Genomic DNA, 115,343 nt, shown 5'->3' on the forward strand with positions numbered 1-115,343 from the left:
GCTTGGTGATGGACGCGATCGGCACGACGGCGCGCGAGTTCTTGTCGAAGAGCGTTTCGGAGGTGTTCTGGTCGACCACATAGGCGACGCTCGAGCGCAGCGCGAGGCTGTCGGGCGTGTCATGCAGACCGAACGCCTGGCCGACCGAAGGCGAGCGCGGCTGGAACGCGACCGCATGTACCGACGCGCGGCGCGCGTGCGGCTCCATGCGATACGCGACGCGGCGCTTGCGCGACGCGCGGGGTGCATCTTCGTCGTCATCGGCAGCGGCGACCTTTGCTGCTTTCGCGGGCTTCGGCGCCTTCAATGACGTCTTCGCGACGCGCGCGGGTTTTTCGGTCTTGGCGCTGGACTTTGCGACTTTCTTTTCGGACTTGGTGGCGGTGGCGGTCTTTGCGAGGGCTTCAGCCGGAGCCGCTGCGAAGGACGTCGCTACTGCGATGGAGACGGCAATGGACAATGCGGAGCGCACCGCCACGCCATGCACCACCTTCAACGACGAAAACATTTCGGTTTTCATTAGTGTTCTGTTGGGCGGCTGGAGGGTACCGCCAAGTGTAGTGAAGCTACGAAATTTAAGCAATATTAAGCACTTATCGGAACTCGTTAATCCGAGTTGTAAGCCGCGATTGCTCAACGCTGATCAAGAACGCGCCCCGATCGGAAAAAACGATCGCATCGGCGAAACAGTTCTGCCAATAGCGCGCTTTTCTACACGACGTCAAACGCTCTATCGGCAAAAATTTCCACGACTTTAGTCGGGCTGGTGGGCCAGAACAGACAAACTGCGGGAGTTTCGGATCGGGAATGGTATCGCTCGGACCTCGTGAGGACACGCGGCGAATCGGGCAGACGAAATGTTAACGTTTCTTCAACAATTTGGTGTACGGCCACATCCTAAAAATAAGACGGACTTGAGACCCTTCTTGTTTTTGCACCGCCGCAGGACCGGGGCCAGCACCGGCGGCGAAACATCAAATGGTCATCTGAGCGTGCTTTCATCGGCATCGGAAGGCTGCGCGGCCACGTCCCGAAGCCTTGTCGAGCCTCGCGACCGAGGGTTTTCACGGACCGCTTTGCAGCCTTACCAAAGAGCAAATAAGTCTTTGTTTAAAAAGCATTTTGCTCGATTTGTGCGGCGCACAAAAAGTGCTTGACATCCATCGGAATATCGCTAAAATTGGTTCTCATGTTGCGACGCACCAATCGCGGTTGCACTAACCGGCCAGGTTGATCGCGCCGGAATCTACCCAAACCACGACCCGCATCTGATGGGTCGGCCTTAGGAGCCTGAGATGACGCTGTTGACCCCCGAGCAAATCGCCGCTGCACAGAAAGCCAACTTCGACACGCTGTTCGGTCTGACGAACAAGGCGTTCGAAGGCGTCGAAAAGCTGGTCGAACTGAACCTGCAAGTCGTCAAGTCGACGCTGGCAGAAAGCCAGGAAAACGCACAGCGCGCGCTGTCGGTGAAGGACGCGCAAGAACTGCTCGCGCTGCAAGCCAGCCTGACGCAGCCGGTCGCTGAAAAGGTGCTGTCGTACGGCCGTCACCTGTATGAAATCGCATCGGCCACGCAAGCCGAATTCGCCCGCGTCGCGGAAGCGCAGTACGAAGAGCAGAACCGCAAGGTGCAAACGCTCGTCGACAACGTCGCCAAGAACGCACCGGCTGGTTCGGAAACCGCCGTCGCCGTGATGAAGTCGGCTATCACCGCCGCCAACACGACCTACGAAACGGTTCACAAGGCAACGAAGCAAGCTGTCGAAATCGCTGAAAGCAACTTCAACGCCGCCGCCACGGCTGCGACGAAGGCCGCTACGCAAGCGACCGAGCAAGCTTCGCGCGTCGCCAAGAAGTCGGTTGCCTAAGTTTGCTTCCGGACTCCGGTCCGGTTGAAGCAGCACGATTCACGAAGAACCCGGCCATCGCGCCGGGTTTTTTGTCGTCCGGCGTTTGCGGTTTGCCCTTCGCCGCTCGCGCCGCGCCAGTAAAATGTATGGTCAGCCGTCCCTTTGCACCCTCAAACTGTGACCTTAGATAAAGGGTTTGCGCGAATGTATCCGGGCTCAAATGGGCGCGGATCGAGCGCCCGGCCCTCGATAAGGAGCCGCACCCGACTGTCCTTAAAAGAGGCTCAGTCTCGTGAAGACTGGATCTATTGTCAGGTTTTCAGTCGGGCTGTGAGCCGTTTATCTTCATCACAGGTCAGTGATCGCAAAAGCAGGCAGGAAGATAGGTAGTTCAAGCGATAGCCGGTTGCGCCCGGTACTCGCCACCTTTGGCCAGAATCGCCCAAACGATTCTGGCCATTTTGTTGGCAAGCGCGCAAGCGACGACATTGCTGTGGCGGCGCTGCAGTAGCGCCTGCAACCAGCGGCCTAAGGCATCCGTTCGCCGTTCGGCGTAACGCATCACGGCGCGCGCACCCTGCGCGTGCAAGAAAAAACAATGCTTGCCGAGATCGATGCCGATGAGCGTGGCGTTTGCCATGGCGGCCTCCCGAAAAAGGAAATGGCCCGATTAGCGTAAGCCGATCGGGCCATTTCGGACAGGCTGACCATCTCTTCAAAGGCGCGCTCCCGTGAAGGAGCGCGCCTTTTGCGCTTCAGTCAGTGCGCGAGCTTACTTCTTGCGTTGCGGCGGCAGATCCGTGCACACGCCTTCGTAAAGCTCCGCCGCCATGCCGACCGATTCACCGAGCGTCGGATGCGGATGGATCGTCTTGCCGATGTCGGTGGCATCCGCGCCCATCTCGATCGCGAGACACACTTCGCTGATCAGATCGCCCGCATTCAGACCGACGATGCCGCCGCCGATCACGCGATGCGTCTCTTCGTCGAAGATGAGCTTGGTGAAGCCTTCGTCGCGACCGTTGGCGATCGCGCGGCCCGACGCCGCCCACGGGAACACAGCCTTGCCGAACTTGATGCCTTCGGCCTTGCACTGCTCTTCCGTCTTGCCGGCCCAGGCCACTTCCGGATCCGTGTAAGCGACGGACGGAATCTGCAGCGCGTCGAAGTACGCCTTTTCGCCGTGAGCCGCTTCCGCCGCCACATGACCTTCGTGCACGGCCTTGTGCGCGAGCATCGGCTGGCCGACGAGATCGCCGATCGCGAAGATGTGCGGCACGTTGGTGCGCATCTGCTTGTCGACGTTGATGAAGCCGCGCTCCGTCACCGCGACGCCCGCCTTGTCCGCACCGATCTTGCCGCCATTCGGGCTGCGGCCGACGGCGAGCAGCACGAGGTCGTAGCGCTGCGGCTCGGCCGGCGCCTTCTCGCCCTCGAACGTGACGTAGATGCCGTCTTCCTTCGCTTCGGCCTTGGTCGTCTTGGTCTTGAGCATGACGTTCGTGAAGCGCTTGGAGTTGAACTTCTCCCAAACCTTCACGAGATCGCGATCCGCGCCTTGCATCAGACCGTCGAGCATTTCGACGACATCGATATCCGCGCCGAGCGTCGAATAGACCGTCGCCATTTCCAGGCCGATGATGCCGCCGCCCACCACGAGCATGCGCTTGGGCAACTGACGCAGTTCCAGCGCGCCGGTCGAATCGACGACACGCGGATCATCCGGGAAGAACGGCAGCTTCACCGACTGCGAACCCGCCGCGATGATCGCCTGCTTGAACTTCACGACCTTTTTGCCGTCCGGACCGTTCACTTCCATATGGTTCGGATCAACAAACGTGCCGACGCCCGTCACGACCTGAACCTTGCGCGCCTTCGCCATGCCCGCGAGACCGCCGGTCAGCTTCTTGACGACGCCTTCCTTGAAGCCGCGCAGCTTGTCCAGATCGACCTTCGGCTCGCCGAAGCTGATGCCGTGCGACGCAAGCGCTGCCGCTTCATCGATGACGAGCGCAGTGTGCAGCAATGCCTTCGACGGAATGCAGCCGACGTTAAGACACACGCCGCCCAGCGTCGAATAGCGTTCGACGAGCACGGTCTTCATGCCGAGGTCCGCCGCGCGGAACGCCGCCGAATAACCGCCGGGGCCGGCGCCCAGCACGAGCATGTCGCATTCGACGTCCGCCGAACCGGAATAGCTGCCGGCTTGCGGCGCGGGCGTCGGCGCGGCCGCCGCCGGAGCGGCTTTCTGAGGCGCGGGCGCAGCGGCAGTAGCAGCCGCACCGCCTTCCAGCGTCAGAACGAGCGTGCCCTCCGAAACCGTGTCGCCCACCTTCAGCTTCACTTCCTTCACCGTGCCGGCGGCGGGCGAAGGCACGTCCATCGTGGCCTTGTCCGATTCGAGCGTGATGAGCGACTGCTCCTTCTCGACCTTGTCGCCCGGCTTCACGTGCACTTCGATGACCGGAATGTCCTTGAAGTCGCCGATGTCCGGCACCTTCACGTCCTGCACGGCGCCGCCGGCAGCGGGAGCCGCAGCCGGTGCGGGCGCGGCGGCGGGAACAGCAGCCGGCGACGGCGCGGCAGCCGCGCCGCCGCTTTCGATCATCGCGATGACGGTCCCTTGCGAGACCTTGTCGCCGACCTTGACCTTCAGTTCCTTGATGGTGCCTGCCACATCGGCCGGCACTTCCATCGTCGCCTTGTCGGTTTCGAGCGTGATGACGCCCTGTTCCTTTTCGATGCTGTCGCCGGCCTTGATATGGACTTCGATGACATCGACATCGGAGAAGTCGCCGATGTCGGGTACTTTTAGTTCGACGAGACTCATGTTGTCCCCTAAGAGATATGCGGATGGAACCGGCCTCTTGCGATCGACCGGTTCCGCCGTCGGGCGGGATCGCGCGTCCGGACCCGAAGGTCCGCACGCGCGTCACGATCAAAGAATGACGCGACGGAAATCCGCCAGAATCGCCGACAGATAAGCGTTGAAGCGCGCGGCAGCCGCACCGTCGATGACGCGATGGTCATACGACAGCGACATCGGCAGCGTGAGGCGCGGCACGAACTGCTTGCCGTCCCACACCGGCTTCTGATAGCCGCGCGACAGGCCGAGAATCGCGACTTCGGGCGCGTTGATGATCGGCGTGAAGTGCGTGCCGCCGATACCGCCCAGCGACGAGATCGAGAAGCAGCCGCCCTGCATCTGATCGGGCTTCAGCTTGCCGTCACGCGCGAGCTTCGACAGCTCCGCCATTTCCTTGGCGATATCGACGAGGCCCTTCTTGTCCGCGTCGCGGATCACCGGAACGACGAGGCCGTTCGGCGTGTCGGCTGCGAAACCGATGTGGTAGTACTGCTTGAAGACCAGCGTGTCGCCGTCCAGGCTCGCGTTGAAGTCCGGGAACTTCTTGAGCGCCGAGACCACGGCCTTGATGACGAACGCGAGCATCGTGAACTTCACGCCTGCCTTCTCGTTCTCCTTGTTCAGCTTGACGCGCAGTTCTTCCAGCTCGGTGATGTCCGCTTCGTCGTTGTTCGTGACGTGCGGGATCATCACCCAGTTGCGATGCAGGTTCGCGCCCGAGATCTTCTTGATGCGCGACAGCGGCTTCGGCTCGACGGGGCCGAACTTCGTGAAGTCGATCTTCGGCCACGGCAGCAGACCCAGTTCGCCGCCACCGCCGCCGGCCGGAGCCGCCGCCGCGGGCGCCGCGCCCTGACCCGACATGACGCCCTTCACGAACGCGGTAATGTCGCCTTGCGTGATGCGGCCCTTCGGACCCGAGCCGCGCACGCGCGAAACATCGACGCCCAGATCGCGCGCGAACTTGCGCACCGAAGGCGACGCGTGGCTCGAGGTGCGCGTGCCGTCGCCTGCCGGCATGGCGGGCGCCTGCGCGAGCGCGGAAGCCGGTTCCTTCGTCGGCGCGGGTTTGCTCGGCGCGTCGGACGGCACTTCGACCTGCTTCGGCGCTTCCTGCTTCGCGGCGGGCGCCGCGGCTGCGCCGCCGTCGCCGCCTTCCAGCACGAGGATCAGCGTGCCTTCGGAGACCGTGTCGCCGACCTTGACCTTCAGTTCCTTGACCGTGCCCGATGCGGGCGAAGGCACGTCCATCGTCGCCTTGTCGGATTCGAGCGTGACGAGCGACTGTTCCTTCTCGACGCGGTCGCCCACCTTCACGGCGATCTCGATGACCGGAATGTCCTTGAAGTCGCCGATGTCCGGCACCTTCACTTCGACCGCGCCGCCGCCCGAGGCCGCCGCGGGAGCGGGCGCGGCGGCCGGTGCGGGAGCCGCCGCCGGAGCGGCTGCGGGCGCGGCAGCGGCGCCGCCGCCTTCCAGCACCACGATCAACGTGCCTTCCGACACGTTATCGCCGACCTTGACCTTGACTTCCTTCACGACGCCCGCTGCCGAACTCGGCACGTCCATCGTGGCTTTATCGGATTCGAGCGTGACCAGCGACTGCTCGGGTTCCACGGTGTCACCCACCTTGACCAGCACCTCGATCACGGGGATGTCCTTGAAATCGCCGATGTCCGGCACTTTGACTTCGATCGCTTGACTCATTATTAGTGTCTCCTGGGTTGCACGCGGGCCTCCTTCCGCTTCGGAAAGAGGCCGCGTCACAACACACGGGGGCGATGCCTTTAGACGGTCATCGGGTTGGGTTTGGACGGGTCGAGGTTGTACTTCTTGATCGCCTCGGCGACCACCTTGCGCTCGATCGTGCCTTCGTCGGCCAGCGCGTTGAGCGCGGCCAGCGTGACCCAGTAGCGGTCGACTTCGAAGAAGTGGCGCAGCGCTTCACGCGTATCCGAACGGCCGTAGCCGTCGGTGCCGAGCACCACGAACTTCTGCGGCACGAACGCGCGGATCTGATCGGTCAGCGCCCGGATGTAGTCGGTCGATGCGATCACCGGACCCTTCGCGCCCGTGAGCAGCTTCGTGACGTGCGCCACACGCTTCTCTTCCGTCGGGTGCAGCAGGTTGTAACGCTCGACCGCCTGACCTTCGCGGGCCAGCTCGGTGAAGCTCGGCACGCTCCAGAGATCGGCGGTGACGCCCCAGTCGTTCTTCAGCAGCTCGGCGGCGGCGATCACTTCGTTGAAGATCGTGCCCGCGCCCATCAGCTGGACGTGCGCCTTGCCTGCCGCGTCGGCCTTCTTGAACGAGTACATGCCCTTGATGATGTCCGAAGCAACGGCATCGCCTTGCGGGATCGCCGGATGCTCGTAGTTCTCGTTCATCACCGTGATGTAGTAGTACACGTCCTCCTGATCCGCGACCATGCGGCGCAGGCCGTCCTGCATGATGACCGCGAGTTCGTAGCCGAAGGTCGGGTCGTAGCTCACGCAGTTCGGAACCGATGCGGCCCACAGGAGCGAGTGGCCGTCTTCGTGCTGCAGACCTTCGCCGTTGAGGGTCGTACGGCCCGCGGTACCGCCCAGCAGGAAGCCGCGCGAACGCATGTCGCCCGCCGCCCACGCCAGATCGCCGATGCGCTGGAAGCCGAACATCGAGTAGAAGATGTAGAACGGGATCATGATCTCGCCGTGCGTCGAATACGACGTCGCGGCCGCGATCCAGTCACACATGCCACCGGCTTCGTTGATGCCTTCCTGCAGAATCTGGCCGCTCTCCGATTCCTTGTAGAACATGAGCTGGTCGGAGTCTTCCGGAATGTACTTCTGACCGTCCTGATTCCAGATACCGATCTGGCGGAACAGGCCTTCCATGCCGAAAGTGCGCGACTCGTCCGGGACGATCGGCACGATACGCTTGCCGAGCGCCTTGTCCTTCAGCAGGATGTTGAGAATCCGCACGAAGGACATCGTCGTGGAGATTTCGCGGCCTTCGCCCGTGCCCTTCAGCAGCGGCTCGAACGCGGAGAGCGCTGGCACCGGCAGCGATTCCGCCTTCTCGCGGCGCGCCGGCAGATAGCCGCCCAGGTCCATGCGCTTCTGACGCATGTACTCGAGTTCCTTCGAGCCTTCCTCGAACGTGAGATACGGCACGTCGCCGATCTGCTCGTCGGTGATCGGCAGGCGGAACTGGTCGCGGAACTTCTTCAGCGTGTCGATCGGCAGCTTCTTCTGCTGGTGCGTGATGTTCATCGCCTGGCCGTGCTCGCCCATGCCATAGCCCTTGATGGTCTTGGCGAGGATGACGGTCGGCGCGCCCTTCGTCTTGGTCGCGGCGGAGAACGCGGCGTAGATCTTGTGCGGATCGTGGCCGCCGCGATTCAGGTTCCAGATGTCGTCATCGGACCAGTCGGAGACCAGCGCCTTGAGTTCCGGCGTGTTGAAGAAGTGCTCGCGCACGAACGCGCCCGACTCCGACTTGTACGTCTGGTATTCGCCGTCGACCACGTCCATCATGCGGCGCATCAGCGCGCCGCTCTTGTCGCGTGCGAACAGCGCATCCCAGCGGCTGCCCCAGATCACCTTGATGACGTTCCATCCTGCGCCACGGAATTCGCTTTCGAGTTCCTGGATGATCTTGCCGTTGCCGCGCACCGGGCCGTCCAGACGCTGCAGGTTGCAGTTGATGACGAACACGAGGTTGTCCAGACGCTCGCGGCCGGCCATGCCGATCGCGCCGAGCGATTCCGGCTCGTCCGTCTCGCCGTCGCCGAGGAACGCCCAGACCTTGCGGCCTTCCGTCTTGGCGATGCCGCGCGCTTCCATGTACTTCATGAAACGCGCCTGATAGATCGCCATGATCGGGCCGAGACCCATCGACACGGTCGGGAACTGCCAGAAATCCGGCATCAGCCACGGATGCGGATACGACGAGATGCCCTCGCCGCCCACTTCCTGGCGGAAGTTGTTCAGTTGCTTCTCGGTCAGGCGGCCGAGCAGGAACGCGCGCGAGTACACGCCCGGCGACGAGTGGCCCTGCACGAACACGAGATCGCCGCCGTGTTCTTTCGACGGCGCGTGCCAGAAATGGTTGAAGCCGACGTCATAGAGGGTCGCGGCCGATGCGAACGAAGCGATGTGGCCGCCGACGTTCGTGTCCTTGCCCGCGCGCAGCACCATCGCAATGGCGTTCCAGCGCGTGTACGAGCGGATGCGGTGTTCGACGTCCTGATCGCCCGGAATCTTCGCCTGCGCGGCGACGGGGATCGTGTTGATGTACGGCGTGTTCGCCGAGAACGGCAGGTGCTCGCCATGTACACGAGCGAATTCAATCTGTTTCTCGATCAGGTAGTGCGCGCGATTCGGACCGACCGCGGAAATCACGCCGTCGAGCGCGTCGAGCCACTCGGCGGTTTCCTGAGGATCGTCGTCCTTGGCGTTGGCGACATATTTGAGAACTTCGTCGGGTACAGCGGACATGCTCGTCTCCTGATGTGAGGAACACTCTCTGAGGACCGCCGGCGCACGCCCGTGCGAGACGCACGGAAAGGCGGGCACTGGCCGCGTGCCGGCAATTCTAAAGAGGGTCCAGACCATGACGCAAGGAATTTTTCAAATCATGAGAGTTGATCTCATAATGCGAAAAATTGCTGCAACGCACCGTCCGATAACAATTTTTTGTTCAGATGTTTCTCCTCCCTTTCCCGCAATAGAGCGTTCTTTACCGTCTTTTTACGCCAATTAACAATCAGGTGCTGCGTTACAATCGCATCCATGTTGACCGAACGGCTGATCAAACGCTCGGCGAGGTCCGCGCGCAAGCCGACCGACGCCTCGCCCTCTCGCTGGCACCACGGACCGTGGTGGTCGAACTCCTATTTACTCACGCCGCTCATTTCGATCCTGGTATTCCTGGTCGTCATGAGCCTGATCCTCTGGAGCCTGAACCGGCGCGAGCAGCAGCAGCAGGAAGACACGCTTTACCGGAATGTCGCGTGGGCGCAGCAGCAAATCCGCTTGTCCATGACAGGCGCGCAGGAGCAGATCCAGGCGCTCGCGCGCGACATAGCGAGCGGCCACGGCGACCCGCAAACCTTCCAGACCTCGTCCACCGACATCATGCAGGGGCATCCCGAGATCCTCTACATGAACTGGTACACAAGCGAGCATAAACCTCGCTGGCCGAATACCCCGCTGCCCGTGCTCGGCTCGCGTCTGGCCAAGCCCAACGACACCCAGATGGACGAGGCCGTGCAGGCCGCTTTCGACGAGGCGCGCACCACCCGTCGCCAAGTCTACTCGCCGCTGCTCTACGACGACCTCGGCAATGGCTACATCACGCTTCAGACGCCGGTGTTCCGCGACCGCGAGTTTCTCGGCTCGATCGCGGCGGTGTTCTCGATCGAAGGCATCCTGAAGCACGACATTCCCAGCGAGTTGTCGGCGAAATACAAGATTTCCATCACCGATCTGAACAACCGGGAACTCGCGACCACGTCGAGCCGTCCGCGTCTGCCGCGCGACATGTTCTACGACCTGCCGCTTGATCCGCCGGGACAAGGCCTGTCGGTGCGCGTGTATTCGTATCCGCAACTCACGAACTTCACCAATAACACGCTCGTGTGGCTCGTGGCCGGTTTGTCGTGCTTCGTGCTGTGGAGTTTGTGGAGCCTCTGGAAACACACGCGCCAGCGCTTCGAAGCGCAACAGGCGCTGTACGCCGAAGCATTTTTCCGCCGCGCGATGGAAAACTCCGTGCTGATCGGCATGCGCGTGCTCGACATGCATGGCCGCATCACGCACGTGAATCCGGCGTTCTGCCGCATGACGGGCTGGGACGAAAGCGATCTGGTCGGCAAGAACGCGCCGTTCCCGTACTGGCCGCGCGATGCGTATCCCGAGATGCAGCGTCAGCTCGACATGACCTTGCGCGGCAAGGCGCCCTCTTCCGGCTTCGAATTGCGCGTGCGCCGCAAGGACGGTTCGTTCTTCCACGCGCGCCTGTACGTGTCGCCGCTGATCGACAGCTCGGGCCGCCAGACCGGCTGGATGTCGTCGATGACCGACATCACGGAACCCAAGCGCGCGCGCGAAGAACTCGCCGCCGCGCACGAACGCTTCACCACTGTTCTCGAAAGCCTCGACGCCGCCGTTTCCGTGCTCGCCGCAGACGAAGCCGAACTGCTGTTCGCGAACCGCTATTACCGGCATCTGTTCGGCATTCGTCCGGACGGCCATCTGGAACTCGCGGGCGCCGCGTTCGACGGCAGCTCGCAAAGCTCGTCCGACACCATCGACATGGTCGATACCTACGCGGGCCTGCCCGCCACTGCGCTCACCGAAAGCTCGGCGGACGCGCAGGAGGTGTACGTCGAAGGCATCCAGAAGTGGTTCGAGGTGCGGCGCCAGTACATCCAATGGGTCGACGGCCATCTCGCGCAGATGCAGATCGCGACCGACATCACGCAGCGCAAGCAGGCCCAGGAACTCGCGCATCAGCAGGAAGAAAAGCTGCAGTTCACCAGCCGCCTGATGACGATGGGCGAAATGGCCTCGTCCCTCGCGCACGAGCTGAATCAGCCGCTCGCCGCGATCAACAATTACTGCTCGGGCTGCGTCGCGCTGGTGAAATCCGGGCGCATGACGCAGGAAACGCTGCTTCCCGTGCTGGAAAAAACCGCCCAGCAGGCGGTGCGCGCCGGCATGATCATCAAGCGCATCCGCGAGTTCGTGAAGCGCAGCGAGCCCAAGCGCCAGGCGACGCGCGTCGCGGATATCGTCGCGGACGCGGTCGGTCTCGCCGAGATCGAGGCGCGCAAACGCAAGATCCGTATCGTCACCGAGATCCGCTCGCGCATGCCGGTGATCTACGTCGATCCGGTTTTGATCGAACAAGTGTTGGTCAACCTGTTGAAAAATGCCGCCGAGGCAATGCATGATGCGAAACCACATGCTGTCGATCCGGTGATACGCGTAGTCGTGCAGCGCACGGATAGCAGCTTCGTTTGCATCAGCGTGGTCGATCAGGGCCCGGGCGTCGACGAAGCCACCGCCGAGCGCCTCTTCGAACCGTTTTACAGCACCAAGTCCGACGGCATGGGCATGGGGCTGAACATCTGCCGCTCGATCATCGAATCGCATCGCGGAAGACTTTGGGTGGTCAACAACGTCGAGCCGGACGGCCACGTGACCGGCGCGACCTTCCACTGCAGCCTGCCGATCGGCGCGGTGGACGGTTCGGGCACGAGCGGCGACACGCACGACGAACATACGAGACAACAAACAGTTACGGGAGAACTATGAGCACAGTCACCACTCAGGAAACCGTCTTCGTCGTCGATGATGACGAAGCCGTGCGTGATTCTTTGCGCTGGCTGCTCGAGGCGAACGGCTATCGCGTGCAGTGTTTTTCGAGCGCCGAGTCCTTCCTCGACGTGTATCTGCCGATCGCGCACTCGGGCGCCATCGCCTGCCTGATCCTCGACGTGCGCATGGCCGGCATGACCGGTCTCGAACTGCAGGAAAAGCTGATCGCCGAAAACTCGCTGCTGCCGATCATCTTCGTGACGGGTCACGGCGATGTGCCGATGGCCGTCTCGACCATGAAGAAAGGCGCGATGGACTTCATCGAAAAGCCCTTCGACGAAGCCGAACTGCGCAAGCTCGTCGAGCGCATGCTCGAGAAGGCGCGCAGCGAGAGCACCAGCGTGCAGCAGCAGCGCGCCGCGGCCGAGCGCCTGGGCAAGCTGACGGCTCGCGAGCATCAGGTGCTGGAGCGCATCATCGCGGGGCGTCTGAACAAGCAGATCGCCGACGATCTCGGCATCAGCATCAAGACGGTGGAAGCGCATCGCGCGAACATCATGGAGAAGCTCTCCGTGAACACCGTCGCGGATCTGCTGCGTCTCGCGCTCTCGAACAAGCCCCAGCAGTAAGCGTTTCACCCTTCTTCGCGGCCGGCATCGTCATGTCGGCCGCGTCTGTTCCGGCGCGCTCCCGTGCGAGCGCGTCCGCGTCTTCTCCCCGCCGAAAGTCCCGTTGTCTGCCGAATGGAAAAGTGATATTGGCTGAATCACGCCCGCTAGCGGCCTGATCCTTCGCTTCAATCCTGCAACGCGCAACGGTCTTGAGCAACGTCTTGCACGGGGGACTCGATGTCGAAACGAATTCGTATCACTGGTTCGCGCATCGGCACACTGAGGGCGATTGCGGTCGCCGTCACGCTCGCCGCGATGCCGCTTCTGTCATTCCAGCCGGCTCGCGCGCAGACGCAGTCCGCCGCGCCCGCGGGTCAAAAGCTCACGAATGAGCAACTCGATTCGCTGACCGCGCCCATCGCGCTCTATCCCGACGCGCTGCTCGCGCAGGTGCTGATGGCGGCAACCTATCCGCACGACGTCGAGCAGGCCGCGCAGTGGTCGCAGCAGAACCCGAACATCAAGGGCGACGATGCCGTGAAGGCAGTGCAGTCGCAGCCGTGGGACCCGAGCGTGCAGTCGCTCGTCGCCTTCCCGCAGGCGCTCGCCACGATGGCGTCCAAGATCGACTGGACGACGCAACTCGGCAACGCGTTCATCGCGCAACCGAGCGACGTGATGGATTCCGTGCAGCGACTGCGCCGCGCCGCGCAGAGCGCCGGCAATCTCAAGAGCACCGAGCAGCAGAAGGTGGTGGTTCAGCAGGCGCCCAGCACCAGTACCACGACGATCCAGATCGAGCCGGCCAACCCGCAGGTGGTCTACGTGCCGACCTATAACCCGACCGTGGTGTACGGCGCGTGGCCGTATCCGGCTTATCCGCCGGTCTATGTGCCGCCGCCGCCCGGTTATGCGATCGCCAGCGGTTTCGCGACCGGCCTCGCCTTCGGCGCGGGTATTGCGGTGGCCAATTCACTGTGGGGCAACTGCGACTGGAATCACGGCAATGTGAACGTCAACGTGAACCGTTACAACAACATCAACGTGAACAATCGTCTGAATGCGAACAGCAACAACGTCAACTGGAATCGCAACGACCCGCAGTTCAATCGCAACAACGTGAATCGCAACAACGTGGCCAACCGGCAGAACACGTTGAACAATCAGAACCTCGCCGCCAATCGCGATCAGTTCCGCGGCCGCGATCAGGAGCGCGCGCAGGCCGCTCAGACCTTGCAGCAGCGTACCGGCCAGAACATGAATCAGCCGGCGAACCAGCGCGTGCAGAACATGCGTCAGGGCGGCGCTCAAAACAGCCTGAACAACGCGAACCTGAATCAGCGCGCGCAAAACGTGAATCGCGATAACGCTCTGCGCGGGGCCGGCGACGGCAACGCCTCGCGCCAGGACCTCCAGCGTGGACAGCAGAGCCGGGAGTCGTTCCAGAATCAGCAGCCGAACCGGATGGGCGCGAACGGCGGCGGCGTGCAGCACGGCGGCAATGCGGGCGGCGGCCTCGGCGCGGGCGGCGGCGGCGTGCAGCGCGGAGGTGGCGGCTTCGGCGGCGGTGGTGGCGGCGGTGGGGGCTTCCATGGCGGCGGTGGCGGCGGCGGATTCCATCGCCGTTGAGGAATCCATCCATCGTTCAGCGCCTTTCATGCGGCGCACGCCCGATTCAGGAGCCAGAGATGACCCAGCATCAACCGAACAAGAAAATCTCGCGCCGCGCGATCGTCGCGGCGCTCGCGGCGGCCGCGCTGTCGCTGACGGCGTCGCTCGCGCAGGCGCAAGCCGTTTATCAGACGCCCGAAGCCGCGGCGCAGGCGCTCACCGACGCCATCGCCAGCAACGACGAAACGGCGCTCGCAAAAGTGCTCGGCCGCGACCATGAGCGCTACGTCCCGACCGGCAGCATCGGCGAGGAGGATATTTATCAGTATCTCGGCGCGTGGGCGCAGGGCCATCGCATTGTCGAGGACGAAAAGCCGCTCAACGGGCATCAGAGCGCGCACATCGAAGCGGGCACGAGCGGCTGGACGCTGCCCATTCCGCTCGTGAAGGGGCCCCAGGGCTGGCGCTTCGACATGGCCGCCGCGCGCGACGAGTTGCAGACGCGGCGCATCGGCCGCAACGAGCGCTCGGTGATGCAGGTCGCCCTCGCCTACGTCGACGCGCAGAACGACTACTACAAGCTCACGAACCACTACGGGCAGCGCTTCGTCAGCACGCCCGGCACGCACGACGGTCTCTACTGGGCCACGGCGCCGGGCGAACCGGACAGCCCGCTCGGCCCGCTCGCGGCGGCGATGCCGAACAAGGCGACGGCGACCGGCGGCTTCTACGGCTATCACTACCGGATTCTGACGGCTCAGGGACCGCAGGCGAACGGCGGCGCGAAGAACTACATGCGGAACGGAAAGCTGACCGGCGGCTTCGGCCTCGTCGCGTGGCCGGCAAAGTACGGCGAGACCGGCGTGATGTCCTTCATGACCGACCAGAACGGTCAGATCTACGAGAAGAACCTCGGGCCGCAATCGGCCTCCGTGGCTTCCGCGATCAAGTCGTTCAATCCCGACTCGTCATGGAAACCCGTTTCGCCCTGAGGCGAACCCGGGTGCGGTGATCGACGCATTCCGCTCGGACGCGGCGCGGGTCCTGGCGAGGCCTGCGCCGCGTTTCGTTGCCGGTTCGTCGAGCGGCCGGAAAACGCACAACCCCTTCGGGCGGTATAATTTCGCCCTTTCCGATGGCGTAAAAACGCCAAAACACGACGCGCAGCGCCAGCCCGCGGCATTCGAACGCCGGGCCAATCGAAGCGACTGCCGCACCCAGCCGTACCCCTCGCCCATCCTCGACCGATTCGCCATGACTGCCCAACTCATCGACGGCAACGCCCTCTCCAAGACCCTTCGCGCCGATGTCGCCACGCGCGCCGCCGCCCTCACCGCCCGTGGCCACAAGGCGGGACTCGCCGTCGTGCTGGTCGGCGACAACCCCGCGAGCGAAGTCTACGTGCGCAACAAGGTGAAGGCCTGCCAGGACAACGGCCTGCACTCGGTGATGGACCGCTTCCCCGCGACGCTCTCGGAAGGCGAATTGCTCGCGCACATCGCGAAGCTCAATGCCGATGCGTCGATCCACGGCATTCTGGTGCAACTGCCGCTGCCGGCGCATATCGACAGCCACAAGGTGATCGAGGCGATCGCGCCTGAGAAGGACGTCGATGGCTTTCACGTCGCCAACGCCGGCGCGCTGCTGACCGGCAAGCCGCTGTTCCGCCCGTGCACGCCCTATGGCGTCATGAAAATGTTCGAGGCGCACGATATCGGCCTGAAGGGTGCGAACGCGGTGGTGATCGGCCGCTCGAACATCGTCGGCAAGCCGATGGCGCTCTTGCTGCTCGAAGCCGGCGCGACCGTCACGATCTGCCACAGCAAGACGCGCGATCTCGCGAAGCACACGCGCGACGCCGATGTGATCGTCGCCGCCGTCGGCCGCCGCAATATTCTCACCGCCGACATGGTGAAGCCGGGCGCGACCGTGATCGACGTCGGCATGAACCGCAACGACGAAGGCAAACTGTGCGGCGACGTCGATTTCGCGGGCGTGCAGGAAGTCGCCGGCTACATCACGCCGGTGCCGGGCGGCGTTGGCCCGATGACCATCACGATGCTGCTAGTCAACACCATCGAGGCGGCCGAGCGCGCGGCGCAGGGCTGAACCCTCGCGTTTCGTGATTCATGGCCGTCCCGGAGCGCGCGCGCATCACGCGTAGAATGAGGCGAACCCGGATTCCAGTCGGCGTTCCAATCGGCGTGGTTGAAACAATCCATTGGATTCAGCCATTGCATCCCCATTTAAATGGGCATTGGGTCAGCAAGCCAGTATCAGCAATCCAGAGTCGCGCGCGCCGTGAGCGCCGCGCTTCATCGCACACGAGAACGGGAGAGCCATGAGCGAAACCACCGCAGCCCCGACGGCCACGTCGACCAATAACCCACTTCTCGATTTTTCCGATCTGCCGCGCTTCGGCGAGATCAGGCCCGAGCACGTCACGCCCGCGCTCGATGTGCTGCTCGCCGATGCGAAAGCCGCCGTCGACCGCGCCAGCGCGCCGGACACGCCCGCGACGTGGCAGGACGTCGTCGAGGGGCTCGAGCAGGAATCTGAGAAGCTTTCGCGCGCCTGGGGCGTGATCGGCCATCTGAACGCCGTCGCCGATACCCCGGAACTGCGCGCCGCTCACGCCGAAAACCTGCCGCGCGTCACGGAGTTCTCCGCGAGCGTCGGCCAGAATCTCGCGCTCTACGAGAAGTACAAGGCGATTGCCGCCGGACCGGAATTCGCCGGCTTGTCCGCCGAGCGCAAGAAAATCCTCGAAAATTCGCTGCGCGATTTCCGTCTGTCGGGCGCTGAACTGCCCGAGGATCGCAAGCCGCGTTTCGCGCAGTTGCAGGAAGAACAGGCGGCGCTCGCCAAGGCGTTCTCCGATCACGTGCTCGATTCGACCAACGCCTACGCGTACATCGTCACGCAGCAAGGCGAGCTGGCCGGACTGCCGGACGACGTCGTCGAAGCGGCGCATGAAGCCGCGCAGCGTGACGGCAAGGAAGGCTGGAAGTTCACGCTGCATTTCCCGTCGTATTTCCCGGTGCTGCAGTATTCGGAGCATCGTCCGATGCGCGAGGCGATGTATCGCGCGTATGTCACGCGCGCGTCCGAACTCGGCGAAACCTACGGCGACGGCAAGACCGAATGGGACAACACGGCGAACGTCGTCGAAAACCTGAAGCTGCGCGATGAAGAAGCGAAGACGCTCGGCTATCAGAACTTCGCGGAAGTGTCGCTCGCGCCGAAGATGGCGGAGTCTCCCGCGCAGGTCATCGCGTTTCTCGAAGATCTCGCCAGGCGCGCCCGCCCCTACGCGGAAAACGACTGGATGGAGCTGCGCGCGTTCGCCGCGACCGAGCTCGGCATGCCCGAGTTGCAGCCGTGGGACATCGCTTATGCGGCCGAGAAGCTGCGTCAGAAGCGTTATTCGTTCTCCGAGAACGAAGTGAAGCAGTATTTCCCGCAGGAAGCCGTGCTGAAAGGCCTGTTCAAGGTCACCGAAACGCTCTTCAACGTCTCGATCCGCCGCGACGAAGCCGCCGTGTGGAATCCGGACGTGCGCTTCTTCCGCGTCGAAAACAAGGACGGCACGCTGGTCGCGCAGTTCTATCTCGATCTCTACGCGCGCGAAGGCAAACGCGGTGGCGCGTGGATGGACGACGCGCGCTCGCGCCACAAGCGCGGCGAAGGCGGCGTGCAGACGCCGGTCGCGTATCTCACCTGCAACTTCTCCGCGCCGGTCGGCGGCAAGCCCGCGTGCTTCACGCACGATGAAGTCATCACGTTGTTCCACGAGTTCGGGCACGGCCTGCATCACATGCTCACGCGCGTGGACGAGCTCGGCGTCTCGGGCATCAACGGCGTGGAATGGGATGCGGTCGAACTGCCGTCGCAGTTCATGGAGAACTTCTGCTGGGAGTGGGACGTGTTGACCGACATGTCCGCGCACGTCGAGACCGGCGCGCCGCTGCCGCGCGAACTGTTCGACAAGATGCTGGCCGCGAAGAACTTCCAGAGCGGTCTCGGCACGCTGCGCCAGATCGTCTTTTCGATGTTCGATATGGTGCTGCATACGTCCTACGATCCGTCGAACGCGACGCAGAACGTGAACGACCTCGCACGCGCGATCAACGAGAAGTTCCACGTGATCCCGCAAGCGCCGTTCTCGCGCTGGCCGAACACGTTCAGCCATATCTTCGCGGGCGGATATGCGGCGGGTTACTACAGCTACAAGTGGGCCGAAGTGTTGTCAGCCGACGCCTACGCCGCATTCGAGGAAGCCGCGAAAGCCGGCAACGGCTCGGTGCTGGATGCGAGCACGGGCACGCGCTATCGCCGCGAGATTCTCGAGGTGGGCGGCAGCCGCCCGGCGATGGAATCGTTCAAGGCGTTCCGCGGCCGCGAGCCGGACATCGACGCGCTGCTGCGTCATAACGGCATGTCGGGCCAGGCGTTGCACTGAGCCATCTCTCGCATCGTTTGAAAAAACCCCGGTCCGCAAGGACCGGGGTTTTTTATCGCCGGTCGATGCGGAAATCCACTTGCGATGGCCGCCCTTCCAGCGCGAGCGTCGCGCGCACGGCGGGGCTTCGGCTGATGACCTTGCCGCGCCGCACGACCGCCGTGCGCGCCGCGCGCAGACGGATCGCTTCGATCGGATCGCGCGCATCGAGCACGACGCAGTCCGCGTGGCAGCCCACCTCGATGCCATAACCTTCCAGCCCGAGAATGCGCGCGGGGTTCTTCGTCACCGCGTCGAAGCACGCGCGCATTGCATCGACGCCCGTCATCTGCGCGACGTGCAAGCCCATGTGCGCGACTTCGAGCATGTCGCCGGAGCCGAGGCTGTACCACGGGTCCATCACGCAATCGTGGCCGAACGCGACGGTCACGCCCGCCGCCATCAGTTCCGGCACGCGCGTCATGCCGCGCCGCTTCGGATAAGTGTCCGAGCGCCCCTGCAGCGTGATGTTGATGAGCGGATTGGCGATCGCGGATACGCCCGCCTCGCGCATCAGCGGAATGAGCTTGCTGACGTAGTAGTTGTCCATCGAATGCATGGACGTGAGATGCGAGCCGGTGACGCGCCCTTGCAGCCCGAGCCGATGCGTTTCCGCCGCGAGCGTTTCGATGTGGCGCGAGAGCGGATCGTCGGACTCGTCGCAGTGCATGTCCACGCGCAAACCCTGCTCCGCCGCGTATTCGCACAGCAGCTTCACCGATAAGGCGCCGTCCGCCATGGTGCGCTCGAAGTGCGGAATGCCGCCGACGACATCGACGCCCATCGCGATCGCGCGCTTCAGGTTCTCGAACGCGCTCGCGTGACGCAGCACGCCGTCCTGCGGAAACGCGACGAGTTGCAGATCCAGATACGGCTTCACGCGGCGTTTCACTTCGAGCAGGGCTTCGACTGCGAGCAGACGCGGATCGCAGACATCGACATGCGAGCGGATCGCGAGCAGCCCGCGCGCTACGGCCCAGTCGCAGTACTGCAACGCGCGCTGGACGAGCGCCTCCTGCGTAAGTTCGGGCTTCAGTTCGCCCCAGAGCGCGATGCCTTCGAGCAGCGTGCCCGACGCATTCACGCGCGGCAGGCCGTAGGAGAGCGTCGCGTCCATGTGGAAGTGGGCATCGACGAAAGGCGCGGTGACGAGCGCGCCGTTCGCATCGATTTCCTCGCGCGCGGTGGCCGCGAGATGCGGCTCGATCGCGGCGATGCGCCCCGCCTCCATGCCGATATCGACAAGCTCGCGCGCGTCCACGAGCGCCGCGCGGCGAATGATCAAATCCATGTGCGAAACCTCCGTCCCGGGCAGTTCGTTCGATTGTATCGGGACAGTAATCGAGTGCGTGGCTTTCGGATTTTCAGCGTTTGAGCCGTTCGAGCAGCGTCGCTTTCACGCCGGGCCACTCGTCGTCGATGATCGAAAAGCGCACTGAATTGCGCTTGCGGCCGTCAGGCATGATCCGTTCGTGCCGCACGATGCCTTCCTGCGTCGCGCCGATGCGCAGTATCGCCGCGCGAGATTTTTCGTTGAGCTCGTCGGTGGTGAATTGCACGCGCACGCATTGCATCGACTCGAACGCGTGCGCGAGCAGCAGATACTTCGCTTCGGTGTTGATGCCCGTGCGCTGCGTCGATGCCGCGAGCCACGTATGGCCGATCTCGAGCTTGCGGTTCACGCGGTCTATTTTCCAGAAGCGCGTGCTGCCAACGACCCGCCCGTCACCCGCCCGCGCGATCACGAACGGCATGACCGTGCCCGCGTCGCGTCCGGCGAGCGCGGTGTCGATATAACGATCGACCGTGTCTTCGTTTGGCACGACGGTTACGCGCAGATTCCAGAGTTCGCCGTCGGCGGCGGCGTCGAGCAAGGCGGCGCGGTCTTCGCGTTGCAGCGGGCGAAGCAGCACGCGCTCGCCGGTGAGAGTCGGTTGGCTCATCGTCGGTTTGCGGGTTTTGCTTGAGCCGACATCATAAAGCGCGGCGCTTACACACGCCTGCACAAGGCGTCACCTTTCACGTCGCGCCCGTTCCATGCTCGGCCGCCTTCGATTCGAGTTCGTCGTCAGGCGGCACGTCTTGCGGCGGCGAATCGTTCGCGGGCAGCGTGAACCAGAAGCGCGCGCCGAGCACGCGAGCGTTCGCGTCCTCGCGATTCTCGACGCCGATCTGCCCGCCGTGCGCCTCGACGATCGCCCGGCAGATCGCGAGACCCAGCCCGATGCCCGGTTGCGCCGATTCCTTCTCGCCGCGCGTGAACTTGTCGAAGAGGCGGCTTTGCATGCCGGGCGGCACGCCGGGGCCTTCATCGTCGATGCACACGCGCACGAAGCGCGCATTGCCGTCGTGTTCCAGCGCGGCGCCGATCCGGATCGGCGTGTCGGGCGGCGTGTACTTCGCCGCGTTCTCGAGCAGGTTGGCGAAGAGACGCTCCATCAGCACGGCGTCGAGTTGCAGCAGCGGAAGATCGGGCGGCACGCGCACCTGCACGGCGCGGCCCGCGAGCACGCGGCGCGAGGCGGCAAGCGCCGCGCCCACGGTTTCCTCGAGCATCGACCATTGACGATTCAGGCGAATCGCGCCCGCCTGCAGGCGCGCCATGTCGAGCAGATTCGTGACGAGCCCGCTCATGCGTAGCGCTTCCTCGTGGATCGCGTGAACCAGCTCGTGCGACGATTCCAAGTCGCCGCCAGCAATCCGCGCCTGCTCCTCCAGCACCGACGCAAAGCCGACGATCGACGTCAGCGGCGTGCGCAGATCGTGCGAGATGGCGGACAGAAGCGAATTGCGCAGCCGCTCCGACTCCATGTTGACGAGCGCGTCCTGCGCGATCTCGACGTAATGCACGCGCTCGAGCGCGAGCGCGATCTGCGACGCGAAGGTTTCGATCATGCGGCGCTGCTCGGGCACCGCGAGTTCGGCTTCGCGTTCCGTTGCGAGCGCGAGCACGCCGCGCGTGCGCATGGGCGCCTTGAGCGGCAGATAGAGCGCCTGGCTCGCGGGCAGCGTTTCGGTGCCGCGGCCGGCGGGCTTCTGCTGGTCGTAGACCCATTGCGCGATATCGAGATCGAGGCGCGCGGCGTCGAGCGTCGTGTCGGGGTTCGGCTCGCCCACTTTCTGGCGCACTTTTTCGGCGGCGTCGGGCAGCAGCATCGCGACCTTCGCCTGAAATATTTCGGCGACGTGCCGCGTGCCGATCTCGATGATCTGCTCGGTCATCAGCGCGGCGGCGAGTTCCTTGGTCATCGCGTACATGGCGCCGGTGCGGCGTTCGCGTTGCGATGCGATACGCGCCTCGCGCCTGAGACTCGACGTCAGATGGCTGATCGTGAGCGAAGTCAGCAGCATCACGACGAAGGTCAGCAGATATTGCGTGTCCGTCACGGAGAACGACAGCTCGGGCGGCACGAAGAAGAAATCGAACGCGGCGACGGAGAGAAACGACAGCATCACGCCCGGCCCGCGACCGAGCCGCACGGCGGCGAAGATCACGCCGAGCAGATAGAGCATGACGAGGTTCGTGATCGCGAACCGGTGCGCGGCGAGCATATCCGCGACGAGCGTGATGCCCGCGCCGATCGCGAGCGCCTGGAGATACGCGCGTGGCGATGAATGCACGCCGTCGCGCCAGGTGCCGAAGGCGTCCGCGAGCGTGCGGCGTGCGGCGTCGCGCGTGCCGGTTGCGACCAGCGTGACATCGATATCCGAGCCCTGGCGGATGATGCGTTCGCTCACGGGACGCTCGATCAGCCGGCGCCATCCGATGCCTGGCGTCGCGCCCGCCACGAGCTTCGACACGTTGCGCACGTGCGCGTAGTCGATGAGCGTCGCGGCGGCATCGGCGCCGTCGAGCGTGACGGTTTCCGCGCCGAGTTCGGAGGCGAGCTTGAGCGCATCGAGCGTGCGTTTTCGGATGTCGTCGGAGAGGCATTGCAGCTTCGGCGTTTCGACATAGACCGCGAGCCAGTCGGCCTTGAGCGCGGCGGCCAGGCGCGCAGCGGCGCGCACGAGCGTCGCGCTTTCCGGCCCTGGCCCGATGCAGGCGATCAGCCGCTCGCGCGCGCGCCAGATGCGTTCGATCGACTGATCGGCGCGGTATTCGCGCATTTGCGCATCGACTCGGTCGGCGGTGCGGCGCAGCGCGAGTTCGCGTAGCGCGATCAGATTGCCTTTGCGGAAGAAGTTGCGCACTGCGTGTTCTGCTTGCTGCGGCAGATAGACCTTGCCTTCGCGCAGGCGGTCGAGCAGCTCCTCGGGCGGCAGATCGACGAGCGTGACTTCATCGGCGAGGTCGAAGATGCGGTCGGGCACTGTCTCCCACACGCGGATGCCCGTGATGCGGCCGACGATGTCGTTCAGGCTTTCGAGATGCTGGACGTTGACGGTCGTGTAGACGTCGATGCCGGCGTCGAGCAGTTCCTGCACGTCCTGCCAGCGTTTCATATGACGCGAGCCTTGCACGTTCGAATGCGCGAGCTCGTCGATGACGATGAGTTGAGGCTTTCTTTGCAGCGCGGCGTCGAGGTCGAACTCGGCGAGCAGCCGGTTGCGGTATTCGATGCGCGCGGGCGGAAGGATTTCGAGGCCTTCGAGCAGGGCCAGGGTTTCTTTCCGGCCATGCGTTTCGACTACGCCGATGGCCGTTTCCACGTCCTCGTCGCTGCGGCGGCGTGCGGCTTGCAGCATCGCGTAGGTCTTGCCTACGCCGGCGGAGGCGCCGAAGAATATCTTCAGCTTGCCGCGCTGGCGTTTTTCTTCCTCGCGGTGGAGTTTGTCGAGGAGTTCTTCGGGGGTTGGGCGGGGCATGGTTTGGTTTCTGCTGGCGCTTGGTGGGTCCTATTGGGTGGGCTTTACGTGAAATCCTGTGTTCAGGATTTCACGAGAACCGAATCGATCGAACATCGAAGCCTAGCGCCCAACGATCTGATCCAAAGCCAAATTCAATTTAAGCACATTAACCCGAGGCTCTCCGAGCAAGCCGAACTGCCGTCCGGAGGTCGCCTGCGCGACGAGCGATTCAACATCGGGAATAGCCATCCCCCGAGCCTTGGCGACACGCTCCACCTGATAAGCCGCCGCCGCCGGACTAATCTCCGGATCGAGCCCGCTTCCGGAGGAAGTCACAAGGTCCACCGGCACCGCCGCCACATTCCCCGCGTCGGCATCATGCAGCGCCGTCAAACGCACTTTGACCTCATCCACGAGTGCGGGATTCGTCGGCCCGAGATTCGAGCCGCCCGAATTGGCCGCGTTATACGGATTCGGCGTCGTCGCCGACAAGCGCCCCCAGAAATACCTCGGCGCATCGAACTGCTGACCGATGATCTCCGACCCGACCACATGCCCATCTCGCTCGATCAAGCTCCCATTCGCCTGATGCGAAAACGCCGCCTGCCCGATGGCAGTGACAACCGCCGGATAAACCACACCAGTGACAACGGTCAACGCGACGAACAACACCAGCAACGGACGCAAAAAACTCTTCATGATGATTAACTCCAGCCAAGCGCGGTAATAGCCATATCGATCAGCTTGATGAACGGAAACGGCAAAAGAATGCCGCCCAGCCCGTAAATCAGCAGGTTCCTGCGCAACAGCGACGCAGCGCCCAGCGCGCGATACTTCACGCCTTTCAGCGCCAGCGGAATCAGAAACACGATGATCAGCGCGTTGAAAATCACCGCCGACAGAATCGCCGACGAAGGCGACGCCAGATGCATCACGTCCAGCACGCGCAATTGCGGATAAGTCGTCGCGAACGCCGCCGGAATGATCGCGAAATACTTGGCGACATCGTTGGCGATGGAGAAGGTCGTCAGCGAGCCCCGCGTCATCAGCATCTGCTTGCCGATCTCGACGATCTCGATGAGCTTCGTCGGGTTCGAATCCAGATCGACCATGTTGCCCGCTTCCTTCGCGGCCTGCGTGCCCGTGTTCATCGCCACCGCAACGTCCGCCTGCGCGAGCGCGGGCGCGTCGTTGGTGCCGTCGCCGGTCATCGCCACCAGCCGCCCCTGCGCCTGATGCTCGCGGATCGTCGTGAGCTTCGCCTCGGGCGTCGCTTCGGCGAGGAAATCATCGACGCCAGCCTCCGCCGCGATCGCCGCCGCCGTGAGCCGGTTGTCGCCCGTCACCATCACCGTCTTGATGCCCATCTTGCGCAGCTCCGCGAAACGCTCGCGAATGCCGCCCTTCACGATGTCCTTCAGCTCGATCACCCCCAGCGCGCGCGTCGCTTCATTCACGCGTTCCGCGACCACCAGCGGTGTGCTGCCGCGACGCGCGATGTCATCGACCGCGTTTTGCACGTCCTGCGGAAAGCGCCCGCCGTGTTCCTCGACATACTTCTTCACCGCTTGCGCCGCGCCCTTGCGAATCTCGCGATTGGGCAGATCCACGCCGCTCATGCGCGATTGCGCGGAGAACGCGAGGAAGTTCGCGCCCATCGTCGCCATGTCGCGCTCGCGAATGTTGAAGCGCTGCTTCGCCAGCACGACGATGCTGCGGCCTTCCGGCGTCTCGTCCGCAAGCGAAGCGAGTTGCGCCGCATCGGCCAGATCGCGTTCGGCGATGCCCGGCGCCGCCACGAACGACGACGCCTGACGATTGCCCAGCGTGATCGTGCCGGTCTTGTCGAGCAGCAAAACGTCGACGTCGCCCGCCGCTTCGACCGCGCGGCCCGAGGTCGCGATCACGTTCGCCTGCATCATGCGGCTCATGCCCGCAACGCCGATCGCGGACAGCAAGCCGCCGATGGTCGTCGGAATCAGACACACCAGAAGCGCGACGAGCGCGGTGATCGTGACGACATGGCCCTGCTTCGCCGCATCGACCGCGAACATCGAGAACGGCAGCAGCGTGGCGGTGGCGAACAGCAGCACGAGCGTAAGCGCGACCAGGAGGATCGTCAGCGCGATCTCGTTGGGCGTCTTCTGACGCTTCGCGCCTTCGACCATCGCGATCATGCGGTCGAGAAACGCCTCGCCCGGATTCACCGACACGCGCATCACGATCCAGTCCGACAGCACCCGCGTGCCACCCGTCACCGACGAGAAATCGCCGCCCGACTCGCGAATCACCGGCGCGGATTCGCCCGTGATCGCGGATTCGTCGACGGATGCGACGCCGTCGATCACTTCGCCATCGGCCGGAATCACGTCGCCCGCTTCGACGAGCACGACATCGTCGCGACGCAGATCGGTGGATGTCGTGATGCGGATCGGCGACTTCGGATGCGGCTCATTGAGTTTCTTCGCCATCACGTTGTGCTTCGCCTGACGCAGCGACGCCGCCTGCGCCTTCGAACGCCCTTCCGCGAGCGCCTCCGCGAAGTTGGCGAAGAGCACCGTGAACCACAGCCACAGCGCAATCGCGAGGATGAAGCCCGCGGGGGCTTCGGCCTGGCCGGCGAGCGCGGCGATCCACAGCACCGTCGTCAGAATGCTGCCGACGTAGACGCAGAACATCACTGGATTACGCAACTGCGTGCGCGGCGCGAGCTTCTTGAACGAGTCGATGATCGCGGGTCTGACGAGCGAGGGATCGAACATCGAACGCGCCGCCGTGCGCGCCTGCCCGAGATTCTCCGGACGATGCAGCGGCGTTTGAGTTTGTTGAGTCATGCTGTCCTCGAATTCAATGAGCCGCGATCATGCCGAGATGCTCGACGATCGGACCGAGCGCGAGCGCCGGCACATAAGTGAGCGCGCCGACGAGCAAAAGCGTGCCGAGCAGCAGCACCACGAAAAGCGGTCCATGCGTGGGCAGCGTGCCGGCCGTGACGGCGAGGCGCTTCTTGGCGGCGAGCGAACCCGCGATGGCAAGCACCGGTATGAGCGAGCCGAAACGGCCGAACCACATCGCGATGCCGAGCATCGAGTTATAGAACGGCGTGTTCACCGAAAGGCCCGCGAACGCGCTGCCGTTGTTGTTGGCGGCGGAACTGAACGCATAGAGGATCTCGGAGAAGCCGTGCGCGCCGGGATTCGCGATGCCCGCGGTGCCCGCCGTCGTCAGCACGGCGATCGACGTCCCCGCGAGAACAAGCAAAGGCGTGAGCAGAATGACGATCGACACCATCTTCATCTCGAACGACTCGATCTTCTTGCCGACGTATTCGGGCGTGCGGCCGATCATCAGGCCCGCGACGAACACCGCGAGCAGCGCGAACGCGAGCATGCCGTAGAGACCCGAGCCGACGCCGCCGAAGATCACTTCGCCGAGCTGGATCAGCAGCAGCGGCACGAGGCCGCCGAGCGGCGTCAGCGAATCGTGCATGTTGTTGACCGCGCCGCACGAAGCCGATGTTGTCGCGACCGTGAAGATGCCCGACTGCGCGATGCCGAAGCGGGTTTCCTTGCCCTCCATGTTGCCGCCCGCCTGCAATGCGGAGGCGTGGGTATCGACATGCTGCGACCTGAACACGGGATTGCCCGCCTGCTCCGCCGATATCTCGCCGACACACGCGACCGCGAACGCAATGGTCATCGCGGCGAGCACGGCGTAGCCCTGCCGCCCGTCGCCGACGGTGCGGCCGAACACCACGCACAGCGCCGCGGGAATGATCAGCATCGCGAGCATCTGCATGAAGTTCGACAGGGGCGTCGGGTTCTCATACGGATGCGCGGAGTTCGCGTTGAAGAAGCCGCCGCCGTTGGTGCCCAGCATCTTGATCGCTTCCTGCGAGGCGACCGGGCCCATCGGCAGCGTTTGCTTGTCGGCTTTCACGTCCTGCATCACGGGATTGCCCTTCGCATCCTTGATGGCGTTGCCTTGCGCGTCGGTCTTCGGCGTCTGATACGTCGTGGCTTGCAGCGTCGGCACGTCCTGATAGGCCTTGAAGTTCTGGATCGCGCCCTGGCTCACGAAGACCAGCGCGAACACGACGGCGAGCGGCGCGAGGACATACAGCGTCGTGCGCGTCAGATCAACCCAGAAGTTGCCGATGGTCTGCGCGCTATGCCGCTTGAAGCCGCGAATCAGCGCGATGACCACGGCGATGCCGGTCGCCGCCGAGAGGAAGTTCTGCACGGTGAGGCCGAGCATCTGCGCGAGATAGCCGAGCGCGCTTTCGCCGCCGTAGTCCTGCCAGTTCGTGTTGGTCACGAAGCTGACGGCGGTGTTGAACGCGGCATCGGGCGTCATGCCGGCGAAGCCTTGCGGATTGGCGGGCAGCATGCCTTGCAGGCGCAGCAGCGCGTAAAGAAACAACGCGCCGAGCAGGTTGAAGAGCAGCACCGCGAGTGCGTAGTGCTTCCATGACATTTCGGCATCGGGATCGACACCGGCGATGCGATACAGCATCGCTTCGACCGGCCGCCCGACCTTGCGCACAACCACCGAAGTGCCGTCGAGCACGTTGCTCATGTAGCGCCCGAGCGGAATCGCGAGCGCGATGAGCACGACGATGAACATCGCCGTCTGCAGAAAAGTGTTGGCGTTCATTCGAGATCCTCCGCACGAAGAAGCGCGTACACGAGGTAGACGAGAAGCAGCAGCGTAGCCGCCGCCGCGAGCAGCATCATCCAGTCGTTCATGGGCGGCCTCCCGGCGCGCGGCGGCTCAGTCGCTCGCAGCCACGCGTGAGCGCCACGCAAAGCCCCCAGAAAAGGACGATGCCGGCGAGGTAAAGCAGGTCCATTGTCTTGTTCTCCCCTTGTGCGATTCAGGACAAGGTGGAGTGTGGAGATTTGCGCGTAAAGGGCGGGAAAAGAGTGGCGGGCCGGATATAAAAATCGCGTAAATGCGAGCAGCCGCCCGCGCGCGACGATGGTCGCGGCTCCGATAGAATCGAGCCTTCAGCGCACGGCTGCGCTCCACGAAGAACACAGGCTCGTATGAAAATCGCCACCTGGAACGTCAATTCCCTCAAAGTCCGCCAGCAGCACGTCATCGACTGGCTCGCGACCTCGCAGGTCGATGTCCTGTGTCTGCAAGAGCTGAAAATGCCGGACGAGAAATTCCCGCGCGCCGAGCTCGAAGCCGCCGGCTACAAAAGCTGGTTCGCGGGACAGAAGACGTACAACGGCGTCGGCATTCTGGTGCGGGCGGACGCCGGCCATGAAGTCGATGAAATCAACGTAGTGCGCAACATCCCCGGTTTCGAGGACTTGCAGCAGCGCGTGATCGCCGCGACGGTGAGCGGCGTGCGCATCATCTCGGCGTATTTCCCGAACGGACAGGCGCCCGGCTCCGAGAAATTCGCCTACAAGATGCGCTGGCTGGACGCGCTGCGCGAATGGCTGCGCGAGGACATGGCGCGGCATCCGAAGCTCGCGCTGTGCGGCGATTACAACATCGCGCCGGATGACCGCGACGTGCACGACCCGAAAGCGTGGGAAGGACAGAATCTCGTGTCGCCGGAAGAGCGCGCGCACTTCGTGAAGCTCATCGAACTCGGTCTCACCGATGCCTTCCGCAAGTTCGAGCAGCCCGAAAAGCTCTTCACGTGGTGGGATTACCGGATGATGGCGTTTCGCCGCAACGCGGGGCTGCGCATCGATCACATCCTGTTGTCGGCGGAACTCGCGGCGGCCTGCACCGCATGCGAAGTCGACAAGGTGCCGCGCAAATGGGATCAGCCGTCCGATCACACGCCGGTGACGGTGACCATCGGCTGAGCCCGGTGCTTCAGAACATCACGCGTCGAGATGCAGTTCCTGAATCTTGCGCGTGATCGTGTTGCGGCCGATACCCAGCCGCTCCGCCGCCTCCACCTTGCGACCGCGCGTGAAATCGAGCGCTTCACGAATGACCGCGGCTTCGAAACGGCGCGCAAGTTCGTCCATCACATCGGCTGAATTCTCACGCAGCAGGCGCGCGACTTCGGTGCGCAAGCCGTTCTCCCAGATGCTCGCGACCACCGGCGTGGCTGCCACCGGCGATGACCCAGCGCCGTTCAGGACGACAGGCGTCGCAGCGACCGCGCCATCGGTCGACACCGCGATGCTCTCCGGCGTGTACTCCTGACGCGGCGTGAGATCCGGAGGCAAGTCCTTCTGCTCGATCACCTGCGCGGGCGCCATCACCGTGAGCCAGTTGCAGAGGTTTTCGAGCTGACGCACGTTGCCGGGAAACGGCAGCGACGCGAGATACGCGATCGCATCGTCCGACACGCGCTTGGGCTCGACACCCAGATCGCGGGCGCTCTTCTGCAGGAAATGCCGCGTGAGCAGCGGAATATCTTCACTGCGCTCGCGCAACGCGGGCAAACGCAGGCGAATCACGTTCAGGCGGTGATACAAGTCCTCTCGAAACAAGCCTTGGCGCACGCGCGATTCGAGGTTCTGATGCGTCGCCGCTATCACGCGCACATTCGCCTTCAACGGATTGTGACCGCCCACGCGATAGAACTGTCCATCCGACAACACGCGCAGCAAACGCGTCTGCAGATCGAACGGCATATCGCCGATTTCATCGAGGAACAGCGTGCCGTTTTCCGCCTGCTCGAAACGACCCTGGCGCATCGCCTGCGCGCCGGTGAACGCGCCGCGCTCGTGGCCGAACAGTTCGGACTCCAGCAGATCCTTCGGGATCGCCGCAGTGTTCAGCGCGATGAAGGGACCGTTCGCGCGTGGGCTATGTCGGTGCAAGGCGCGCGCGACAAGCTCCTTTCCGGTGCCTGATTCGCCCGTGATGAGCACGGTCGCCGCGGAATGCGACAGACGGCCGATCGCGCGGAACATGTCCTGCATCGCGGGCGCCTGCCCGAGCATCTCCGGCGTTTCGGTCACGCGTTCGTCATACGCCGCTTCGCCGCGCATGCTTTCGTCGACGGCGCGGCGGATCAGTTCGACGGCCTTGTCGACATCGAACGGCTTGGCGAGATATTCGAACGCGCCGCCCTGGAACGCCGCCACGGCGCTGTCCAGATCCGAGAACGCGGTCATGATGATGACGGGCAAGCCCGGCAGGCGCTCGCGCACGGTCTGCAGGAGTTCGAGTCCGGAGCCACCCGGCATGCGGATGTCGGAGACGAGCACCTGCGGGCTTTCGCCTTCGAGCGCGGCTAACGCATCGCGCACGCCGGAAAAGCTGCGCGTGGTGAAGTTCTCTCGTGCGAGCGCCTTTTCCAGCACCCAGCGGATGGATTGGTCGTCGTCTACTATCCAGATCGGCTTCATATCGTTCGGCGAGAAGTCTTCGTGTGGTTCGGTGTGAGCCCGTCGAAACGGTCAGGCGTCAAAGCGTGTGTGCAACGTTCTTGGCGTGAAGTCGCTGGTCGATCCCGATTCGATTCTCGATCAGTTCTCAAAAGGCAGGAGGATGGCGAATTCGGTGCAGCCCGGCCTGCTCTCCACTTCGATCAGGCCATCGTGCTGATGGACGAACGATTGTGCGAGCGTGAGACCGAGACCGCTGCCGTCTTCCCGCCCCGACACGAGCGGAAAGAAGATCCGGTCACGAATCTCTTCCGGGATACCGGGACCGTTGTCAGTGATATGCAAGTCCAATGCCAGTTTGTGAAGCTTCTTGCCGATCGTCACCTTGCGCGCGATGCGCGTGCGCAGTTCGATCTTGGCATCGCCTTGTGAAATGCGTTCCTTCAGCGCTTCAGCCGCGTTGCGCACGATATTCAACAACGTCTGGATCAACTGTTCCTTGTCGCCGCGCAAGTCGGGCACGCTCACGTCGTAATCGCGCTCGATGGTGAGGCCGCGCGGAAACTCCGCGAGAATCACCGCGCGCACGCGCTCGCACACTTCGTGGATGTTCACGTCGCCAACGATATGCGGATGCCGGTGCGGCTCCAGCAGGCGATCGACCAGCGTCTGCAAGCGATCCGATTCCTTGATGATCACCTGCGTGTATTCGCGCAATTCGTCGCGTTCGCGAGCGCCGAGCTCGAATTCGAGCAATTGCGCCGCACCGCGAATGCCGCCGAGCGGATTCTTGATTTCGTGCGCGAGATTGCGGATCAACTGCTTGTTGACCGCGGTGAGATCGTGGATGCGCTCTTCGCGATCCGTGCGCAGATGGCGCTCGTTCTCGAACAGTTCGAGCAGCACGTAATCGGCGGCCGCTTCCAGATAACCGACGATCGCATGCACGTGAACCGACTCGCGCCCGGGACGTTCGAGCACCGCGTCGAGCCGCGTCGCGTTGAAGCGGTTCTCCGCGATCGATGCGACCGTGCTCGCGAGTTCCTCCGCATTGGCGAAGAGCTCGGGCCAGTTCATCTGCATCAGTTGCTTGCGCGACATCTCGAGCATCGCCTCCGCCGATGGATTCGCATACGCGATCCGCAGCGTGCGCATGTCCAGAACGAGCACGTTCGTGGGCAGCGCTTCGAATCCCGGCAGGAGTCCGCTCGCGGCGAGTTGCGCGTCGTCGGAGAGCGCGTCGGCGTGGCCTTTGCGCGCCTTGATCAGATTCTTGAGCACCATCGTGCAATGATTGAGGTCGTTCGTGACACCGATCTTCTTCTCGATTCGTGATGGCGCGGCGATTAAAAAAGGGACGGCGCGCCGTCCCTTTTTCGTCACCGCATGGCATGCGCCGCGCGCTTCATCGAACTGCTCACGACGAAACGCGCTTCGGTCATGCTGCTTACAGCGAGTAGTACATTTCGAACTCGATCGGATGCACCGACTGACGATAACGCTGCAACTCCTGCGTCTTCAGTTCGATGTAAGCGTCGAGCATCGAATCCGTGAACACGCCGCCGCGCGTCAGGAACTCGCGATCCGCGTCGAGCGCGTCGAGTGCCTGGTCGAGGCCCGCGCACACGGTCGGGATCTTCTTGTCTTCTTCCGGCGGCAGGTCGTACAGATTCTTGTCCGCGGCTTCGCCCGGATGAATCTTGTTCTGCACGCCGTCGAGACCCGCCATCATCAGCGCGGAGAAGCACAGGTACGGATTCGCCAGCGGATCCGGGAAGCGCGTTTCGATACGGCGGCCCTTCGGGTTGCTCACGTGCGGAATACGGATCGATGCCGAACGGTTGCGAGCCGAATAAGCCAGCTTGACCGGCGCTTCGAAGTGCGGCACGAGACGCTTGTACGAGTTCGTACCCGGGTTCGTGATCGCATTCAGCGCGCGTGCGTGCTTGATGATGCCGCCGATGTAGAACAGCGCGAATTCCGACAGGCCGGCGTAGCCGTTGCCCGCGAACAGGTTCTGGCCGTCTTTCCAGATCGACTGGTGAACGTGCATGCCCGAACCGTTGTCGCCGACGATCGGCTTCGGCATGAAGGTCGCCGTCTTGCCATACGTGTGCGCCACGTTATGGATGATGTACTTCATCTGCTGCAGCCAGTCCGCGCGCTGCACCAGCGTCGAGAACTTGGTGCCGATTTCGTTCTGGCCCTGGCCCGCCACTTCGTGGTGGTGCACTTCGACCGGAATGCCGATCTGCTCGAGCAGCAGACACATTTCCGAGCGGATGTCCTGGAACGTATCGACCGGTGCGACCGGGAAGTAGCCGCCCTTCGTGCCCGGACGGTGACCGGTGTTGCCGCCTTCGAATTCCTTCGCCGACGACCACGGCGCTTCTTCCGAGCCGATCTTCACGAACGTGCCCGACTGATCCGTGTTCCACTGGACCGAGTCGAAAATAAAGAATTCCGGCTCCGGACCGAAGAACGCGGTGTCGCCCAGGCCCGAGCTCTTGAGATAGGCTTCGGCGCGCTTGGCGAGCGAACGCGGGTCGCGCTCGTAGCCCTTGCCGTCGGCCGGCTCGACCACGTCGCAGGAGAGAACCAGCGTCGACTCTTCGAAGAACGGGTCGATGAAGGCGGTGTTCGCGTCCGGCACGAGCAGCATGTCCGACGCTTCGATGCCCTTCCAGCCAGCGATGGACGAACCGTCGAAAGCGTGGCCGCTTTCAAACTTGTCCTCGTCGAAGTGCGAAACCGGCACGGAAACGTGTTGTTCTTTGCCGCGCGTGTCGGTGAAGCGGAAGTCGACGAACTTGACGTCCTCGTCCTTGACGAGTTGCATGACGTCGGCCACGGATTTACTCATTACCTATCTCCTGATTAACAAAAGTCGGCGAATCGCTTCGCCGCCCCGACCAATCCTGTACATCGATTCAATCGAGGATGGAAAAGCAGCTTCCGTGCCAAGCGCACCAACTTTGCGCTAAGCGCTTGAAGCAGCGCGCGTTTTGGTGAACGGACCGCGCCACGCGAGCCCGTGTTCCGCTCATCATTCAAATTCATTCGCACCATATCGGTGCACGCCTGAAGTCAGGCTATTCTTCAAGCACCTCTTGTGTGCATCGACACGAATATGCACCAATTCAGAGCATATGCCTGTTGTCCAAATGCAGAAGATGCCCGCTCCGCGCACCACGCTAAAATGATTCTTTGCGCCTGAACGGAGACCAATGCGCCATGAGCACGCTTGAACAACTGTACAGCCAGGCCGCCGGCCGCGCCGCCCAGAACAATCTGACCTACGCGGGCGCGTTCTCGCCGGCAGAAGCATTTGAACTTCTCCAGCTCGATCCGCGTGCCCGCCTGATCGACGTTCGCACGCGCGCGGAGCTCGACTGGGTGGGCCGCCCCGCGATCGACGGCGCGCAGTACGCGCACATCGAATGGATCCGCTATCCCGGCTCGGTGCCGAACGCCGAGTTTATCGAACAATTGCGACAGGTCGCCACCCCGGATACGCCGGTCGTGTTTCTGTGCCGCAGCGCCGCGCGCTCGAAGCTCGCGGCGGTCGCGGCTCAGAAGGAAGGTTACGCCCAGGCGTATGACCTGCTCGAAGGTTTCGAAGGCGACAAGGATGGACATGGGCATCGGAAAACGGTCGCGGGATGGTGTTTTCGCGGGTTGCCGTGGGTCGGGGCTTGAGCGGCGTTAGTTTCGATCCGGCGCGTCGAGCAACGCCCGCACGCGCCTGACCCTTTCCTCATCCACCGCCGCCAGTCCTTTTCCATCGACTCGCAAGCCCGAGCCGAAATGCACCGCCTGCACACCCGTCGATGCGACGAACGGCGCGACGGCGTCTACGGTCAGTCCCGCGCCCGCCAGGACCGTGCAGCGCGAGCCCTGCGCCATTTCGACTAGCTTCGCGATCGTTCCTTCGGCCTCCAGCACCGAAGGTTTGCCGCCCGACGTCAGCACGTTCGTAACCGAATCGAATTGCAGCAGCGTTTCGAACGATGTGAACAGATCGCGCGCTTCATCGAACGCGCGATGGAAAGTGATCTGCAAGCCGTCCGCCGCGTCGATCACGCGGGCGAGGCCTTCGGTATCGAGCGATCCATCCGCGCGCAGCATGCCGATGACGATCGCGTTCGCGCCCGTCTTCGCGATCGCCCGGACGTCGCGCAGCATGACCGCGTAGTCGTCGGCATCGTAGACGAACGAGCGGCTGTGCGGCCGCACGATCACGTTCACGGGAATCCGCACCGCGCCCACCACCGATTCGATCAACCCGATGCTCGGCGTCAACCCGCCCTCGCCCATCGCGGTGATCAGTTCCAGCCGGTTCGCGCCGCCGCGTTCCGCTGCGCGCGCGTCGGAAACCGTTGTAGCGATGACTTCGAGCAGCGTCATTTCGCTTCCTCCGGCGGCACTTCCACGACCTCGCCGCCCAGCGCGATCACACCTTCTCGAAGCACCTCGAACGCGGCGTTCGCGCTCGCCGGATCGCCCTTCACGCCCAGATCGATGTGCGAGCGCGCGTAGAGCGCCCCGCGCGCCGCGTCGCCGACGCTCGGCAGGCTGAACGCGCGCACGCCTTCGAAATCGCGCTCGATCGCCACCATCAGCGGCGTGATGCGCGATTCGGGAAGGCCGAACACCAGCAGCGAGCGCTCGACATGCGGCGTTGCATGATGCAGATGGGCGTACTTTGTGTCGAGCACCCATTCGATCATCGGCCATGCCATGACCGGAAAACCCGGCACGAAGTGATGATCGCCGACCGAAAAGCCCGGAATCTTGTTGTAGCTGTTCGGAATGATCCCCGCGCCCTGCGGAAACGTGCCCATGTTCAGCCGATGCAGATTCTCCGGCGATTCCAGCTCGACCGGTTTCCCCGCGTCCGCCGCCGTATCGCGAATGCGCGCGCGGATCAGCTCGGCGGCTTCCGGATGCAGCTCCAGCGGCACGCCCAGCGCTTTCGCCGCGCATTGACGCGTGTGGTCGTCGGGCGTCGCGCCGATGCCGCCGGTCGAAAACACGATATCGCCCGATGCGAACGTGCGCGCGAGCGTCGCGGTGATGCGCGCGGGATCGTCGCCCACGTACTCGGCCCAGTCGAGCGAGAGCCCGCGCGCGCCCAGCAATTCGATGATTTTCGGCAAATGCTTGTCGGTCCGGCGGCCGGACAGGATCTCGTCGCCGATGATGATGACGCCAATGCCCATGAATGCCCCTTTTTATTCGATCGACCGGCGGATCAGGATTCGACCGTGATCGCCGGATAATGCGGCTCGTTCGCGCGCAAGCGCTCGAGCGCGTGGAGACAGTAATGCGCGAACCAGAGCGCGGAAAACACAAGGATGAACGCATACGCCCAGATCGTCACCGCCGCGACGACGGGGAACAGCGGCAGCAGCCACACGGACCATGCCCAGAGCATCGTCGGAACGGAGCTGAGCAGGCCGCTCACGATGCCGATCGCGAGCAGCGGCCAGCGCGCATCGCGCACGATCGCACGGCGTTCTTCCGCGCTGGCGTGCAAGGCGAGCGCGTCGTAGGTCATCACGCGATACGTGAGCCAGCCCCACAGCAACGGCGGAATGAGCGCGAAGAACGGCGGAATCAGCCACAAAGGCAGCGTCACGACGAGCAGCACGAGACACACGACGGTCGTCACGACCGAATGCCCGAGACTGCCGTACCACGAGCCGCCGCGCCGCTCTTCCAGCGACGAATAGTGTCCCTTCGGCTGGCGCGTGAGCAGCTTGATGACGCCCGGCATGGACAGCGTCGCGATCAGCAGCAGCACCGTCACCACGATCAGCGGCACCGTCATGATGACGACGAGAAACGGCGCGATTACCGCATGCAGCGACGCGAAGCCGACAGCGTCGAAAAGACGGTACATCGCGGAGGTGAGCGCCCAGCCGTCGAGCCAGCTATTGGCGGCGCCCGTGAGCGTCTGCCAGAAGAACCAGAGGATCGCACCCCAGACGACGGTCGCGACGCCGAACGGCATCAGCGTCAGCCAGAGCATGCGCGGGTGGAACACGTTCGCGAGCGCGCGCACGAACGAACGCAGCAAGTCACTCATGCGTGATTCGTCGAAGAAAAGAGGAACCGACAGGATAAACCAGCGCCGGCTGCGGGCGCTGGTCAGCGGGAACAACCGCGGGAACGATCAGACCGCCGCGGAGTTGTCCGACGGCGACGCGCCCGCGCGCCGCGACGCGAGCCGCGCGCCGATGCGCCTGAATGCGAGCCAGTGCTGCTCGAAGAAACCGTCGCCGTAATGCACGGGCTTGACTCCCGGCGCGCCGAGCTGGTCGCGAATGCCCGTGGGCTCGACTGTGCGGTCGAACGAGGCCGAGCGGAACAGGATGTCCCAGAACGAGAACAGCACGCCGAAATTGCAGCCATACGCGGTGCCTTCGTGACCGAAGCCGATCGCGTGATGACGTCGATGAAACGCGGGACTCACGACGATGCGCTCGCCGAGCCAGCCGTAATGAAGGCGGATGTTCGCGTGCTGCAGGCTCTGCATGAAATTCGTGATCGCGACGAGCACGACGAACTGCGACGGCTCCACGCCGATTACGAGCGCGACACACGCGAAAAAGCTCGCCTGCAGGATGTCGTCGAGCAGATGGTTACGGTCGTCGGACCATAGCGACATCTTCTGCTGGCTGTGATGCACCGCGTGCAATTCCCACCAGATGCCGACGCGATGCTCGAGCCGGTGATACCAGTAACCGGCGAAATCCAGAATCAGCAGATAGATGACGAACGTGACGAGCGGCTGCGTCGTCACGCCCGGCCACAGGTTGTCGATCTCCAGATTCGGCACGCTGTGGACACGCAGCCAGCTTTGCAGCGAATCGAAAATCGGCTGAAACGTGAAGAAGAAAAACAGATTGAGGATGCCGAGCTTGACGAGCCACGTGTAGAGCACGTCTACGCGCACGCCCTTGCGATCCTTCCATTCTTCCGCGGGGCGAAACGCTTCGAGCGGACGCAGGATCGCGTACATCGCGAGGACTTCCAGCACGCCCACGATCACCCAGTAGAGCGCGTCATAGGTGTCCTCGTCGTAATCCATCATGCCGATCTTGAACAGCAGCGGCTGGACCACGTCCACATACAACATGGTCTGCAACCAGGAAACGAGACCGTCGAGCGACGAAAGAATGGAATGAAACATGGTGCTCCGTGATGCGTGCGGCCGCCACAGCGCGCGGCCCTGCCTCAATCGTAGTACAGGGCGCGAAGTCGCGCCCTCTTACCCTGCTTATGCGCCATTCGGCGAGGTCACCGGCGCACGGTTGAAGAAGTAGATCCCGTGCGGCGAACGGCCCACCTTGATGGTTTCGATCAGCTTACGATTTGCAAGGTCGATCACGCCGACATGCTTCGCGAAGCGGAACGTAACCCACAGATACTTCTTGTCGGCGGAAAGTTCCATATCGTCCGGGCCCGGCAGCAGGCCGGTGATGTCACCGACGTTCGTGAGCGTGTCCTCGTCGATGATGCTGATCGTGTTCGCCACGCGATTCGAGACCAGCACGTGCTTGCCGTCGACCATCGAGCGGAAGTTGTGCGCGCCCTTGCCCGTCGTGATGGTCTTGATGACCTTCTGGTTGCGCCAGTCGACGACCGCGACATAATCCGCGCCCGTCATGCCGACGAGCAGATATTTGTCGCCCGGCGTGAGCCACACGCCCGCCGGCACCTTGCCGACCTTCATCTTCCATTTCACGGTCTGCGTCGGCAGGTCGATCGCGGCGATTTCGCCGGAGACTTGCAGCGAGATAAAGGCCGTCGAGCTGTCGTTCGTGAACGCGATATGGCTCGGCATGGTCGCGAGCGGCAGGCGCTTGGCGACGGAGAGGTTCTTGCCGTCGAAGTGATAGATATCGAGGCGGTCCAGGCGCAGGCCCGTGGACACGAACCACTTCTTGTCCGGCGAGAAGCCGATTTGATACGGATCCTCGATGTCCTGCACCCAGCGCTGGAATGCGCCGGTTTTCGGATCGACGAACATCAGATTGTTCGACACCGAATTCGCGACGATCAGCGACGACGCATCCGGCGTCGGCATCAGGTGATGCGGTTCCTTGCCGGTCGGCACGGTGCCGACGACCTGGCGGGTGTTTTCGTCGATCAGGCTCAGCGTGGCTTCCGCGGAGTTCAGGACGATGACGTTATTGGCAAACGCCGCGGTAGCGACGAGCGCGGCGCCGGTGGCGAGCGCGGCGCGTGCGGCGGCCGCGCGGAAGCGGCCGGAACTGAGAATATTGCGCATGAAAAATTGGCTTCGGAAGGCAGGCGTCATTGTAGAACGTTTGCCCGGCGCGCCGCGTTGACCGGCTGCGGCTTTTTGCGCAACTCGCTGCGTCGGCGCAAGAAACCGCGATTTTCGGGCGATTCCGATTCTTACGGTCACTTTCAGCGCTGCATCGATTCCCAGACTTTGTACAGACGCTTGACGGAAACCGGCATCGGCGTGCGAAGTTCCTGCGCGAACAGCGACACGCGCAATTCCTCCAGCAGCCAGCGATATTCGCCGAGCCGCGCATCCGCGACGCCGCCGCGCTGCGACATCGCCCGCTGATAGTGCAGCGCGAGCGGTTGCAGTTCCGCGAGCAGGCGCGCGTCGCGGGCGGGATCGGCTTTGAGCTTGTCGATGCGCAGGCCGATTCCCTTCAGATAACGCGGAAAATGCGCGAGCTGGCCGTAAGGCGTGTCGATCACGAAGCGCTTTCCGATCAGTGCGTTCAACTGCGCCAGCAGATCGGCATAGGCCGATGCGAACGATTTCGCCTGTGCAAGCTTTTTCGCGAGCGAAGCGTATTCCGCGAGGATCGCGCCAACCAGACGCGCGATTTCATTCGCGAGCAGCGTGAGGCGCCCTTTCGCGGCGTCGCGGCGGGCGTGGAAACTGGCGTCGTCGTCGGGCAGCGGGTCTTGCAGGCACGCGCGATCCAGCGCCGTTTCCACGATCTGGTCGCGCAACTCGTCGGCGGTGCCGAGCGCCATGAACTGCATCGACATTTCGCGCAGGCCCGGCAGGTTCTTTTCCAGATAGCGGATCGGTTCGCGCAACTGCAGCGCGAACAGCCGCCGCAAGCCCGCGCGATGGATGCGCGCCGCTTCCTCGGGCGAATCGAACACTTCGACGTCGCAGTGCGTGCCGCGATCGACCAGCGCCGGATACCCGAACAGCGTCTGCCCGCGCCGACGGATTTCGAGCAACTCGGGCAGCTTGCCGAAATTCCAGGTCGTGAGGTTCTCGTAGAGCGCGGTGCCTTCGCCGGATGACTGCTGCTGCGCGGTCGGCGCGTCGGTGTCGCCGGAGAGCGCATCGAACGCGGCGGCGGACGTCAGCTTCTGAAACTGCTGCTGCGCCTGTCCGCCGAGCTCCGCGCGCAGTTGCGCGAGATTGCGGCCCATCGCGAGCTGACGGCCGTGCTCGTCGATCACCTTGAAGTTCATGAACAGATGCGCCGGCAGCGTTTCCAGCTTGAAATCCGCGCTTTTCACGGCGATCTGCGTCTGCTCGCGAATGTCGACGATAAGCGTTTCGACCAAAGCGCCTGCGCCGAACTTGGGTCCTGAGTGACGCCCCGCGAAACCCGCCGCATATTCCGGCAGCGGCACGACGTGTCGGCGCAGCTTCTGCGGCAACGACTTCAGCAGCAGTTGCGTCTTCTCCTTGATCATGCCCGGCACGAGCCATTCGATACGGCGCGCGTCGATCTGATTCAGGCCGTAGAGCGGCACTTGCAACGTCACGCCATCGCGCGGAGCGCCCGGTTCGAAGTGATACGTCAGCGACATCTCGATGCCCGACATCGTCATGCGCTTCGGGAACAGGTCGGTCGTGACGCCGGCGGCTTCATGGCGCATCAGGTCGTCGCGCGACAGGAACAGCAGCTTCTCGTTGCCCGCTTTCTTCTGCTCGTCCCGATACCAGCGCTCGAACGCCGCGCCCGTCCACATGCCTTCGGGAATCAGAGAATCGTAGAAAGCGTGGATGAGTTCGTCGTCGACCAGCACGTCCTGACGGCGCGACTTGTGCTCCAGTTGCTCGATGTCGGCGACCAGCTTGCGGTTGTGCGCGAAGAACGGCAGGCGCGTGTCGAATTCGCCTTCCACCAGCGCGCCGCGAATGAACAATTCGCGCGCGTATTTCGGGTCCTGCTTGCCGAAGGACACGCGCCGGCGCGCATAAACCGTCAGACCGTACAGCGTCGCGCGCTCGTAGGCAACGACCTGCGCGGCCTTCTTCTCCCAATGCGCATCCGAAAGCGAGCTCTTCAGCAAATGCGCGCCCACCGTTTCGAGCCATTCCGGCTCGATTTTCGCGATCGTGCGCGCGTACAGCCGGCTCGTTTCGACGAGTTCGCCCGCCATCACCCAGCGCCCCGCTTTCTTCAGCAGCGCGGAACCGGGCCACAGATGGAACTTGATGCCGCGCGCGCCGAGATAATGCGGCTCGTCATCGGCTTTCAGGCCGACGTTGCCGAGCAGACCGGTCAACAGCGACAGATGCACCTGCTCGAAAGTCGCATCGGATTCGTTCAGACGCCAGCCGTGTTCGCGCACGACCGTCAGCAATTGCGAATGCACGTCGCGCCATTCGCGCAGACGCAGTTGCGACAGGAAGTTCGCGCGGCATGCATCGGCGAGCTGCTTGTTCGACTTCTTGTGCGCGACGGCTTCCTCGAACCACTTCCAGATGCGCGTCCATTGCAGGAATTCGGAGCGCTCGTCGACGAACTGCCGATGCGCCTGATCCGCCTGCTCCTGCGCCTCAATCGGCCGGTCGCGCGGATCCTGCACCGACACCGCCGACGCGATGATCAGCACTTCCTTCAACGCGTGATGATCGCGCGCGGCGAGAATCATCCGGCCGACGCGCGGATCGAGCGGCAGGCGCGCCAGCTCGCGGCCGAGCGGCGTGAGCGCGTTGTCGTCGTCGACGGCGCCGAGTTCGTTGAGCAGCTGATAGCCGTCCGCAATCGCGCGGCCTGGCGGCGGCTCGATGAACGGAAACGTTTCGATCGCCGTCAGATGCAGCGACTTCATCCGCAAAATCACCGCCGCGAGAGACGAGCGCAGGATTTCCGGATCGGTGAAGCGCGGCCGCGACTGGAAATCGGGCTCGTCGTAGAGACGGATGCACACGCCGTCCGCGACGCGTCCGCAACGGCCCGCCCGCTGATTCGCCGCCGCCTGCGACACCGGCTCGATCTGCAACTGCTCGACCTTGTTGCGATACGAATAGCGCTTCACGCGCGCGCTGCCGGTATCGACGACGTAACGAATGCCCGGCACCGTCAGGGACGTTTCCGCGACGTTGGTCGCGAGCACGATGCGCCGCGCGTTCGACGGCCGGAACACGCGCTCCTGCTCCTGTGCGCTCAGGCGTGCGAACAGCGGCAGAATTTCCGTATGCGGCGGATGATGCTTGCGCAGCGCTTCGGCGGCGTCGCGGATTTCGCGCTCGCCGGGCAGGAACACGAGCACGTCGCCGGAGCCGACGCGGCACAGTTCATCGACGGCATCGACGATGCCTTCCATCAGATCCCGATCCGATTTGCGGTCGTTTCGTTTCGGCAGCGTGCCTTGCGCGGACTTCACCGCGACGCTTTCCTCTTCGATCGGCCGATAGCGCAGTTCCACCGGATACAGCCGCCCGCTCACCTCGATCACCGGGGCGGGCTTGTCCTCGCTTCCGAAATGACGCGCGAATCGCTCGGCGTCGATGGTCGCGGAGGTGACGATCAGCTTCAGGTCCGGGCGCTTCGGCAGGATTTCCTTCAGGTAGCCAAGCAGAAAGTCGATGTTGAGGCTGCGCTCGTGCGCCTCGTCGATGATGATCGTGTCGTACGCTTTCAGCAGCGGATCGGTCTGCGTTTCGGCAAGCAGGATGCCGTCGGTCATCAGCTTGACGGACGCGCCCGGCGCGAGATTGTCCGTGAAGCGCACCTTGTAGCCGACGACTTCGCCGAACGGCGTGCCGAGCTCTTCCGCGATGCGCCGGCCCGTTGCCGACGCGGCGATGCGGCGCGGCTGCGTATGACCGATCAGGCCGCTGCCGCCCGCCCCGAGGCCGCGCCCGAGCGCGAGACAGATTTTCGGAAGCTGCGTGGTCTTGCCCGAACCGGTTTCGCCGCTGACGATCACGACCTGATGCGCCGCGATCGCGCGTGCGATTTCCTCGCGCCGGCCGGAAACGGGCAGCGCTTCGGGGAAGGTGATCGGCGGGATCGGGTTCGGCGTGACGATGCGCGGTTCGCGCGGCGGGCGCGGGGGGCGTTGGTCGCGGGGTTCGCGTGCTGCACGAACGTCGGGCGCGCGCTCGGCGGCGGGCGCGGGCCGCTCGTCGTGGCGTTCGGTGCGTCGAGGTTCGGGTTTGCGTGTTTCGCGTGGCTCACGTGATTCGAGTGATTCGCGCGCTTCGGGCCGTGGCCGCTCTTTCCGTCGCTCGTCGCGCTGCGGCCCGGTCTTGCGTGTTTCGGCCGGCTTCGCCCGCGTCGCGTTCGACGGACGATTTGCGGACTCGCTTCGCCCTTCCTCGGGTTTCTCGTCGCGCTGTTCCTCGCGTCTCGGCTGGAGCTTTGCTCGCACCGGCGCTGGCGTCCCGGCTTCGGACCGCGGCGCGCGCGTGGGCGCGAAATCCGACTTCGGCGCCGCCTCACGCGGCTTCTGCGGAACTTGCTGGGCCTTCTGCGGAACTTGCTGCGGCTTCTGCGCAACTTGCTGCACCTTCACCGCCGATGCCACGGCCGGTTTCGCCCCACCAGAATTCGAACGCTCCCCGCCCTTCTGCTGCGCCGCGCCCGCAAACCGCCGCGCGGCGAGTTCCTTCTTGCTCAGACCGGCATCGGAATCGGCGGACGCGCCCGTTCCCTCCCGCGCATCGCGCCGAAGATTTTCACGCAGTTGTCGCAACTGCTCCTGAGTATCGAGGGATGGATCGGCGGACTGAGCCTTGCCCGACTGACCGGGACGCGAGGGACGAGAAACATTCGGCATAGCGTCGCATTATAATCCCGGGATGAATTCCCAAACCGACCTCACGATGAGCACACAGGCGGCATCGCAACCGGCTCCGGCGGAGCCCGAAGCGCCGAATCTCCACGCCCAGTTCGTCGACTGGATGCGTTCCGTCGCGCCTTATATTCACGCGTTCCGAAACAAGACCTTCGTGGTCGCGTTCGGCGGCGAGCTGGTGCAGGAAGGACGCCTGAACGCGCTCGTGCAGGATGTCGGCCTGCTGCACGCCATGGGCATCCACGTCGTGCTGGTGCACGGCTCGCGGCCGCAGCTCGACGAGCAACTGAGCCTGCACGGCGTCGAATCGTCGTTCTCGCACGGATTGCGCATCACCGACGCCCGCGCGCTCGAATCCGCGAAGGAAGCCGCCGGCGAAGTGCGCCTAGACATCGAGGCCGCGATCAGCCAGGGCTTGCCGAACACGCCGATGGCGCACGCGCACATCAGCGTGGTGTCGGGCAACTTCGTGACCGCGCGGCCGGTCGGCATTCTCGATGGCGTCGATTTCCAGCATACGGGCGTCGTGCGCAAGATCGACGGCGACTCCATCCGCCAGTCGCTCGCGTCGAACAAGCTGGTGCTGCTCTCGTCGCTCGGCTTCTCGCCGACGGGCGAGGCCTTCAATTTGTCGATGGAAGATGTCGCGTCCGCCGCCGCGATCGCGTTGCGCGCCGACAAGATCATTTTCGTCACCGAAATCGACGGCTTCGCCGACACGGAAGGCGAACTGATCCGCGAAATGTCGCTGGACGACGCGTATCGCCTGCAGGAAAGCGGCGAGCTGCAAGGCGACACCGCGTTCTATCTGAAGCACACGGTGCGCGCGTGCCGGGGCGGCGTCGCGCGTGGCCACATCATTCCTTACGCGCTCGACGGCAGCGTGCTGCTCGAGCTGTTCCTGCACGACGGCGTCGGCACGATGATCTCGTACGAGAATCTCGAAAGCCTGCGCGAGGCGACACCGGACGACGTCGGCGGCATTCTCACCCTGATCGAGCCGCTCGAAACCGACGGCACGCTCGTGCGACGCGGGCGTCACCAGATCGAGCGCGATATCGACCATTTCTCGGTCATCGAGCACGATGGCGTCTTGTTCGGCTGCGCGGCGCTGTATCCGTATACGCAGGAGCGCATCGGCGAGATGGCGTGTCTGACGGTCGCGCCCGAAGCACAAGGTTCCGGCGACGGCGAGCGGCTCCTGAAACGCATCGAGCAGCGCGCCCGTGCGCGCGGCCTCACACGCATTTTCGTGCTGACGACGCGCACCGAGCACTGGTTCCTGAAACGCGGCTTCGTGAAGGTGACCGTCGACGACCTGCCCGAGGATCGCCGCCGCCTCTACAACTGGCAGCGCAAGTCGCTCGTGCTGATGAAGCAGCTCTGAACATGAATCACCGGCGCGAGGACAATCGCGCCAGCGTCCCCCGACACAGGAGAAACACATAATGGCCCGAATGATTCAATGCGCGAAGCTCGGCAAGGAAGCCGAAGGACTGGACTTTCCGCCGCTGCCGGGCGAACTCGGCAAGCGCATCTACGAAACGATCTCGAAGGAAGCATGGCAAGGCTGGCTCAAGCAGCAGACCATGCTCATCAACGAGAATCGCCTGAACATGGCCGACCCGCGCGCGCGCCAGTACCTCATCAAGCAGACGGAAAAGTACTTCTTCGGCGAAGGCGCCGATACGGCTTCGGGTTACGTGCCGCCGCAAAGCTGAACTCGGCGTTATCCAGACTGCAAAAACCGGCCCAGGTGGCCGGTTTTTTTGTGCCCGCACGGTCGCAAAATGTTCCGATTGGACCATCAGACGATTCCGCCTTGATTCGCCGCAATCCCAGGCCAGATAAGGGATACAGGCTGACCGGCAAGCCCGCCCGGATCGGCCGGTTTGCACATCGTCTGTCATCGTGTTATTATCTTGCTCGTTATCAACAGCAACTCACCATCATTCGCGCGCACAAGTCCGGCGCAATGTGTTTCGGACCAAGCGTGGTAGTGACAGTTTTCATACAAAGAGGCGCGTCGGTTTTTCAGCTGGTTTTGCCAGACTCACGCCGGCCTTTTTCGTCTCAGGTTGTTTTTTCGCCGACGTCGCGGCCCACCCGCGGCAGTTCAGTTCCCCGCTGAATTCGCCGTCCGCACGTCAAATTCGTTTGTTTCACCCCGAGTGCAATTTCGCGACCCACCGCGAGGCACCGGCACCGCGCTTGCTGCATTTTCTTCAGCATCTGCTTCATTCGATGCTGCGCGGAGCCATTGGCGGCCGTTTCGACTCGTTCGATGCAAGCGGCGCCGTCGCGAAACTGCACTGTCCCGGCAATACGCGTCGTCTTTCGATGGCGCGCCCGAAGCTCCTCGCGGGCTCTCGGGATCGAATACGGAGTCTTTCGAAATATGTCTTCTCATCACGAGGGCCTTTGGCGCACACGCGATTCATCGAGTCAGAAGTCCGATCTAACCATCGACGACATCACCATCGTCGATCAGTCCCTGCTCAAGCGCGCCGTCGGCGCGATGGCCATCGGTAATGCAATGGAGTGGTTCGATTTCGGCGTGTACAGCTACATCGCCGTGACGCTCGGGAAAGTGTTTTTCCCTTCGAGCAGCCCGGCCGCGCAGTTGCTGGCGACCTTCGGCACGTTCGCCGCCGCTTTCCTGGTGCGCCCGCTCGGTGGCATGGTGTTCGGCCCGCTCGGCGACCGCATCGGCCGCAAGCGCGTGCTCGCCATGACCATGATCATGATGGCGCTCGGCACCTTCGCGATCGGCCTGATTCCGAGCTACGCGACCATCGGCGTGATGGCGCCGGTGCTGCTGCTCGTCGCGCGTCTCGTGCAGGGCTTCTCCACGGGCGGCGAGTACGGCGGTGCGGCGACCTTCATCGCCGAATTCTCGCCGGACAAGAAGCGCGGCTTCATGTCGAGCTTCCTCGAGTTCGGCACGCTGGTGGGCTACGTGCTCGGCGCGGGCGTCGTCGCGGTGTTGACCGCAGTGATGTCGGAGAGCTCGCTGCTGTCCTGGGGCTGGCGCATTCCGTTCATGATCGCGGGTCCGCTCGGCCTGATCGGTCTGTATATCCGGATGAAGCTCGAAGAAACGCCGGCGTTCCAGCGCGAAGCCGAGAAGGCCGAAGCCGTGTCGCACGAGACGACCAAGGAGCAGTTCCGCGAGACGCTGCTTCAGCAATGGAAGCCGCTGCTGCAATGCGTGGGTCTCGTGCTGATCTTCAACGTGACCGACTACATGGCGCTGTCGTATCTGCCGAGCTATCTGTCGGCGACGCTCAAGTTCAACGAGACGCACGGCCTCTTCATCGTGCTGGTCGTGATGGTGCTGATGATGCCGCTGACGCTGCTCGCCGGGCGTCTCTCGGATGCGATCGGCCGCAAGCCGGTGATGCTCGCGGGTTGTATCGGCTTGCTGGTGCTGTCGATTCCGGCGCTCACGCTGATCCGGGTGGGCACGATCCCGTCGATTTTCGCGGGCATGATGATTCTCGGCGCGCTGCTCTCGACCTTCACGGGCGTGATGCCGTCGTCGCTGCCGGCCCTCTTCCCGACGAAGATCCGTTACGGCGCGCTCGCGATCGGCTTCAACGTGTCGGTTTCGCTGTTCGGCGGCACGACGCCGCTCGTCACGGCATGGCTCGTCGATTCGACTGGCAACCTGATGATGCCCGCGTACTATCTGATGGGCGCGTCGCTGATCGGCATCGTGTCGGTGCTGGCGCTGCACGAGACGGCGAAGAAGCCGCTGAAGGGCTCGCCGCCGTCGGTGGCGTCGAAGTCGGAGGCGCACGCGATCCTGCGTGGTCATCGCGAAGCCGCCGAGATGGACGACACGTTCCCCGAAGGCACGGTGCGCGCGTAAGCGTTCTGCTGTAGAGGAGTGAATGGAAGGGCCGGTGCTCGAAACGCCGGCCCTTTTTCTATTGCACGAGCGGAACGATGCGCGCGTCGATCTTGCCTTCGCCGATATCGAGCAGCGCCAGCGTGATCGGCAATCTGAAGCGACGCGGACCCGCGCTGCCAGGATTCACGAACAGCACGCTGCCGCGCCGTTCGATCAGCGGCTTGTGCGAGTGTCCGGTCACGACGACATCGACGCCGTCGAGTTGCTTCGGTGCATCGGCGATATCGTGGACGACATGAAACGTCACGCCGCCGAGCTCGATGCGCGCGTGCTCGGGCAAACGAACGACGTCTTCGCCGATATCGTTGTTGCCGCGCACGACCGTGAGCGGCGCCAGCGGCGCGAGCGCATCGAGCACGTCGCGTTTGCAGATATCGCCCGCATGGATGATGTGCGCGCAACCGTGCAATGCGGCGAGCGCTTCGGGGCGCACGAGATTGTGGGTATCGGAGATTAGGCCGATGCGCATCACGCTTCTTCGTTCATGAGGATGCGCTCGATGCGGCGATCCGGCACGAGCCACACGGCCGCGACGAGCGCGTAGATGGTCGCGGCGATCCACGGCTGCCAGAACGACACGGCGATCGCGGTGAGATAGAGCACGACGGACAGCTTGCCCTTGCGATCGGCGCCGACCGCGCGTTCGAGCGTGGAGTTTTCTCCGTGCATCGAAATGAGCGTGCGCGTGAGGATGTACCAGGCGACCGCGGTCATGAAGAGCACGAAGCCGTAACAGGCGGTCGGCACGGGGCTCAGATGGTTTTCGCCCATCCAGTTCGTGGTGAACGGAAACAGCGAGAGCCAGAACAGCAGATGCAGATTGGCCCACAGCACGGGGCCGTTCACGCGCCGCACGGCGTGACACAGATGATGGTGATTGTTCCAGTAGATGCCGACATAGATGAAGCTCAGCACATACGCGCAGAACACCGGCAAAAGCGGCCCGAGCGCGGTGAAATCCGCGCCGTGCGGCACTTTCAGTTCCAGCACCATGATCGTGATGATGATGGCGATGACGCCATCGCTGAATGCTTCGAGCCGTGTTTTGCCCATCGGGGGTCCTTGTGCCTGAATCGGTGCCGCCGATTATGAGCGAGCGTCGAAATCTTGTCGAACAGCTTGCATTGGCGCGCACGGCGCGCTTCTGATGCCTGCCGGCGCAATGGTAGAATCGCGTCCGCCCTTGCCGGGGTGATGAAATTGGTAAACATAGCGGACTTAAAATCCGCCGCCTCACGGCTTGCCGGTTCGAGTCCGGTCCCCGGCACCATAGTGGCGCTTGATGATCTTCAGCCGCCACCGCCGCGCGGCGCCCTACGGCCGGATGCCCCAGCGGCCCCGATACCCGCCGCGCTCGCCGACCACGCGCATCGTCGCGCACCTTTCCGTCCACCACACATGCAAACTGACTACGTGGCGAAAGACACGTCCGGCATCGCCAGCAAGGTTTATTTCGGTTTCGCGGCGGTCGTCATCCTGTATGCGCTCGGCCTTTCGTTCTCCACGCTGCGCCAGAGCTATTCCTTCTGGCTCGACGAGCTGTTCTCCGTCACGGCCAGCGATCAGAGTCTGCATTCGATGTTCACGCTGATTCTGTCCGACGTTCATCCGCCGCTCTATCAACTGGTCCTGAAACTCTGGATCGCGCTGTTCGGCGACAGCGACATCGCCACGCGCTCACTCAGTTGGTGCGCGGCGCTGATCGCGATTCTGCCGGTGTATCGAACATGTCTTCCGATGGGAAAATCCTGTGCGATCACCGCGGTTCTGCTGCTGACCACGAGCACGCTATTCGGCTTCTATGGGAACGAAACGCGCGCCTATGCGTTCCTGATGATGTGGTCCGCATTCGCGTATCAGCGCTTTTCGGACGTGGATGAAACACGTCGCCCGAGCGCGTTCTTGCTGAATTGCTTGATTCTTTCGCTGGTCCATTATTTCGGGCTTCTTTTCGCCTGGGTTCTGCTTCTGATCTCGGCATGGACCTTCAGACGCAACAAGGCATCGCTCGCGGCGCTCGCGCTGACGTTCGCGCTCACCTGCGTCTGGCCGGTCTTTCACGTGATGCTCGGCACGGTTTCGTCGAAGGCCAACGGCAACTTCTGGATTCACATCAACGGCGCGCTGGAAACGCTTTCGACCGCCGCTTTCAGCCTCTTTCCGATTTACGGAACGCTGGCCGGCATCGTTCTCGTCGCGTGGCTGCTGGTGATCCTGGCCTCGACCTTCGCGTCTGCCACGCTACGCGCGAGCCGCGACCCGCTCGTGCTCAACGCCCGAAAAACCGTCCTCGCGATCCTGGGATTTCTGGCGCTGTTGTGCATCGTCGATCATTTCACGCCGATGTCCACGCGCCGCAATTACATCGTCCTGCTGCCGCCGGCGTGCGTGCTGGCGGCGCACACCATTCACCTCGTGCGCACGTGGAGCCCGAGACTCGCCGCGCCGATGTTTGCACTGGCGCTCGCTTGCGGCATCGCGAGCACCGGCTACGTCGCGAGCGCGCTGAACGAGAAGACTCACCCGGTCGAGGACTGGCAAGGCGCGGCTCAGTACATCGTCGATCACGACGCCAACATGAACGTGTACTTCGTGACGAACAGCTACGCGAACACCTGGCGCATGCTGACGTCCACGTTCTATCTGAACAAGCTGAGCGGCGGCAGGATCAACGCGAAGCCGCTCGTTCCGGGCGAGACCCGGATTACCGCGCCCGCGCTGATCTTCGTCGCGCATTTTCCGTTCGGCGAACAGTTCTTGAACGCGATGAAGGCAGCCGGCGCCACGCAGCGCTTCCCGGCCGGGCCGTTCAATGATGTCGTGGCATCGGTATTTCGTGTCGATGCGCCCGCTTCCGATGGCAAGTAGGCGGCATCGGGCGCCCGGATTTCCATGCTGTAACATGCTGGCCGAGAAAGCGGTCTCGTCGTGGCGGCAAACCGCTCGCGCCACGGAAACACATCATCCTGAAGGTCATGAACACAAATCGTCCTGGCTATGAACGCCAAATCGGCGTGACGATTGCGGGCGCCGTCATCCTGCTGGCCGCGCTCGCGTACTTCTTCCATCTCTACACGTCGATCTGGCGTTACACGATGGACGATTCGTTCATATCGTTCCGGTACGCGCGCAACATGGTCGAGGGGCATGGATTGCGCTTCAACCCGACCGATCCGCAGCCAAACGAAGGATTCACGAGCGTGCTTTGGCTGCTCGCCATGGCGCCTGCGTTCTTTACGTCGCTGCCAGCCGAGATCTATGCCAAGGGCGTGAACCTCTGCTTCGTCCTGTTGACGGCCGCGCTCATTGGCCTGTCCATTGCGAGATCGATCGAAACGACGCGCTCCACGTCCCTCGCGCGTCTGTTGCCGTGGATCGGCGCAAGCGCCTGGCTGTGCTTCTATCCGGTCACGGTGCTGTCGGTGTCGGGCATGGAAACGGCGATGTCGGCGCTGCTCGTCGCACTCGGCGCTTACCAGGTTCTCAAATTCGAGCGCGGCGTGACGCCGCGCTCGGGCGCTCTCTTCGCCCTCACGTTGCTGGCCATGGGTCTGGCGCGGCCGGACCTGAACCTGCTCGCGGTCATCATGTGCGCAAGCGTAGTTCTCACCGCCGCGAGCAAGGAAGAAAAATCGATTCTGCTTCGCGCCGGGCTTTCGTATGTCCTGGCCGGCGCGTTGTATTTCATTTGGCGCTGGTGGTATTTCGCGAGCTTTCTGCCTCTGCCTTTCTACATCAAGGGAACAGGGGCCGGATTCCAGGGCCTGCCGAACGTCGTCGCGTTCCTGAAGGAACCGCTGATCGCGCTGAGCGTGCTGGTCTCGCTGGCGTCGACCGGTAGACGTCGGGGCTTGTTCATCGGTGCAATCGCGCACATGCTGTTTTTCACGAAGCCGGAACACCTGATGGGCGAAGGTCACCGCTTCCTGATGCCGATCGTGCCCATCCTGCTTGTCGTCATGATGAGCACGGCCGCGCGGGTCTTGCAGCCGCGCGCGCTCAGCATCGGCGCGCCGATGCTGGCGTGTCTGGCGATCGTGCTGAGCCTCGCCTCCGTCAAGCCAAGCGAGATGGCATTCATGAATACCTACGCCCACGCGCTCGAATCGACCTATGGCGCGATCGGCGAGGGCCTGAAAAAGGAAAAGGCTCAGGGCGTAGTGGCTGTGAGTTCGGTGGGGCTGATCTCGTACACGTCCAACTGGTCCGTGATCGACATGTTTGGATTGTGCAACTCGACAATCGCGAAGCATCCGGAAGAGCGGCTCGCCGTCACTTTCGGAGCGAGTCCGGAATACATCATTCTCGTCTCCTCCAGCAAGGACAAGTACACGCCCTACATCTCGCAACACCGCAGTGACTTCAACCAGCAGATCTTCGATACGGCCATCGCGCGACAGTATCGGATCGACCGGGTCGAGGAGTTTTTTCCGGGGTTTTATCTGTTCGTGCTGAAGCGGTAAGGCGCAGCCTGCACGTGTGACAAGGAGGACGGCATCGCAGCCTGACCGCGAGCCGGCACCGGCCTCACACCGCACTCAACAACCGCTCCGCATCCCGTACCGCATCGAGCAGCGCCTCGATGGCGGTATCGCGGTCGAGCAGGCACAGGTGCTCGATATCGAAAGGCAATGCGTCCACGCCGACGAATCGCACCGTGCCCCCGAAGCAGTCGCGCGTTCTGCCGCGGCGAACCGACGCGATGTAGTTCGGGGTGACATAGAGCGCAACGGGCATCATGACGGCCTCCGCGACGGGCTGGTGCGGCCGGTTTCATCCGGTCGATGGCCAAAAGTCTAGCCGTGCCCGCCACCGCACAGCACCCGCTTCACGCGGGGAGCCGCTCCCCCACCGACGGAGCCCCCCGCTACACCGAATGCCCAAGCACCCGCGCGACGTAATGCCGTCCCCACGCCTCCCCATGCGCGATGGCCTCGGCGACCGTCTCGAACGGACCGTGATCGCCGGTCATCTCGCCGGAGTCGTCGGCGAGCTTCGAGCCATGCACCGGCTTCTGGTCGATGCGGGTCACGCGCACGCGAATCGCGTAACCCTCGGGCGGCGCGCCGTCCGCGTCTTCGTCGGCGACGGCGGGATCGGCTGCGGCCGCGCGCGGTCTCGGCACGGCCCGCATGGCGAGCAGGTAGTCGCCTACTTCGATGTCCTTCTGCATGGCGGTCGTCTCCATCGATCGAAACGCGCTCGGCAAATGCCAATGCCGATTTTGCTACCGCATCGCGCGGTAAAACAAGCTACCGCGCGGCGCGCGCGGCCCGCCGCGATGCTCTACAGTGATGCACTGCGGCGAACATGTTATAAAGTTTCGCCCCGACCTTCTTCACGTTCCGATGCGCCAGCCGCATCGGGCATCGACCGAATTACCCGATGAACCCTCGCATCCGCGCCTGTCTGCCGTTCCTGCTCTCGATTCCGCTCGCCTGGCTCGGCGGCTGCACGTCCTATTACAAGAACGTCGAGGCCTGCAAGGAGAAGGTCCGCGCCGATTACCCCGACGCCGCGAGCGCGCCGCTGAAAATCACCGGCTCCGGCGCGAGTTATCATGGCTCGCGGGTCGTCGTGCACGGCGTGATCACCAACCCGCCCAAGCCGCCCGCCGACAAGCCGGCCCGGGTGCCCGCTGCGGCCGAATGCACCTTCGCCCAGGAGTCGATGACGGGGTTCCAGTGGCTCGTGCCCGCGAAGCTCGCGCCCAAGCCGAAAACCGACGACGACGAGTAACGACAACAAGTCATACCGAAACCCGCCGCGTCGAGGAGACATACGCGCATGCTGCTCGCCCAGATCAGCGATCTGCACATCACGCCGCCGGGCACGCTCGCGTACGGCCGCGTCGATACGGCCGCTTTCCTCGCCCGCGCCATCGATGCGCTCAATGCGCTGGATCCGCGCCCCGACGCCGTGCTCGTCACGGGCGATCTGGTCGACGCGGGCGGCATCGACGAATACCGCCATCTGCGCAGCTTCCTCGACCGTCTGCATATGCCGTGGCGGCTGCTGGTCGGCAACCACGACGACCGCGACCATTTCCGCGCCGTGTTCGCCGACCGTCCCGAGCTGGCGGGCGACAGCTTCGTGCAATACGCGTTCGACGCGGGCGCCGTCCGCGTGATCGCGCTCGACACGCTCGATCCCGGCTCCGGAGCGGGACGCCTCTGCGCCGCGCGCCTCGCGTGGCTCGAAGCCGAACTCGAGGCGTGCCGGGACCGGCCGGTCCTCATCGGCATGCATCATCCGCCGATCAGGTGCGGCATCGGCTTCATGGACGACATTCGCCTGGCCCCGGAGGACAGCCGCGCGCTCGACGCTCTCGTGCGGCGTCATCCGAACGTCGAGCGGATCGTGTGCGGCCACGTGCATCGCGCGATCAGCAGCCGCTTCGGCGGCACCGTCGTGTGGTGTGCGCCATCGACCGCGCACCAGGTCGCGCTGCAACTGAAACCCGATGGCCCGGAAGCGCTGGTCATGGAGCCGCCCGCGTTCGGGCTGCATCTCTGGCAGGCGGACACGGGACTCATCACGCACTGCGTGAGCGTCGATCAGGGCGGTGGCCCGCAGCCGTTCTGAAATCTGCCATTCGGCATCGTCTTTCCGAGACTCGCGAATCGCCGGCAGTCGGGTGGCGCTTCATCGCGCATCGCGTTGTAATTTTCTGTGCCAACTTGATTGCCCGCCCTCGAAAGCCTCTCCGCTTGCCGTAGATTTAGGACGCGCATAGGAATCGTCTGACTAAAGCGCGTCAACCGATAAACCGGAGAGACTATGAAAACGGCAATGAAGCAAGCGGGCCTGCTTGCCTTGCTCACCACCGCCTGTTCCATCGCCCATGCCAGTTGGGATTGCCGCACGTCGCAGCGGATGGCGCATGCAGACTTCCGATAGCTGGACCGGCTCGGACAAGCTGGCGCATTTCGCGGCGTCCACGCCGTTCGGCGCGCTCGGCGCCTATTTCACGCGCGACACGGCGCATCCGGTCGTCTACGGGACGTTGATCGGTACTGCGCCCGGTCTCGCGAAGGAAATCTTCGACGGCACGTGTCCGTCGGCTGGCTTCTCCTACAAGGACCTGACCGCCGACGTGCTCGGCGCGCTCGTGGGCGCATCGCTCGCGCACTGGGCGATCACCTATCATCGCGACTCGCGCGGTACGCTTGTCGGGCTCGCCTACAGCGACCGGTTCTGAGCGCCGGCATGGCGCGCGTGCCTTGCGTATGATTTCGGACTGGCCGCGAGCGGCCCGCACCGAACCTTCCGACGACGCCACGAGCCTATGTCCGCACCGTCCCGAGACTCTTCCTCCACGCACGATCACGACCGTCATCCGCACTACTCGCGCGGCACGCTTTGGCTGCTCGCGACCATCGCGGGCGTGTCGGTCGCGAACATCTACTTCAACCAGCCTCTGCTCGGCGACTTTCGCGCGAGCTTTCCGGAGAGCGCCTGGCTGATCGGCGCCGTGCCCGCCTCGACCCAGCTCGGCTACGCGCTCGGCATGCTCCTGCTCGCGCCGCTCGGCGACCGCTTCGACCGGCGGCTTTTGATCCTGCTGCAACTCGCGGCGCTCGGCGTGTCGCTGATCTTCGCCGCGAGCGCGCCTTCGCTCGTCGTGCTGATCGCGGCGAGCCTCGCGATCGGCGTCGTCTCGACGATCGCGCAGCAGGCCGTGCCCTTCTCCGCCGAACTCGCGCCCGCCGCCGAGCGTGGCCACGCAGTCGGCACCGTGATGAGCGGGCTGTTGCTGGGCATTCTGCTCGCACGCACGGTGTCGGGCTTCGTCGCGCAGTATCTGGGCTGGCGCGCGGTGTTCTACGCATCCGTGCTCGCGACGGTCGCGCTGGCGGCGATCGTGATCGCGCGGCTGCCGAAGAGCCGGCCGACCTCCACGCTGCCCTACGGCAAGCTGCTCGGCACGATGTGGCATCTCGCCGTGGAAAATCCCGCGCTCCGCGAAGCCGCGACGACCGGCGGCGCGCTGTTCGCCGCGTTCAGCATCTTCTGGTCGGTGCTTACGCTACTGCTCGCGGGCGAGCCGTTTCATATGGGACCGCAGGCGGCGGGACTGTTCGGCATCGTCGGCGCGGCGGGGGCGCTCGCGGCGCCGCTCGCGGGCAAATCCGCCGACAGGCGCGGGCCGCGCGCCGTGATCTCGCTGTGCATCGGGCTGGTCGCGGTGTCCTTCGTCGTGTTCGCGTTTTCGGCGCGGAGCATCGCGGGGCTGGTCGTCGGCGTGATCGTGCTGGATGTCGGCGTGCAGGCCGCGCAGATTTCCAACCAGTCGCGCATCTACGCGCTCAAGCCCGAGGCGCGCAGCCGGGTCAATACCGTGTACATGGTCGCGTATTTCATCGGCGGGGCGCTCGGGTCGGCGCTCGCGTCGCTCGCATGGCACGCGCTCGGCTGGACCGGAGTGTGTCTCGCCGGCCTCGCGGCGACGGGACTCGCGGCCTTCAGCCACTGGCGCGGCGGGCGGCGCTGATCAGATGCGCTCGCGCGCGTAGTCGTGGAGCGCGTCGAGCACGCGGTCGAATTCGAGCGATTTGTCGAAGAAGCGGTGCACGCCGTACTGGCGGCAGCGCTCGCGGTAAGCCGGCAGCGCGTGATTGGTCAGCACCGCGACGAATGCGCCGCGCAGGCGTCCCGCGTCGCCGCTTTCCCTGAGCCATGCGAGCACGTCGATGCCCGAGCCGCGCTTGAGTTGCAGATCGACGATCACCGCGTCGAACGCCTGCGAGGACAACAGCGCGATGGCCTCCGCGGGCGCATCGGCGAAAGCGGTCACACGCCAGGGCCCGAGCGCGTCGATCGCCTCGGTCAGGCTGCGGCGGATGAGCGGCGAATCCTCGATCAGCAGCACGGCCAGCGGCGCGCGTTGCGGCGCCGCCTGCCCTGCTCGATCGTCGGTGGTCGTGTGATTGCCCACGTCGGGCGTCCTCCTGTGCAGCACGGCGCTTGCCGAACGGCGGCCGCACGACGCGCCGCTATTCGATCAGCCCGTTCTTGATCGCGTAATAGGTGAGGTCCGCGTTATTCGCCAGCCGCATTTTTTCCAGCACGCGCGCGCGATAGGTGCTCACGGTCTTCACCGACAAATGCAGCTCCTGCGCGATTTCCGTCGGAATCTGGCCGCCCGCGAGCTTGCAGAAAATCTGAAACTCGCGCTCCGACAGCAGTTCGTGCGGGCGCTCCGCCGCGGGCCTGTCGAGCTTGTCCGCAAGCGCGTCCGCGATGAACTCGGACAGATAGCGATGCCCGCGCGCCACGGTGCGGATCGCGCGCACGATCTCGTCGGGCGCGGCGTCCTTGTTGAGATAGCCGTTCGCGCCCGCCTTGAGCAGGTTGATCGCGTACTGGCTCTCCGGAAAGCCCGAGAGCATCAGCACGCCCTGCTCCGGCCGAATCTGCTTGATGACGCGCAAGGTGTCGACGCCGTTCTTGTCCGGCATCGCGATGTCGAGCAGGACGACGTCGAAGGCCTGCTCGCGCACCCGCGCGATGGCTTCGTCGCCGGTCGCGGCCTCGGCGGCCACTTCCATGTCGGGCTCGTCCGCGACGAACTGCCGGAACCCGCTGCGCACGATCGCGTGATCGTCGGCTATCAGGACTCGAATCATTCGCGTGGTCCGCGCTACCGGACGTTCTTGTAGTAATGGATCGGCCATGTGATGAGCGCGCGGGACCGCAACGGCTCAGGGCAGCCCCGCGTCGTCGCCGCCTTTAGCCGTTACGGCCTTGCAGCAGGTCGGCCATGTCGTCGGCGTGCTCTTCCTCGACCGCCAGAATCTCCTCGAAGATGCGCCGGGTCGTGACATCCTTGTCGCCGAGATAGCGAATGATCTCGCGATATGTATCGATCGCGATGCGCTCCGCGATCAGGTTCTCGCGGATCATGTCGATCAGATCCTTGCCTTCGCTGTACTCGGAATGCGAGCGCGACGAGAGCCCGTCGGGCGCGAAGTTCGGCGCGCCGCCCAGTTGCACGATGCGCTCGGCGAGCGTGTCGGCGTGCTGCTGCTCTTCGGTCGCGTGCTCGAGGAATTCCTGCGCGACGGCTTCCGAGTGAATGCCCTTCGCCATGAAGTAGTGACGCTTGTAACGCAGCGTGCACACGATCTCCGTGGCGAGCGAATCGTTGAGCAGCTTCAGCACGGTCTCGCGGTCGGCGCCGTAGCCGGTGGTCACCGCGCCCTCGTCCATGTGTTGCCGCGCATCGGCGCGAATCTTCTCCACATCGAGGACGAAAGCGTCCTGGGACTGAGTCGGCGCGGCTTTTACAGCAGACGATTTGGACATTTGAATCGCTCCTCTGATGAATGTTTGACGGTCGCTGGAGCAGGCCGGTGCGCGCTTTGCGCCGCGCGCATAGAGCCCTGCTATCCAATCAGGCATGCCGATGCATGCGGCATGCCTGGTCCGTCAAAAATACCGCGCGACGGGCGGATGACCCGCGCGCGGCCCGATGGATCACGGCTTGCACCGATTGTCGAAGACGGCGTCCATCACGTTCGGATCACGCCGAGCAGCAAGGTGACCACGAAGACGACGAGAAAAATGAAGAAAAGGATTTTCGCGATTTCCGCCGCGCCGGCCGCGATGCCGGTGAAGCCGAACACGGCCGCGATGATCGCGATGACGAAGAAGACGGCAGCGTAATGAAGCATGGGACCTCCTTCATGAGTGTTATTGGAACCGCGCGCGACGACGCGGGAAGACGTGCGTGAACTCTTACGGAGCGTCGCTAATCGATGGCCTTTTTCGTGATGACGAAGCCCAGCACCAGAAACACGACGCACAGGATCAGGAACAGCACGAACAGGAATTTGGCGATCGCGGCGGCGCCGGCGGCGATGCCCGTGAAGCCCAGCAAGCCGGCAATCACGGCCACGATCGCAAAAAACAATGCCCACTTCAGCATGATCATTCCCCGTAGGAGTGGATGACGGAACCATGCTAGTCATGCCCGGCGCGGCGCGCATTCGGGCAGGCTCCTTTTTTGCTGTGGGAATCCACCGACACCCGCTTTCAAAACGGCTTCGATCCACGCCATGAGTCACGTCCCGCTTCCTCACCTCGTCATCGCCGACGATGACGACACGCCGCCGCCCGCCGCTTCGTCCGCGCAGGCGCCCACCAGCCTCGCGCGCCGCGCCGCGCGGCTGAACGAATGGATGCGCCGCTACAGCTGGGCGGTCGCGATGACTGTGGCGATCGTCATCACAGTGGGTGGTCTGGTGGTCCTGGAATCGGGGCGCATGCGGATTGCATCGGAATACGAAACCGCGCTCGACGCCAAGGGCGCGACGGCGCAACTTTCGATGCTCGCCGCCGATATCGCCACCCTCACCGCCGACGAGCGCGGCTTCGCGCTCGGGGCGGACAGCGCATATCGGACGCACTTCGGCGAGACGGCGGAGCGCGTGCGGCGCACGCTGGCCTCGCTGGACGCGTACTACCGGCGCATCGGCGACGACACCGCGCTCGCGAGCTTCGCCCAGATCCGCGCCGCCGCAGACGATGAAATCGCGCAGGGCGCCGCGCGGCTCGCCGATCTGGCGCAGCATCCCGACGCCGATTCCGCCGCCCGCGAACACGCACTGTCGCTGCCGCCTCCGGACACGAGCGCGACGCTCGATGCCGCGCTCTCGCTGCTGCGGCTGAACGAGGAGCAGCGCGCCCAGCAAGCGCTCGACGCGAGCCGCGCCGATCAGCGCATCTCGACGCTGTGCGTGGGCGCGTTGTGCGCGCTCAACATCGTGCTGTTCCTGCTGCTGTTCCGCAATCTCGGCATTCAGCTCGACAAGCAGGCGCGCGTGCAGAAGGCGCTCATCACGCAGCAGGAAGAGCTCGATCAGCTCGTGTTCGCGCGCACGCGCCAGCTCGAAGCGCTCGCGTGGCACTTGCAGTCGGTGAGCGAAAACGAAAAGACCGAGCTCGCGCGCGAACTGCACGACGAACTCGGCTCGATTCTCACGGCGAGCAAGATGGATGTCGCGTGGGTGCGAGGCAAGCTCCGCGACAGCGAGCCCGCCATGGCCGAAAAACTTGCGCGCGCGCTCGCCCAGCTGGATCAGGGCATCGCGCTCAAGCGCCGCATCATCGAGGACATGCGGCCTACCGTGCTCGCCAACTTCGGGCTGGTGACCGCGCTGCGCTCGCTCGCCGACGAAGCCGCGCAACGCAACGGCTGGAACGTCGAGTTCGCGCTGCCGGACGAGGACGTGAAGCTCGGCGAGGCCATCGAGATCGCGCTCTTTCGCGTCGCGCAGGAGACGCTCACGAACGCGGCGAAGTATGCGCACGCGAGCCGCATCCGCGTGGCGCTCGCGCTCGATGACGAGACCGTGTCGCTTTCCATCGCGGACGACGGCATCGGCATCCGGCCGCAGGATCTCAAGCGCACGCAGACGCACGGGCTCGTTGGGATGCGTCAGCGCGTGTCGGCGCGCGGCGGACGCTTCGACATCGAGCGCGCGAGCCCGCACGGCACGGCGATCAGCGTGTCGATGCCGCGCGAACGCAGTGTCGACGCGCCGCGCGCCGTCCCGCTCGCGTAGGACGATGCCGACACAAAATGCGGATGCCGCCGACAAGAAAATCGCATGCGTGCCTACAGCGTCGGGGCGCCTGCTTTTTTATGATTGGGTACACCGATACGGGTAGGCGTCGAAACGGCGCCCGACGACCAGACACGATGCGCGAACCGAATTCCTGTCACGCATTTCAACTCCAAGGGGATACACATGACTCGACTCATCGCTTTGCTGCTGATCGCCGGCACGGCTGCTCTCGCGGGTTGCAACACCATCTCGGGCGCGGGCCAGGATATCTCGAAGGGCGGTAACGCCATCACGAATTCCGCTGAAGAGCACAAGTAACGTAACAAGTGGAACGCGCCGTCGCCATGCCATGGCGTGGAGTGGCGTGTTTCTGAAGTTGTTCCATAGCGTTGATGTAGTGCCCTGTCGTCCCGCCGCCTTTGTGTGGCGGGATTTTTTTTGCGCGTCCGCTTGTCGGTCCGGCGGGCGCAAAAAAACCGGCCGATGCATCCGGCCGGTTCTTGCTTCGTCAGGCGCGTCGGATCACTGCGTATCTGGCAACTCCAGCGCCGGCTGCTGCGTATTTCCGCCCTGCGCGACCAGCACGCGGATTTTCTCCGGCACCAGTTGCGACACGGCATTCCCCGAAGGCAGCGTCGTCACGAGCCAGTCCGCGTTGTTGACCAGATCGAACGAGGCCGACTTGTAGACCGGCGTTTTCGAACCCGGCAGCGTCGCGATGAGCTGATACGTGCCGCCGGAGACGTAAATCGAATCCTGCGTCGTCGCGGGCACGGCGTTCTTATAGGCGACCCCCGCCATCGTCGGGCTGACGTTGGAGATGCTGGTCCCCGGCGCGACAAGATACAGGTCGAGGTTCGGCGCGTTGGTCGAGGCATTGAAGCCGCGCACCCGCGCGCTTGCCGACAGAAGACCCTTGTCGAACGGATCGTCGATCACGGCGATCGACGGCACGAAACCCGCATCCGGCAGCGCGATCACCGTGTACTCATGCCCTTTCGCCGCGTTCGAGATGCTCGTGTCGGTGGCGAGCTGCGTCGTCGTGTTGACCGCCGCATAGGAGAAGTTGTGCTGCCCCGTATCGATGTTGGCGAAGTTGGTCACCGCCTTGTAGGCGAGGTTCGGCTGCAGGATCTTGCCGTTGTCGTAGAAATCGACGTTCGGACCGCTCGGGATCGCGTGAATGAAGTGAACCTGCGGCTGGGTGACGCCGATTTCCTTCCCCACGTCGTCGGAGCTTCCACCACAGGCGGAGAGCAATGTGGCGACGGCGGCGAGTGCGGCAGCGGTGCGGATGAGCTTCATGATTCCACCTTCCTTTGTTTTGATCGACCACCTCGTTATCCGGGTCTGGACGACCGCGCGTCCGCGTGACTCTCGCGCGCGTTTCGCCGCCGGGCCCGATTCTGTTTCCCTTCCTTGACCCACCGGCTGACGCCATGAAAGAAATTGACGGCGCCGCCGCTGCGGCTAACCGCGTTCAGCAATGAGCATGCCCCGATTCGGTGCGAAACGTTTGCGCGCATCCCGCCGAGCCTTGTCTGACAAGGCTTCTGGATTCGTTAGAGGATTTATTCGACGTACGCCGGCATGCGCGGCGACGACGGCATCGAACGATGCCGCCGTCGCCGGATGAACGCGGTTTTTACAAAAAGAAAGGCAGACTCACGCGAGCCCGCGCCGCCGATAGTCGAACCAGAACGACAACGCGACGGACAGCAGAATGACGACCGTCGAGATAACGGTCCATTGCGTGATGATCTCGCCGAGCAGCAGCGCGCCCAGCAAGACGGCGACGACCGGATTCACGTACAGGCAACTCGTCGCGACGATCGTGCTCGTATTGCGGATCAGGAAGTTGTAGGCGACATACGCGGCCATCGACCCGATCACGACGAGGTAGAGAAACGAAAAGCCCGCGCCGGCGCTCACCTGCGTGAGACGCTCGCCCGACACCAGCGCGATGCCCGTCGCGATCAGTCCGCCCAGTCCGATCTGCAGCGCCGTCGACATCAGCAGGTCGGAGGGTTGCGGCAGACGCGTCGCCAGATGCGCGCCGCCCGCCCAGAAGATCGCGGCGCAGAGAATCGCCAGCGTGCCGAAGGTGGAGCTCGGCGACGGATCGCCATGATTCAGCAGCACGATGCCGACCAGCCCCAGCGCCACCGCGAACCACTCGCCTTTCGCGACGCCGCGTCCGGAGAGCGCCGTGAAGATCGTCGCGAAGAGCGGCACGGTGGCGACCATCACCGCAGCCGTCCCGGTGCCCACGGTGCGCATGCCGTAGGCCATCATCCCGCTCGACAAGCCTTCGAGCAGCGTGCCGACGATCGCCGCGTTGCGCACTTCGCGCGCGCTCGGCCACACCGCACGGCGATGCACGGCGATCGCGAACAGGCCGATGCCCGCGAACAGGTTGCGCAAGCCGCCGAGCATGAGCGGCGGAAACGACTCGAGCGCCAGATGGATGCCGAGATAGGTCGAGCCCCACACCAGATAAACGACGGCCAGCGCGAGCGCGACCTGTCCTTTGAACGAGCGCGGCGCGCGAAACGGAAAGCGGTCAGGAAAGCTGAACGGCAGGCGCGGCGGAGGAAGAGCGGACATGCATCACTCCGCTGCGACGGCCAAAAGCCGGACAAGTGCAAACGATGCCGGGAAATACGCTGCGGCGGAAACCAGACGGAACGACATGGCGGAACGGAGAAGTGCGATTGCGCGTAGGGAGACCGCGTGAGCCTCGGGAAAACCCGGAAGTCGCGGCGACCGCCATTATGCATGTAAGCACTCGGCGGGATCGAAGGATTTTGCGAATGGTTGCCAAGACGCCACGCCGCGGTGTAACGTGTCGGCTGCTAACGCGGGGGTCCTGCGTTGCGCATCGCGATTCTGCCGGATTTGTCGGCCCGGATCGCCTCGCGCGGCGTGGGTGAGAAATACCCTTTGAACCTGATCTGGATAATGCCAGCGCAGGGAAGCGTTCGGGTTCAAGGCTCGCTGCTCCACGCCACTTCTTCCGAACCCGTACCTTTCCATCTCGTTCCTCCCTGTTTAGCTCCTGAATCAGCCGAGCTCGATGGCGTTCGTTCGCGTCGGGCCGGATATAACCGTCCCACACAGGAGAGACAGCATGAATGCCAACCCCAAGTTCCTGTCCGAGAACGCCGTCGTCGATGCCGCTGCCATCGCGCCGCTGCCGAACTCGCGCAAGGTCTATGTCGAAGGCTCGACGCCCGACATCCGCGTGCCGATGCGCGAGATCACGCAGTCGGACACACCCGACGGCTTCGGCGCCGAGAAGAATCCGCCCGTCTACGTGTACGACACCTCGGGCCCGTACACCGATCCGGAGGCGAAAATCGACATCCGCAGCGGCCTGCCCGCGCTGCGCGGCGCGTGGATCGACAAGCGCGGCGACACGGAGGAACTGAGCGGCCTGTCGAGCGACTTCGGCCGCGAGCGCGCAGCCGATCCGAAAACGACCGAACTGCGCTTTCCCGGCCTGCATCGCAAGCCGCGCCGCGCGCTCGACGGCAAGAACGTCTCTCAGATGCACTACGCGCGTCAGGGCATCATCACGCCGGAGATGGAATACATCGCGATTCGCGAAAACCAGCGGCGCGCCGAATATCTCGAAAGCCTGAAGCAAAGCGGACCGAACGGCGAAAAGCTCGCCGCGATGATGGGACGTCAGCATCCGGGACAAGCCTTCGGCGCGGCGGCGTTCGGCAAGGACGCACTGAAGGAAATCACGCCTGAGTTCGTGCGCGAGGAAGTGGCGCGCGGCCGCGCGATCATTCCCGCGAACATCAATCACCCGGAAAGCGAGCCGATGATCATCGGCCGCAACTTCCTCGTGAAGATCAACGCGAACATCGGCAATTCGGCGGTGACGTCCTCCATCGGCGAGGAAGTCGACAAGATGACCTGGGCGATCCGCTGGGGCGGCGACACGGTAATGGATCTGTCGACGGGCAAGCACATCCACGAGACGCGCGAGTGGATCATCCGCAATTCGCCGGTGCCGATCGGCACGGTGCCGATCTATCAGGCGCTGGAAAAGGTCAACGGCAAGGCCGAAGACCTGACCTGGGAAATCTTCCGCGATACGCTCATCGAGCAAGCCGAACAAGGCGTCGACTACTTCACGATCCACGCCGGCGTGCGCCTGCAGTACGTGCCGCTGACCGCCAACCGCATGACGGGCATCGTGTCGCGCGGCGGCTCGATCATGGCGAAGTGGTGCCTCGCGCACCACAAGGAAAGCTTCATCTACGAGCACTTCGAAGACATCTGCGAAATCATGAAGCAATACGATGTCTCGTTCTCGCTCGGCGACGGCCTGCGCCCCGGCTCGATCTACGACGCCAACGACGAAGCGCAGCTCGGCGAACTGAAGACGCTCGGCGAACTGACGCAGATCGCGTGGAAGCACGACGTGCAGGTGATGATCGAAGGCCCCGGCCACGTGCCGATGCAGCTCATCAAGGAGAACATGGACCTGCAGCTGGAATGGTGCGACGAAGCGCCGTTCTACACGCTCGGGCCGCTCACGACGGACATCGCGCCGGGCTACGACCACATCACCTCGGGCATTGGCGCGGCGATGATCGGCTGGTTCGGCACGGCGATGCTCTGCTACGTGACGCCGAAGGAGCACCTGGGCCTGCCGAACAAGGACGACGTCAAGGAAGGCATCATCACCTACAAGCTCGCGGCGCACGCGGCGGATCTCGCGAAGGGTCATCCGGGCGCGCAGGTTCGCGACAACGCGTTGTCCAAGGCGCGCTTTGAATTCCGCTGGGAAGACCAGTTCAATCTCGGCCTCGACCCGGACAAGGCGCGCGAATTCCACGACGAAACCCTGCCGAAGGATTCCGCCAAGGTCGCGCATTTCTGTTCGATGTGCGGCCCGCACTTCTGCTCGATGAAGATCACGCAGGACGTGCGCGACTTCGCGGCCAAACAGGGCGTCAGCGAAACCGAGGCGCTCGCCAAGGGCATGGAAACCAAGGCGATCGAATTCGTGAAGAAGGGCTCGGAGATCTATCAGCCGACATAATGCTTTTTGCGCCTGACAGAAGCCTGTCGCACCTCGCGTGCGGCAGGCTTTTTTTTCCATGGTATCGGGCGCAAACCCCTGTCGCGCCTGGGCGAGCGCCGCCCGCCGGGGGAATCGGGCACCTTTCCTGCTGCTGACAAGGACGAACCGGCGAAAAACAGGGCGGACCCGTTGGTCACCGTCTATCCGGACGCACCGCGCTTCTCATCGCCGCGGCCGAACCGCAGCCGATTCATCTCATCATCGAAATGGAGAGTCGACATGAAAACCATCAGACAGATCGGCGCCGCTGCGATGGTCACTGTGTTTCTGGGAGGACTGACCGCTTGCGGCGACATGACCACGCGACAACGGGATACGGCTATCGGCGCGGGTGTGGGCGCGGCCGGTGGCGCCGTGATTGGCGGCAGCGCGCTGTCGACCCTGGGCGGTGCGGCGGTTGGCGGGGTTATCGGCAATCAGGTCGGGAAGTAGCGAGATCCATCTTTCGAGCGGCGTAGCCGGTGAGGCTTCGCCGCTCCGCACAAGCGGCGTTTCAAATCTGTAACAGAATCGCGCTTTGGTAATGCAAAGTCACATAACGCCCGACGCCAGCACGCACGTCGTGGACTAAGCTGCTCTTAAACGGACCGAGAAGTCCGGCAGTCGCGCGGCGTAAGGAGCAGGCTCATGATTTCCGCACGCATCATCCCCGGACTCCGAACGGCGGCCGCAGTGCTTTCCGGCGCGCTCGTTCTGGGCGCGTGCTACTACCCCTACGGCTATCCTGCGTACCCGCCTTACCCTACCGTTCCCGCAACTTACGCTCAGCGCGAATTCAGCGTCCCGGCCTCCGGGACGGCGGCAGTGCCCACGTCTTCCGCGACGCTGCCGCCTCAGTACGAATATGCGGTCGGCTCGCCCTATTCCAGTTACTACCCGACTTATCCGTATCCCTATCCCTATCCGTACCCGGCGTACTACGGCTATCCGTACTACGGCTATCCTTATTACGGCTACGGCTATCCCGCGGTCTCCTTCGGCTTCGGCTATTGGGGTGGCAGCGGGTGTTGCTGGGGCCACGGATGGCACGGCAACGGGTACCACGGCGGCGGCTGGCATGGCGGCGGCACGTGGCAAGGCGGCGGCGGTTGGCACGGCGGAGGCGGCGCCCACAGCCACTGAGCGCGATGCCTGAGTGTTACGTCCGACGTGACAATCGACGGTTTTTTCGCCCCGCCGTAACAAACCTGCAACATTTTCCGCTCATATATGTGCGTCAGCGCGCGTTCGGGCAAACGTACGCTCGCACACTTTCCTTTTCGGACAAGGACTTGGCGGATTTCGCCAGACAATTGGCACGCTTCTGGCTAAACGTTCCCTCGCTTGCCTTCTTCGTCGCAACTGCGGCTTTCCGTATCGGGGGATCGGACCATGATGGCTTTCGTGTTTTTTCTGCTCTGGATGCTCGCTTCGCTCGGCTTGCTCACCATCTGGGTGTTCCGTCAGACGCCCGCCGCCGGCCGCGACGAGCCCGCGCGCAGCGCCGTCGCGGAAGGCTGAGTCGCGCCGTCACGTCACCCGGCGTGACCCGTGCGCCGTAATGGCCGGGCATTCACGCCTTGACGCGGCGCGTTCGCGCCCTATTCTTATTGTGCGCGTTATGCGTCCGCTTAAGGCGGCGCACGTCTGCTGCTGCAACATCGAACTCCACGCGCATCGCGGCTTCGTTCGTGGCCGCTTCCGCTCATGACCAGAAAAGGGAGACCCGATGTTCCATCAGTTGCTCACTCCTATCGCCGATTCGCTGCTCGCTTCCTTCATCGTCGCCGCGCTGCCGATCATTCTCGTGCTCGTGCTGCTCGGCTGGGCGCGCCGCCCTGCGTGGCAGGCCTCGCTCGCCGGTCTGGTGCTCGGGCTCGCCATCGCGGTGGCGGGCTGGCATTTTCCGATCGGCCTCGCGCTCGACTCGGTCGCGGCCGGCGCGGTGTTCGCGCTCTGGCCGGTCATGTGGATCGTGTTCGCCGCGATCCTGCTCTACAACGTCGCGCAGCGCTCGGGACGCTTCGAGGCATTCCGCCAGTGGATGGTCGATAACCTGCCGAACGACCGGCGCATCGTGCTCGTGGTGATCGGCTTTTCGTTCGGGGCGTTGCTCGAAGGGATCTCGGGCTTCGGCACGCCGATCGCCATCACGAGCTCGCTGCTGATCCTGCTCGGCTTCCCGACGCTCGAAGCGCTCACCTTCACGCTGATCTTCAACACCGCGCCGGTCGCGTTCGGCGCGCTCGGCGTGCCGATCACGGTGCTGGGCGCCGTCACCCACCTGCCGACCGACGCCCTCGCCAAAATGGTCGGCCGCCAGTTGCCGCTCTTCGCGTTCTTCCTGCCGTTCTACGTGATCGGCATCTACGCCGGCTTTCGCAACATGCTGCGCATCTGGCCGGTGCTGCTGGTCTCGGGCGGCGCGTTCGCGCTCACGCAGTTCGTGACCTCGAACTTCATCAGCTATGCGCTGACGGACGTGCTCTCCTCGCTCGTCTCGCTCATCCTGACGATCGCGTTCCTGCGCGTCTGGAAGCCCGCGCCCGATGAACGCTTCGCCGTGAACGTCGACCGGCTCGGCGACACGAAATCGGCTATCCCAGGCGGTCAGGGCTGGCTGCCGTGGATTGTCGTGTCGGTGGTCGTGATCGTGTGGACGGTGCTCAAGATCTTCATGATCGGCGACATCAAGGTCGCCTGGCCGGGTCTCGACAAGGCGGTCTTCATCACGCTGTACAAGCAGCCGTATGGCGCGATCTGGGACTTCCAGCCGCTCGCGACCGGCACGGCGATCCTCGTGGCCTCGATCATCACCGCGCTCATGGTGAAGCTGCCCACGCGCGAATACCGCGCGGCGATCGTCGATACGTGGGTGCAGACGCGCATCGCCATTCTGACCGTTGCGACCATTGTCGGGCTCGCGTATCTGATGAACTATTCGGGCATGAACTACACGCTGGGTCTGGGCGTGGCGTCGGTCGGGGCGTTCTTTCCGCTGGTTTCGGCGTTCCTCGGCTGGGTCGCGGTGTTCCTGTCCGGCAGTGATACTTCGGGCAACGCGCTGTTCGGTAATCTGCAGGTGGTGGCGGCGAACCAGCTCAATCTCAATCCGGTGCTGATGGCGGCGACCAACTCGTCCGGCGGCGTGATGGGCAAGATGATCTCGCCGCAGAACATCTCGACCGGAGTCGCCACGACCGAGTTGAAGGGCAAGGAAGGTCTGGTCTTCGCGCGCACGTTCTGGCATTCGATGCTCCTGACGATCCTGCTCGGCGTGCTCGTTTGGCTGCAGCAAAACGTGCTGACGTGGATGATCCCTCCGCACTGATCTCCCGCTTCTTGCTGTTTCGTTCGGCGGCGCTTTATCGAGACAAACGCGGTGCTAACATGCGCGGACTTTCGATGAGCCTTGCGAAGTCCGCGCCGCCATGTCACCTGCCAACCTGCTGCAACTGATCGTCCTCGCCGCGCTCTGGGGCGCGTCGTTCCTTTTCATTCGCGTGGGCGTCGCCGAGTTCGGCGTCGCGCCGCTGATGGCCTTGCGCGTCGGCATAGGCGCCGTGTTCCTGGTCGCGATGCTGCTGGCGCGTCGCCCGCTCGCCGCCACTGCCGCGACGCTGCGCGCGCGCTGGCCGCAACTGCTGATGGTCGGCATTCTCAACTCGGCCGCGCCGTTCTGCCTGTTCGCCTACGCCGAGCTGACGCTCTCGGCGGGCGCGACTTCCGTCATCAACGCAACGACGCCGCTGTTCGGCGCGCTCGTCGCCTATCTGTGGCTGCGCGACCGTCTGACCGGCGCGCGCACGATCGGCATGGCCATCGGCTTCGCGGGCGTGCTCGTGCTGGTGTGGAACCAGATCGCGCCGGCGCAGCCCGGCGACAGCGCACTCCCAGTGCAAGGCCTGCTCGCGGCGGCCGCGGCGCTCGCCGCATCGGCGCTTTACGGCGTGGCAGGCAACTTCGCGAAGAAATACCTGATGGACGTCGACGCGCTGACCAACGCCGCCGGCAGCATGCTCGGCGCGACGCTCACGCTCGCGCCGATCGCGTTCGCCACCTGGCCCGCCGCGCCGGTTTCCGCTCATGCATGGGGCGCGGTGCTCGCGCTCGGCGTCGGCTGCACGGGCATCGCGTACTTCATTTATTTCCATCTGGTCGCGGTCGCGGGCCCCGCGCGCGCGATGACCGTCACCTTTGTCATTCCGCTGTTCGGCATCCTGTGGGGCGCGCTGTTTCTCGGCGAGCGCGTGTCGCTCGTGATGCTCGCCGGCTGCGCGATCGTGCTCGCGGGCACGGCGCTCGCAACGGGCTTCGTCAGGCGCGTACCGTTTTTAGGACGTCGCAAGCTCGCGCGGTGAACTAGACTTCTTCGGCTGACGAGGCCGGCCGCCTGTGCATCGGTGAAATTGTCCGGACGGACGTTGCGCGCCGCGTCGTGCCGCGTGATCTTTCGCGCTTTTCGCCGGGAGCCGCCATGGGCCTTTCAATGGACAAGATCAGGCACGAGATGATGAAGATGGTGCCGCCCACCCTCTTCTTTTTCGTGTTGCTGCATGCGGTGGTCATCATCCGCGCGCTGATGGTCAAAGGCACCGGCATTTCGCTGCCCACTTCCGTCTCCGTGATCATTGCGTCGCTGATTCTCGGCAAGGCGGTGCTGATCGCCAATATGCTGCCGTTCATCAATCGCTATCCGGACCGGCCGCTGATCTGGAACGTGGTCTGGAAGACGCTGATCTATACGGTCGTCGCCGGAGTGTTTCACTATCTCGAGCGTCTGTTCGACTTCTGGAAGGAAACGCATAGCCTCGCGGCCGCGCATCACGAACTGCTCACGCACATCAACTGGCCGCAGTTCTGGGCGATCCAGATCCTGCTGTTTCTGATGATCGGAAATTACTGCGCGTTCGCCGAACTCGGCCGCGTGATCGGACGTCAGCGGCTCAAATCGTATTTTCTCGGGCCGCTCGCGGACACGCCTCCGAAGTTGCAGGAAGGCTGATTCGCACGTCGCACGTCCTTACTCACCACGCACGGGTCCGCGTCCCGCCTTGATTGCGCCGCGCTTCACCTTGCTCTCGACACGCCGCATCTGCGATCCGCGCGTCGGCTTGGTCGCAATACGCTTGCGCCGCGTGACGCTCACGCTGCGGATCAGTTCGTCGAGCCGCGCGAGCGCGGCGGCGCGGTTCATGTCCTGCGTGCGATATTCCTGCGCCTTGATGACGATCACGCCCTCGCGCGTGACGCGGCTGTCGGCGAGTGCGAGCAATCGCGTCTTGATGTGCTCCGGCAAAGATGACGAGCGGATGTCGAAGCGCAGATGAATCGCGCTCGACACCTTGTTGACGTTCTGACCGCCCGCGCCTTGCGCGCGCACGGCCGTCAGCTCGACTTCGTCCGGTGGCACAGCGAGGCTGTCGGTCACGGTCATTGCCTGGGCTCCTTTGCATATTCCGTACACAACTTTTCGGCAGCATAGCAAACGCCGCGCCGCGCCGAGAACCTGTCCGCCCGGCCGCGGTCCGAAGCCCGTGTGAGTTGAGTTAGACTCGTTCTCGCCTCGTCTCTGGACCCAACGAGCATCAAAACAGGAAGTCGATGCGCTATTCGTTCGAAATCAGGAAGTTCATCTACAGCCAGTATTTCTTTGGCGGCTTGCGTATCGCGCTGGGCGTTTCGCTGCCCGCCGTGCTCATGCTCATCGTGTTTCACAATCGCGAACTCGGTTTCACGATCGCCACCGGCGCGCTCGGCGCGTGCGTCGTCGACATGCCCGGGCCGCTCAGGCACAAGCACAACGAGATGCTCGCGTGCTCGGTGATCGGCTTCTTCGCGGCGCTCGCGACCGGCATCGCGACGGCGCATCCGCTCACGCTGTGGCTGACCATCGTGCCGCTCACCTTCGTGCTTTCGCTGATCGTCGTGTACGGGAACCGCTGGCCGCAGATCAGCTTCGCGACGCTCTTCATGATGATCGTCACGCTCGAGGATCAGTTCACGCCGCTGCAGGCGCTCATCAACGCCTCGTGGATCCTGCTGGGCGGGCTCTGGTACACGTACTGGGCGACGCTCGTGAGCCACCTGCTGGTCTACCGGATCGAGCAGCAGGCGCTCGCCGAGAGCATCTTCAGTTGCGCCGAGTATCTGCTCGCGCGCGCCGAGTTCTACGACGGCGACGCCGATCTCGACGAGTGCTATCGCCGGCTGATCGAAAAGCAGATCGCGGCGGTCGAGCGGCAGGAAGCGGCGCGCGACATCGTACTGCGCAATCTGCCGAAGGTGAAAAGCGGCAAGCTCGACGCGCGGCGCGCGCGGCTCTTCAACCTGTTCATCAACGTGGTGGACCTGCACGAATTTTTCGTCGGCGCGCACACGGATTACCCGCTCGTCCGGAAGACCTTCGCGGGCTCCGACGTGCTCGTTTTCTATCGCGATCTGATGCGCAAGGCGAGCGCGGATCTGGAGGAGATCGGCCTCGCGGTGCTGCAGAACCATGCGGCAGGCAAGTCGATCAGCATGAAGGCCGAGCTTCGCGCGATCGAGTACGAGCTGGAGCAGATGCGCAAGCAAGGTCTGCCGGAGAAGAATCCCGAGGCCTACGCGGCGGCGGCCGCCGTGTTCCGGCGCATGTGGAGCGCGACGCGCCTGATCGACAAGATGCGCCGCCGCACCCGCGACGACGCGAGCGCGACCGAGACCGAGTTGCAGATCGATCACGCGCTGTCGCGCTTCATCTCGAGCCGGCGCGTGTCGTACATGCAGATCTTCTCGAACCTGACGATGGCTTCGCCCAGCTTCCGTCATGCACTGCGGGTGACGATCGCGGTGGGCATCGGCTTCTGGCTCGGGCGTCTGCTGCCGCTCACGAATGCGTACTGGATCGTGATGACCACGGTCATCATCCTGAAACCCGGCTATTCGCTCACCAAGCAGCGCAATACGCAGCGGATCTTCGGCACGGCGATCGGCTGCGCCATGTCGATCGGCCTGATCCTGTTCGTGAAGGAGCCGCATATCCTGCTCATCATGATGTTCGCCTCCATGGTGATGAGCTACAGCCTCCTGCTCTTCAACTATTCGGCGAGCGTCGTGTTCACGTCGTCCTACGTGCTGCTGATGTTCCATCTGCTCGCGCCGGGCAGCATGCGGATCATCGGCGAGCGCGCGATCGACACCGTGGTCGGCTGCGCGATCGCCATCGCGGCCAGCCATCTGTTCCCGTACTGGGAATATCGGCTGATGGGCAAGCTCGTGAAGGACCTGCTCGCCGCGACGCGCAACTATCTCGAAGCGAGCTGGTCGTGGAAGGCGAAACCGGCGTCGCAGGCGGAGAAGGCGCGCGCCGCTTCGGCATCGGCCGTGGAAACGCCCGCCGATCGCGCCGTGTTCGCCGACGCCAACGCGGGCGCGGTGGCGTCGTCATCGTCCGTGCTTGCCGCCGACCCTGTCGCCCGGACCGTGACCGTCACGGCCGACGCGGCCAACGAGCCTTTGACCGGCACGCCGCCGCTTGCGCCGGATCTCGTCGCGGATGCGGCAATGAAGGCCGCGAGCGCGACGGCGCAACGTCTTTCGTCGGTGAGCATCGGCGAGAGTACGGCGGCCACCGCTAGCAAGGGCGCCTCGGCGGCGGCGACCGTCGCGGCCACCGCCCTCGACCGCGACTTCCGTTATCGCCTGGCGCGCAGAAACGTGCATGTCTCGTTCGCCAATCTCGCGCAGGCGTTCCAGCGCATGATGCTCGAACCGCGAGCGCAGCAGAGGTACGTCGCCGAGCTGAACGATCTGCTAGTGCAAAGCCATGTGCTTGCATCGCAGATCACCGCCGCAGCGCCGCTGCTGCAATCGCTGAGCGAAGCTGATGGCCAGCCCTTCGAGCCCGTGCAGCGCACCTTCGGCATCGTGCGCGACAATCTCTTCGGCGCCGAAAGCGAACTGCCCGCGCCGCCGAAGCCCGATGCACCGCCCGCGCACGCCGACGCGCTCAAGGACCTGCGGCACGATCTCGACAAAATGGTGGTCGAAGCCGAGCGCGCGCAGACGCTTCCCGCCGACGTGCTGCACGATCTGAAGCTGCTCGCGCATCAGTGCAAGCAGATGCTGACCGCGTCATCGCTGATCGGCAAGGACGCCGCGCAGATACGCCTGCCGGCGTGACGACGCCCGCTGCGATATGTCTTATTGCGACGCGCCGGCCGCCGGCACGGCGGGCCGCACATCGCTCGCGGCGGACGGCTGCGCGTTCTGCTGATCGAACTCGCGCTTTTCGCGGATCGCGTTGAAGAGAATCGTGCCGATCACGAGCAACACCACGACGACGATGAACACGCTGATGGCGCGGGTCGGATTCTTCTTCGGCTTGTCGTTCGGGCGGCGAGGGTCGTGGTTCATTTGAAAGAGAGCGTGGCGCGATTTCGGGATAGACCCGCCATGGTAACCGGCATGGTTTTCAGTTGGGTTGCGGGAATCGATGCGCATTTCGCGGCACATGGGCGCCCGCCGTTTCGCTGAGCACGCGCCGGCCGCGAAATTCACTGCTGCACCGTCCCGCTTGAACGCGCACCGCCCGAATGACGATACTAATGACGATTCCATGCGCGTCCGATCCCGGCATGGGCTGAAAGGGGCAAAGCCGGGATACCTCGTGACCGGATGCGTTGCGCCGCCCTCCCCGGGCGGCTTTTTCTTTCGGTCGCGGAACGCTCAGGGCTCGAGCGTCGGGCGCACCGGCAGCGCGGTCGAATACTTGATCTGCTCCATCGCGAAGCTGGAACTCACGTCGTACAGCGGCACCGCGCGAATGAGCTGCTTGTACACGCGGTCGTAATCATCGATATCGGATACGACGACGCGCAGCAGATAATCGGTCTCTCCACTCATCCGGTACACCTCGACCACTTCGGGAATGTCGCGCACGGCGCGCGTGAAATCGTCGGCCCAGGTCTGCGTGTGCTGATTGGTGCGCACCGCGACGAACACCGTCGTGCCGACGCCCAGCTTCTTCGGATCGCATAGCGCGACCTGCGCGCGGATCACGCCGGTTTCCTTCAGGCGCTGAACGCGCTTCCAGCACGGCGTCTGCGAGAGATTGACGCGTTGCGCCAGCTCCGCGATGGGCATCGTCACGTCGCTCTGGAGCAATTCGAGCAGTTTGCGGTCGATGAGGTCCATTCCCATGCTGCACCCCTTATAGGAAATTATTCTATTTCTGGATTGTCGAGCGGAATTATATGGAAACTAATTCTGGAGGCAAGCCGGTATAAATGAGTCACATGGACAACAAGAACCCAATGGCTCTTTGACTATGCAACTCGAACATGTCAGCCGCCCGGCGCGGCCCCTTTCCGCGGTTCCAACGGTTTCCCCGGCTTGCGCGACGACTGATTCCGGTGTCACGCGAAGCCCGGCGCTGGAACGGCTCTGCCGCGAAATCGATACGGCCTTCGCCGCCGCGGAAGCTGGCGCTTCGCTCTCGTTCGGTCAACACCTGCGCGCCGCGCTGCAACGCGCGATCGCCGATCCGGGCCTGCTGCGGCCCGACCAGCGCGTGGGCAATCCGCGCAACTATTGCCGGCATCTGCTCGCGGCCGACCCGCTCGGTCGTTACGCGATCGCCGCGCTCGTCTGGGAGCCGGGACAGGCGAGTCCGGTCCACGGGCATCAGACGTGGTGCGGCTATGCGGTGATCGAAGGCGCGCTCTCGGAGACGCTCTATCGCTGGGATATGGGCACGCAGTGCGCGGTCGAGACGCGCAGCCATCCGCGCGCAACGGGCGCCGTCTCCTATGTCGATGCGGGACGCGCCGCGATCCATCAGCTCGGCAATCCCGCCGATGCCGGCGCGCGCGCGGTGTCGCTGCACGTCTACGGCGTCGCGGGCGAACAGATCGCCACGCACGTCAACGATCTGCTCGCCGCATAAGACCTGATCTCCGCTCAGCCCTTCCCCGGCTCCGACGCCGTCGGAATCTGCGGCGGAATCTGCACGGATTGATCCGTCGGCGGTGGCGCGGGACGCGGCTCGTGCGACACGTCGCGCGCCCGTGCGGCCGCGGCGGCGCTCGGCGCCTCACGCGGCAGCTCCGGACCGATCTCCGCTTCCTCGTCCTCTCCCGTTAGCTCCGGTTCGCCGGTCCAGATACGGCGCGCGCGTTCGCGCGCCTCGGCGGCGTCCGCGCCGGGTATCGCGTCGCGGGTCATCTGCACGTGCATCTGCGGCACCGGAATCTCCATGCCGGCTTCGTCCATCTTGCGCTTGATGCGCAGATTGAACGCCCGCGCCACGCTCCATTGCTGCAACGGCCGCGTCTTGATCTGCCCCTTCACGACCATCCAGTTCGGGTCGAACCGGTCCAGCCCCCACACTTCGACCGGCCCGAGCATCTCGCGGCGATAACGGAAGTCGGCCATCAGATCGGCGCCGACTTCACGGATCATCTGCGTCACTTCATCGACATCCGCCGTGAACGGCACGCGCACTTCGAATACCGCATACGCGAAATCGCGCGACAGATTCTTCACCGTCTTGATCTGCGAGAACGGAATCGCGTGGATCGCACCCTGGCCGTCGCGCAGGCGCACGGTACGGATCGTCAGACTTTCCACGATGCCGGCGTGGCCGCCCTCCACCTCGATCGAGTCTCCTACCGAAATGGTGTCCTCGATGATGATGAAAAGCCCCGTGATCAGATCCGCTACCAGCGATTGCGCGCCGAAGCCCACCGCGAGACCGATCACGCCCGCGCCCGCGAGCAGCGGCGTCACGTTAAGACCGAGGTTCGCGGCCGTGACGATCGCGGCGACCGTCAGCAGGAACACGAACACGACGTTGCGCACCAGCGGCAGCATGGTGCGCGCGCGCATGCTCGGGCCACGGCCGCCGCGCCGCGCGGAATCGGGCTTGAGCGCTTCCTGAATGCCGGTGTCGATGAGAATCCAGATCAGCCAGACGACGAAGAACGTCAGCACGATCATCGCGACCGCGTGCGTGATGCCGCGCGCGGCGACGCTCTCCTCCGCCATGCGCGCGAGCGAAAAGCCCCAGAAGCGCGACGACAGTTCGAGGAACGCGAGCCACACGCCGACCACGATCATCGTGCCGACGAATTTGATCAGCCGGCGCACGTAGGCCGACTGCCGGCGCGGCTTGCGCGACTTCGGACGCGTGATGCGCACGACGATCGCGGAGAGAAAGAACCCGATGACGAGCAGCGCGGCGGTCGCTATGGCCATCTGCAGCACGTTTTCCGACGTGCCGATGCCCATGAGCGTCGCCACCACCGAAGCCGATGCGAGCAACAGCAACGGCAACTGCCACAACGAGGCGACCACTTCGAAGGTTTCCGTCGCGGCCTTGCGCGTGTTGCGCTGCTCGAAGGTGCGGCTGCGGATCAGATGCGCGACCGGCCGCTGGAACGCGAGCGCGAAATACGCGGTGAGGCCCGCCGCGCCCATGTTCGCGCAGGTCGAAATGAGGCCGGAGAGATTGGTGCCGAGCTGCTGTGCGACGTCGTAGTTCGCGGCCGCGTCGCCGAGCGCGCCGAACGTGCCGATCAGAAACAGCAGGCGCCGCGCGCGGATGATCAGCAGGTTCACCGCGACGCGCCGGTGCGCCGAGCCGAACAGCGAGAACATGATCAGGCAGATCGCGGAGAACACCGCGCCCGCGACGATTGCGTAGGCAGTGACCATCGCAAGCGTGCGGCCGAGCGAGAGCGGCATGTAGTGCGTAAAGGTCAGCGCCGCGAGGAACGCGAAGAGGTAAGGCGCCACGCGGCGCAGCGTGAAGCGCAGCAGCTCGCCCGTCGTCGGATTCGAATGCAGGCCGGTGTCGATGCCATGGCGCGCCTGCACGCGGCGTTGAATGTAGACCAGCACGAACGCGCACGCGCCCCAGCCCGCGAGCGTCGCGAAGTAATTGAAGAGTGTGCGGCCGAAACTCTCGCGGCTCTGGCTCGTGACGATCGTGAACAGTTCGTTGCCGGCCGCGTTGAAGCGCCCGCCCCAATAGGCGATCGGCGTCTTGCCGCGCTTCACGTCGGCTTCGATGTTGGTGAGCCCCGAGGCGATCGCGCCGAGCAGCCCCGCGTTCTGCGCGATGGTGGCGACCACCGACGGCGGCGCCGATGCCGCCGGCACGCTCGCGCCCGATGCAGCGTCGCCGCTCACCGCAGCCGACGCGGGAACGCCGGCTTCGGCGGCGCGCTTGGCGTCGCGCAAGCGCTTCAACTGGGCGACGAGCGCGGCGCGCTGGCGATCGCTGTCGAGCGTGGAAATGACGTTGTCGAGCGAGCGCAGCATGTCCGCATCGGACACGGCGGGCGCCGAAGCGCCCGACGCGGCATCCGGCGCGGACGCGGGCGCGGCTGGCGCGATCAGCTCCTGAAACGAAGGCAAGGTGAGCGCGGGCGCGGCTTGCGCGACAGGCGCGGCGAGGACGATCGATACGGCGACGGCGGCCAGCACCATCGCCAGCGAGAACGGCCGCCGCCTGAGCAAGACGCCCAAGCGTGCGAGCGCCGCCATCCAGGAGATCGCGACGGCCGCCCACGCCCGGTCATGCGCGGGCTTGCGTGACTTCATAACAGTCTCGATTTCTGAAAGTCCGCCAGTTTAGCGGGTGCGACAGACGGGCCGCCCAAATCGGACGTAACCGAATGTTAAGCGTTCGGTCTTGATTTTTCAGACAAATCGACAGCGAGACCGGTTGCCGGCCGCGCTATTTGTCCATTTCCGTGCGCGCCCCGCTCGTGTCCTCCGAGGGACTCGCAGCCGATGCCCCTGCGTGCGTATTCGACGCGCCGCCTTCCCGCGCTGACCATTCCTGCAGCTTGCGGCCGGCCGACTGGAGGCCCGCGCCGGTCGAGCTCGCGGCATTGCTGATCGCGGCGTTGGTCGCGCTCGCGGCATTGTCGAGATTCGCGCGCGCGGTAGCGGCGACGCTGCTGGCGGACATATCGGGCATCGAGCCGGCGCTGTCGAAATTCTGCTGCGCCGACTGCTTCGCGGCATCGACCTTCTGGCCGACGTAGCTCGCCGCCTGATCGAACTTCTGGCTGGTCTGGCTCGCGATGTTGTTGAATGCGCCGGCGGCCTGTCCTGCGCTCGCGTCGTGCTTTTCGCACGCGGCGAGCGCGCCGAGCGCCGCCAAAGCCAGTGCGATACGGGTCATGGGAGTCATCTGCATGGTGTTACCTTCTACCTGATACGTGCGCGTCACGTGCGGTCCGTCGAAACTGGCGCTCATCATACGCTGCCGGCGCAGGCCCTCACGGAACGCCGCGCGCACTGTCACACGAAAGGCGCAGCGCCGGGCATAGACTGAGCAGCGCGGCGTGCGCCCGCCGCTTCTTTCTAACCACTCACTGACGAGGTTTAGCGATGGCCGCCAAGAAGATTCTGTTCCTCACCGGCGATTTTGCCGAGGACTATGAAACGATGGTTCCATTCCAGGCGCTGCAGGCCGTAGGCCATACGGTCGATGCGGTGTGCCCCGGCAAGAAGCGCGGCGACTACGTGAAGACGGCGATCCACGACTTCGAAGGCGACCAGACCTATACGGAGAAGCCGGGCCATCGCTTCACGCTCAACGCCAGCTTCGACGATATCGACGCGGGCCGTTACGACGCCCTCGCGATCGCCGGCGGGCGCGCGCCCGAATATCTGCGCCTCGATGATCGCGTGCTGGAACTGGTGCGCCATTTCGCGCAGGCGAAAAAGCCCATTGCGGCGGTTTGCCATGGCGCGCAACTGCTCGCCGCGGCGGGCGTGATCGATGGGCGTCGCATCTCGGCATATCCCGCCTGCGCGCCGGAAGTGCGCCTCGCGGGTGCGACCTTCGCCGATATTCCCGTCGACGAGGCTGTCACCGACGCAAACTTCGTCACCGCTCCGGCATGGCCCGCGCATCCCGCGTGGATCAGGCAGTTTCTTGCGCTGCTCGGAACACGCATCGAGCTTTGAAACCTTGCATCACAGGAAAGGCTGGATGCCTTTCGGCGGCATCCAGCGGAGTGCTTCGAGACGGAACCGGCGAAATAGAATTTTTCCTCTACATTTAAGAGACTTCCCGTTTTGGCACGCTGGCGGCTTGAAATATATTGCCGCCTTCCCTGCCCGTTCCAACGTCTCCGCCATGCTCTACATGAACGCCGCCGTCACCCTCGTCGCCGGGCTGATGCTGTTCGAGCCATTCACCCGCGCTCCTGTTTCCCGGTTCACTTCGCCCCGTGTACGCCGCAGCGTGGCGCATCGCGCCTTTTATCAGGCAGCGGCCGCCTTGCTCACGGCGTTGCTGATTGCAACCAACCCGCCGCCGCCCGAGCGAATTTCGCCCCTCGTGGTACTGGGGGTCGCCGCATTGCTGGTTTTGGCGAGCATCTACTGGATCGTGCGCGGCAAGCGCCTGCTCAGACAACGCCGCGTGTTCACCGACCTGCACTGATCTCTTCGCGCGACGCGACGCCGTCGTGCACCTTCACTCGTCTCATCACACCGCTTCCTCGCGCGTGCCTTCCTCGATGACCCGCTGACCCACGTCTCCAAGCGGCGCGTGGTTGATGCAGGTATATTCCCGTCGAAGCATTTCGCGAACGCGCGGACGAAAAAAAAGGCGCTACGTTTCCGTAGCGCCTTAAAAGTTCTAGCCATTCCGAGGGCCGTGCTAGAACCTGAGAGCCTGTCTTCGATCCTTACGCGGAAAGCCATGTGGCACGTCGCTCCGGTTTCGAAATTCGGTTCCATTTTTTCCGGGATCGCTGCCCAAGTCAAGCAAAATTTCACGCTCCGGGCAACTGCCCAAGTTTCGTTCATGCGACATCGATTGCAAAAAAAGTGACATAACTGGTACAGCTTACCGTCAAGGCTTGCATCGCTTGCAAGTTTCAGTTTCTGCGCCTGTAGAATAGTGCTTTCGCCTGTAATCGAAACGATGTTTCACAAAACGAATCCCCATGCAAAATGATCGGTCACAGACCCGGGACCGCGGCCGCGAGAAGGAAGGCGAGGAAGTCACGGCGCTCGCGCGCGGGCTCGACGTGCTGCGCCGGATCGCCGCCGCGGACGCGCCCGTCAGCAATCGCGAACTGACCGACTGGACCGGTATTCCGAAGCCCACGGTATCGCGCATCACGGCGACGCTGGTCGGTGCGGGGTTGCTGCATAGGCTGCCCGACAGCGAGCGCTTCGTGCTGACCGCCGCCGTGCTCGAACTCAGCAACGGATTTTTGCGCAATTTCGACATTCGCGCCCGGGCGCGCCCGTTTCTGATCCGCCTGGCCGAGCGCACGGGACTCTCGGTTCACCTTGCCGTGCGCGATCGTCTTGAGATGGTTGTAATCGATGCCATCCGGCCGCGTTCCGCCGTGCTCGTGTCACGGCTCGAAGTGGGCGGCCGCATGGATTTGAGCCGCACGGCGGTCGGCCGCGCGTATCTCGCGGTGCTGACGGACGCGGATCGGCGGGCGCTCATCGGCAGCCTGCAGACGGCGTCGGGCGACGACTGGCCGTCCATCGCGGGCGGCCTGCAACGCGGCCTCGACGACGCGCTGCGCCTGGGCTTCGCGATTTCGCTGGGAGAATGGCATCACGGATTGAATGCGGTGGCGGCGGGCTTCGTCGGACCATCCGAGGAGCGTTATTCGGTGAACTGCGGCGGGGCCGCGCATCAGTGTCCGCGCGACACGCTGATCGAGGAAGTCGCGCCCGCGCTGCTCGAATGCGTCGAGCGCATCACGCGCGAAATCGGCGGCACGCACGCGAGCACCACCGCGCGCGACGCGGGTTAGACTACGCGGCGTCTCATGTCGCAAAAGCACATCGAAAGCCTGTGCGAGCGTGCGTGTAACCGTCGTAACCAACCGAAAGAATGCCCGGTGGACGCCCCGGGTGCGGGCACGTAGCATCATGCTTCGCGCGCGCCGGGCTGTGCCTGATTCGGCCCGACTTCACGGGCCGGCGTTCCCGCCGCTCTCGAAGGCCTGTCCTTTTCACGGCCTTTCGTTCCGCTCGCGGTTCATGCGCGCGACGCAAAGCATTGCGTTTCCGAACCGCGAACCGCCGCCCGTCCGCGCACCGTACGACTGACTTGAAAGACCCAGCCACCGAACCGATGGACGACCAAAAGAACACTCCCGGGCAAACGCGCCCGACGCCTCCCGCGCCCGCCTATCAACCCGAACAGCGGCGCCGGAGAATCGTGCCGCTCATCGTCGCGATCCTGATCGTCGCTGGGGCGATCGCGTGGTGGCATCCGTGGAGCCGCGGCGGCACCAGCGGCTCGGGTGCGCCGCAGGAAGCGCGTCAGGGCGGACGGCGCGGCGCGCCGAACGCGATGAACCAGCCGCAGCCCGTGCATGTGGCGAGCGTGACGCAGGGCGAGATGCCCGTCGTCATCAATTCGCTGGGCACAGTGACGCCGCTCGCCAATGTCACGGTGAAGACGCAGCTGAACGGCACGCTGATGGAAGTCGCGTTCCAGGAAGGCCAGATGGTCAAGAAAGGCGATCTGCTCGCGCAGATCGATCCGCGTCCGTATGAGATTTCGCTGCGCAACGCGCAAGGCACGCTCGCGCGCGATCAGGCGCTGCTGCAAACCGCCCGCCTCGATTTGCAGCGCTACCAGACGCTGCTCTCGCAGGATTCGATCGCCAAGCAGCAGGTCGACACGCAAGCCTCGCTCGTGAAGCAGTACGAAGGCGCGGTGAAGTCGGACCAGGCGAATGTCGATACCTACAAGCTCGATCTCACCTACGCGCGCATCACGGCGCCAGTGTCGGGACGCGTCGGGCTGCGGCAGGTCGATCCGGGCAACTACGTGACCACCGGCGACACCAACGGTGTCGTCGTCATTACGCAGTTGCAGCCGATCAGCGTGATCTTCACGACCTCCGAGGACAACCTCGCGGCCATTCTCAAGCCCTTGCACGCGGGCACGAAGATGTCGGTCACCGCGTACGATCGCGCGAACACCACGGCGCTCGAATCGGGCTATCTCGAAACCGTCGACAACCAGATCGACACCACCACCGGCACCGTCAAGCTGCGCGCCGCCTTCGACAACAAGGGCGGCATGCTCTTTCCGAATCAGTTCGTGAACACGAAGCTGCTCGTCGATGTCGTCAAGAACGCGACCATCGTGCCGACGCCCGCGGTGCTGAACGGCTCGTCGGGTGCGTTCGTCTATGTTGTGAAGCCGGACAATACGGTGACCGTGCGCAACGTGAAGATCGGTCCGGTCGATGGCGAGCGCACCAGCATCAAATCCGGTTTGCAGGTGGGCGAGCGCGTGGTGATCGACGGCTCCGACCGCGTGAAGGAAGGCGCGAAGATCACGATTCCGGCCGAGAAGGCGAAAGCGGCTTCGGGTGCGTCCGGCGCATCGGCGGCCGTGCCCGCGTCGGCGGCTTCGGGTGCTTCGGGCGCTCGTCACGGCGGGCATCGACATCAGCTACAGCAGTAAGCGCAAGCACTAACGCATGAATCCATCCCGCATTTTTATTCTGCGCCCGGTCGGCACGGCGCTCCTGATGGCGGCGATCATGCTGGTCGGCCTGGTCGCGCTGCGCTTCCTGCCGCTCTCCGCGCTGCCCGCCGTCGACTATCCGACGATCCAGGTCCAGACCTTCTATCCCGGCGCGTCGCCCGACGTGATGACCTCCAGCGTCACCGCGCCGCTGGAAAAGCAGTTCGGACAGATGGCGAGCCTGAACCAGATGTCGTCGCAGAGTTCGGCGGGCGCATCGGTGATTACGTTGCAGTTCTCGCTCGATCTGCCGCTCGATATCGCCGAGCAGGAAGTGCAGGCGGCGATCAACGCGGCGGGCAACCTGCTGCCGTCCGACCTGCCCGCGCCGCCTATCTACGCGAAGGTGAATCCCGCCGACGCGCCCATCATGACGCTCGCGGTCAGCTCGAAGACGCTGCCGCTCACGCAGGTCCAGGATCTCGCCGACACGCGCCTCGCGCAGAAGATTTCCCAGGTGGCGGGCGTGGGTCTCGTGTCGGTGAGCGGCGGCAACCGCCCCGCCGTGCGCATTCAGGCGAACACGCGCGCGCTGGCGTCGTACGGTCTCAACATCGACGACCTGCGCACCACGATTTCCAACCTCAACGTCAACACGCCGAAGGGCAACTTCGACGGCCCGACGCGCGCCTACACGATCAACGCTAACGACCAGTTGACCGACGCCAACGCGTACAAGAGCGCCGTGGTCGCCTATCGCAACGGCCGTCCGGTCATGCTGACGGACGTCGCGACCATCGTCGAAGGTCCGGAGAACACGAAGCTCGGCGCATGGGTCGACTCCACGCCCGCGATCATCCTGAACGTGCAGCGCCAGCCGGGCGCGAACGTCATCGCCGTGGTGGACGGCATCAAGAAGATCCTGCCGCAGTTGCAGCAGTCGCTGCCGGCCGCGCTCGACGTGCGCGTCGTCACCGACCGCACCACGACCATCCGCGCGTCCGTGCGCGACGTGCAGTTCGAACTCGCGCTTTCCGTCGTGCTGGTCGTGCTGGTCATCTATCTGTTTCTGGCGAACGTCTACGCGACCATCATTCCGAGCTTGTCCGTGCCGCTCTCGCTGGTCGGCACGCTCGCGGTCATGTATTTGTGCGGCTTCTCGCTCGACAACCTCTCGCTAATGGCGCTGACCATCGCGACCGGCTTCGTCGTCGACGACGCCATCGTGATGATCGAGAACATCGCGCGCTACGTGGAGGAAGGCGAGTCGCCGCTCGAAGCTGCGCTCAAGGGCTCGAAGCAGATCGGCTTCACCATCATCTCGCTGACGGTTTCGCTGATCGCGGTGCTGATCCCGCTACTCTTCATGGGCGATGTCGTCGGGCGCCTGTTCCACGAATTCGCAATCACGCTCGCGGTGACCATCGTGATTTCGGCGGTGGTCTCGCTCACGCTCGTGCCGATGATGTGCGCGAAGCTCCTGCGCCACACGCCGCCGAAGGAAAGCAAGCGCTTCGAGGCGCGCGCGCACCAGTTCATCGATTACGTGATCGGGCGTTACGCGGTCGCGCTGAACTGGGTGCTGGCGCGGCAGCATGCGACGCTGTTCGTGTTCGTGCTCACGCTCGCGCTCACCGCGGTCCTGTACGTGTACATTCCGAAAGGCTTCTTCCCGGTGCAGGACACGGGCGTGATCCAGGCGATCACGCAGGCGCCGCAAGCGGCGTCGTACAAGGCCGTGGCCGACCAGCAGCAGGCGCTCGCGGCGAAGATCCTGACGAACCCGGACGTGGAGAGCCTGACTTCCTTCGTCGGCGTGGATGGCAGCAACATCACGCTCAACAGCGGGCGCATGCTCATCAACCTGAAACCGCGCGACGACCGCAGCAACTCGTCGAGCGACATCATCCGCACGATCCAGAGCGAAGTCGCGGACATTCCCGGCATCAAGCTGTACATGCAGCCGGTGCAGGATCTGACGATCGACTCCACGGTCAGCCCGACGCAGTATCAGTTCATGCTGACGGACCCGAATCCGTCCGAGTTCGCGGAATGGGTGCCGAAGCTGGTTGAGCGCCTGCAGCACGCGCCGGTGCTGACGGACGTCGCGACCGACCTGCAGCAGAACGGCCAGTCGGTGTACATCGAGATCGACCGGGCGACGGCGGCGCGCTTCGGCATCACGCCCGCGACGGTCGACAACGCGCTCTATGACGCGTTCGGCCAGCGCATCATCTCGACGATCTTCACGCAGTCGAACCAGTACCGCGTGATTCTCGAAGCCGAACCCACCGACGCGCACTACAGCGAAACGCTGAATGGCATCTATCTGCCCTCCTCCACCGCGAGCAACGGTCAGGTGCCGCTTTCGGCCATCGCGAAGTTCCACGAGCGCGCGGCGCCGCTGCTCGTCACGCATCTGGGCCAGTTCCCCGCGACGACGGTGTCCTTCAACCTCGCCAAGGGTGCATCGCTTGGCGAGGCGGTGAAGGTGATCGAGCAGGCGAAGCAGGAAATCGGCTTGCCCGCGTCGTTCCAGATCCGCTATCAGGGCGCGGCGCTCGCGTTCCAGTCGTCGCTGTCGAACGAACTGTTCCTGATCCTCGCGGCCATCGTCACGATGTATATCGTGCTGGGCGTGCTGTACGAGAGCTTCATCCATCCGATCACGATTCTCTCGACGCTGCCCTCCGCGGGCGTCGGCGCGCTGCTCTCGCTGATGATCACCGGGCACGATCTGGACATCATCGGCATCATCGGCATCGTGCTTTTGATCGGCATCGTGAAAAAGAACGCGATCATGATGATCGACTTCGCACTCGAAGCCGAACGCGACGAAGGCAAGCCGCCGCGCGAAGCGATCTTCCAGGCCTGTCTGCTGCGCTTCCGCCCGATTCTGATGACGACTCTGGCCGCCTTGCTCGGCGCGCTGCCGCTGATGGTCGGCTGGGGCGCGGGTTCCGAGTTGCGCCATCCACTGGGCATCGCGATCGTCGGCGGCCTGATCGTGTCGCAATTGCTCACGCTGTTCACGACGCCCGTCATCTATCTCGGCTTCGATTCGATCGCCCGCAAGCTGCGCGCGCGTTTTCACCGCGACACGCCTCCCGCGCCGGCCAGTGAGGGACGCTGAGCCATGAACCTGTCGCGCATCTTCATCGACCGGCCGGTGGCCACGACGCTGCTGGCCATCGGCATCGCGCTCGCTGGCATGTTCGCGTTCGTGCGGCTGCCCGTCGCGCCCTTGCCGCAAGTCGATTTCCCGACCATCTCCGTGCAGGCGTCGCTGCCCGGCGCGAGCCCGGAAACGGTCGCGACGAGCGTGGCGAGCCCGCTGGAACGGCATCTCGGCACCATCGCCGACGTGAGCGAGATGACGTCGATGAGCGCGGTCGGCACGACGCGCATCACGCTGCAATTCGGCCTGAACCGCGACATCGACGGCGCCGCGCGCGACGTGCAGGCCGCTATCAACGCCGCGCGCGCCGACCTGCCCACCGCGCTGCGCCAGAATCCGACGTACCACAAGGTCAACCCCGCCGACGCGCCCATTCTGGTGCTCGCGCTCTCCTCGCCCACGCGCACGGCGGGCTCGCTTTACGATTCGGCCGCGACCGTGCTGCAGCAGACGCTCTCCACCGTGCCGGGCGTCGGCGAAGTCGACGTGAGCGGCTCGGCGAATCCGGCGGTGCGCGTCGAGCTGGAGCCGGGCGCGCTGTTTCATTACGGCATCGGTCTGGAGGACGTGCGCGCGGCGCTCGCGTCCGCGAACGCGAACAGTCCGAAGGGCGCGATCGAATTCAAGGGCAACCGCGTCCAGCTCTACACCAACGATCAGGCGAGCAAGGCAGCGCAGTACAAGGACCTCGTGGTCGCGTACCGCAACGGCTCGGCGGTAAAGCTCTCGGATGTCGGCGAAGTGGTCGATTCGGTCGAGGACCTGCGCAACCTCGGCCTCATCAACAACAAGCGCGCGGTGCTGGTGATTCTGTATCGCCAGCCGGGCGCGAACATTATCGAGACGATCGACCGCGTGAAGTCGATGCTGCCGCAGCTGCAGGCCGCGCTCCCCGCCGACGTGCAGATCACGCCCACGGCCGACCGCTCGACCACCATCCGCGCGTCGCTGCACGACACGGAAATGACGCTCGCCATTGCGGTCGCGCTCGTCGTGATGGTCGTGTTCCTGTTCCTGCGCAACTGGCGCGCGACGCTCATTCCGAGCGTCGCCGTGCCGATATCGATCATCGGCACGTTCGCGGCGATGTATCTGCTCGGCTTCTCGCTCGACAACCTGTCGCTGATGGCGCTGACCATCGCGACCGGCTTCGTTGTCGACGACGCGATCGTCGTGCTGGAGAACATCACGCGGCATGTGGAAAAGGGCATGCCTCGCATGCAGGCCGCGATACTCGGCGCGCGCGAAGTCGGCTTCACGGTGGTGTCGATGAGCGTGTCGCTGGTCGCGGTGTTCCTGCCCATCCTGCTGATGGCGGGCATCATCGGACGGCTGTTCCGCGAGTTCGCACTGACTTTGTCGCTCGCGATCGCGGTGTCGCTGGTCGTCTCGCTGACCGTCACGCCGATGATGTGTTCGCGCCTGCTGCGGGAGCCGCACGAGCGCAAGGAGGAAGGCCGCATCGCGCAGTGGCTCGAACGCCAGTTCCAGCGCATGCAGCGCGGCTATGCGCGCACGCTCGGCTGGTCGCTGCGGCATCCGCGTTTCATTCTGATGACGCTGATCGCGACGGTCGTGCTCAACGTCGTCCTCTACATCGTCGTGCCGAAGGGCTTTTTCCCGCAGCAGGACACCGGGCGCATCATCGGCGGCATTCAGGCGGACCAGAGCACCTCGTTCCAGGCGATGAAGGTCAAGTTCGCGGAGATGATGAAGATCGTCGAAGCCGATCCGGCCGTGGACAGCGTCGCGGGCTTCACGGGCGGGCGCTCGACCAATTCGGGCTTCATGTTCATTTCGCTCAAGCCCAAGAGCGAACGCAAGGTGTCGGCCGATCAGGTCATCAATCGCCTGCGCAAGCCGCTCGCGGACGTCGCCGGCGCGCGCACCTTCCTGCAGGCGGTCCAGGACATTCGCGTGGGCGGGCGGCAGTCGAACGCGCAATATCAGTTCACGCTGCTGTCCGACACGACCTCCGATCTCTACAAGTGGGGGCCGATCCTCACCGACGCGCTGCAAAAGCGCCCCGAACTCGCCGACGTCAACTCCGACCAGCAGCAAGGCGGCCTGGAAGCGATGGTCACCTTCGACCGCGCGACCGCCGCGCGGCTCGGCATCAAGCCCGCGCAGATCGACAACACGCTTTACGACGCGTTCGGCCAGCGCCAGGTGTCGACCATCTACAACCCGCTCTCGCAATATCACGTGGTGATGGAGGTCGCGCCGAAGTACTGGCAAGACCCGGAGATGCTCAAGCAGATCTACATCAGCACCTCGGGCGGCACGGCGAGCGGCTCGGCGTCGACGCAATCGACAACGACATCGGCCACGACTTCCGCCACGAGCGGCACGACATCGAGCGCCTCGACCTCGACGGGCGCATCGGACGCCACCGCCGCCCTCGCGCTCGCCGCCGTGAAGAACTCCGCGACCAACGCGATCGCGGCGACGGGCAAGAACGGCTCGTCGTCGGGCGCGGCGGTGTCCACAACGAAGGAAACCATGGTGCCGCTCTCGGCCATCGCGAAGTTCGGGCCGGGCAACACGCCGCTTTCGGTGAATCACCAGAGCCAGTTCGTCGCCTCGACGATTTCCTTCAACCTGCCGCCGGGCAAGTCGCTCTCGGACGCGACCGCCGCGATTTACGAGACCATGGCCGAGATCGGCGTGCCGCAGACCATCCACGGCAGCTTCCAGGGCACGGCGCAAGCGTTCCAGCAATCGATCACCTCGCTGCCCATTCTCGTGCTCGCGGCGCTCGCGGCGGTGTATATCGTGCTCGGCATTCTGTACGAGAGCTATATCCACCCGATCACGATTCTGTCGACGCTGCCTTCGGCCGGCGTCGGCGCGCTGCTCGCGTTGCTGCTGTTCAAGACGGAGTTCAGCATCATCGCGTTCATCGCGGTCATTCTGCTCATTGGCATCGTGAAGAAGAACGCGATCATGATGGTCGACTTTGCAATCGAGGCGACGCGTCATGGCGCGAAAACTTCGCGCGATGCGATCGAGGAAGCGTGTCTGCTGCGTTTCCGCCCGATCATGATGACGACCGCCGCCGCCCTGCTCGGCGCACTGCCGCTCGCGTTCGGCACCGGCGAAGGCTCGGAGATGCGCGCGCCGCTCGGCATCGCGATCGTGGGCGGCCTGATCGTGAGCCAGATGCTCACGCTCTACACCACGCCCGTCGTCTATCTCTATATGGACCGCTTCCGCATTCGCGCGGAAGAGCGGCGCGCGCGCCGTCAGGGCCGCTCGCGTCCGGCGAACGCGGCGGAGTAAGCGCCACGCGAAAATGCTGCGGGCGCAAATGCATCCCGCAGCATTCTGCGAGGAAATGGCCTACTTTGTCGTGTAAGGGCCCACGGCGAGGGAGCGTTCGCGCATGAAAACGCTGAAAGTTCTGCTGATCGGCGCGCATGGGCGCACGGGATGTCTCATCGCGCGACGTCTGCACGACGAAGCCATCACCTTTCGCGCGCTGCTGCGCAAATCCGCGCACAAGAGCGAATTCGCGGCGATGGGCGCCGAGATCGTGCTCGGCGATCTGAATCACGATTTCTCCCACGCCTTCGACGACATCACACACGTGATCTACGCGGCCGGATCGGCGGAGGCGGAAGGCATCCACGAACAACGCGCCATCGACCGCGACGCTGTCATGCGCACCGCCGATTATGCAAAGCGCCGGCGCGTGCAGCAGCTCGTCGTGGTGAGCGCGCTGTCGGCGTTCTATCCGGAGCGCAGCGGTTTCGCGCTGCGCCACTATTCGCGCATGAAGCGCGAAGCCGATGAATACGTCGCGCATCGCGGCGTGCCGTATGCGATTCTCCGGCCCGGACCGCTCTCGGATGAACCCGCGCATGGCGCGATCGCGCTCGCGGATGAGCACACCGCGAACCAGCCCGAAGTGTCGCGCGCTGACGTCGCGCGCATCGCGGTGAAGTGCGTCACGCGCGGCATCCACGACCGGGTGATCGCGTTCGTCGGCGGTGAGACGCCGATCGACGCCGTGTTCGACGCGTTATGTATCCAGCCCGTGCGCACGTTCCATCACGCCGCGCCGACCAGCCGGTAACCCACGCCTGTTTCCGTCACGATATGCTCCGGCTGCGCGGGATCGCGTTCGAGCTTCTGGCGCAGATGCGCCATGTAGATGCGCAGATAGTGCGGACTCTCGACGTGCGACGGCCCCCACACTTCCAGCAGCAATTGCCGATGCGTCAGCACGCGGCCAGCGTGACGCACGAGCGTCGACAGCAGCCGGTATTCGATCGGCGTCAGATGCACGTTTTCGCCGCTCTTCATGACGCGCCGCAGCGCGAGATCGACGGTGACATCGCCGAAATTCACGACGGGCGTCTCGCTCGCCGACGCCTGATTGCGCCGCCGCAGATGCGCACGAATCCGCGCCATCAGCTCGGAGACGCCGAAGGGCTTGGTGAGGTAATCGTCGGCGCCGGCATCGAGCGCGGCGACCTTCTGCTCTTCCTGCGTGCGCGCCGACAGCACGATGATCGGCAGTCCAGTCCAGCCGCGCAGCTCGCGGATCACGTCGATGCCGTCGGCATCCGGCAAGCCGAGATCGACGATCACGAGATCGGGCTTGCGCGTCGCCGCCTCGACGAGACCTTGCTGTCCCGTTTCCGCCTCGTGCACGGTCATGCCCTGCGCTTCCAGCGACACGCGCACGAAGCGGCGGATCTGCTTTTCGTCCTCGATCAGGACGACGGTTGCGGACGGCTCGTTCATCGGGCGGCCGTCCTTGGCGTGTGTCGTCGTTTCAAGGCAGCAGGATCGTCGAGCCGGTGGTCTTGCGCGCTTCGAGGTCTTCGTGCGCCCTGGCCGCATCGGACAACGGATAACGCTGACGCACGTTGGTCTTGACCTTGCCGGACGAGACGACCTCGAACAGCTCGGCCGCCATCGCATCGAGATCGCTGCGTTTGGCCATGTAGCTGAAGAGCGTCGGCCGCGTGAAGTACAGCGAGCCGCGTCCGGCGAACTCGGACGAGTCGATCGGCGGCAACGGTCCCGACGAATTGCCGAAGCTCACGAACAGCCCGAGCGGCGCGAGGCAGTCGAGCGAGGCGATGTACGTGTCCTTGCCGATGGAATCGTAGACCACGGGCACGCCCGCGCCGTTGGTGATCTCGCGCACGCGCTGCGTGAAATTCTCGCGCGTGTAGACGATCGGGTGGTCGCAGCCATGCGCCTTCGCGAGCGCGGCCTTTTCGTCCGAGCCGACCGTGCCGATGACGGTCGCGCCCAGCGCCTTCGCCCACTGGCACGCGAGCATGCCGACGCCGCCCGCCGCCGCGTGGATCAGCACCGTGTCGCCCGCCTTCACGCGATACGTCCGGCGCAGCAGATATTGCGCGGTCAGGCCTTGCAGCATGATGGAGGCGGCGTCCTCGTAGCTGATCGCATCCGGCAGCCTGACGACGTAATCCGCCGACATCACGCGCTCCTCCGCATACGCGCCCGGCGGACGCGACGCATACGCCACGCGATCGCCCGGCTTGAACTGCGTCACGCCCTCGCCCACCGCCGTCACTTCGCCCGCGGCTTCCATGCCGAGGCCGCCGGGCAGCGGCATCGGATAGAGGCCGGTGCGGAAATAAACATCGATGAAATTGAGCCCCACCGCGTGATGCTTCACGCGGATCTCGCCCTTGCCTGGCGCGCCCACGTCCACGTCGACCCACTTCATGACTTCGGGGCCGCCTGCCTTCTCGAACCGGATTGCCTTGGTCATCGTTTCGTTCTCCTTGTTCGTGCTCACGACGCCCGCGCAAAGCGCAGGCGCAGGTCGTCGAGAATCATGCGCGCCGTCGCGATGTTGGTCGCGCACGGCACGTTGTGGACGTCGCATGCGCGCACGAGCGCATTGATGTCGGGCTCGTGCGGCTGCGGCGTCATCGGGTCGCGCAGGAAGATCACGATATTCACGCGCCCTTCCGCGAGTTCCGCGCCGATCTGCAGGTCGCCGCCGTGCGGGCCGGACAATTTGCGCTCGACCTCCAGCCCGTGCGCCGCCGCGATGCGCCCGCCGGTCGTGCCCGTCGCGACGAGATCACATTGCGCGAGCGTGTCGACGAACTCGCCCGCGAGCGTGACGATGTCGTCCTTTTTCATGTCATGCGCGATCAACGCGACGCGTGTGGTCATCGGAGGCTCCATCTCAGTAGGTGCCCGGGTAAGCGCCGCCGTCGATCAGCAGGTTCTGCCCGGTGATGTAGCCCGCGTGCACGCTGCACAGGAACGCGCAGGCCTTTCCGAATTCTTCCGAGGTGCCGAAACGTCCGGCCGGCAGGCTCTGCGCGCGGCGCGAGCGCATTTCATCGACCGTGATGTTCTGCGCCTTCGCCTGCGCTTCCATGGTCACGGCGATGCGGTCGGTGTCGAAGGTGCCCGGCAGCAGGTTGTTGATCGTGACGCCGGTGGAGGCGACCTTGCGCGCGACGCCCGCGACGAAACCCGTCAGCCCCGAGCGCGCGCCGTTGGAGAGACCGAGCACATCGATCGGCGCCTTCACCGACGAACTCGTGATGTTCACCACGCGCCCGAAGCCGCGCTCGATCATCCCGTCGATGGTCGCCTTGATCAGCTCGATCGGCGTAAGCATGTTGCCTTCCAGCGCCTTGATCCACATGTCGTGCGTGAAGGTACGGAAGTCGCCCGGCGGCGGGCCGCCCGCGTTGTTGACGAGGATGTCCGGCGCGGGACAGGCCGCCAGCGCGGCGGCGTGGCCCTCTGGCGTCGTGATGTCGCCCGCGACCGTCGTCACCGTTACGCCGTAAGTCGCGCGGATGTGCGCGGCGGTCGCTTCCAGCGTTTCCGCCGTGCGCGCGGTGATCACCAGATTCACGCCCTCGGCGGCGAGCGCTTCCGCACAGCCGCGCCCGAGCCCCTTGCTCGCCGCGCATACGAGCGCCGTGCGCCCCGCGATTCCCATGTCCATTCGTCCATCCTCCGTGATCGTTCTTACGTTGATGCGGCATGCGCGATGCGGCGCATGGTCTCTCGCGCAATTCTAGAAGAATCGGGGCGGTAACGTCGGCGGCCGCCGCGGACTTGCAGCGACCGACCCGCACGATTCTTCCAGGGTGTGCGCGGGTTTTCGGTAAACTGTCGCCACTGTCCGTCCGGGCACGGTCAGAGGACCGCGCCTTTTCCGGGCGTCAGAAGCAGAACACCACACGAGCAGGACGCGCAGCGCGCGCGAGACCCATGAAACAAGACAGCCGCTTTCCCAATCTCTTCATCCTCGATCACCCGCTGATCCAGCACAAGCTCACCCACATGCGCGACAAGGACACGTCCACGCGCACGTTCCGCGAGCTGCTGCGGGAAATCACGCTGCTGATGGGCTACGAAATCACCCGCAATCTGCCGCTCACGACCAAGCGCGTGGAAACGCCGCTCGTCGAGATCGACGCACCGGTGATCGCCGGCAAGAAACTCGCGATCGTGCCCGTGCTGCGCGCGGGCATCGGCATGTCGGACGGGCTGCTGGATCTGGTGCCGTCGGCGCGCGTCGGGCATATCGGCGTCTATCGCGCGGAAGATCACCGTCCGGTGGAGTATCTCGTGCGCCTCCCGCCCGATCTAGAGGAGCGCGTCTTCATCCTGTGCGATCCGATGGTCGCGACCGGCTACTCGGCCGTGCACGCCGTCGACGTGATGAAGCGCCGCAACGTGCTCTCCGAAAACATCGTTTTCGTCGCGCTGGTGGCGGCGCCCGAAGGCGTGAAGGTGTTCCAGGACGCGCATCCGGACGTGAAGCTGTACGTCGCGTCGCTCGATTCGCATCTGAACGACCATGCGTATATCGTCCCGGGACTGGGGGACGCGGGCGACCGCCTGTTCGGCACGAAGAACTGATTTTCGGCCCTGAATCCCTCCTGCCGCCGCGCCCTTCGCGCGGCGGTTTGCGTTTGCGGCGGGCTTTGCGGGATTTCGCCACGATTCGACCGCTTTTCGCACGGTTTGCACCGTTTTTCCGCTTGTCCGCCGACATCGCCGGCACTGAGAGCGCGCGCCGCCATGCTAAAATTTCGGTCTGTTCCTATTCGGGTCAGGCCGGATCGACGATCCTCGGGCCGACCCGCCCGCCGCCCGGGAATCGCGCGGCGAGACAGACACATTCAGCACGACAGCACACTAGGCGCACGGCGTACAGCCCCGCGCGCGATGGAGAAAGGTAATGGCGGGTCATTCGAAATGGGCCAACATCAAGCATAAAAAGGCCGCGGCCGACGCGAAGAAAGGCAAGGTCTGGACGCGCCTCATCAAGGAAATCCAGGTCGCGGCGCGCATGGGCGGCGGCGAGGCCGATTCGAATCCGCGCCTGCGTCTGGCCGTCGACAAGGCCTACGACGCCAACATGCCGAAGGACAACATCAACCGCGCGATCCAGCGCGGTGTCGGCGGCGTGGATGGCGCGAACTACGAGGAAATCCGCTACGAAGGCTACGGCATCGGCGGCGCCGCGATCATCGTCGACACGATGACGGACAACCGCACCCGCACCGTCGCGGAAGTGCGCCACGCATTCTCGAAGTTCGGCGGCAACATGGGCACGGACGGCTCGGTGTCGTTCATGTTCGACCACGTCGGCCAGTTCCTGTTCGCACCCGGCACGCCGGAAGACAAGCTGATGGACGCCGCGCTCGAAGCCGGCGCGGACGACGTCGTGACGAACGAAGACGGCAGCATCGAAGTGATCTGTCCGCCGAACGATTTCCAGAAGGTGAAGGACGCGCTGGACGCCGCCGGCTTCAAGGCGGAACTCGCCGAAGTAACGATGAAACCGCAGACCGAAGTCGAATTCAGCGGCGACGACGCGGTGAAGATGCAAAAACTGCTCGATGCGCTCGAAAATCTCGACGACGTGCAGGAAGTCTATACAAACGCCGCGATCGACGAAGACTGATTCGGATCGCGCCGGGGCGCGGCGCCGGCTCGGCAATTGGCCGACAGCCGCCCCGCCCTGCATGGAACGTCTTTCGCTTCGGCCCGTGTGCCGGAGCAGCGCCGCGTATCGACGCGAAGTCGACGCAGCGCCGCATCGCCCGAAAAGAAGGCGCGTGACGCAGCCGATGTCAGCGCGAGCCGCCTTCGCAGCGTTATGAACGCAGTCGTGCGCGCATGTGGGTGAAATGAGCGTGGCACGTGCGGGAATTCGGGACCGATGCGTCCGCCGCTTTTCTTCAAGCCGCTTTTAGTCAGGATTTCGGGGAATCAAATGAAGTTACTCGTCGTCGGTTCCGGCGGCCGCGAACACGCGCTGGCCTGGAAGCTCGCGCAGTCGCCGCGCGTGCAGATCGTCTATGTGGCGCCGGGCAACGGCGGCACCGCGCGGGACGAGCGCCTGCGCAACATCGACTTGACAGATGCGGCGGAGCTCGCCGATTTCGTCGAGAAGGAACACGTCGCGTTCACGCTCGTGGGGCCGGAGCAGCCGCTCGCGGCGGGCATCGTCAATCTGTTCCGCTCGCGCGGGTTGAAAATCTTCGGGCCGAGCAAGGAAGCCGCGCAGCTCGAAAGCTCGAAGGACTTCGCCAAGGCGTTCATGAAGCGCCACAGCATTCCGACGGCCGAATACGAAACCTTCTCGGATATCGCCGCTGCGCACGCGTATATCGACGCGAAAGGCGCGCCGATCGTCATCAAGGCCGATGGCCTCGCCGCCGGCAAGGGCGTGGTCGTCGCGGCGACGCTCGAAGAGGCGCACGGCGCCGTCGACGCGATGCTCGCCGACAACAAGCTCGGCGATGCCGGCGCGCGCGTCGTGATCGAGGAATTCCTCGCGGGCGAGGAAGCGAGCTTCATCGTGATGGTGGACGGCAAGCACGTGCTGCCGCTCGCCTCCAGCCAGGACCACAAGCGCCTGCTCGACGCGGATCGCGGCCCGAATACCGGCGGCATGGGCGCGTATTCGCCCGCGCCGATCGTCACGCCGCAACTGCACGCGCGCGTGATGCGCGAGATCATCCTGCCGACCGTGCGCGGCATGGAAAGCGAAGGCATCCGCTTCACGGGCTTCCTGTACGCCGGCCTGATGATCGACGCCGAGGGCAATCCGAAGACGCTCGAATTCAACTGCCGCATGGGTGACCCGGAAACGCAGCCGATCATGGCGCGTCTCAAGGGCGATTTCTCGAAGGTCGTGGAAATGGCGATCGACGGCAAGCTGGACGCCGTGGAACTCGACTGGGACCGTCGCACGGCGCTGGGCGTGGTGCTCGCGGCGCACAATTATCCGGAAACGCCGCGCAAGGGCGACCGCATCACCGGCATCCCGGCGGAAACCGAGAATTCCGTCACTTTCCATGCGGGGACCACGCTTACCGATGGCAAGCTCACGACCTCGGGCGGACGCGTGCTGTGCGTGGTCGGACTGGCGGATTCCGTGCGCGGCGCGCAATCCGTGGTCTACGATACAGTCAATCTGATCTCGTTCGACGGCATGCAGTATCGGCGGGACATCGGCTATCGGGCGGTGAACCGCAAGCAGTCCGCTGACAAGTCGGCGGATAAATCGGCGGAAAAGCACGGCTGATCGCGGTCCGAGTCGCCGCAGGCACCCGCGCTGCCGGACCTCGTGTCCGGCAGCGTGCTTTTGAGAGTTTCGAGACGAAGGGTTAACCCCGTCCAACCATGGCCGCCGACACGGCGCAATCCAGCAATCGATGAGTGATTCGAACCGCAGCGCGCAAGCACGCAAGGAACAGGACGCAACCCACGATATCGCGGCTGTGCGCGACTATCTGACGGGCTTGCAGACGCGCATCGCCGATGCGCTCGGCAACTTCGACGGCACCGCCTTCGCCACCGACGCCTGGACCCGGGAGCCTGGCGCGCATCTGCGCGGCGGCGGCGTGACGCGCATCCTGGAAGGCGGCGGTTTTTTCGAGCGCGGCGGCATCGGCCTCTCGGACGTGCAGGGCGACGCGCTGCCGCCCTCCGCGAGCGCGGCTCGCCCGCAACTCGCCGGGCGCGGTTTCGAGGCGCTGGGCGTCTCGCTCGTGATGCATCCGCGCAATCCGCACTGCCCGACCGTGCACATGAACGTGCGCATGCTCACGGCCATCAAGGAAGGCGAAGCGCCGATCTTCTGGTTCGGCGGCGGCATGGATCTCACGCCGATCTACGGCTACGAGGAAGACGCGCGGCAGTTTCACGAAGTCTGCCGCAACGCGCTGAATCCGTTCGGCGCGGAGTTGTATCCGCGCTTCAAGACGTGGTGCGACGAGTATTTCTATTTGAAGCACCGCAACGAGCAGCGCGGCATCGGCGGAATTTTCTTCGATGATTTCTCGGAGCCCGGCTTCGACAAATCGTTCGCGATGATGCAGAGCGTCGGCGACGCGTTTCTGCAAGCGTATCTGCCGATCATCGAGCGCCGTTGCGACACGCCGTATGGCGAGCGCGAACGCGAGTTTCAGGTGTACCGGCGCGGCCGCTATGTCGAGTTCAACCTCGTGTTCGATCGCGGTACGCACTTCGGCCTGCAAAGCGGCGGACGCACCGAGTCGATCCTCATGTCGATGCCGCCCGTCGCGAACTGGCGCTACGACTGGGCGCCCGAGCCGGGCACGCCCGAAGCGCGCCTGTACTCCGACTTCCTGGTGCGGCGCGAATGGCTGTGACCGCGGTTGTGAATCAGGCCGCGCCGTGCCCGAAGCGCGTCGGCCTGCTCGGCGGCACGTTCGATCCGATCCACAACGGGCATCTCACGCTCGCGCGGCGCTTCGTCGAGCTGCTGCAACTGACCGAGCTCGTACTGTTGCCCGCCGGTCAGCCGTGGCAGAAAGAAGGGGTTTCCGCGCCAGAACACAGGCTGGCGATGACGCGCGCGGCGGCGGCGTCGCTCATGCTCGACGGCGTGACGATCACCGTCGCCACCGACGAGATCGACCGCCAGGGCGACACCTATACCGTCGATACGCTCGCTCACTGGCGCGCGCGCGAAGGCGACGACGCCTCGATCACCCTTCTGATGGGCGCGGATCAGTTCGTCAAGCTCAATTCGTGGCATCAGTGGATGCGGCTTTTCGACTACGCGCACGTCTGCGTGGAGACGCGCGCGGGCTTCGACATCGCGCAACTCCCCGCCGAAGTCGCGGCCGAGTTCGCGCGGCGACGCGCGACGCCTGAAATCCTGCGAGCGAGCCCGCACGGGCACATGTTCATCGACGAGACGCTCCTGCTCGACGTATCCGCCACGGCGATCCGCGAGGCAGCGCGCACGAAGAGCGGCTCGGCCGAGGCACGCACTCAGGTCCCATCGACGGTATGGGACTATATTGTTCAACATCATCTGTACCAGACAAGGTAAGACACGGTAACCATGGAACTTCAGAAGCTGCAACGCGCGATCATCGACGGTCTGGAAGACGTCAAGGCGCAAGACATCAAGGTATTCAACACGACCCATCTGACTTCGCTGTTCGACCGCGTGGTCGTGGCGAGCGGCACGTCGAACCGGCAGACCAAGGCGCTTGCCAACAGCGTGCGCGAGAAGGTGAAGGAAGCCGGCGGCGACATCATCAGCACGGAAGGCGAAGAAATCGGCGAATGGGTGCTGGTCGATTGCGGCGACGCGGTCGTGCACATCCTGCAACCGGCGCTGCGCCAGTACTACAACCTCGAGGAAGTCTGGGGCGACAAGCCCGTGCGCGTGAAGCTGCAGACGCCGAACATGTTCGGCGGCGCGCGCGTCACAGCCGATGAGGACGAGGACGAAGAAGACGCCGCACCGGCCGTCAAACGTCCCGCGCGCAAGACCACGCGCAAGCACTGAGACCGCTTCGATCGATGAAGCTGGTCATCCTCGCCGTCGGACACAAGATGCCCGACTGGATCACGAATGGCTTCGACGAATACGCGAAGCGCATGCCGCCCGAATTGCGCATCGAGCTGAAGGAGATCAAGCCCGAGCAGCGCTCGTCGGGACGCAACGCCGAGAGCGTGATGGCGGCGGAAAAGCAGCGCATCGAAGCCGCCTTGCCGAAGAACGCGCGCATCGTCGCGCTCGACGAACGCGGCCGCGACTGGACCACGATGCAGCTCGCGCAAGCCCTGCCCGGCTGGCAGCAGGACGGGCGCGATGTGGCGTTCGTGATCGGCGGCGCGGACGGGCTGCATCCCGATGTGAAATCGCGCGCCGAACTGTTGCTGCGCGTGTCGAGCCTGACGCTTCCGCACGGCATGGTGCGCGTGCTGCTCGCCGAACAGCTTTACCGCGCGTGGAGCATCACGCAGAATCATCCTTATCATCGCGCGTGAGGCTTTGCGGTCGTTGGACTTCGAATGCCGCGCGTTTCATTCGAATCCGACATCACGATGCAGACTCATTCCTTCGTCTATCTCGCCTCGCAAAGCCCACGCCGTCAGGAGTTGCTGAGACAACTCGGCGTGCAGTACGAACTCCTGCTCCCACGTCCCGATGAAGACGCCGAAGCGCTCGAAGCCGAACTGCCGGGCGAAGCCGCCGATGCCTACGTCGTGCGCGTATGCGCGCTCAAGGCGCACGCGGCGCGCGCGCGGCTGCTCGCGGGCGGGCATCAGGCCGCGCCGATTCTCGTCGCCGATACGACCGTGACCATCGACGGCCTGATTCTCGGCAAGCCGTTGCACGAAGAGGACGCCGTCGCGATGCTCGAACGGCTCGTCGGCCGCGAGCATGAAGTGCTGACGGCGCTCGCCGTCGTCGATGCCAATGGCGCGCTGCTCGAACCCGCGCTGTCGCGCTCGACGGTGCGCTTCGCGGCCGCGGATCGTGCTGCGCTGCAACGCTATGCGGCCTCGGGCGAGCCACTCGGCAAGGCGGGCGCATATGGCATTCAGGGCCGCGCGGCCGAGTTCATCGAGCGAATCGACGGGTCCTATTCGGGTATCATGGGTTTGCCCCTTTTCGAAACCGCAGCACTCTTGCGCGTGGCGCGCGTCGAATTCTAAACAGGCCATGAACGAAGAAATCCTGATCAACGTCACACCGCAGGAAAGCCGCGTCGCACTGGTTCAGCAAGGCGCTGTTCAGGAGCTTCACGTCGAGCGCACGCTCTCGCGCGGGCGCGTCGGCAATGTCTATCTCGGCAAGGTCGTGCGCGTGCTGCCGGGCATGCAGTCGGCGTTCATCGACATCGGCCTCGAGCGCGCCGCGTTTCTGCATGTGGCCGATATCTGGCATCCGCGCATCGCGGGCGAGCCGCATTCCAGCACGCCGCATGTGCCGATCGAAAAGATCGTCTTCGAAGGACAGGCGCTGATGGTGCAGGTCGTGAAGGACCCGATCGGCACGAAGGGCGCGCGTTTGTCGACGCAAGTGAGCATCGCGGGACGCACGCTCGTGTATCTGCCGCAGGAGCCGCATATCGGCATCTCGCAGAAGATCGAGAGCGAGGCTGAGCGCGAGGCCGTGCGCGCGCGTCTGACCGCGGTTTTGCCCGCCGACGAGAAAGGCGGCTATATCGTGCGCACCATTGCCGAAGACGCCAGCAGTGAAGAGCTCGCGGCGGATGTCGCGTATCTGCGCAAGACGTGGGCGACGATCGTGGCGCAGGCGCAGCGCGTGCCGCCGACCACCCTGCTCTATCAGGACCTGAACCTCGCGCAACGCGTGCTGCGCGACTTCGTCAACGACGAGACCACGCGCATTCAGGTCGATTCGCGCGAGACGTATCAGATGCTCGCGGACTTTGCCGCGGAGTTCACGCCGGCGGTGGCGTCCCGGCTGCATCACTACACCGGCGAGCGTCCGCTTTTCGATCTGTACAACATCGAGGCGGAGATTCAGCGGGCGCTGTCGCGGCGCGTCGATCTGAAGTCGGGCGGCTATCTGATGATCGACCAGACCGAGGCGATGACGACCATCGATGTGAATACCGGCGGCTATGTCGGCGCACGCAATTTCGACGACACCATATTCAAGACGAATCTCGAAGCAGCGCATACGATCGCGCGGCAACTCCGGCTGAGGAATCTGGGCGGAATCATCATCATCGATTTCATCGACATGGAGAATGTCGAGCATCGGGATCAGGTTCTCGGTGAACTTAAAAAGGCGCTTTCACGCGACCGGACACGCGTGACGGTGAACGGGTTCTCGCAACTGGGGCTCGTCGAGATGACGCGCAAGCGCACGCGCGAGTCGCTCGCGCATGTGCTATGTGAACCGTGTCCTGTTTGCCAGGGGAAGGGACAGGTCAAGACGTCGCGAACCGTGTGCTATGACGTGCTGCGCGAAATCATGCGCGAGTCGCGTCAGTTCAATCCGCGCGAGTTTCGCGTGGTGGCTTCGCAGCAGGTCATCGATCTGTTTCTGGAAGAAGAATCGCAGCATCTGGCCATGCTGATGGACTTCATCGGGAAGCCGGTCTCGTTGCAGGTGGAGAGCAATCTCTCGCAGGAGCAGTATGACATCGTGTTGATGTGAGAAATCGGCATCGACACATGAGGGCGCCGGCATTGCGATCGAGGGCGCTCGTCCCCGACTTCAGTTTCAGTGCGTTGCTACGATCAGCCGCCACCGAATCGCATCCTGCTCGAATGCTGATGACGGTTTTGCGGTGGCAGCGGATGACCGGACATAACGACGCTCCGACCGCAAACCTCGCTTCGATAGATTCCAGAATGCGGAGTCGCTGGTCCGGGATCGGACACCACGTCAAAAACGGCGTGATCGCTTTCCTCGTCCGGTCAGCGTCTTACGCCGCCTGCTGCTGATACTGAATCCGATGCAAATGCGCATACAGGCCATCCTTGCGCAGCAACTCCGCATGACTGCCCTGCTCCGCGATCCGCCCCGCCTCCATCACGAGAATGCGGTCAGCGCGCTCGATCGTCGACAGCCGATGCGCGATCACCAGCGTCGTGCGTCCTTCCATAAGCTTCTCGAGCGCCGATTGCACGTGCCGCTCCGACTCCGAATCCAGCGCTGAAGTCGCCTCGTCGAGAATCAGGATCGGCGCGTCCTTGTAGATCGCGCGGGCGATCGCCAGACGCTGGCGCTGTCCGCCCGACAGTCGCGTGCCATTGCCGCCGATCAGCGTATCGATGCCATCCGGCAACGACGCCACCACTTCCGCCAGATTCGCCGCAGCCAGCGCCGACATCACGCGCGCGCGATCCGGTGTCTGCCCATATGCGACGTTCGCCGCGATCGTGTCGTTGAAGAGCACGACATCCTGACTCACCATCGCGAGCTGGCCGCGCAGATCGTGCAGGTTGTACTCGGTGAGCGGCACGCCATCCACCAGCACCTGTCCGCCGCGCGGATCGAAAAAGCGCGGCAGCAGATTCACGAGCGTCGTCTTGCCGCTGCCCGACGGTCCCGCGAGCGCGACCATCTCGCCCGGCGCGACCTTGAACGACACGCGATCGAGCGTCGGACGGTCGACCGAGCCATAGGAGAACGTCACGTCGCGGAATTCGACCTCGCCGCGCGCGCGCTCCAGACGCCGCCCGCCGCCTTCGGGCTCCGCGGGCTCGTCGATCAGCCCGAAGATCAGTTCCGCCGCGGTCATGCCGCGCTGCATCGGCTGGTTGATGTCGATCAGATGCTTCAACGGGGAAATGACCAGCAACATTGACGTGACGAACGCGACGAAGCCGCCGACCGTCGTCTGGTCATTCGCCGACTGCACCACCGCGATCGTGATGACGATGGCGAGCGCGATCGACGCGAGAAACTGCGTGAGCGGCTGCGCGAGGCCGCCCGAAACCTGCATGCGCATCGAGTAGCCGCGCAGGCGATGGCTCATCTCGGAAAAGCGGCCCATTTCGTATGGCTCGCCGTTATGCACCTTCACGACCTTGTAGCCGCCGACCGTCTCCTCGACGATATAAGACAGTTCGTTGGTGAGCGTCTGATGCTCGCGATTCAGGCGTCGCAGCCGCCGGTTGATCTTGCTGACGAGCCAGCCGATTGCCGGAAGAATGACCGCGACGATCAGCGTGAGACGCCAGTTGAGAATGAAGAGATAGCCGAGCAGGAACACGACCGTCAGCGAATCGCGTACCAGCGTGACGACTACGCCCTGAAGCACGCTCAGGATCTGATTCACCTCGAACACGATCGCATTGATGACGGTGCTCGCCGTCTCGCGCTGGAAAAAGCCCGCGCTCGTGTGAATCATGCGGTGAAACATTTCAAGCCGCAGCTGCAGCAGGATCTTGTTCGTCACGTACGACAGGAAATATCCCGACGCGTACTGCGCCCCGCCGCGCACCAGCGCGAGGCCGATGACCGCGGCCGGGACGAGCCATTTCGCGTGGTCGCTGCTCTTCGAGCCGAAGCCGTGGTCGAGCAGCGGCTTGAGCAGCATCGGGATGCCGGCCTCGGTGGCGGCGACGATGCCCATCGTCAGGAGGCCTAGCATCACCATGCCCATGAGCGGGCGGATATACGGCCATAGCCGCTTCATGACGGCCACCGGCGAGCTGCCCTCGCCCTCGCCGATAGTCTTGCGCAATGTCTGCTTCTGGCTCAAATCGTGCCTCGGTTCGCGGTTTGCGTGAAGCCGTGCGGTCCGCCGCACGGGTCTTCAGGCTGAACAAACGGCTATTTTAGTCCGTTGGGGAACGCCATCTCATAAACGGCGCACGGCGGGATCGGAGGGCCGGTCCGGCGCGGGCGTCGCACGCGCGGGCGGGATGCGTTGCGTCAAGCGCTCGCCGTGGCCGAGCATCAGCCCCGCGAAGCACCAGAACGCGAGCGCGGTGGTCTGCCACATGAAATCGTCGGTGGAATTTTTGGCGATCATGCCGCCGACGAGCGCGATGCCGCCCGCGGCGAGCCACGGCACCTCGCGCCGCAGGCGCCAGAACCGCACCACGAGCGCGATCAGCAGCGCCGCCTCCAGCACGACGCCGATCACGCCCGTCTCCAGCCACGTGTTCAGGAACAGATTGTGGGCGTGCGTCAGCGCCTGCGGCTCGGCGGCCAGCAGGCGCGGCGGAATCTCCTTCCTGTACACCTCGCCCGGCAGCGGCTTGCCGAAGCCGATGCCGATCCACGTATGCGGCTCGCCCGCCTTGCCATAGAACGCCCAGAGACGCGGCCGCGTGTCGGAAGCGAGCGTGTCGCCGATGCCCTGCAGGAACGACGGCACCGGAATGTGATCGCCTTCGATGGTCACGCCATGCGCGGGAATCGGCGGCGGCGCCTTGGCGAAACGCGCCCGCGAGCTGACTTCGAGCGTGGCGACCGCCGCCACGGCGATCAGCGACAGCACGACCACCGCGAGCACCATATGCCGCCGATACAGCGGATAAAACGCGATCACGATGGTGACCAGCGCCGCGAGCCCGAAGAAGCGATTCAGCGTCGCGATGCCGATGAACAGGCTGAGCGCCACGCCCGTCACGCCGAAGACGCGCCATTTGCCGGGCAGCAGCATGCCGGTGAAGAGCGCCATCGCGAAGAGCGCGACCGTGCTCGTGTGCCCGACGCGGTTGTAGTAATGCAGCATGAAGGTGTCGGCGGTGGGCGGCTGCAGTTGCCCCCAATAGACGACGCTGATCAGCGCCACGAGCACGCAGCCGAGCCAGTGCGCGAGTACGAAGCGCTCCGCGTTCGCCGCGCGCGCGCCGAGCAGCCAGAAACCGAAGAACGCGACGAGCGGATAGCAGACTTCGTCGAGCCACGCATGCATGCTCTCGCCCCGGTACGGCGACCACGTCACCGACGCGAGCGTCCAGGCGGCCCACAGCAGCACCGGCACGACGAGCGGCCAGTGTCGCGGCGACGGCGCGCCACGGTTCACGGCGAGCGCGATCGTGCCCACGCCCACGAACCCGAGCGCGATATTCTCGATCGCCGTCATGTGGGCGAACGTCACGACGAAAAGAATGACCGATGCGCCGATCCAAAGGAAAACGTCCGGTCGAAGGTGCGATTTTGTTGTCATAGATCTTTCGCCAACATCTCTTCGAGCGCCGCACTCACTGCATCGAGCGACAGGCGGCCCATGCACTCGGCGTGATCGCCGCGCCACGCGACGCAGGTGGTCTCGTTGCGATCGCAGCGGCGCACCCAGGACACGTCGCGCCGAAAAATGAAGGGCTCGTCGCGGCACGGCATGTCGACGATGGTAACCGGCTTGAACGGCGCATCGCGCCAGAACTCGCCGGCGCCGTGAATCATCGCGTTGCCGGGGCCGAAGAGCGTCAGCGTCGGCACACCCACCATGCGGCCCAGATGCGCGACGCCCGTATCCGGGCAGACCACCGCGCGCGCGCGCGCGAACAGGTGCCACAACTCGGCGAGCCCCACGCGGCCCGCGAAGCTCGCGTGCCGCGATTGCGGATCGATTGCGCGAATCAGCTCGACCTCGCCCGGCCCGCCGCTCCACACCGGCGTGTAGCCACGCGCTTCGACCCATTCGGCGAGCGCGCGCCAGCGCTCGTGCGGCCAGCGCTTGACCGAGGTGCTCGCTCCCGGATGCAGCACGACGTAAGGCTGCGCGAGCAGCGCCGCGTCCGCAGGAGCGAGCGTGTTCGCGGGCGTGGGCCAGTCGTCGGTGCGATAGCGGCGCGGCGGCGGCCCGTCGATCAGCGTCGCGGCGATGTCGGCCCATGCTGCGGGCTCGGGCGGATACGGATGCGATTCGTCGAGTGGCAAGTTCTTCCAGGCGGGCGTATCGCCGCCGTGACCGACGATCCAGCGGCATTTCGCGGCAATGGCGAGCCAGGCGTGACGATTGTCCCCCGCGACGATGCCCAGATCGTACGGACCGGATTTCAGCACGGCCACGACGCTCCGGTGATCGCGCGGATCGAAGGGCAGCGCGACGGCGCCATAGGGACGCCCCGCGTAGAGCGGCACGATGGGCTTCGGACAAGTGAGCGCGATGCGCGCGTTCGGATAGCGGAAGCGCAGTTTCGCGAGGAGCGGCGTGAGCAGCAGCGTGTCGCCGAGCAGCAGATGATGCGCGATCAGGACGCTCGACACCTCGGACGGCCGCCGGCGGAACGCCTTCAACGCAAGCTTGGGTAGCGCTCGGGCAATGATGCGTATGCGCCCGGAGAGTCGGCTCATAGATTCAGAACAGGATTACTCACGCTCGGCATGCGCGCGCAATGTCAAGGGTCGATCGATGGCGGCGCGCCGGCGTCTCGCCGCGCGCTCCCGTGCCCGGGTGGAGTTCGTCTGGCCGCGCTGTTCTCATAAGTGTCGATGCGGCTCGGGAAATGAAAATTCGATCCTTGATGCCGGATTTGATGGAAACCGATGTTGCCGCGATCGATCTTTTGCTTCGCGCGCCCGTAGTGCACACTATCGGGCTGCGCCCGCCCTGACAACAAAAAGAGGCCAGCGGCCTCTTTTTACGCCCGGGTCCGCGCGTGGTTCAAGCCAACTTGAGCACGCCGAACCGGTATCTTCAGGCGTGGATTATACCAACACGCAAGCCCGATCGACCCCTCATGCCCCGCCCCACGCTTGGCATCGCCATCATCACCCACAACGCCGCAGCGCGGCTCGCGCAGTGCCTCGAGGCCGTCTCTTTCGCCGACGAAATCGTCGTGGTCGATGGCGGCAGCACCGACGCGACCGTGGGCATCGCCGAGAAGCATCGAGCGCGCGTGATCGAGGCGCGCGACTGGCCCGGCTTCGGCCCGCAGAAAAACCGCGCGCTCGACGCGCTCGCGACCGACTGGGTGCTCTCGATCGACGCCGACGAGATCGTGTCGCCCGAACTCGCCGATTCGATCCGCGCCGCGATCACCGACCCGCAGGCGGATGTCTACGCGGTCGACCGGCTGTCGAGCTTCTGCGGCGTGTGGGTGCAGCACAGCGGCTGGTATCCGGACTGGATTCCGCGGCTTTTCAGGCGCGGCACTGCGCGCTTTTCGCCCGATCTCGTGCACGAGCGGCTCGTGCTGTCGACGGCGAAGCCGGTCGTGCGCCTCTCCGGCAAGCTCATGCACTACTCCTACGAGGATTTCGAAGCGGTGTTGCGAAAGCTCGACGCCTACTCGACAGCCGGCGCGCGCCAGCGACATGCGGCGGGCAAGCGCGGCAGCTTCGGCACCGCGCTCGCACGCGGCGCGTGGGCTTTCGTGCGAACTTACGTATTGCGGCGCGGCTTCCTGGATGGCCGCGCCGGCTTCATGATCGCGGTGTTTAACGCGCAGACGGTGTATTACCGCTTCCTGAAGCTCGCGCATCTGAACGAGCCGCGCTGAAGCGTTTCAGCGCCGCGCGAGGATGTCGCGCGCGAGATCGAGCAGCGCGCGGACATGCGCGTCGATGCTCGTGTCGTAGAGGATCGCATCGGCCGAAACTTGGGCGCGTTCACGCCGCGTTTCGACGGCTTGTTCCACGACGCGGCGCAGATCCGCGGCGTCGCCGGGCTGGAAGACGTGCTTCGCGTGATCGGCGATCGCATCGCAGCAGCCGATGCTCGTCGGGAAGATGACCGGCGTGCCGCACATCACCGATTCGACGCCGACCAGCCCGAACGGCTCGTAGCTCGACGCGAGAATCGTGAAATCCGCCGCGCGGTATGCGTCCTCGATGTTCTTCGCGTAGCCGATATAGCGAACGTTCGCCGCCGTTTTCTCCGGCGCGCGCCCCGCGACCGCGATCACCACGTTCATGCCGGCAAGCGCCCTTTCGATCAGAGGCAGGCCTTTGCGCTCATGGCTGCTCGATGGAAACAGCAGCACGATTTCGTCGGGTTTGAAGCCGAACTGCTCGCGCAGACGCACGCGCTGCGCTGCATCGACCGGGGCGAACCGCGCGACGTCGACCGGCGGATACAGCACGCGGATCTTCGCGGAATCGATTTGATACAGCGAGCGAAGCTCGTCGCGCATCATGTCCGAATGCGCGACGATGACGTCGGCTTGCGCGTATTGACGGCGCTCAAGCGCGATCTGCCGCGTGTCCGAACCCTTCTCGCGCCGGCCCGTCGTGCGCAGAAAACCGATATGCGTGCCGCCGCAAATGGCGATCTCCGAGCCTTCCACGCGATTGCAGCCGATCAGCACATCGACCTTCGCCTTTTTTCGCGCGCGCTTCAGCGCCCACGAGAAATACGCATCGCGCAACTTGCCCGGCAGAAACGAAACATTGATGCGATACGGCTCGACGAGGCGGCTTTCCGGCAAGGAAGAATCGATTTTGCGCGCGAAGAACGCGGGCTTGCGCTCGCCGCCCGCGCCCGCGTGCGCGAAACCGCGCACGAGGTCCATCGCGTAACGTTCGAGGCCGCCCGAGTGCTTCAGCGCATTCGCCGAAATACCGATGCGCATCAGTAGACGATTTCGATCGCGCTGCCCGCGAATTCGCCACGCAGCGCCGTGATGAGATCGTCGGTCGGCTTGACGCGCCAGGCGTCCCCCAGCCGCACCTCGCCTTCCGCGTGTTCGCTCCGATAGACGATGCTCACGTTCAGGCCGTTGGGGATCGGCGCGCTCTGACGTTCGCGGCCGTTTCGTCCGTTGTCGCGAACCGGCGCCGGCGGCGGCTCGCTCTGAGCACCCGCCGCATGCGCTTCGAGCACGCGGCGCAAACGCCCCGCGTCGGCGTTGCCATTCATCTCGACTTTCACCGATTGCGCGTAGCGGCTGCGCGCGCGTTCGAGGTCCATCGCGGTATCGACGGTGAAGCGGATGCCGCCCGTGAACGCGTCGTTGCGCGCCTGCCCCTGCACGACGAGCAGCTCGTCTTCCTTGAACAGCGCCTTGTTCGCTTCGAACTGTTCGTTGAACACGGTGACTTCGCACTGGCCGCTGCCGTCGTCGAGATTGACGATCAGCATCTTGCCGCGCTGGGTCATCTGCGTGCGCATCGCGGAAATGACGCCCGCCACGAGCTTGTCGCGCCCTTCCTTCAATTCGCCAATCTTCTGGCGCACGAAACGGCGCACTTCGCCCTTGTAGGCATCGAAAAGATGGCCGGACAGATAGAAGCCGAGCGCGGTCTTTTCTTCCTGCAGGCGCTTCTTGTCGGACCACTCGGGTTCGTCGACGTATTCGTGCTTCGCGAGCGGCGCGTCGCCCATGTCGAACAGACCAGCCTGCATGGCGTTGGCGGCGGCCTGATCGGCGGCTTCCATCGCCATTGGCACGGACGCGAGCAGTTGCGCGCGATTCGCGTGGATCGTGTCGAACGCGCCCGAGCGGATGAGCGCTTCCACCGTGCGCCGATTGACCACGCGCCGGTCGATGCGCTCGCAGAAATCGAACAGATCGGTGAACTTGCCGTCTTCGCGCGCGCGCAGAATTTCCTCGATGGCGTTCTGCCCGCTGCCCTTCACCGCGCCGAGGCCATAGCGAATGGTCTTCGAGCGCGAACCGTCGGCTTCCGCGACCGGCTCGAAGCGATACGCCGACTGGTTGATATCCGGCGGCAGCACCGCGAGACCGTTGGTCGCGCAATCCTCGAAGAGAATCTTGACCTTGTCGGTGTCGTCCATGGCGAGCGACATGTTGGCCGCCATGAATTCCGCCGGATGATGCGCCTTCAGCCACGCGGTGTAATACGCGAGCAGCGCGTAGGCCGCCGCGTGCGACTTGTTGAAGCCATAGCCCGCGAACTTCTCCATAAGGTCGAAAATTTCGTCGGACTTCTCGCGCGTGAGGCCGTTCTTTGCCGCGCCGTCCGCGAACAGCTCGCGATGCTGCGCCATTTCCTCGGGCTTCTTCTTGCCCATCGCGCGACGCAGCAAGTCCGCGCCGCCGAGCGAGTAGCCACCGATGATCTGCGCCATCTGCATCACCTGCTCCTGATAGACCATGATGCCGTAGGTCTCTTTCAGAACGGGTTCGACGCGCGGATCCGGAAATTCCACGATCTCGCGGCCGTGCTTACGCGCGCAGAAGCTCGGAATCAGGTCCATCGGGCCCGGCCGATACAACGCCACCAGCGCGATGATGTCCTCGAAGCGGTCCGGCTGCGCGTCCTTCAGCATGCCCTGCATGCCGCGGCTTTCCAGCTGGAACACGGCGACGGTGTTCGCCTTCTTCAGAATCGAGAACGACGCCGGATCGTCGAGCGGAACCTGCGCGAGGTTCCAGTCTTTCTTCGACGGATCGAGTCGGCGGATATAGCGCTCGGCCCAATCAAGAATCGTGAGTGTGGTCAGGCCCAGAAAGTCGAACTTCACGAGGCCGACGGCTTCGACGTCGTCCTTGTCGTACTGGCTGACGACGCCGCCGTCTTCGCCCTGCGTGTAGAGCGGACAAAAATCCGTGAGCTTGCCCGGCGCGATCAGCACGCCGCCCGCGTGCATGCCGACGTTACGCGTCAACCCTTCCACACGTTGCGCGAGTTCGAGCAACTGATGCACTTCGTCTTCGGAATCGAAGCGTTCCTGAAGCGCGGGCTCTTCCTTCATCGCATCCGCGATGGTGACGTGCTTGCCCGGCTTGAACGGAATCAGCTTGGCAATGCCGTCTGTGAACATGTAGCCGAGATCGAGCACGCGGCCGATGTCGCGCACCGCGGCCTTTGCCGCCATCGTGCCGAAGGTCGCGATCTGCGAGACCGCGTCCGCGCCGTACTTGCCCTTCACGTACTGAATGACGCGGTCGCGCCCTTCCTGACAGAAGTCGATATCGAAGTCGGGCATCGAAACGCGTTCCGGGTTCAGGAAGCGCTCGAACAGCAGGTTGTAGCGCAGCGGGTCGAGATCGGTGATGCCGAGCGCGTACGCGACCAGCGAACCCGCGCCCGAACCCCGGCCCGGACCGACCGGCACGCCATTGTTCTTCGCCCACATGATGAAGTCGGCGACGATCAGGAAGTAGCCCGGAAAGCCCATCTTGATGATCGTGCCGCACTCGAAATCGAGGCGCGCGTAGTACGTCTCGCGCTGCGCGTCGCGTTCGGTTTCGTCCGGATAAAGCTGTTGCAGGCGGACTTCGAGCCCTTCCTTCGACAGCTGCACGAGGTAGTCGTCGAGCGACATGCCGTCGGGTGTCGGGAACAGCGGCAGCTTCGGCTTGCCGAGTTCGAGCGTCAGATTGCAGCGCCTCGCGATCTCGACGGTGTTCGCCAGCGCGGAAGGAATGTCCGTGAACAGCGCGCACATCTCGTCCTGCGTGCGGAAAAACTGGTCTTGCGTAAAGCGCTTCTGGCGGCGCGGATTGGCCAGAATGTCGCCCTCGGAAATGCAAACGCGCGCTTCGTGCGCGGTGAAGTCATCCGGCGTCATGAACTGCATCGGGTGCGTGGCGACCACCGGCAGTTTGAGCTTCGCCGCGAGCTTGACGGCTTCCTGAATGTAGGCCTGCTCGCCCGGCTGGCCCGCGCGCTGCAATTCGATATAGAACGCGTTCGGAAAGAGCTTCGCCCAGCGCTCGGCATTGCGCTGCGCGCTCGCCGTGTTGCCCGCCGCGAACGCCATGCCGATATCGCCCGTCTGCGCGCCCGACAGCGCCAGCAGCCCTTCGGCGAGACCCTCTTCGAGCCACTCGACCAAGACTTCGGCGCGGCCGCGATACTGGTTCGTCAACCACGCGCGGCTCAGCAATTCGCAAAGGTTCAGATAGCCCCGTTTGTCGCGCACGAGCAGCAGGAGACGCGAGGGCTTGTCGCGGTCGTCGGGATTGGTGATCCAGACGTCGCAACCGGCGATGGGCTTCACGCCCTTGCCACGCGCTTCCTTGTAGAAGCGCACGAGACCGAATGCGTTGCCGAGATCGGTGAGCGCGAGCGCGCCCTGACCGTCTTTCGCGGCAGCGGCGACGACGTCGTCCAGCCGCACGATGCCGTCGGCGATCGAGAATTCGGAGTGGACGCGGAGATGAACGAAGCGGGGATCTGACATGGCGGTATTGTACATGCGGGCCCTGCCGAAAAACGGGCCCGGAACGCGTGCTGGCCGATCGGACAAGGCCTTCGCGGAGCGCCAGAATTGCGCAGGCTCAAGCGCGCGCGACGCGCCGCGGACAATCCGGCGAAGGCGCGCGCCATTTGCGGGATAATACGGTTTTTGCGCGGAATCCTTGCGCGCATTTTTTACCCGTTACAGCCGTATCCAGCGTCGTCCGATCATGAGCATCCTGAACCTCTCCGCCTACAAATTCGTCACCATCGAGGACGGCCCCGCGTGGCGGTCGCTCGTCACCGAACGCTGCAACGCGCTCGGACTCAAGGGCACGATTCTGCTGGCGCCGGAAGGCATCAATCTTTTCATCGCGGGGCCGATTGCCGAAGTCCGCGAATTCATCGATTACATCCGTTCGGACGCGCTGTTCGGCGGCCGTTTCGCCGATCTGCAATTCAAGGAAAGCCTCTCCGCGAAGCAGCCGTTCCGCCGCATGCTGGTGAAGCTCAAGCGCGAAATCATCACGATGAAGAAGCCCGCGATCAAGCCCGAGCTCGGCCGCGCGCCCGCCGTCGACGCCCCCACGCTGAAAGCCTGGCTCGACCGCGGCCACGACGACGCGGGGCGTCCGGTCGTCATGCTCGACACACGCAATGCGTTCGAAGTCGATGTCGGCACGTTCGACAACGCGCTCGATTACCGCATCACGAAGTTCAGCGAGTTTCCCGAGGTGATCGAACAGAATCGTGCCGATCTCGAAGGCAAGACGGTCGTGTCGTTCTGCACGGGCGGAATTCGGTGCGAAAAGGCTGCAATCCACATGAAGGAAGTGGGGATCGAGCACGTTTATCAGCTCGAGGGCGGCATTCTCAAGTACTTCGAGGAAGTGGGCGGCGCGCATTACACGGGCGAATGTTTCGTGTTCGATTACCGCACGGCGCTCGATCCGAACCTGCAGCCAACGGCGACCGCGCAATGTTTCGGCTGTCGCGCGGTGGTATCGGAGGAAGATCAGCGGTCGCCGTTCTACAAGGCGGGCGAAACGTGCCCGGCCTGCCATCCGGAAGCCTCCAGGGTCAGCCAGGCGGCATAAGCCTTTTCGATGACCTATCGCGGCCGCTTCGCGCCCTCGCCCACCGGTCCGCTGCATGCGGGCTCGCTCGTCAGCGCGCTCGCGAGCTTTCTCGATGCGCGCGCACGTGGCGGAAGCTGGCTCGTGCGTATCGAGGATGTCGATGCGCCGCGCACCGTGCCCGACGCCGCCGACGAAATTCTCGCGACGCTCGCGCATTTCGGCATGCATCCGGACGAAGCGCCGGTGTGGCAAAGCGAGCGCGGCGCGGCTTACGCGGCGGCGTTCGAGCGATTGCAGGCGGCGGGCTTCGTCTATCCGTGCGGCTGCACGCGGCGTGAAATCGCCGATTCGCTCGTACACGTCCACGCGCGTCACGCGACGCTGGCGTATCCGGGAACGTGCCGAAACGGCCTGCATGGCAAGCCCGCCCGCGCGTGGCGCCTGCGCGTACCTGATGGCGACGCGGCGCGTCTCACGTTCGTCGATCGCTGCCAAGGGCCGCAGACGCAGGATCTCGCGACCGAAGTCGGCGATTTCGCGCTGAAGCGCGCGGATGGCCTGTGGGCCTATCAGCTCGCGGTCGTCGTCGACGACGCCGCAGCCGATATCACTCACGTCGTGCGCGGCGCCGACCTGCTCGATTCGACCGCGCGGCAAATCTACCTGCAACAGTGCCTCGGCGTGCCGACGCCGGCTTATCTGCACGTACCGGTGGTCAACAACGACATCGGCGAAAAGCTGAGCAAGCAGACGGGCGCGGCGCCGCTCAATCGCGAAGCGCCGCTCGATGCGCTCGTCGAAGCTGCGCTGCATCTGGGCATCGACGTATCGGCCGCATCGCTCGATGCGTTCTACAGCGCGGCGACCGCCGCCTGGGCCGCGCGCTTCGGGCGCTGAAAAAGCAAAAAGGCAGCCACGCGGGCTGCCTTTTTTTACGCGCGCTTCGCTTCAGCAGGAATCAAGACGACTTGCGCGGCATTCCCAAGCCACCCAGCAACGCGGCGAGCGGCTGCTTCGGCGCGCTCTTGCGCTCGGGTTCGGCTGTTTCCTCCTGACGCTTCATCGCGGAGGGCGACGGTTCGTAAGGCTTCAGGAAAAACTCGTCGATGGGCTGCTGACGACCGCGCGGACGATCGTGCGTACCCGTCGTGCGGCGGCGCGAACCGGCTTCATCGCGCGACACATGCCGATGCTCGCCGCGCTCCGGACGGCCGAAGCGCTCGTCGCGGCGCGGGCCCGAACCACCGCTGGAACCGTCACGGCGTGCGCGCGTGGTCACTTCGAGCGGCTCGACTTCGAGCGGGCGCTTGATCAGCTTTTCGATGTCGGCGAGCTGCTTGCGCTCGTTCGCGCTGCACAGCGACAGCGCGTCGCCGGACGCGCCCGCGCGCCCCGTGCGGCCGATGCGGTGCACGTAATCTTCCGCATTGAACGGCAGATCGAAGTTGATGACGGCCGGCAGCTCCGCGATATCGAGACCACGCGCCGCGACATCGGTGGCGACGAGCGCCTCGATTTCGCCGCGCTTGAACGCGTCGAGCGCCTGCATGCGCTCACTCTGCGAACGGTCGCCGTGAATCGCCGTCGCGACGATCCCGTCCTTCTCCAGCACGCGCGCCAGCCGGCTCGCGCCGATCTTGCTGTTGCAGAAGACGATCACCTGCTTCAGCTCGCGCTCGCGGATCAGTTGGGCCACCGCGCCGGATTTGTCGCTTTCGTGCACCTCGTACACGATCTGGCGCACGTTGGCGTTGGTCGAATTGCTGCGCGCCACTTCGATCGTCTGCGGATTGCGCAGGTAAGTGGACGCCAGTTTCTTGATTTCGGCCGAGAACGTCGCGGAGAACAGCAGCGTCTGACGCTCCTTCGGCAGCAGATTCAGGATGCGCTGCAAATCGGGCAGGAAGCCCATGTCCAGCATGCGGTCGGCTTCGTCCAGCACGAGCATCTGCACCTGACCGAGATTGACCGTCTTCTGCTGGACGTGGTCGAGCAGACGGCCAGGCGTCGCGATCAGGATTTCGACGCCACGGCGCAGCGCATCCGACTGCGGATTCATGTCGACGCCACCGAACACCACCGTGCTGCGCAGCGGCGTGTGCTTGGAGTAGGTCTGCACGTTGGCGGCGACCTGGTCGGCGAGTTCGCGCGTGGGCGTGAGCATCAGCGCGCGCACCGGATGCCGCGCGGGCGAAGCGCTCGTGTTGGCGGAAGGCAGCAGGCGCTGGATGATCGGCAGCGAGAAGCTGGCGGTCTTGCCGGTGCCGGTCTGCGCGGCGCCCATGACGTCACGGCCGGCGAGCACGACCGGAATGGCCTGCGCCTGGATCGGCGTGGGCGTGGTGTAGCCGGA

The 115,343-nt window shown here is 64.4% G+C and carries 95 protein-coding genes, 1 tRNA gene, 1 pseudogene and 1 riboswitch (2 of these 98 running past the window's edge); of the genes and pseudogenes, 49 read left to right on the forward strand and 48 right to left on the reverse strand.

The genetic code is table 11. From position 1 onward, the window contains the following. Nucleotides 1–520: the 5' end (the start) of a D-alanyl-D-alanine endopeptidase gene (pbpG, locus tag AWB79_RS06625; RefSeq protein WP_061166610.1), read on the reverse strand. The gene continues 674 nt to the left of window position 1, outside the view; 520 of the gene's 1,194 nt are visible here — the first part of the coding sequence; the start codon lies at nucleotides 518–520; its stop codon lies off the left edge, out of view. A 775-nt stretch (nucleotides 521–1,295) separates the two neighbouring features. On the opposite strand from pbpG, the gene AWB79_RS06630 reads away from it, so the two are divergent. Continuing rightward, nucleotides 1,296–1,871, forward strand: coding sequence for a phasin family protein (locus AWB79_RS06630; protein WP_014190976.1), 576 nt, complete (start codon nucleotides 1,296–1,298; stop codon nucleotides 1,869–1,871). A 373-nt stretch (nucleotides 1,872–2,244) separates the two neighbouring features. Here AWB79_RS06630 and AWB79_RS06635 read toward each other — a convergent pair. The 4 genes and pseudogenes from AWB79_RS06635 to aceE all read right to left on the reverse strand — a co-directional run. Next, a pseudogene (locus tag AWB79_RS06635) lies at nucleotides 2,245–2,442 on the reverse strand (IS110 family transposase); the annotation flags it as partial. A gap of 183 nt (nucleotides 2,443–2,625) precedes the next feature. Further along, nucleotides 2,626–4,683, reverse strand: coding sequence for a dihydrolipoyl dehydrogenase (lpdA, locus tag AWB79_RS06640; protein ID WP_074169337.1), 2,058 nt, complete (start codon nucleotides 4,681–4,683; stop codon nucleotides 2,626–2,628). Nucleotides 4,684–4,791: 108 nt separating this feature from the next. Beyond that, complete coding sequence (aceF, locus tag AWB79_RS06645) at nucleotides 4,792–6,426, reverse strand: dihydrolipoyllysine-residue acetyltransferase (protein WP_061166612.1); 1,635 nt, start codon at nucleotides 6,424–6,426, stop codon at nucleotides 4,792–4,794. Between the two features lie 80 nt (nucleotides 6,427–6,506). Beyond that, nucleotides 6,507–9,200: a pyruvate dehydrogenase (acetyl-transferring), homodimeric type gene (gene aceE, locus AWB79_RS06650; RefSeq protein ID WP_061166613.1), complete on the reverse strand. Its 2,694-nt coding sequence runs from the start codon at nucleotides 9,198–9,200 to the stop codon at nucleotides 6,507–6,509. A gap of 294 nt (nucleotides 9,201–9,494) precedes the next feature. On the opposite strand from aceE, the gene fixL reads away from it, so the two are divergent. The 6 genes from fixL (at nucleotide 9,495) to AWB79_RS06680 (ending at nucleotide 18,710) form a co-directional block, all read left to right on the forward strand. Further along, complete coding sequence (gene fixL / locus AWB79_RS06655) at nucleotides 9,495–12,023, forward strand: oxygen sensor histidine kinase FixL (RefSeq protein ID WP_061166614.1); 2,529 nt, start codon at nucleotides 9,495–9,497, stop codon at nucleotides 12,021–12,023. Then, nucleotides 12,020–12,655, forward strand: a complete 636-nt coding sequence (fixJ, locus tag AWB79_RS06660; RefSeq protein ID WP_061166615.1) for an oxygen response regulator transcription factor FixJ — start codon at nucleotides 12,020–12,022, stop codon at nucleotides 12,653–12,655. The genes fixL and fixJ overlap by 4 nt, the downstream gene beginning before the upstream one ends. Nucleotides 12,656–12,874: 219 nt before the next feature. Then, nucleotides 12,875–14,266 (forward strand): DUF3300 domain-containing protein, encoded by a 1,392-nt coding sequence (locus tag AWB79_RS06665; RefSeq protein ID WP_061166616.1) that lies wholly within the window; start codon nucleotides 12,875–12,877, stop codon nucleotides 14,264–14,266. 59 nt (nucleotides 14,267–14,325) lie between these two features. Then, the gene (locus AWB79_RS06670; RefSeq protein ID WP_061166617.1) at nucleotides 14,326–15,240 is read left to right on the forward strand and encodes a DUF2950 domain-containing protein; all 915 of its coding nucleotides are present in this window, start codon (nucleotides 14,326–14,328) and stop codon (nucleotides 15,238–15,240) included. 262 nt (nucleotides 15,241–15,502) lie between these two features. Further along, nucleotides 15,503–16,357, forward strand: a complete 855-nt coding sequence (gene folD / locus AWB79_RS06675; RefSeq protein WP_061166618.1) for a bifunctional methylenetetrahydrofolate dehydrogenase/methenyltetrahydrofolate cyclohydrolase FolD — start codon at nucleotides 15,503–15,505, stop codon at nucleotides 16,355–16,357. A gap of 232 nt (nucleotides 16,358–16,589) precedes the next feature. Further along, nucleotides 16,590–18,710 (forward strand): M3 family metallopeptidase, encoded by a 2,121-nt coding sequence (locus AWB79_RS06680; protein ID WP_061166619.1) that lies wholly within the window; start codon nucleotides 16,590–16,592, stop codon nucleotides 18,708–18,710. Nucleotides 18,711–18,762: 52 nt separating this feature from the next. On the opposite strand, the gene AWB79_RS06685 is transcribed toward AWB79_RS06680, so the two are convergent. The 7 genes from AWB79_RS06685 to AWB79_RS06715 all read right to left on the reverse strand — a co-directional run bounded on the left by AWB79_RS06685 (nucleotide 18,763) and on the right by AWB79_RS06715 (nucleotide 28,288). Continuing rightward, nucleotides 18,763–20,040 carry an amidohydrolase family protein gene (locus AWB79_RS06685; RefSeq protein ID WP_061166620.1) on the reverse strand — a complete coding sequence of 426 codons (1,278 nt, stop codon included), beginning with the start codon at nucleotides 20,038–20,040 and terminating at the stop codon, nucleotides 18,763–18,765. A 73-nt stretch (nucleotides 20,041–20,113) separates the two neighbouring features. Then, nucleotides 20,114–20,692 carry a GNAT family N-acetyltransferase gene (locus AWB79_RS06690; RefSeq protein WP_061166621.1) on the reverse strand — a complete coding sequence of 193 codons (579 nt, stop codon included), beginning with the start codon at nucleotides 20,690–20,692 and terminating at the stop codon, nucleotides 20,114–20,116. Between the two features lie 76 nt (nucleotides 20,693–20,768). After that, entirely contained in the window at nucleotides 20,769–23,558 is a 2,790-nt protein-coding gene (locus AWB79_RS06695) for a DUF4118 domain-containing protein (RefSeq protein ID WP_061166622.1), read from the reverse strand. Between the two features lie 102 nt (nucleotides 23,559–23,660). Beyond that, entirely contained in the window at nucleotides 23,661–24,239 is a 579-nt protein-coding gene (gene kdpC, locus AWB79_RS06700; protein WP_061166623.1) for a potassium-transporting ATPase subunit KdpC, read from the reverse strand. Between the two features lie 5 nt (nucleotides 24,240–24,244). Continuing rightward, on the reverse strand, nucleotides 24,245–26,374 hold the full coding sequence (gene kdpB, locus AWB79_RS06705) for a potassium-transporting ATPase subunit KdpB (protein WP_061166624.1): 2,130 nt from the start codon (nucleotides 26,372–26,374) through the stop codon (nucleotides 24,245–24,247). A gap of 13 nt (nucleotides 26,375–26,387) precedes the next feature. Continuing rightward, nucleotides 26,388–28,196 carry a potassium-transporting ATPase subunit KdpA gene (kdpA, locus tag AWB79_RS06710; protein WP_061166625.1) on the reverse strand — a complete coding sequence of 603 codons (1,809 nt, stop codon included), beginning with the start codon at nucleotides 28,194–28,196 and terminating at the stop codon, nucleotides 26,388–26,390. Continuing rightward, nucleotides 28,193–28,288: a potassium-transporting ATPase subunit F gene (locus AWB79_RS06715; RefSeq protein ID WP_061166626.1), complete on the reverse strand. Its 96-nt coding sequence runs from the start codon at nucleotides 28,286–28,288 to the stop codon at nucleotides 28,193–28,195. The genes kdpA and AWB79_RS06715 overlap by 4 nt, the downstream gene beginning before the upstream one ends. A gap of 300 nt (nucleotides 28,289–28,588) precedes the next feature. Between AWB79_RS06715 and xth the strand changes: the two genes are divergently transcribed. Next, nucleotides 28,589–29,371, forward strand: a complete 783-nt coding sequence (gene xth, locus AWB79_RS06720; RefSeq protein WP_061166627.1) for an exodeoxyribonuclease III — start codon at nucleotides 28,589–28,591, stop codon at nucleotides 29,369–29,371. Nucleotides 29,372–29,389: 18 nt separating this feature from the next. On the opposite strand, the gene ntrC is transcribed toward xth, so the two are convergent. The 3 genes from ntrC to glnA form a co-directional block, all read right to left on the reverse strand. Next, nucleotides 29,390–30,874, reverse strand: a complete 1,485-nt coding sequence (ntrC, locus tag AWB79_RS06725) for a nitrogen regulation protein NR(I) (RefSeq protein ID WP_061166628.1) — start codon at nucleotides 30,872–30,874, stop codon at nucleotides 29,390–29,392. Nucleotides 30,875–30,994: 120 nt separating this feature from the next. Continuing rightward, complete coding sequence (gene glnL / locus AWB79_RS06730; protein ID WP_061166995.1) at nucleotides 30,995–32,137, reverse strand: nitrogen regulation protein NR(II); 1,143 nt, start codon at nucleotides 32,135–32,137, stop codon at nucleotides 30,995–30,997. Between the two features lie 163 nt (nucleotides 32,138–32,300). Beyond that, on the reverse strand, nucleotides 32,301–33,716 hold the full coding sequence (glnA, locus tag AWB79_RS06735) for a type I glutamate--ammonia ligase (protein ID WP_061166629.1): 1,416 nt from the start codon (nucleotides 33,714–33,716) through the stop codon (nucleotides 32,301–32,303). Nucleotides 33,717–34,087: 371 nt separating this feature from the next. Here glnA and AWB79_RS06740 point away from each other — a divergent pair, with 371 nt between their 5' ends. Further along, nucleotides 34,088–34,552, forward strand: coding sequence for a rhodanese-like domain-containing protein (locus AWB79_RS06740; RefSeq protein WP_061166630.1), 465 nt, complete (start codon nucleotides 34,088–34,090; stop codon nucleotides 34,550–34,552). Between the two features lie 6 nt (nucleotides 34,553–34,558). Here AWB79_RS06740 and AWB79_RS06745 read toward each other — a convergent pair whose 3' ends face one another. From AWB79_RS06745 to hrpA, 6 genes are all read right to left on the reverse strand, one after another. Beyond that, a complete protein-coding gene (locus AWB79_RS06745) occupies nucleotides 34,559–35,260 on the reverse strand; it encodes a copper homeostasis protein CutC (protein ID WP_061166631.1) in 702 nt (233 codons plus the stop codon). Next, nucleotides 35,257–36,075 (reverse strand): competence/damage-inducible protein A, encoded by an 819-nt coding sequence (locus AWB79_RS06750; RefSeq protein WP_061166632.1) that lies wholly within the window; start codon nucleotides 36,073–36,075, stop codon nucleotides 35,257–35,259. The genes AWB79_RS06745 and AWB79_RS06750 overlap by 4 nt, the downstream gene beginning before the upstream one ends. A gap of 32 nt (nucleotides 36,076–36,107) precedes the next feature. Further along, complete coding sequence (locus tag AWB79_RS06755; protein ID WP_061166633.1) at nucleotides 36,108–36,944, reverse strand: EI24 domain-containing protein; 837 nt, start codon at nucleotides 36,942–36,944, stop codon at nucleotides 36,108–36,110. Between the two features lie 87 nt (nucleotides 36,945–37,031). After that, complete coding sequence (locus tag AWB79_RS06760) at nucleotides 37,032–38,051, reverse strand: sterol desaturase family protein (RefSeq protein WP_061166634.1); 1,020 nt, start codon at nucleotides 38,049–38,051, stop codon at nucleotides 37,032–37,034. A gap of 87 nt (nucleotides 38,052–38,138) precedes the next feature. Next, nucleotides 38,139–39,152, reverse strand: a complete 1,014-nt coding sequence (locus AWB79_RS06765) for a YVTN family beta-propeller repeat protein (RefSeq protein WP_061166635.1) — start codon at nucleotides 39,150–39,152, stop codon at nucleotides 38,139–38,141. A 143-nt stretch (nucleotides 39,153–39,295) separates the two neighbouring features. Beyond that, the gene (gene hrpA / locus AWB79_RS06770) at nucleotides 39,296–43,891 is read right to left on the reverse strand and encodes an ATP-dependent RNA helicase HrpA (protein WP_061166636.1); all 4,596 of its coding nucleotides are present in this window, start codon (nucleotides 43,889–43,891) and stop codon (nucleotides 39,296–39,298) included. Nucleotides 43,892–43,913: 22 nt separating this feature from the next. Between hrpA and argA the strand changes: the two genes are divergently transcribed. Together argA and AWB79_RS06780 are read left to right on the forward strand one after the other, a co-directional pair. Beyond that, entirely contained in the window at nucleotides 43,914–45,296 is a 1,383-nt protein-coding gene (argA, locus tag AWB79_RS06775) for an amino-acid N-acetyltransferase (RefSeq protein ID WP_061166637.1), read from the forward strand. A gap of 61 nt (nucleotides 45,297–45,357) precedes the next feature. Next, a complete protein-coding gene (locus AWB79_RS06780; protein WP_061166638.1) occupies nucleotides 45,358–45,630 on the forward strand; it encodes an oxidative damage protection protein in 273 nt (90 codons plus the stop codon). Nucleotides 45,631–45,982: 352 nt separating this feature from the next. On the opposite strand, the gene AWB79_RS06785 is transcribed toward AWB79_RS06780, so the two are convergent. Then, on the reverse strand, nucleotides 45,983–46,150 hold the full coding sequence (locus AWB79_RS06785) for a hypothetical protein (protein WP_157695705.1): 168 nt from the start codon (nucleotides 46,148–46,150) through the stop codon (nucleotides 45,983–45,985). 157 nt (nucleotides 46,151–46,307) lie between these two features. Between AWB79_RS06785 and proP the strand changes: the two genes are divergently transcribed. Further along, on the forward strand, nucleotides 46,308–47,783 hold the full coding sequence (gene proP / locus AWB79_RS06790) for a glycine betaine/L-proline transporter ProP (protein WP_061166640.1): 1,476 nt from the start codon (nucleotides 46,308–46,310) through the stop codon (nucleotides 47,781–47,783). A 58-nt stretch (nucleotides 47,784–47,841) separates the two neighbouring features. Here the strand turns inward: proP and AWB79_RS06795 are convergent, their stop codons facing one another. Both AWB79_RS06795 and AWB79_RS06800 read right to left on the reverse strand, forming a co-directional pair. Beyond that, complete coding sequence (locus AWB79_RS06795; protein ID WP_061166641.1) at nucleotides 47,842–48,294, reverse strand: metallophosphoesterase family protein; 453 nt, start codon at nucleotides 48,292–48,294, stop codon at nucleotides 47,842–47,844. Beyond that, the gene (locus AWB79_RS06800; RefSeq protein WP_061166642.1) at nucleotides 48,294–48,878 is read right to left on the reverse strand and encodes a TMEM175 family protein; all 585 of its coding nucleotides are present in this window, start codon (nucleotides 48,876–48,878) and stop codon (nucleotides 48,294–48,296) included. Before AWB79_RS06800 ends, AWB79_RS06795 begins: the two co-directional genes overlap by 1 nt. A gap of 132 nt (nucleotides 48,879–49,010) precedes the next feature. Here AWB79_RS06800 and AWB79_RS06805 point away from each other — a divergent pair. The 3 genes from AWB79_RS06805 (at nucleotide 49,011) to AWB79_RS06815 (ending at nucleotide 52,288) form a co-directional block, all read left to right on the forward strand. After that, nucleotides 49,011–49,095, forward strand: a tRNA-Leu gene (locus tag AWB79_RS06805). A gap of 128 nt (nucleotides 49,096–49,223) precedes the next feature. Further along, complete coding sequence (locus AWB79_RS06810) at nucleotides 49,224–50,693, forward strand: glycosyltransferase family 39 protein (RefSeq protein ID WP_061166643.1); 1,470 nt, start codon at nucleotides 49,224–49,226, stop codon at nucleotides 50,691–50,693. Nucleotides 50,694–50,800: 107 nt separating this feature from the next. After that, nucleotides 50,801–52,288 (forward strand): DUF8728 domain-containing protein, encoded by a 1,488-nt coding sequence (locus AWB79_RS06815; protein ID WP_061166644.1) that lies wholly within the window; start codon nucleotides 50,801–50,803, stop codon nucleotides 52,286–52,288. Between the two features lie 64 nt (nucleotides 52,289–52,352). On the opposite strand, the gene AWB79_RS06820 is transcribed toward AWB79_RS06815, so the two are convergent. Together AWB79_RS06820 and AWB79_RS06825 are read right to left on the reverse strand one after the other, a co-directional pair. After that, the gene (locus AWB79_RS06820) at nucleotides 52,353–52,565 is read right to left on the reverse strand and encodes a hypothetical protein (protein ID WP_061166645.1); all 213 of its coding nucleotides are present in this window, start codon (nucleotides 52,563–52,565) and stop codon (nucleotides 52,353–52,355) included. 127 nt (nucleotides 52,566–52,692) lie between these two features. After that, nucleotides 52,693–52,998 carry a hypothetical protein gene (locus AWB79_RS06825; RefSeq protein ID WP_061166996.1) on the reverse strand — a complete coding sequence of 102 codons (306 nt, stop codon included), beginning with the start codon at nucleotides 52,996–52,998 and terminating at the stop codon, nucleotides 52,693–52,695. A 212-nt stretch (nucleotides 52,999–53,210) separates the two neighbouring features. On the opposite strand from AWB79_RS06825, the gene AWB79_RS06830 reads away from it, so the two are divergent. The 4 genes from AWB79_RS06830 (at nucleotide 53,211) to AWB79_RS06845 (ending at nucleotide 56,319) form a co-directional block, all read left to right on the forward strand. Then, complete coding sequence (locus AWB79_RS06830; protein WP_061166646.1) at nucleotides 53,211–53,564, forward strand: hypothetical protein; 354 nt, start codon at nucleotides 53,211–53,213, stop codon at nucleotides 53,562–53,564. A 48-nt stretch (nucleotides 53,565–53,612) separates the two neighbouring features. Continuing rightward, complete coding sequence (locus AWB79_RS06835; RefSeq protein ID WP_061166647.1) at nucleotides 53,613–54,410, forward strand: phosphodiesterase; 798 nt, start codon at nucleotides 53,613–53,615, stop codon at nucleotides 54,408–54,410. A gap of 298 nt (nucleotides 54,411–54,708) precedes the next feature. Beyond that, nucleotides 54,709–55,026 (forward strand): YfiM family lipoprotein, encoded by a 318-nt coding sequence (locus AWB79_RS06840; RefSeq protein ID WP_332459657.1) that lies wholly within the window; start codon nucleotides 54,709–54,711, stop codon nucleotides 55,024–55,026. Nucleotides 55,027–55,113: 87 nt separating this feature from the next. Further along, the gene (locus AWB79_RS06845) at nucleotides 55,114–56,319 is read left to right on the forward strand and encodes an MFS transporter (RefSeq protein ID WP_061166648.1); all 1,206 of its coding nucleotides are present in this window, start codon (nucleotides 55,114–55,116) and stop codon (nucleotides 56,317–56,319) included. Here the strand turns inward: AWB79_RS06845 and AWB79_RS06850 are convergent, their stop codons facing one another. The 5 genes from AWB79_RS06850 to AWB79_RS06865 form a co-directional block, all read right to left on the reverse strand. Continuing rightward, nucleotides 56,320–56,763 (reverse strand): response regulator, encoded by a 444-nt coding sequence (locus AWB79_RS06850; RefSeq protein WP_061166649.1) that lies wholly within the window; start codon nucleotides 56,761–56,763, stop codon nucleotides 56,320–56,322. It lies immediately after the preceding gene. Nucleotides 56,764–56,821: 58 nt separating this feature from the next. Further along, complete coding sequence (locus tag AWB79_RS06855; protein WP_061166650.1) at nucleotides 56,822–57,454, reverse strand: response regulator; 633 nt, start codon at nucleotides 57,452–57,454, stop codon at nucleotides 56,822–56,824. Between the two features lie 103 nt (nucleotides 57,455–57,557). Continuing rightward, nucleotides 57,558–58,133 carry a ferritin-like domain-containing protein gene (locus AWB79_RS06860; protein WP_061166651.1) on the reverse strand — a complete coding sequence of 192 codons (576 nt, stop codon included), beginning with the start codon at nucleotides 58,131–58,133 and terminating at the stop codon, nucleotides 57,558–57,560. A gap of 206 nt (nucleotides 58,134–58,339) precedes the next feature. Then, nucleotides 58,340–58,501: a DUF1328 family protein gene (locus AWB79_RS37990; protein ID WP_064506627.1), complete on the reverse strand. Its 162-nt coding sequence runs from the start codon at nucleotides 58,499–58,501 to the stop codon at nucleotides 58,340–58,342. 77 nt (nucleotides 58,502–58,578) lie between these two features. Continuing rightward, nucleotides 58,579–58,755, reverse strand: coding sequence for a DUF1328 domain-containing protein (locus AWB79_RS06865; protein ID WP_074169341.1), 177 nt, complete (start codon nucleotides 58,753–58,755; stop codon nucleotides 58,579–58,581). Nucleotides 58,756–58,885: 130 nt separating this feature from the next. Here AWB79_RS06865 and AWB79_RS06870 point away from each other — a divergent pair, with 130 nt between their 5' ends. Together AWB79_RS06870 and AWB79_RS06875 are read left to right on the forward strand one after the other, a co-directional pair. Beyond that, complete coding sequence (locus AWB79_RS06870) at nucleotides 58,886–60,394, forward strand: sensor histidine kinase (protein WP_061166653.1); 1,509 nt, start codon at nucleotides 58,886–58,888, stop codon at nucleotides 60,392–60,394. A gap of 186 nt (nucleotides 60,395–60,580) precedes the next feature. Then, nucleotides 60,581–60,715 carry an entericidin A/B family lipoprotein gene (locus AWB79_RS06875; RefSeq protein ID WP_061166654.1) on the forward strand — a complete coding sequence of 45 codons (135 nt, stop codon included), beginning with the start codon at nucleotides 60,581–60,583 and terminating at the stop codon, nucleotides 60,713–60,715. 204 nt (nucleotides 60,716–60,919) lie between these two features. On the opposite strand, the gene AWB79_RS06880 is transcribed toward AWB79_RS06875, so the two are convergent. Together AWB79_RS06880 and AWB79_RS06885 are read right to left on the reverse strand one after the other, a co-directional pair. After that, nucleotides 60,920–61,702, reverse strand: a complete 783-nt coding sequence (locus AWB79_RS06880) for a DUF4397 domain-containing protein (RefSeq protein ID WP_061166655.1) — start codon at nucleotides 61,700–61,702, stop codon at nucleotides 60,920–60,922. 360 nt (nucleotides 61,703–62,062) lie between these two features. Continuing rightward, complete coding sequence (locus AWB79_RS06885) at nucleotides 62,063–63,004, reverse strand: EamA family transporter (protein WP_061166656.1); 942 nt, start codon at nucleotides 63,002–63,004, stop codon at nucleotides 62,063–62,065. Nucleotides 63,005–63,249: 245 nt separating this feature from the next. After that, nucleotides 63,250–63,391, forward strand: a riboswitch (TPP riboswitch). Between the two features lie 136 nt (nucleotides 63,392–63,527). On the opposite strand from AWB79_RS06885, the gene thiC reads away from it, so the two are divergent. The 7 genes from thiC to AWB79_RS06915 all read left to right on the forward strand — a co-directional run bounded on the left by thiC (nucleotide 63,528) and on the right by AWB79_RS06915 (nucleotide 70,485). Then, nucleotides 63,528–65,459, forward strand: a complete 1,932-nt coding sequence (thiC, locus tag AWB79_RS06890; RefSeq protein WP_061166657.1) for a phosphomethylpyrimidine synthase ThiC — start codon at nucleotides 63,528–63,530, stop codon at nucleotides 65,457–65,459. 261 nt (nucleotides 65,460–65,720) lie between these two features. Beyond that, nucleotides 65,721–65,933 carry a YMGG-like glycine zipper-containing protein gene (locus AWB79_RS06895; RefSeq protein ID WP_061166658.1) on the forward strand — a complete coding sequence of 71 codons (213 nt, stop codon included), beginning with the start codon at nucleotides 65,721–65,723 and terminating at the stop codon, nucleotides 65,931–65,933. Between the two features lie 372 nt (nucleotides 65,934–66,305). Beyond that, on the forward strand, nucleotides 66,306–66,623 hold the full coding sequence (locus AWB79_RS40915; RefSeq protein ID WP_332459658.1) for a hypothetical protein: 318 nt from the start codon (nucleotides 66,306–66,308) through the stop codon (nucleotides 66,621–66,623). Between the two features lie 249 nt (nucleotides 66,624–66,872). Next, nucleotides 66,873–67,001: a hypothetical protein gene (locus tag AWB79_RS40765; protein ID WP_269767918.1), complete on the forward strand. Its 129-nt coding sequence runs from the start codon at nucleotides 66,873–66,875 to the stop codon at nucleotides 66,999–67,001. Between the two features lie 208 nt (nucleotides 67,002–67,209). After that, nucleotides 67,210–68,811, forward strand: a complete 1,602-nt coding sequence (locus AWB79_RS06905) for an L-lactate permease (RefSeq protein ID WP_061166660.1) — start codon at nucleotides 67,210–67,212, stop codon at nucleotides 68,809–68,811. A gap of 100 nt (nucleotides 68,812–68,911) precedes the next feature. Then, a complete protein-coding gene (locus AWB79_RS06910; protein WP_061166661.1) occupies nucleotides 68,912–69,841 on the forward strand; it encodes a DMT family transporter in 930 nt (309 codons plus the stop codon). A gap of 116 nt (nucleotides 69,842–69,957) precedes the next feature. Then, on the forward strand, nucleotides 69,958–70,485 hold the full coding sequence (locus tag AWB79_RS06915; protein WP_061166662.1) for a hypothetical protein: 528 nt from the start codon (nucleotides 69,958–69,960) through the stop codon (nucleotides 70,483–70,485). Nucleotides 70,486–70,503: 18 nt separating this feature from the next. On the opposite strand, the gene arfB is transcribed toward AWB79_RS06915, so the two are convergent. Beyond that, the gene (arfB, locus tag AWB79_RS06920) at nucleotides 70,504–70,917 is read right to left on the reverse strand and encodes an alternative ribosome rescue aminoacyl-tRNA hydrolase ArfB (RefSeq protein WP_061166663.1); all 414 of its coding nucleotides are present in this window, start codon (nucleotides 70,915–70,917) and stop codon (nucleotides 70,504–70,506) included. 167 nt (nucleotides 70,918–71,084) lie between these two features. Here arfB and AWB79_RS06925 point away from each other — a divergent pair, with 167 nt between their 5' ends. Continuing rightward, on the forward strand, nucleotides 71,085–73,643 hold the full coding sequence (locus tag AWB79_RS06925) for an FUSC family protein (protein WP_061166664.1): 2,559 nt from the start codon (nucleotides 71,085–71,087) through the stop codon (nucleotides 73,641–73,643). Nucleotides 73,644–73,664: 21 nt separating this feature from the next. Here the strand turns inward: AWB79_RS06925 and AWB79_RS06930 are convergent, their stop codons facing one another. After that, nucleotides 73,665–73,877, reverse strand: a complete 213-nt coding sequence (locus AWB79_RS06930; RefSeq protein WP_061166665.1) for a hypothetical protein — start codon at nucleotides 73,875–73,877, stop codon at nucleotides 73,665–73,667. Nucleotides 73,878–74,189: 312 nt separating this feature from the next. Continuing rightward, nucleotides 74,190–74,663: an Lrp/AsnC family transcriptional regulator gene (locus AWB79_RS06935; protein ID WP_061166666.1), complete on the reverse strand. Its 474-nt coding sequence runs from the start codon at nucleotides 74,661–74,663 to the stop codon at nucleotides 74,190–74,192. A 127-nt stretch (nucleotides 74,664–74,790) separates the two neighbouring features. Here AWB79_RS06935 and AWB79_RS06940 point away from each other — a divergent pair, with 127 nt between their 5' ends. After that, nucleotides 74,791–75,408 carry a cysteine dioxygenase family protein gene (locus AWB79_RS06940; RefSeq protein WP_061166667.1) on the forward strand — a complete coding sequence of 206 codons (618 nt, stop codon included), beginning with the start codon at nucleotides 74,791–74,793 and terminating at the stop codon, nucleotides 75,406–75,408. Between the two features lie 14 nt (nucleotides 75,409–75,422). Here AWB79_RS06940 and AWB79_RS06945 read toward each other — a convergent pair whose 3' ends face one another. Together AWB79_RS06945 and AWB79_RS06950 are read right to left on the reverse strand one after the other, a co-directional pair. Then, the gene (locus AWB79_RS06945) at nucleotides 75,423–78,068 is read right to left on the reverse strand and encodes a mechanosensitive ion channel family protein (protein WP_061166668.1); all 2,646 of its coding nucleotides are present in this window, start codon (nucleotides 78,066–78,068) and stop codon (nucleotides 75,423–75,425) included. A gap of 136 nt (nucleotides 78,069–78,204) precedes the next feature. After that, entirely contained in the window at nucleotides 78,205–78,657 is a 453-nt protein-coding gene (locus AWB79_RS06950) for a BCAL1086 family glycoprotein (protein ID WP_061166997.1), read from the reverse strand. A 209-nt stretch (nucleotides 78,658–78,866) separates the two neighbouring features. Between AWB79_RS06950 and AWB79_RS06955 the strand changes: the two genes are divergently transcribed. The 7 genes from AWB79_RS06955 to AWB79_RS06985 all read left to right on the forward strand — a co-directional run bounded on the left by AWB79_RS06955 (nucleotide 78,867) and on the right by AWB79_RS06985 (nucleotide 90,203). Then, on the forward strand, nucleotides 78,867–79,448 hold the full coding sequence (locus AWB79_RS06955) for a DJ-1/PfpI family protein (protein ID WP_061166669.1): 582 nt from the start codon (nucleotides 78,867–78,869) through the stop codon (nucleotides 79,446–79,448). 127 nt (nucleotides 79,449–79,575) lie between these two features. Beyond that, nucleotides 79,576–79,929, forward strand: a complete 354-nt coding sequence (locus AWB79_RS06960; protein WP_157695706.1) for a hypothetical protein — start codon at nucleotides 79,576–79,578, stop codon at nucleotides 79,927–79,929. Nucleotides 79,930–80,437: 508 nt separating this feature from the next. Next, nucleotides 80,438–81,271 (forward strand): IclR family transcriptional regulator, encoded by an 834-nt coding sequence (locus AWB79_RS06965; protein WP_061166671.1) that lies wholly within the window; start codon nucleotides 80,438–80,440, stop codon nucleotides 81,269–81,271. A 323-nt stretch (nucleotides 81,272–81,594) separates the two neighbouring features. Next, nucleotides 81,595–82,944 (forward strand): MdtA/MuxA family multidrug efflux RND transporter periplasmic adaptor subunit, encoded by a 1,350-nt coding sequence (locus AWB79_RS06970; protein WP_061166672.1) that lies wholly within the window; start codon nucleotides 81,595–81,597, stop codon nucleotides 82,942–82,944. Nucleotides 82,945–82,960: 16 nt separating this feature from the next. Next, nucleotides 82,961–86,080: an MdtB/MuxB family multidrug efflux RND transporter permease subunit gene (locus AWB79_RS06975; RefSeq protein ID WP_061166673.1), complete on the forward strand. Its 3,120-nt coding sequence runs from the start codon at nucleotides 82,961–82,963 to the stop codon at nucleotides 86,078–86,080. 3 nt (nucleotides 86,081–86,083) lie between these two features. Next, nucleotides 86,084–89,407, forward strand: coding sequence for an efflux RND transporter permease subunit (locus tag AWB79_RS06980; protein WP_061166674.1), 3,324 nt, complete (start codon nucleotides 86,084–86,086; stop codon nucleotides 89,405–89,407). A gap of 103 nt (nucleotides 89,408–89,510) precedes the next feature. After that, nucleotides 89,511–90,203 (forward strand): SDR family oxidoreductase, encoded by a 693-nt coding sequence (locus AWB79_RS06985; protein WP_061166675.1) that lies wholly within the window; start codon nucleotides 89,511–89,513, stop codon nucleotides 90,201–90,203. Here AWB79_RS06985 and kdpE read toward each other — a convergent pair. The 4 genes from kdpE to AWB79_RS07005 are packed head-to-tail and all read right to left on the reverse strand — an operon-like array spanning nucleotide 90,179 to nucleotide 93,089. After that, a complete protein-coding gene (kdpE, locus tag AWB79_RS06990) occupies nucleotides 90,179–90,877 on the reverse strand; it encodes a two-component system response regulator KdpE (protein ID WP_061166676.1) in 699 nt (232 codons plus the stop codon). The two genes, AWB79_RS06985 and kdpE, sit on opposite strands and share 25 nt — an antisense overlap. Before the next feature lie 31 nt (nucleotides 90,878–90,908). Continuing rightward, on the reverse strand, nucleotides 90,909–91,883 hold the full coding sequence (locus AWB79_RS06995; RefSeq protein ID WP_061166998.1) for a quinone oxidoreductase family protein: 975 nt from the start codon (nucleotides 91,881–91,883) through the stop codon (nucleotides 90,909–90,911). 23 nt (nucleotides 91,884–91,906) lie between these two features. Then, nucleotides 91,907–92,296 carry a methylglyoxal synthase gene (locus AWB79_RS07000; protein ID WP_061166999.1) on the reverse strand — a complete coding sequence of 130 codons (390 nt, stop codon included), beginning with the start codon at nucleotides 92,294–92,296 and terminating at the stop codon, nucleotides 91,907–91,909. Between the two features lie 13 nt (nucleotides 92,297–92,309). After that, entirely contained in the window at nucleotides 92,310–93,089 is a 780-nt protein-coding gene (locus AWB79_RS07005; RefSeq protein WP_061166677.1) for an SDR family oxidoreductase, read from the reverse strand. 269 nt (nucleotides 93,090–93,358) lie between these two features. On the opposite strand from AWB79_RS07005, the gene upp reads away from it, so the two are divergent. From upp to rng, 9 genes are all read left to right on the forward strand, one after another. After that, the gene (gene upp / locus AWB79_RS07010; protein WP_061166678.1) at nucleotides 93,359–94,012 is read left to right on the forward strand and encodes a uracil phosphoribosyltransferase; all 654 of its coding nucleotides are present in this window, start codon (nucleotides 93,359–93,361) and stop codon (nucleotides 94,010–94,012) included. 322 nt (nucleotides 94,013–94,334) lie between these two features. Beyond that, nucleotides 94,335–95,063 carry a YebC/PmpR family DNA-binding transcriptional regulator gene (locus tag AWB79_RS07015; protein WP_061166679.1) on the forward strand — a complete coding sequence of 243 codons (729 nt, stop codon included), beginning with the start codon at nucleotides 94,335–94,337 and terminating at the stop codon, nucleotides 95,061–95,063. Between the two features lie 312 nt (nucleotides 95,064–95,375). Continuing rightward, a complete protein-coding gene (purD, locus tag AWB79_RS07020) occupies nucleotides 95,376–96,692 on the forward strand; it encodes a phosphoribosylamine--glycine ligase (protein ID WP_061166680.1) in 1,317 nt (438 codons plus the stop codon). Nucleotides 96,693–96,822: 130 nt separating this feature from the next. After that, on the forward strand, nucleotides 96,823–97,782 hold the full coding sequence (gene hemF / locus AWB79_RS07025) for an oxygen-dependent coproporphyrinogen oxidase (RefSeq protein WP_061166681.1): 960 nt from the start codon (nucleotides 96,823–96,825) through the stop codon (nucleotides 97,780–97,782). Further along, nucleotides 97,773–98,471, forward strand: coding sequence for a nicotinate-nucleotide adenylyltransferase (locus tag AWB79_RS07030; protein ID WP_061166682.1), 699 nt, complete (start codon nucleotides 97,773–97,775; stop codon nucleotides 98,469–98,471). The genes hemF and AWB79_RS07030 overlap by 10 nt, the downstream gene beginning before the upstream one ends. Before the next feature lie 12 nt (nucleotides 98,472–98,483). Beyond that, entirely contained in the window at nucleotides 98,484–98,936 is a 453-nt protein-coding gene (rsfS, locus tag AWB79_RS07035; RefSeq protein WP_061166683.1) for a ribosome silencing factor, read from the forward strand. 14 nt (nucleotides 98,937–98,950) lie between these two features. Further along, nucleotides 98,951–99,421 carry a 23S rRNA (pseudouridine(1915)-N(3))-methyltransferase RlmH gene (rlmH, locus tag AWB79_RS07040; protein ID WP_061166684.1) on the forward strand — a complete coding sequence of 157 codons (471 nt, stop codon included), beginning with the start codon at nucleotides 98,951–98,953 and terminating at the stop codon, nucleotides 99,419–99,421. Between the two features lie 57 nt (nucleotides 99,422–99,478). Continuing rightward, a complete protein-coding gene (locus tag AWB79_RS07045) occupies nucleotides 99,479–100,093 on the forward strand; it encodes a Maf family protein (RefSeq protein ID WP_061167000.1) in 615 nt (204 codons plus the stop codon). A 7-nt stretch (nucleotides 100,094–100,100) separates the two neighbouring features. Continuing rightward, nucleotides 100,101–101,570: a ribonuclease G gene (gene rng / locus AWB79_RS07050; RefSeq protein WP_061166685.1), complete on the forward strand. Its 1,470-nt coding sequence runs from the start codon at nucleotides 100,101–100,103 to the stop codon at nucleotides 101,568–101,570. 271 nt (nucleotides 101,571–101,841) lie between these two features. Here rng and msbA read toward each other — a convergent pair whose 3' ends face one another. The 3 genes from msbA to AWB79_RS07065 all read right to left on the reverse strand — a co-directional run bounded on the left by msbA (nucleotide 101,842) and on the right by AWB79_RS07065 (nucleotide 106,175). Next, nucleotides 101,842–103,560: a lipid A export permease/ATP-binding protein MsbA gene (gene msbA, locus AWB79_RS07055; protein ID WP_374728530.1), complete on the reverse strand. Its 1,719-nt coding sequence runs from the start codon at nucleotides 103,558–103,560 to the stop codon at nucleotides 101,842–101,844. A 165-nt stretch (nucleotides 103,561–103,725) separates the two neighbouring features. Further along, entirely contained in the window at nucleotides 103,726–105,045 is a 1,320-nt protein-coding gene (locus tag AWB79_RS07060; RefSeq protein ID WP_061166687.1) for an O-antigen ligase family protein, read from the reverse strand. Beyond that, on the reverse strand, nucleotides 105,042–106,175 hold the full coding sequence (locus tag AWB79_RS07065) for a glycosyltransferase family 9 protein (protein ID WP_061166688.1): 1,134 nt from the start codon (nucleotides 106,173–106,175) through the stop codon (nucleotides 105,042–105,044). The genes AWB79_RS07060 and AWB79_RS07065 overlap by 4 nt, the downstream gene beginning before the upstream one ends. Nucleotides 106,176–106,561: 386 nt before the next feature. On the opposite strand from AWB79_RS07065, the gene AWB79_RS07070 reads away from it, so the two are divergent. After that, the gene (locus tag AWB79_RS07070; protein ID WP_061166689.1) at nucleotides 106,562–107,323 is read left to right on the forward strand and encodes a glycosyltransferase family 2 protein; all 762 of its coding nucleotides are present in this window, start codon (nucleotides 106,562–106,564) and stop codon (nucleotides 107,321–107,323) included. 6 nt (nucleotides 107,324–107,329) lie between these two features. On the opposite strand, the gene AWB79_RS07075 is transcribed toward AWB79_RS07070, so the two are convergent. Together AWB79_RS07075 and dnaE are read right to left on the reverse strand one after the other, a co-directional pair. After that, nucleotides 107,330–108,394 carry a glycosyltransferase family 4 protein gene (locus AWB79_RS07075; protein WP_061166690.1) on the reverse strand — a complete coding sequence of 355 codons (1,065 nt, stop codon included), beginning with the start codon at nucleotides 108,392–108,394 and terminating at the stop codon, nucleotides 107,330–107,332. After that, nucleotides 108,394–111,930, reverse strand: coding sequence for a DNA polymerase III subunit alpha (gene dnaE, locus AWB79_RS07080; RefSeq protein ID WP_061166691.1), 3,537 nt, complete (start codon nucleotides 111,928–111,930; stop codon nucleotides 108,394–108,396). The genes AWB79_RS07075 and dnaE overlap by 1 nt, the downstream gene beginning before the upstream one ends. A gap of 211 nt (nucleotides 111,931–112,141) precedes the next feature. On the opposite strand from dnaE, the gene AWB79_RS07085 reads away from it, so the two are divergent. Then, nucleotides 112,142–113,008, forward strand: coding sequence for a sulfurtransferase (locus tag AWB79_RS07085; RefSeq protein WP_061166692.1), 867 nt, complete (start codon nucleotides 112,142–112,144; stop codon nucleotides 113,006–113,008). 9 nt (nucleotides 113,009–113,017) lie between these two features. Then, nucleotides 113,018–113,887: a tRNA glutamyl-Q(34) synthetase GluQRS gene (gene gluQRS / locus AWB79_RS07090; RefSeq protein WP_061166693.1), complete on the forward strand. Its 870-nt coding sequence runs from the start codon at nucleotides 113,018–113,020 to the stop codon at nucleotides 113,885–113,887. Nucleotides 113,888–113,948: 61 nt separating this feature from the next. On the opposite strand, the gene AWB79_RS07095 is transcribed toward gluQRS, so the two are convergent. After that, on the reverse strand, nucleotides 113,949–115,343 hold the 3' portion of the coding sequence (locus AWB79_RS07095) for a DEAD/DEAH box helicase (RefSeq protein WP_061166694.1). It continues 102 nt past the right edge of the window; the window shows 1,395 of its 1,497 coding nt (coding positions 103–1,497); the start codon falls outside the window, past its right edge — the gene reads right to left on this strand; it ends in the stop codon at nucleotides 113,949–113,951.

The organism is Caballeronia hypogeia (assembly GCF_001544875.2).
GTDB lineage: Bacteria > Pseudomonadota > Gammaproteobacteria > Burkholderiales > Burkholderiaceae > Caballeronia > Caballeronia hypogeia.

Coding starts and splice junctions, on each gene's coding strand:
- AWB79_RS06975 (WP_061166673.1), top strand. CDS start 82,961: ATGAATCCATCCCGCATTTTTATTCTGCGCCCGGTCGGCACGGCGCTC.
- AWB79_RS06965 (WP_061166671.1), top strand. CDS start 80,438: ATGCAAAATGATCGGTCACAGACCCGGGACCGCGGCCGCGAGAAGGAA.
- AWB79_RS06835 (WP_061166647.1), top strand. CDS start 53,613: ATGCTGCTCGCCCAGATCAGCGATCTGCACATCACGCCGCCGGGCACG.
- AWB79_RS06760 (WP_061166634.1), bottom strand. CDS start 38,051: ATGTTTCATTCCATTCTTTCGTCGCTCGACGGTCTCGTTTCCTGGTTG.
- AWB79_RS06815 (WP_061166644.1), top strand. CDS start 50,801: ATGAACACAAATCGTCCTGGCTATGAACGCCAAATCGGCGTGACGATT.
- AWB79_RS06945 (WP_061166668.1), bottom strand. CDS start 78,068: ATGAAGTCACGCAAGCCCGCGCATGACCGGGCGTGGGCGGCCGTCGCG.
- AWB79_RS06780 (WP_061166638.1), top strand. CDS start 45,358: ATGGCCCGAATGATTCAATGCGCGAAGCTCGGCAAGGAAGCCGAAGGA.
- AWB79_RS06955 (WP_061166669.1), top strand. CDS start 78,867: ATGGCCGCCAAGAAGATTCTGTTCCTCACCGGCGATTTTGCCGAGGAC.
- upp (WP_061166678.1), top strand. CDS start 93,359: ATGAAACAAGACAGCCGCTTTCCCAATCTCTTCATCCTCGATCACCCG.
- AWB79_RS40765 (WP_269767918.1), top strand. CDS start 66,873: ATGATGGCTTTCGTGTTTTTTCTGCTCTGGATGCTCGCTTCGCTCGGC.
- kdpE (WP_061166676.1), bottom strand. CDS start 90,877: ATGAACGAGCCGTCCGCAACCGTCGTCCTGATCGAGGACGAAAAGCAG.
- AWB79_RS06830 (WP_061166646.1), top strand. CDS start 53,211: ATGAACCCTCGCATCCGCGCCTGTCTGCCGTTCCTGCTCTCGATTCCG.
- AWB79_RS06915 (WP_061166662.1), top strand. CDS start 69,958: ATGGGCCTTTCAATGGACAAGATCAGGCACGAGATGATGAAGATGGTG.
- AWB79_RS07075 (WP_061166690.1), bottom strand. CDS start 108,394: ATGCGCATCGGTATTTCGGCGAATGCGCTGAAGCACTCGGGCGGCCTC.
- AWB79_RS06765 (WP_061166635.1), bottom strand. CDS start 39,152: ATGCGCAATATTCTCAGTTCCGGCCGCTTCCGCGCGGCCGCCGCACGC.
- rlmH (WP_061166684.1), top strand. CDS start 98,951: ATGAAGCTGGTCATCCTCGCCGTCGGACACAAGATGCCCGACTGGATC.
- kdpB (WP_061166624.1), bottom strand. CDS start 26,374: ATGACTCAACAAACTCAAACGCCGCTGCATCGTCCGGAGAATCTCGGG.
- AWB79_RS06785 (WP_157695705.1), bottom strand. CDS start 46,150: ATGAAGCAGATGCTGAAGAAAATGCAGCAAGCGCGGTGCCGGTGCCTC.
- AWB79_RS06980 (WP_061166674.1), top strand. CDS start 86,084: ATGAACCTGTCGCGCATCTTCATCGACCGGCCGGTGGCCACGACGCTG.
- AWB79_RS06935 (WP_061166666.1), bottom strand. CDS start 74,663: ATGGGAATGGACCTCATCGACCGCAAACTGCTCGAATTGCTCCAGAGC.
- AWB79_RS06685 (WP_061166620.1), bottom strand. CDS start 20,040: ATGGATTTGATCATTCGCCGCGCGGCGCTCGTGGACGCGCGCGAGCTT.
- AWB79_RS07070 (WP_061166689.1), top strand. CDS start 106,562: ATGCCCCGCCCCACGCTTGGCATCGCCATCATCACCCACAACGCCGCA.
- hrpA (WP_061166636.1), bottom strand. CDS start 43,891: ATGCCGAATGTTTCTCGTCCCTCGCGTCCCGGTCAGTCGGGCAAGGCT.
- AWB79_RS07005 (WP_061166677.1), bottom strand. CDS start 93,089: ATGGACATGGGAATCGCGGGGCGCACGGCGCTCGTATGCGCGGCGAGC.
- purD (WP_061166680.1), top strand. CDS start 95,376: ATGAAGTTACTCGTCGTCGGTTCCGGCGGCCGCGAACACGCGCTGGCC.
- AWB79_RS06670 (WP_061166617.1), top strand. CDS start 14,326: ATGACCCAGCATCAACCGAACAAGAAAATCTCGCGCCGCGCGATCGTC.
- xth (WP_061166627.1), top strand. CDS start 28,589: ATGAAAATCGCCACCTGGAACGTCAATTCCCTCAAAGTCCGCCAGCAG.
- folD (WP_061166618.1), top strand. CDS start 15,503: ATGACTGCCCAACTCATCGACGGCAACGCCCTCTCCAAGACCCTTCGC.
- AWB79_RS06860 (WP_061166651.1), bottom strand. CDS start 58,133: ATGTCCAAATCGTCTGCTGTAAAAGCCGCGCCGACTCAGTCCCAGGAC.
- rng (WP_061166685.1), top strand. CDS start 100,101: ATGAACGAAGAAATCCTGATCAACGTCACACCGCAGGAAAGCCGCGTC.
- AWB79_RS06750 (WP_061166632.1), bottom strand. CDS start 36,075: ATGGGCATTGGCGTCATCATCATCGGCGACGAGATCCTGTCCGGCCGC.
- aceE (WP_061166613.1), bottom strand. CDS start 9,200: ATGTCCGCTGTACCCGACGAAGTTCTCAAATATGTCGCCAACGCCAAG.
- AWB79_RS06630 (WP_014190976.1), top strand. CDS start 1,296: ATGACGCTGTTGACCCCCGAGCAAATCGCCGCTGCACAGAAAGCCAAC.
- fixJ (WP_061166615.1), top strand. CDS start 12,020: ATGAGCACAGTCACCACTCAGGAAACCGTCTTCGTCGTCGATGATGAC.
- kdpA (WP_061166625.1), bottom strand. CDS start 28,196: ATGAACGCCAACACTTTTCTGCAGACGGCGATGTTCATCGTCGTGCTC.
- AWB79_RS06905 (WP_061166660.1), top strand. CDS start 67,210: ATGTTCCATCAGTTGCTCACTCCTATCGCCGATTCGCTGCTCGCTTCC.
- AWB79_RS06885 (WP_061166656.1), bottom strand. CDS start 63,004: ATGTCCGCTCTTCCTCCGCCGCGCCTGCCGTTCAGCTTTCCTGACCGC.
- AWB79_RS06995 (WP_061166998.1), bottom strand. CDS start 91,883: ATGACCAAGGCAATCCGGTTCGAGAAGGCAGGCGGCCCCGAAGTCATG.
- AWB79_RS06865 (WP_074169341.1), bottom strand. CDS start 58,755: ATGCTGAAGTGGGCATTGTTTTTTGCGATCGTGGCCGTGATTGCCGGC.
- lpdA (WP_074169337.1), bottom strand. CDS start 4,683: ATGAGTCTCGTCGAACTAAAAGTACCCGACATCGGCGACTTCTCCGAT.
- AWB79_RS06985 (WP_061166675.1), top strand. CDS start 89,511: ATGAAAACGCTGAAAGTTCTGCTGATCGGCGCGCATGGGCGCACGGGA.
- AWB79_RS06895 (WP_061166658.1), top strand. CDS start 65,721: ATGAAAACCATCAGACAGATCGGCGCCGCTGCGATGGTCACTGTGTTT.
- AWB79_RS06870 (WP_061166653.1), top strand. CDS start 58,886: ATGAGTCACGTCCCGCTTCCTCACCTCGTCATCGCCGACGATGACGAC.
- AWB79_RS07030 (WP_061166682.1), top strand. CDS start 97,773: ATGGCTGTGACCGCGGTTGTGAATCAGGCCGCGCCGTGCCCGAAGCGC.
- ntrC (WP_061166628.1), bottom strand. CDS start 30,874: ATGAAGCCGATCTGGATAGTAGACGACGACCAATCCATCCGCTGGGTG.
- AWB79_RS06680 (WP_061166619.1), top strand. CDS start 16,590: ATGAGCGAAACCACCGCAGCCCCGACGGCCACGTCGACCAATAACCCA.
- AWB79_RS06820 (WP_061166645.1), bottom strand. CDS start 52,565: ATGATGCCCGTTGCGCTCTATGTCACCCCGAACTACATCGCGTCGGTT.
- AWB79_RS06845 (WP_061166648.1), top strand. CDS start 55,114: ATGTCCGCACCGTCCCGAGACTCTTCCTCCACGCACGATCACGACCGT.
- proP (WP_061166640.1), top strand. CDS start 46,308: ATGTCTTCTCATCACGAGGGCCTTTGGCGCACACGCGATTCATCGAGT.
- AWB79_RS06940 (WP_061166667.1), top strand. CDS start 74,791: ATGCAACTCGAACATGTCAGCCGCCCGGCGCGGCCCCTTTCCGCGGTT.
- AWB79_RS06930 (WP_061166665.1), bottom strand. CDS start 73,877: ATGAACCACGACCCTCGCCGCCCGAACGACAAGCCGAAGAAGAATCCG.
- AWB79_RS07000 (WP_061166999.1), bottom strand. CDS start 92,296: ATGACCACACGCGTCGCGTTGATCGCGCATGACATGAAAAAGGACGAC.
- AWB79_RS06695 (WP_061166622.1), bottom strand. CDS start 23,558: ATGCCCCGCCCAACCCCCGAAGAACTCCTCGACAAACTCCACCGCGAG.
- AWB79_RS07060 (WP_061166687.1), bottom strand. CDS start 105,045: ATGACAACAAAATCGCACCTTCGACCGGACGTTTTCCTTTGGATCGGC.
- glnA (WP_061166629.1), bottom strand. CDS start 33,716: ATGAGTAAATCCGTGGCCGACGTCATGCAACTCGTCAAGGACGAGGAC.
- aceF (WP_061166612.1), bottom strand. CDS start 6,426: ATGAGTCAAGCGATCGAAGTCAAAGTGCCGGACATCGGCGATTTCAAG.
- rsfS (WP_061166683.1), top strand. CDS start 98,484: ATGGAACTTCAGAAGCTGCAACGCGCGATCATCGACGGTCTGGAAGAC.
- AWB79_RS06810 (WP_061166643.1), top strand. CDS start 49,224: ATGCAAACTGACTACGTGGCGAAAGACACGTCCGGCATCGCCAGCAAG.
- argA (WP_061166637.1), top strand. CDS start 43,914: ATGAATTCCCAAACCGACCTCACGATGAGCACACAGGCGGCATCGCAA.
- AWB79_RS06755 (WP_061166633.1), bottom strand. CDS start 36,944: ATGAGTGACTTGCTGCGTTCGTTCGTGCGCGCGCTCGCGAACGTGTTC.
- AWB79_RS06880 (WP_061166655.1), bottom strand. CDS start 61,702: ATGAAGCTCATCCGCACCGCTGCCGCACTCGCCGCCGTCGCCACATTG.
- thiC (WP_061166657.1), top strand. CDS start 63,528: ATGAATGCCAACCCCAAGTTCCTGTCCGAGAACGCCGTCGTCGATGCC.
- AWB79_RS06950 (WP_061166997.1), bottom strand. CDS start 78,657: ATGACCCGTATCGCACTGGCTTTGGCGGCGCTCGGCGCGCTCGCCGCG.
- AWB79_RS06925 (WP_061166664.1), top strand. CDS start 71,085: ATGCGCTATTCGTTCGAAATCAGGAAGTTCATCTACAGCCAGTATTTC.
- msbA (WP_374728530.1), bottom strand. CDS start 103,560: ATGAAGCGGCTATGGCCGTATATCCGCCCGCTCATGGGCATGGTGATG.
- AWB79_RS06825 (WP_061166996.1), bottom strand. CDS start 52,998: ATGCAGAAGGACATCGAAGTAGGCGACTACCTGCTCGCCATGCGGGCC.
- AWB79_RS06795 (WP_061166641.1), bottom strand. CDS start 48,294: ATGCGCATCGGCCTAATCTCCGATACCCACAATCTCGTGCGCCCCGAA.
- AWB79_RS07065 (WP_061166688.1), bottom strand. CDS start 106,175: ATGAGCCGACTCTCCGGGCGCATACGCATCATTGCCCGAGCGCTACCC.
- AWB79_RS06690 (WP_061166621.1), bottom strand. CDS start 20,692: ATGAGCCAACCGACTCTCACCGGCGAGCGCGTGCTGCTTCGCCCGCTG.
- hemF (WP_061166681.1), top strand. CDS start 96,823: ATGAGTGATTCGAACCGCAGCGCGCAAGCACGCAAGGAACAGGACGCA.
- AWB79_RS06840 (WP_332459657.1), top strand. CDS start 54,709: ATGCAGACTTCCGATAGCTGGACCGGCTCGGACAAGCTGGCGCATTTC.
- glnL (WP_061166995.1), bottom strand. CDS start 32,137: ATGGTGCTCAAGAATCTGATCAAGGCGCGCAAAGGCCACGCCGACGCG.
- AWB79_RS37990 (WP_064506627.1), bottom strand. CDS start 58,501: ATGCTTCATTACGCTGCCGTCTTCTTCGTCATCGCGATCATCGCGGCC.
- AWB79_RS07085 (WP_061166692.1), top strand. CDS start 112,142: ATGAGCATCCTGAACCTCTCCGCCTACAAATTCGTCACCATCGAGGAC.
- AWB79_RS06910 (WP_061166661.1), top strand. CDS start 68,912: ATGTCACCTGCCAACCTGCTGCAACTGATCGTCCTCGCCGCGCTCTGG.
- fixL (WP_061166614.1), top strand. CDS start 9,495: ATGTTGACCGAACGGCTGATCAAACGCTCGGCGAGGTCCGCGCGCAAG.
- AWB79_RS07015 (WP_061166679.1), top strand. CDS start 94,335: ATGGCGGGTCATTCGAAATGGGCCAACATCAAGCATAAAAAGGCCGCG.
- gluQRS (WP_061166693.1), top strand. CDS start 113,018: ATGACCTATCGCGGCCGCTTCGCGCCCTCGCCCACCGGTCCGCTGCAT.
- dnaE (WP_061166691.1), bottom strand. CDS start 111,930: ATGTACAATACCGCCATGTCAGATCCCCGCTTCGTTCATCTCCGCGTC.
- AWB79_RS06715 (WP_061166626.1), bottom strand. CDS start 28,288: ATGAACGACTGGATGATGCTGCTCGCGGCGGCGGCTACGCTGCTGCTT.
- arfB (WP_061166663.1), bottom strand. CDS start 70,917: ATGACCGTGACCGACAGCCTCGCTGTGCCACCGGACGAAGTCGAGCTG.
- AWB79_RS06970 (WP_061166672.1), top strand. CDS start 81,595: ATGGACGACCAAAAGAACACTCCCGGGCAAACGCGCCCGACGCCTCCC.
- AWB79_RS06800 (WP_061166642.1), bottom strand. CDS start 48,878: ATGGGCAAAACACGGCTCGAAGCATTCAGCGATGGCGTCATCGCCATC.
- AWB79_RS06855 (WP_061166650.1), bottom strand. CDS start 57,454: ATGATTCGAGTCCTGATAGCCGACGATCACGCGATCGTGCGCAGCGGG.
- AWB79_RS07045 (WP_061167000.1), top strand. CDS start 99,479: ATGCAGACTCATTCCTTCGTCTATCTCGCCTCGCAAAGCCCACGCCGT.
- AWB79_RS06875 (WP_061166654.1), top strand. CDS start 60,581: ATGACTCGACTCATCGCTTTGCTGCTGATCGCCGGCACGGCTGCTCTC.
- AWB79_RS06740 (WP_061166630.1), top strand. CDS start 34,088: ATGAGCACGCTTGAACAACTGTACAGCCAGGCCGCCGGCCGCGCCGCC.
- kdpC (WP_061166623.1), bottom strand. CDS start 24,239: ATGAAGAGTTTTTTGCGTCCGTTGCTGGTGTTGTTCGTCGCGTTGACC.
- AWB79_RS06745 (WP_061166631.1), bottom strand. CDS start 35,260: ATGACGCTGCTCGAAGTCATCGCTACAACGGTTTCCGACGCGCGCGCA.
- AWB79_RS06665 (WP_061166616.1), top strand. CDS start 12,875: ATGTCGAAACGAATTCGTATCACTGGTTCGCGCATCGGCACACTGAGG.